This window comes from Marivita sp. GX14005 (assembly GCF_023370775.1).
In the GTDB taxonomy this organism is placed as follows: domain Bacteria; phylum Pseudomonadota; class Alphaproteobacteria; order Rhodobacterales; family Rhodobacteraceae; genus Marivita.
This window is the reverse complement of the sequence record NZ_JAMCCQ010000001.1, coordinates 613,223-725,116: the sequence shown is the minus strand read 5'-3', so window position 1 is coordinate 725,116 and position 111,894 is coordinate 613,223. Positions and strand designations below refer to the sequence as shown.

The 111,894-nt window shown below is 63.6% G+C and carries 115 protein-coding genes (1 of these 115 running past the window's edge); 52 read left to right on the top strand and 63 right to left on the bottom strand.

Annotated features, from left to right (window positions below; genetic code table 11):
• The 6 genes from M3465_RS03745 to M3465_RS03720 form a co-directional block, all read left to right on the top strand.
• A protein-coding gene (locus M3465_RS03745; protein ID WP_249500355.1) for a heparinase II/III family protein crosses the window boundary here: on the top strand, window positions 1-1,725 show its 3' portion. Its footprint begins 27 nt before the window's first position; 1,725 of the gene's 1,752 nt are visible here — the last part of the coding sequence; its start codon lies beyond the left edge, outside the window; it ends in the stop codon at window positions 1,723-1,725.
• Window positions 1,726-1,745: 20 nt separating this feature from the next.
• The gene (purH, locus tag M3465_RS03740) at window positions 1,746-3,335 is read left to right on the top strand and encodes a bifunctional phosphoribosylaminoimidazolecarboxamide formyltransferase/IMP cyclohydrolase (protein WP_249500354.1); all 1,590 of its coding nucleotides are present in this window, start codon (window positions 1,746-1,748) and stop codon (window positions 3,333-3,335) included.
• Window positions 3,336-3,375: 40 nt separating this feature from the next.
• Complete coding sequence (gene lspA, locus M3465_RS03735) at window positions 3,376-3,867, top strand: signal peptidase II (RefSeq protein WP_249500353.1); 492 nt, start codon at window positions 3,376-3,378, stop codon at window positions 3,865-3,867.
• A gap of 36 nt (window positions 3,868-3,903) precedes the next feature.
• Window positions 3,904-4,425: a DUF3035 domain-containing protein gene (locus M3465_RS03730; RefSeq protein WP_249500352.1), complete on the top strand. Its 522-nt coding sequence runs from the start codon at window positions 3,904-3,906 to the stop codon at window positions 4,423-4,425.
• A gap of 80 nt (window positions 4,426-4,505) precedes the next feature.
• Entirely contained in the window at window positions 4,506-5,849 is a 1,344-nt protein-coding gene (locus M3465_RS03725) for a M16 family metallopeptidase (protein WP_249500351.1), read from the top strand.
• Complete coding sequence (locus M3465_RS03720) at window positions 5,846-7,171, top strand: M16 family metallopeptidase (RefSeq protein WP_249500350.1); 1,326 nt, start codon at window positions 5,846-5,848, stop codon at window positions 7,169-7,171. The genes M3465_RS03725 and M3465_RS03720 overlap by 4 nt, the downstream gene beginning before the upstream one ends.
• A gap of 76 nt (window positions 7,172-7,247) precedes the next feature.
• Here M3465_RS03720 and dapA read toward each other — a convergent pair whose 3' ends face one another.
• On the bottom strand, window positions 7,248-8,123 hold the full coding sequence (gene dapA, locus M3465_RS03715) for a 4-hydroxy-tetrahydrodipicolinate synthase (RefSeq protein WP_249500349.1): 876 nt from the start codon (window positions 8,121-8,123) through the stop codon (window positions 7,248-7,250).
• Between the two features lie 126 nt (window positions 8,124-8,249).
• Between dapA and M3465_RS03710 the strand changes: the two genes are divergently transcribed.
• Entirely contained in the window at window positions 8,250-10,214 is a 1,965-nt protein-coding gene (locus M3465_RS03710) for a lytic transglycosylase domain-containing protein (RefSeq protein WP_249500348.1), read from the top strand.
• On the opposite strand, the gene M3465_RS03705 is transcribed toward M3465_RS03710, so the two are convergent.
• Both M3465_RS03705 and mnmC2 read right to left on the bottom strand, forming a co-directional pair.
• Window positions 10,179-11,060, bottom strand: a complete 882-nt coding sequence (locus tag M3465_RS03705) for a DMT family transporter (protein WP_249500347.1) — start codon at window positions 11,058-11,060, stop codon at window positions 10,179-10,181. The two genes, M3465_RS03710 and M3465_RS03705, sit on opposite strands and share 36 nt — an antisense overlap.
• A complete protein-coding gene (gene mnmC2 / locus M3465_RS03700) occupies window positions 11,057-11,734 on the bottom strand; it encodes a tRNA (5-methylaminomethyl-2-thiouridine)(34)-methyltransferase MnmC2 (RefSeq protein ID WP_249500346.1) in 678 nt (225 codons plus the stop codon). The genes M3465_RS03705 and mnmC2 overlap by 4 nt, the downstream gene beginning before the upstream one ends.
• A 47-nt stretch (window positions 11,735-11,781) precedes the next feature.
• On the opposite strand from mnmC2, the gene M3465_RS03695 reads away from it, so the two are divergent.
• Window positions 11,782-12,822 (top strand): NAD(P)/FAD-dependent oxidoreductase, encoded by a 1,041-nt coding sequence (locus tag M3465_RS03695; protein WP_249500345.1) that lies wholly within the window; start codon window positions 11,782-11,784, stop codon window positions 12,820-12,822.
• On the opposite strand, the gene M3465_RS03690 is transcribed toward M3465_RS03695, so the two are convergent.
• The 3 genes from M3465_RS03690 to M3465_RS03680 form a co-directional block, all read right to left on the bottom strand.
• Window positions 12,823-14,298 carry an ABC transporter substrate-binding protein gene (locus M3465_RS03690; RefSeq protein WP_249500344.1) on the bottom strand — a complete coding sequence of 492 codons (1,476 nt, stop codon included), beginning with the start codon at window positions 14,296-14,298 and terminating at the stop codon, window positions 12,823-12,825.
• 144 nt (window positions 14,299-14,442) lie between these two features.
• A complete protein-coding gene (locus M3465_RS03685; protein WP_249500343.1) occupies window positions 14,443-15,717 on the bottom strand; it encodes an acetylornithine deacetylase/succinyl-diaminopimelate desuccinylase family protein in 1,275 nt (424 codons plus the stop codon).
• Window positions 15,718-15,771: 54 nt separating this feature from the next.
• Complete coding sequence (locus tag M3465_RS03680) at window positions 15,772-16,746, bottom strand: DUF2125 domain-containing protein (RefSeq protein WP_249500342.1); 975 nt, start codon at window positions 16,744-16,746, stop codon at window positions 15,772-15,774.
• A gap of 66 nt (window positions 16,747-16,812) precedes the next feature.
• On the opposite strand from M3465_RS03680, the gene M3465_RS03675 reads away from it, so the two are divergent.
• From M3465_RS03675 to M3465_RS03665, 3 genes are all read left to right on the top strand, one after another.
• Window positions 16,813-17,343 carry a gamma-glutamylcyclotransferase gene (locus tag M3465_RS03675; protein WP_249500341.1) on the top strand — a complete coding sequence of 177 codons (531 nt, stop codon included), beginning with the start codon at window positions 16,813-16,815 and terminating at the stop codon, window positions 17,341-17,343.
• A gap of 74 nt (window positions 17,344-17,417) precedes the next feature.
• Window positions 17,418-18,605 (top strand): biopolymer transporter ExbB, encoded by a 1,188-nt coding sequence (locus tag M3465_RS03670; protein WP_249500340.1) that lies wholly within the window; start codon window positions 17,418-17,420, stop codon window positions 18,603-18,605.
• A gap of 3 nt (window positions 18,606-18,608) precedes the next feature.
• Complete coding sequence (locus tag M3465_RS03665) at window positions 18,609-20,474, top strand: peptidoglycan -binding protein (protein ID WP_249500339.1); 1,866 nt, start codon at window positions 18,609-18,611, stop codon at window positions 20,472-20,474.
• 83 nt (window positions 20,475-20,557) lie between these two features.
• Here M3465_RS03665 and clpA read toward each other — a convergent pair whose 3' ends face one another.
• The gene (clpA, locus tag M3465_RS03660) at window positions 20,558-22,882 is read right to left on the bottom strand and encodes an ATP-dependent Clp protease ATP-binding subunit ClpA (RefSeq protein WP_249500338.1); all 2,325 of its coding nucleotides are present in this window, start codon (window positions 22,880-22,882) and stop codon (window positions 20,558-20,560) included.
• A gap of 163 nt (window positions 22,883-23,045) precedes the next feature.
• A complete protein-coding gene (gene gloB / locus M3465_RS03655; RefSeq protein WP_249500337.1) occupies window positions 23,046-23,813 on the bottom strand; it encodes a hydroxyacylglutathione hydrolase in 768 nt (255 codons plus the stop codon).
• Window positions 23,814-23,875: 62 nt separating this feature from the next.
• Between gloB and M3465_RS03650 the strand changes: the two genes are divergently transcribed.
• From M3465_RS03650 to M3465_RS03615, 8 genes are all read left to right on the top strand, one after another.
• Complete coding sequence (locus tag M3465_RS03650; RefSeq protein ID WP_249500336.1) at window positions 23,876-24,640, top strand: methyltransferase domain-containing protein; 765 nt, start codon at window positions 23,876-23,878, stop codon at window positions 24,638-24,640.
• 269 nt (window positions 24,641-24,909) lie between these two features.
• Window positions 24,910-25,476 carry a F0F1 ATP synthase subunit delta gene (locus M3465_RS03645; protein WP_249500335.1) on the top strand — a complete coding sequence of 189 codons (567 nt, stop codon included), beginning with the start codon at window positions 24,910-24,912 and terminating at the stop codon, window positions 25,474-25,476.
• On the top strand, window positions 25,477-27,015 hold the full coding sequence (gene atpA / locus M3465_RS03640; protein WP_249500334.1) for a F0F1 ATP synthase subunit alpha: 1,539 nt from the start codon (window positions 25,477-25,479) through the stop codon (window positions 27,013-27,015). It abuts the gene before it with no gap.
• Between the two features lie 12 nt (window positions 27,016-27,027).
• Window positions 27,028-27,909, top strand: a complete 882-nt coding sequence (locus M3465_RS03635; protein WP_249500333.1) for a F0F1 ATP synthase subunit gamma — start codon at window positions 27,028-27,030, stop codon at window positions 27,907-27,909.
• A gap of 16 nt (window positions 27,910-27,925) precedes the next feature.
• Complete coding sequence (gene atpD, locus M3465_RS03630; protein ID WP_249500332.1) at window positions 27,926-29,350, top strand: F0F1 ATP synthase subunit beta; 1,425 nt, start codon at window positions 27,926-27,928, stop codon at window positions 29,348-29,350.
• A gap of 85 nt (window positions 29,351-29,435) precedes the next feature.
• Window positions 29,436-29,870, top strand: a complete 435-nt coding sequence (locus M3465_RS03625; RefSeq protein WP_249500331.1) for a F0F1 ATP synthase subunit epsilon — start codon at window positions 29,436-29,438, stop codon at window positions 29,868-29,870.
• 78 nt (window positions 29,871-29,948) lie between these two features.
• Window positions 29,949-30,299, top strand: coding sequence for an H-type lectin domain-containing protein (locus tag M3465_RS03620; RefSeq protein WP_249500330.1), 351 nt, complete (start codon window positions 29,949-29,951; stop codon window positions 30,297-30,299).
• Between the two features lie 125 nt (window positions 30,300-30,424).
• Window positions 30,425-31,630, top strand: a complete 1,206-nt coding sequence (locus M3465_RS03615) for a Hint domain-containing protein (protein WP_249500329.1) — start codon at window positions 30,425-30,427, stop codon at window positions 31,628-31,630.
• Here M3465_RS03615 and M3465_RS03610 read toward each other — a convergent pair.
• A complete protein-coding gene (locus tag M3465_RS03610) occupies window positions 31,627-32,637 on the bottom strand; it encodes a ribose-phosphate pyrophosphokinase (protein WP_249500328.1) in 1,011 nt (336 codons plus the stop codon). The genes M3465_RS03615 and M3465_RS03610 overlap by 4 nt on opposite strands.
• A 240-nt stretch (window positions 32,638-32,877) precedes the next feature.
• Here M3465_RS03610 and M3465_RS03605 point away from each other — a divergent pair, with 240 nt between their 5' ends.
• From M3465_RS03605 to M3465_RS03565, 9 genes are all read left to right on the top strand, one after another.
• Window positions 32,878-33,801 carry a tetratricopeptide repeat protein gene (locus tag M3465_RS03605; protein ID WP_249500327.1) on the top strand — a complete coding sequence of 308 codons (924 nt, stop codon included), beginning with the start codon at window positions 32,878-32,880 and terminating at the stop codon, window positions 33,799-33,801.
• A 27-nt stretch (window positions 33,802-33,828) separates the two neighbouring features.
• Entirely contained in the window at window positions 33,829-34,473 is a 645-nt protein-coding gene (locus tag M3465_RS03600; protein ID WP_249500326.1) for an LON peptidase substrate-binding domain-containing protein, read from the top strand.
• Complete coding sequence (locus tag M3465_RS03595) at window positions 34,470-34,661, top strand: Trm112 family protein (protein WP_249500325.1); 192 nt, start codon at window positions 34,470-34,472, stop codon at window positions 34,659-34,661. The genes M3465_RS03600 and M3465_RS03595 overlap by 4 nt, the downstream gene beginning before the upstream one ends.
• Before the next feature lie 58 nt (window positions 34,662-34,719).
• Window positions 34,720-35,628 carry a tRNA pseudouridine(55) synthase TruB gene (gene truB, locus M3465_RS03590; RefSeq protein WP_249500324.1) on the top strand — a complete coding sequence of 303 codons (909 nt, stop codon included), beginning with the start codon at window positions 34,720-34,722 and terminating at the stop codon, window positions 35,626-35,628.
• Window positions 35,628-36,173 (top strand): DUF1643 domain-containing protein, encoded by a 546-nt coding sequence (locus tag M3465_RS03585; RefSeq protein ID WP_349305020.1) that lies wholly within the window; start codon window positions 35,628-35,630, stop codon window positions 36,171-36,173. Before truB ends, M3465_RS03585 begins: the two co-directional genes overlap by 1 nt.
• A 183-nt stretch (window positions 36,174-36,356) precedes the next feature.
• Window positions 36,357-36,662: a hypothetical protein gene (locus M3465_RS03580; RefSeq protein ID WP_249500323.1), complete on the top strand. Its 306-nt coding sequence runs from the start codon at window positions 36,357-36,359 to the stop codon at window positions 36,660-36,662.
• Window positions 36,663-36,805: 143 nt separating this feature from the next.
• Window positions 36,806-37,075 carry a 30S ribosomal protein S15 gene (rpsO, locus tag M3465_RS03575; protein ID WP_249500322.1) on the top strand — a complete coding sequence of 90 codons (270 nt, stop codon included), beginning with the start codon at window positions 36,806-36,808 and terminating at the stop codon, window positions 37,073-37,075.
• Between the two features lie 253 nt (window positions 37,076-37,328).
• Window positions 37,329-39,470 (top strand): polyribonucleotide nucleotidyltransferase, encoded by a 2,142-nt coding sequence (gene pnp, locus M3465_RS03570; protein ID WP_249500321.1) that lies wholly within the window; start codon window positions 37,329-37,331, stop codon window positions 39,468-39,470.
• Window positions 39,471-39,551: 81 nt separating this feature from the next.
• Window positions 39,552-40,088, top strand: a complete 537-nt coding sequence (locus tag M3465_RS03565) for a CIA30 family protein (protein WP_249500320.1) — start codon at window positions 39,552-39,554, stop codon at window positions 40,086-40,088.
• A 145-nt stretch (window positions 40,089-40,233) separates the two neighbouring features.
• On the opposite strand, the gene M3465_RS03560 is transcribed toward M3465_RS03565, so the two are convergent.
• Window positions 40,234-40,920: a response regulator transcription factor gene (locus M3465_RS03560; protein ID WP_249500319.1), complete on the bottom strand. Its 687-nt coding sequence runs from the start codon at window positions 40,918-40,920 to the stop codon at window positions 40,234-40,236.
• Between the two features lie 159 nt (window positions 40,921-41,079).
• Between M3465_RS03560 and ribA the strand changes: the two genes are divergently transcribed.
• Genes ribA through M3465_RS03540 form a run of 4 tightly spaced genes read left to right on the top strand, consistent with a single transcriptional unit; the run spans window position 41,080 to window position 44,066 of the window.
• On the top strand, window positions 41,080-42,168 hold the full coding sequence (gene ribA / locus M3465_RS03555) for a GTP cyclohydrolase II (RefSeq protein ID WP_249500318.1): 1,089 nt from the start codon (window positions 41,080-41,082) through the stop codon (window positions 42,166-42,168).
• Complete coding sequence (locus M3465_RS03550) at window positions 42,165-42,671, top strand: L,D-transpeptidase family protein (RefSeq protein ID WP_249500317.1); 507 nt, start codon at window positions 42,165-42,167, stop codon at window positions 42,669-42,671. The genes ribA and M3465_RS03550 overlap by 4 nt, the downstream gene beginning before the upstream one ends.
• Window positions 42,672-42,696: 25 nt before the next feature.
• Entirely contained in the window at window positions 42,697-43,278 is a 582-nt protein-coding gene (locus M3465_RS03545) for a uracil-DNA glycosylase family protein (RefSeq protein WP_249500316.1), read from the top strand.
• Window positions 43,275-44,066 carry an SseB family protein gene (locus M3465_RS03540; RefSeq protein WP_249500315.1) on the top strand — a complete coding sequence of 264 codons (792 nt, stop codon included), beginning with the start codon at window positions 43,275-43,277 and terminating at the stop codon, window positions 44,064-44,066. The genes M3465_RS03545 and M3465_RS03540 overlap by 4 nt, the downstream gene beginning before the upstream one ends.
• A gap of 22 nt (window positions 44,067-44,088) precedes the next feature.
• Here M3465_RS03540 and M3465_RS03535 read toward each other — a convergent pair whose 3' ends face one another.
• From M3465_RS03535 to M3465_RS03485, 11 genes are all read right to left on the bottom strand, one after another.
• Complete coding sequence (locus M3465_RS03535) at window positions 44,089-45,111, bottom strand: P1 family peptidase (protein ID WP_249500314.1); 1,023 nt, start codon at window positions 45,109-45,111, stop codon at window positions 44,089-44,091.
• 85 nt (window positions 45,112-45,196) lie between these two features.
• Window positions 45,197-45,937 carry an SDR family oxidoreductase gene (locus tag M3465_RS03530; RefSeq protein ID WP_249500313.1) on the bottom strand — a complete coding sequence of 247 codons (741 nt, stop codon included), beginning with the start codon at window positions 45,935-45,937 and terminating at the stop codon, window positions 45,197-45,199.
• Window positions 45,938-45,949: 12 nt separating this feature from the next.
• Window positions 45,950-47,395, bottom strand: a complete 1,446-nt coding sequence (locus M3465_RS03525) for an aldehyde dehydrogenase family protein (RefSeq protein ID WP_249500312.1) — start codon at window positions 47,393-47,395, stop codon at window positions 45,950-45,952.
• Window positions 47,373-48,986 carry an ABC transporter ATP-binding protein gene (locus tag M3465_RS03520; RefSeq protein WP_249500311.1) on the bottom strand — a complete coding sequence of 538 codons (1,614 nt, stop codon included), beginning with the start codon at window positions 48,984-48,986 and terminating at the stop codon, window positions 47,373-47,375. Before M3465_RS03520 ends, M3465_RS03525 begins: the two co-directional genes overlap by 23 nt.
• Entirely contained in the window at window positions 48,983-49,798 is an 816-nt protein-coding gene (locus M3465_RS03515; RefSeq protein ID WP_249500858.1) for an ABC transporter permease, read from the bottom strand. The genes M3465_RS03520 and M3465_RS03515 overlap by 4 nt, the downstream gene beginning before the upstream one ends.
• A complete protein-coding gene (locus M3465_RS03510) occupies window positions 49,798-50,745 on the bottom strand; it encodes an ABC transporter permease (RefSeq protein ID WP_249500310.1) in 948 nt (315 codons plus the stop codon). Before M3465_RS03510 ends, M3465_RS03515 begins: the two co-directional genes overlap by 1 nt.
• A 115-nt stretch (window positions 50,746-50,860) precedes the next feature.
• Window positions 50,861-51,151, bottom strand: coding sequence for a 4a-hydroxytetrahydrobiopterin dehydratase (locus M3465_RS03505; protein WP_249500309.1), 291 nt, complete (start codon window positions 51,149-51,151; stop codon window positions 50,861-50,863).
• Window positions 51,148-52,308: a GNAT family N-acetyltransferase gene (locus tag M3465_RS03500; RefSeq protein WP_502846101.1), complete on the bottom strand. Its 1,161-nt coding sequence runs from the start codon at window positions 52,306-52,308 to the stop codon at window positions 51,148-51,150. The genes M3465_RS03505 and M3465_RS03500 overlap by 4 nt, the downstream gene beginning before the upstream one ends.
• A gap of 85 nt (window positions 52,309-52,393) precedes the next feature.
• Window positions 52,394-53,149, bottom strand: coding sequence for a glycerophosphodiester phosphodiesterase family protein (locus M3465_RS03495; protein WP_249500307.1), 756 nt, complete (start codon window positions 53,147-53,149; stop codon window positions 52,394-52,396).
• The gene (locus M3465_RS03490) at window positions 53,146-53,607 is read right to left on the bottom strand and encodes a RidA family protein (protein WP_249500306.1); all 462 of its coding nucleotides are present in this window, start codon (window positions 53,605-53,607) and stop codon (window positions 53,146-53,148) included. Before M3465_RS03490 ends, M3465_RS03495 begins: the two co-directional genes overlap by 4 nt.
• A gap of 61 nt (window positions 53,608-53,668) precedes the next feature.
• Window positions 53,669-55,831, bottom strand: coding sequence for a transglycosylase domain-containing protein (locus tag M3465_RS03485; RefSeq protein ID WP_249500305.1), 2,163 nt, complete (start codon window positions 55,829-55,831; stop codon window positions 53,669-53,671).
• A 273-nt stretch (window positions 55,832-56,104) separates the two neighbouring features.
• On the opposite strand from M3465_RS03485, the gene M3465_RS03480 reads away from it, so the two are divergent.
• From M3465_RS03480 to zapE, 5 genes are all read left to right on the top strand, one after another.
• Window positions 56,105-57,436 carry an ammonium transporter AmtB gene (locus M3465_RS03480; RefSeq protein ID WP_249500304.1) on the top strand — a complete coding sequence of 444 codons (1,332 nt, stop codon included), beginning with the start codon at window positions 56,105-56,107 and terminating at the stop codon, window positions 57,434-57,436.
• Window positions 57,437-57,542: 106 nt separating this feature from the next.
• Window positions 57,543-58,166, top strand: coding sequence for a TetR/AcrR family transcriptional regulator (locus M3465_RS03475; RefSeq protein ID WP_249500303.1), 624 nt, complete (start codon window positions 57,543-57,545; stop codon window positions 58,164-58,166).
• Window positions 58,167-58,243: 77 nt separating this feature from the next.
• Window positions 58,244-59,908, top strand: coding sequence for a Y-family DNA polymerase (locus M3465_RS03470; RefSeq protein ID WP_249500302.1), 1,665 nt, complete (start codon window positions 58,244-58,246; stop codon window positions 59,906-59,908).
• Window positions 59,909-60,039: 131 nt separating this feature from the next.
• The gene (locus M3465_RS03465; protein ID WP_249500301.1) at window positions 60,040-60,381 is read left to right on the top strand and encodes a DUF2794 domain-containing protein; all 342 of its coding nucleotides are present in this window, start codon (window positions 60,040-60,042) and stop codon (window positions 60,379-60,381) included.
• Between the two features lie 41 nt (window positions 60,382-60,422).
• Complete coding sequence (gene zapE / locus M3465_RS03460) at window positions 60,423-61,508, top strand: cell division protein ZapE (protein WP_249500300.1); 1,086 nt, start codon at window positions 60,423-60,425, stop codon at window positions 61,506-61,508.
• A gap of 330 nt (window positions 61,509-61,838) precedes the next feature.
• On the opposite strand, the gene M3465_RS03455 is transcribed toward zapE, so the two are convergent.
• The 14 genes from M3465_RS03455 to M3465_RS03390 form a co-directional block, all read right to left on the bottom strand.
• On the bottom strand, window positions 61,839-62,207 hold the full coding sequence (locus M3465_RS03455; RefSeq protein ID WP_249500299.1) for a hypothetical protein: 369 nt from the start codon (window positions 62,205-62,207) through the stop codon (window positions 61,839-61,841).
• Window positions 62,204-62,749, bottom strand: coding sequence for a rhodanese-like domain-containing protein (locus tag M3465_RS03450; protein WP_249500298.1), 546 nt, complete (start codon window positions 62,747-62,749; stop codon window positions 62,204-62,206). The genes M3465_RS03455 and M3465_RS03450 overlap by 4 nt, the downstream gene beginning before the upstream one ends.
• A 112-nt stretch (window positions 62,750-62,861) precedes the next feature.
• Complete coding sequence (locus M3465_RS03445; RefSeq protein ID WP_249500297.1) at window positions 62,862-64,136, bottom strand: bifunctional folylpolyglutamate synthase/dihydrofolate synthase; 1,275 nt, start codon at window positions 64,134-64,136, stop codon at window positions 62,862-62,864.
• Complete coding sequence (gene accD / locus M3465_RS03440; RefSeq protein ID WP_249500296.1) at window positions 64,136-65,074, bottom strand: acetyl-CoA carboxylase, carboxyltransferase subunit beta; 939 nt, start codon at window positions 65,072-65,074, stop codon at window positions 64,136-64,138. The genes M3465_RS03445 and accD overlap by 1 nt, the downstream gene beginning before the upstream one ends.
• Before the next feature lie 65 nt (window positions 65,075-65,139).
• Complete coding sequence (locus tag M3465_RS03435; RefSeq protein ID WP_249500295.1) at window positions 65,140-66,054, bottom strand: DMT family transporter; 915 nt, start codon at window positions 66,052-66,054, stop codon at window positions 65,140-65,142.
• A gap of 57 nt (window positions 66,055-66,111) precedes the next feature.
• Window positions 66,112-66,489, bottom strand: a complete 378-nt coding sequence (locus M3465_RS03430) for a hypothetical protein (RefSeq protein ID WP_249500294.1) — start codon at window positions 66,487-66,489, stop codon at window positions 66,112-66,114.
• Between the two features lie 10 nt (window positions 66,490-66,499).
• Window positions 66,500-67,273: a DUF6478 family protein gene (locus tag M3465_RS03425; RefSeq protein WP_249500293.1), complete on the bottom strand. Its 774-nt coding sequence runs from the start codon at window positions 67,271-67,273 to the stop codon at window positions 66,500-66,502.
• Window positions 67,274-67,336: 63 nt separating this feature from the next.
• Entirely contained in the window at window positions 67,337-67,993 is a 657-nt protein-coding gene (locus M3465_RS03420) for a dihydroxy-acid dehydratase (RefSeq protein WP_249500292.1), read from the bottom strand.
• Between the two features lie 17 nt (window positions 67,994-68,010).
• The gene (gene ilvD, locus M3465_RS03415; RefSeq protein ID WP_249500291.1) at window positions 68,011-69,774 is read right to left on the bottom strand and encodes a dihydroxy-acid dehydratase; all 1,764 of its coding nucleotides are present in this window, start codon (window positions 69,772-69,774) and stop codon (window positions 68,011-68,013) included.
• 77 nt (window positions 69,775-69,851) lie between these two features.
• A complete protein-coding gene (locus tag M3465_RS03410; RefSeq protein WP_249500290.1) occupies window positions 69,852-71,174 on the bottom strand; it encodes an NAD(P)/FAD-dependent oxidoreductase in 1,323 nt (440 codons plus the stop codon).
• Window positions 71,171-71,989 carry an ABC transporter permease gene (locus M3465_RS03405; RefSeq protein ID WP_249500289.1) on the bottom strand — a complete coding sequence of 273 codons (819 nt, stop codon included), beginning with the start codon at window positions 71,987-71,989 and terminating at the stop codon, window positions 71,171-71,173. The genes M3465_RS03410 and M3465_RS03405 overlap by 4 nt, the downstream gene beginning before the upstream one ends.
• A gap of 79 nt (window positions 71,990-72,068) precedes the next feature.
• A complete protein-coding gene (locus M3465_RS03400; RefSeq protein ID WP_249500288.1) occupies window positions 72,069-72,959 on the bottom strand; it encodes an ABC transporter permease subunit in 891 nt (296 codons plus the stop codon).
• Between the two features lies 1 nt (window position 72,960).
• Window positions 72,961-74,085 carry an ABC transporter ATP-binding protein gene (locus tag M3465_RS03395; RefSeq protein WP_249500287.1) on the bottom strand — a complete coding sequence of 375 codons (1,125 nt, stop codon included), beginning with the start codon at window positions 74,083-74,085 and terminating at the stop codon, window positions 72,961-72,963.
• Between the two features lie 65 nt (window positions 74,086-74,150).
• Window positions 74,151-75,215: a polyamine ABC transporter substrate-binding protein gene (locus tag M3465_RS03390; RefSeq protein WP_249500857.1), complete on the bottom strand. Its 1,065-nt coding sequence runs from the start codon at window positions 75,213-75,215 to the stop codon at window positions 74,151-74,153.
• A 260-nt stretch (window positions 75,216-75,475) separates the two neighbouring features.
• On the opposite strand from M3465_RS03390, the gene M3465_RS03385 reads away from it, so the two are divergent.
• Window positions 75,476-76,087: a GntR family transcriptional regulator gene (locus tag M3465_RS03385; RefSeq protein ID WP_249500856.1), complete on the top strand. Its 612-nt coding sequence runs from the start codon at window positions 75,476-75,478 to the stop codon at window positions 76,085-76,087.
• Window positions 76,088-76,148: 61 nt separating this feature from the next.
• Window positions 76,149-77,552 (top strand): aspartate aminotransferase family protein, encoded by a 1,404-nt coding sequence (locus M3465_RS03380; RefSeq protein ID WP_249500286.1) that lies wholly within the window; start codon window positions 76,149-76,151, stop codon window positions 77,550-77,552.
• Here the strand turns inward: M3465_RS03380 and M3465_RS03375 are convergent.
• The 16 genes from M3465_RS03375 to folK form a co-directional block, all read right to left on the bottom strand.
• Window positions 77,549-78,328 carry an FCD domain-containing protein gene (locus tag M3465_RS03375; RefSeq protein ID WP_249500285.1) on the bottom strand — a complete coding sequence of 260 codons (780 nt, stop codon included), beginning with the start codon at window positions 78,326-78,328 and terminating at the stop codon, window positions 77,549-77,551. The two genes, M3465_RS03380 and M3465_RS03375, sit on opposite strands and share 4 nt — an antisense overlap.
• A gap of 58 nt (window positions 78,329-78,386) precedes the next feature.
• Entirely contained in the window at window positions 78,387-78,833 is a 447-nt protein-coding gene (locus tag M3465_RS03370; RefSeq protein WP_249500284.1) for a molybdenum cofactor biosynthesis protein MoaE, read from the bottom strand.
• Window position 78,834: 1 nt separating this feature from the next.
• Window positions 78,835-79,080, bottom strand: coding sequence for a molybdopterin converting factor subunit 1 (gene moaD, locus M3465_RS03365; RefSeq protein WP_249500283.1), 246 nt, complete (start codon window positions 79,078-79,080; stop codon window positions 78,835-78,837).
• 4 nt (window positions 79,081-79,084) lie between these two features.
• Window positions 79,085-79,744: a CDP-diacylglycerol--glycerol-3-phosphate 3-phosphatidyltransferase gene (pgsA, locus tag M3465_RS03360; protein ID WP_249500282.1), complete on the bottom strand. Its 660-nt coding sequence runs from the start codon at window positions 79,742-79,744 to the stop codon at window positions 79,085-79,087.
• Between the two features lie 44 nt (window positions 79,745-79,788).
• Window positions 79,789-80,547: a DNA repair protein RecO gene (gene recO, locus M3465_RS03355; protein WP_249500281.1), complete on the bottom strand. Its 759-nt coding sequence runs from the start codon at window positions 80,545-80,547 to the stop codon at window positions 79,789-79,791.
• Between the two features lie 9 nt (window positions 80,548-80,556).
• The gene (locus tag M3465_RS03350) at window positions 80,557-80,889 is read right to left on the bottom strand and encodes a DUF1491 family protein (RefSeq protein ID WP_249500280.1); all 333 of its coding nucleotides are present in this window, start codon (window positions 80,887-80,889) and stop codon (window positions 80,557-80,559) included.
• Between the two features lie 18 nt (window positions 80,890-80,907).
• Window positions 80,908-81,813 (bottom strand): GTPase Era, encoded by a 906-nt coding sequence (gene era, locus M3465_RS03345; RefSeq protein WP_249500279.1) that lies wholly within the window; start codon window positions 81,811-81,813, stop codon window positions 80,908-80,910.
• A gap of 28 nt (window positions 81,814-81,841) precedes the next feature.
• A complete protein-coding gene (locus M3465_RS03340) occupies window positions 81,842-82,741 on the bottom strand; it encodes a DMT family transporter (RefSeq protein ID WP_249500278.1) in 900 nt (299 codons plus the stop codon).
• On the bottom strand, window positions 82,738-83,427 hold the full coding sequence (rnc, locus tag M3465_RS03335) for a ribonuclease III (protein ID WP_249500277.1): 690 nt from the start codon (window positions 83,425-83,427) through the stop codon (window positions 82,738-82,740). Before rnc ends, M3465_RS03340 begins: the two co-directional genes overlap by 4 nt.
• Complete coding sequence (gene lepB / locus M3465_RS03330; RefSeq protein WP_249500276.1) at window positions 83,427-84,263, bottom strand: signal peptidase I; 837 nt, start codon at window positions 84,261-84,263, stop codon at window positions 83,427-83,429. The genes rnc and lepB overlap by 1 nt, the downstream gene beginning before the upstream one ends.
• A 56-nt stretch (window positions 84,264-84,319) precedes the next feature.
• Window positions 84,320-84,730 carry a holo-ACP synthase gene (gene acpS, locus M3465_RS03325; protein WP_249500275.1) on the bottom strand — a complete coding sequence of 137 codons (411 nt, stop codon included), beginning with the start codon at window positions 84,728-84,730 and terminating at the stop codon, window positions 84,320-84,322.
• A gap of 6 nt (window positions 84,731-84,736) precedes the next feature.
• Complete coding sequence (locus M3465_RS03320; protein WP_249500274.1) at window positions 84,737-85,489, bottom strand: pyridoxine 5'-phosphate synthase; 753 nt, start codon at window positions 85,487-85,489, stop codon at window positions 84,737-84,739.
• Between the two features lie 27 nt (window positions 85,490-85,516).
• Complete coding sequence (locus M3465_RS03315) at window positions 85,517-86,170, bottom strand: DUF2062 domain-containing protein (protein WP_249500273.1); 654 nt, start codon at window positions 86,168-86,170, stop codon at window positions 85,517-85,519.
• A 20-nt stretch (window positions 86,171-86,190) separates the two neighbouring features.
• Window positions 86,191-88,329 carry a RelA/SpoT family protein gene (locus tag M3465_RS03310; protein ID WP_249500272.1) on the bottom strand — a complete coding sequence of 713 codons (2,139 nt, stop codon included), beginning with the start codon at window positions 88,327-88,329 and terminating at the stop codon, window positions 86,191-86,193.
• Window positions 88,330-88,368: 39 nt separating this feature from the next.
• On the bottom strand, window positions 88,369-88,722 hold the full coding sequence (rpoZ, locus tag M3465_RS03305; protein WP_249500271.1) for a DNA-directed RNA polymerase subunit omega: 354 nt from the start codon (window positions 88,720-88,722) through the stop codon (window positions 88,369-88,371).
• A gap of 77 nt (window positions 88,723-88,799) precedes the next feature.
• Entirely contained in the window at window positions 88,800-89,363 is a 564-nt protein-coding gene (gene folK, locus M3465_RS03300) for a 2-amino-4-hydroxy-6-hydroxymethyldihydropteridine diphosphokinase (protein WP_249500270.1), read from the bottom strand.
• Window positions 89,364-89,509: 146 nt separating this feature from the next.
• On the opposite strand from folK, the gene M3465_RS03295 reads away from it, so the two are divergent.
• Together M3465_RS03295 and M3465_RS03290 are read left to right on the top strand one after the other, a co-directional pair.
• A complete protein-coding gene (locus M3465_RS03295) occupies window positions 89,510-90,079 on the top strand; it encodes a LabA-like NYN domain-containing protein (protein ID WP_249500269.1) in 570 nt (189 codons plus the stop codon).
• A 30-nt stretch (window positions 90,080-90,109) separates the two neighbouring features.
• Complete coding sequence (locus tag M3465_RS03290) at window positions 90,110-90,547, top strand: YqaA family protein (protein ID WP_249500268.1); 438 nt, start codon at window positions 90,110-90,112, stop codon at window positions 90,545-90,547.
• A gap of 6 nt (window positions 90,548-90,553) precedes the next feature.
• Here the strand turns inward: M3465_RS03290 and M3465_RS03285 are convergent, their stop codons facing one another.
• A complete protein-coding gene (locus tag M3465_RS03285; RefSeq protein WP_249500267.1) occupies window positions 90,554-91,036 on the bottom strand; it encodes a c-type cytochrome in 483 nt (160 codons plus the stop codon).
• A gap of 126 nt (window positions 91,037-91,162) precedes the next feature.
• On the opposite strand from M3465_RS03285, the gene ispH reads away from it, so the two are divergent.
• On the top strand, window positions 91,163-92,113 hold the full coding sequence (gene ispH, locus M3465_RS03280) for a 4-hydroxy-3-methylbut-2-enyl diphosphate reductase (protein WP_249500266.1): 951 nt from the start codon (window positions 91,163-91,165) through the stop codon (window positions 92,111-92,113).
• A gap of 9 nt (window positions 92,114-92,122) precedes the next feature.
• Here the strand turns inward: ispH and M3465_RS03275 are convergent, their stop codons facing one another.
• Entirely contained in the window at window positions 92,123-94,099 is a 1,977-nt protein-coding gene (locus tag M3465_RS03275; RefSeq protein WP_249500265.1) for a DEAD/DEAH box helicase, read from the bottom strand.
• A gap of 146 nt (window positions 94,100-94,245) precedes the next feature.
• Here M3465_RS03275 and M3465_RS03270 point away from each other — a divergent pair, with 146 nt between their 5' ends.
• Window positions 94,246-94,698, top strand: coding sequence for a DUF3429 domain-containing protein (locus tag M3465_RS03270; protein WP_249500264.1), 453 nt, complete (start codon window positions 94,246-94,248; stop codon window positions 94,696-94,698).
• Window positions 94,699-94,763: 65 nt separating this feature from the next.
• A complete protein-coding gene (gene rnhA / locus M3465_RS03265) occupies window positions 94,764-95,225 on the top strand; it encodes a ribonuclease HI (protein ID WP_249500263.1) in 462 nt (153 codons plus the stop codon).
• An 87-nt stretch (window positions 95,226-95,312) separates the two neighbouring features.
• Here rnhA and M3465_RS03260 read toward each other — a convergent pair whose 3' ends face one another.
• Window positions 95,313-96,491 carry a MalY/PatB family protein gene (locus tag M3465_RS03260; protein WP_249500262.1) on the bottom strand — a complete coding sequence of 393 codons (1,179 nt, stop codon included), beginning with the start codon at window positions 96,489-96,491 and terminating at the stop codon, window positions 95,313-95,315.
• Window positions 96,492-96,595: 104 nt separating this feature from the next.
• Between M3465_RS03260 and def (M3465_RS03255) the strand changes: the two genes are divergently transcribed.
• From def (M3465_RS03255) to M3465_RS03240, 4 genes are read left to right on the top strand one after another with little or no spacing between them, the layout of a single operon-like run.
• Window positions 96,596-97,114: a peptide deformylase gene (gene def / locus M3465_RS03255; protein WP_249500261.1), complete on the top strand. Its 519-nt coding sequence runs from the start codon at window positions 96,596-96,598 to the stop codon at window positions 97,112-97,114.
• Entirely contained in the window at window positions 97,111-97,614 is a 504-nt protein-coding gene (gene def, locus M3465_RS03250; protein ID WP_249500260.1) for a peptide deformylase, read from the top strand. The genes def (M3465_RS03255) and def (M3465_RS03250) overlap by 4 nt, the downstream gene beginning before the upstream one ends.
• Entirely contained in the window at window positions 97,611-98,522 is a 912-nt protein-coding gene (gene fmt, locus M3465_RS03245) for a methionyl-tRNA formyltransferase (protein WP_249500259.1), read from the top strand. Before def (M3465_RS03250) ends, fmt begins: the two co-directional genes overlap by 4 nt.
• A gap of 3 nt (window positions 98,523-98,525) precedes the next feature.
• The gene (locus M3465_RS03240; protein ID WP_249500258.1) at window positions 98,526-98,786 is read left to right on the top strand and encodes a hypothetical protein; all 261 of its coding nucleotides are present in this window, start codon (window positions 98,526-98,528) and stop codon (window positions 98,784-98,786) included.
• Between the two features lie 6 nt (window positions 98,787-98,792).
• On the opposite strand, the gene M3465_RS03235 is transcribed toward M3465_RS03240, so the two are convergent.
• Window positions 98,793-100,439, bottom strand: coding sequence for a mechanosensitive ion channel family protein (locus M3465_RS03235; RefSeq protein ID WP_249500257.1), 1,647 nt, complete (start codon window positions 100,437-100,439; stop codon window positions 98,793-98,795).
• Between the two features lie 310 nt (window positions 100,440-100,749).
• Between M3465_RS03235 and M3465_RS03230 the strand changes: the two genes are divergently transcribed.
• Window positions 100,750-100,932, top strand: a complete 183-nt coding sequence (locus tag M3465_RS03230; protein ID WP_249500256.1) for a hypothetical protein — start codon at window positions 100,750-100,752, stop codon at window positions 100,930-100,932.
• A 113-nt stretch (window positions 100,933-101,045) separates the two neighbouring features.
• Window positions 101,046-102,020 carry a glutathione S-transferase family protein gene (locus M3465_RS03225; RefSeq protein ID WP_249500255.1) on the top strand — a complete coding sequence of 325 codons (975 nt, stop codon included), beginning with the start codon at window positions 101,046-101,048 and terminating at the stop codon, window positions 102,018-102,020.
• Here M3465_RS03225 and M3465_RS03220 read toward each other — a convergent pair.
• Window positions 102,017-102,379, bottom strand: coding sequence for a response regulator (locus M3465_RS03220; RefSeq protein ID WP_249500254.1), 363 nt, complete (start codon window positions 102,377-102,379; stop codon window positions 102,017-102,019). The genes M3465_RS03225 and M3465_RS03220 overlap by 4 nt on opposite strands.
• Window positions 102,380-102,590: 211 nt before the next feature.
• On the opposite strand from M3465_RS03220, the gene M3465_RS03215 reads away from it, so the two are divergent.
• Window positions 102,591-103,043 carry a PRC-barrel domain-containing protein gene (locus M3465_RS03215; RefSeq protein ID WP_249500253.1) on the top strand — a complete coding sequence of 151 codons (453 nt, stop codon included), beginning with the start codon at window positions 102,591-102,593 and terminating at the stop codon, window positions 103,041-103,043.
• Between the two features lie 52 nt (window positions 103,044-103,095).
• Here M3465_RS03215 and M3465_RS03210 read toward each other — a convergent pair whose 3' ends face one another.
• On the bottom strand, window positions 103,096-103,572 hold the full coding sequence (locus M3465_RS03210) for a hemerythrin domain-containing protein (RefSeq protein WP_249500252.1): 477 nt from the start codon (window positions 103,570-103,572) through the stop codon (window positions 103,096-103,098).
• A gap of 145 nt (window positions 103,573-103,717) precedes the next feature.
• Here M3465_RS03210 and M3465_RS03205 point away from each other — a divergent pair, with 145 nt between their 5' ends.
• Window positions 103,718-104,998: an MFS transporter gene (locus M3465_RS03205; protein WP_249500251.1), complete on the top strand. Its 1,281-nt coding sequence runs from the start codon at window positions 103,718-103,720 to the stop codon at window positions 104,996-104,998.
• A 5-nt stretch (window positions 104,999-105,003) separates the two neighbouring features.
• Here M3465_RS03205 and smc read toward each other — a convergent pair whose 3' ends face one another.
• The 6 genes from smc to M3465_RS03175 form a co-directional block, all read right to left on the bottom strand.
• On the bottom strand, window positions 105,004-108,459 hold the full coding sequence (gene smc / locus M3465_RS03200) for a chromosome segregation protein SMC (protein WP_249500250.1): 3,456 nt from the start codon (window positions 108,457-108,459) through the stop codon (window positions 105,004-105,006).
• Window positions 108,460-108,655: 196 nt separating this feature from the next.
• The gene (locus tag M3465_RS03195; protein ID WP_249500249.1) at window positions 108,656-109,465 is read right to left on the bottom strand and encodes a division plane positioning ATPase MipZ; all 810 of its coding nucleotides are present in this window, start codon (window positions 109,463-109,465) and stop codon (window positions 108,656-108,658) included.
• A 166-nt stretch (window positions 109,466-109,631) separates the two neighbouring features.
• Entirely contained in the window at window positions 109,632-109,853 is a 222-nt protein-coding gene (rpmE, locus tag M3465_RS03190; protein WP_249500248.1) for a 50S ribosomal protein L31, read from the bottom strand.
• A gap of 11 nt (window positions 109,854-109,864) precedes the next feature.
• Window positions 109,865-110,248 carry a 50S ribosomal protein L19 gene (gene rplS / locus M3465_RS03185; protein ID WP_249500247.1) on the bottom strand — a complete coding sequence of 128 codons (384 nt, stop codon included), beginning with the start codon at window positions 110,246-110,248 and terminating at the stop codon, window positions 109,865-109,867.
• Between the two features lie 259 nt (window positions 110,249-110,507).
• Entirely contained in the window at window positions 110,508-111,308 is an 801-nt protein-coding gene (gene trmD / locus M3465_RS03180; protein ID WP_249500246.1) for a tRNA (guanosine(37)-N1)-methyltransferase TrmD, read from the bottom strand.
• A gap of 58 nt (window positions 111,309-111,366) precedes the next feature.
• Complete coding sequence (locus M3465_RS03175; RefSeq protein WP_249500245.1) at window positions 111,367-111,831, bottom strand: hypothetical protein; 465 nt, start codon at window positions 111,829-111,831, stop codon at window positions 111,367-111,369.
• Window positions 111,832-111,894 lie beyond the last annotated feature (63 nt).

Genomic DNA, 111,894 nt, shown 5'->3' with positions numbered 1-111,894 from the left:
GCGCGGGCCCGTTTGCTGAACCGTGTTCACGCACGGCTCGCGGCGCGTGCGAAACCGGCCACCGCCTTTGTCAGCCAACCAGAGCCGCGCACGGTGGGTTCGTTCGCGCGGGGCCGCCAGTTGACGGCGGGGAACCTTCTGTTCGCCGGCCATCTGGTCGAAGCTCCGGGGGCGATCATCTGGGATATCTCCCCGCCCGACGATGCCTTCGTCGAGGAGATACACGGTTTCGCCTGGCTCGACGATATGGCCAGTGTCGGAGAGCCGGAGACGCGCCGCATCGCGCAGGCATGGCTTTTCGCGTGGATAGCGCGATACGGCAACGGCACGGGGCCGGGATGGACGCCGGAACTGGCCGGGCGGCGCGTGATGCGGTGGCTGCATCATGCCATCTTCGTTCTGGGGGGCTGCACGCCCGATCAGTCGCGCGCGTTCTTCCGCTCGATTGCGCAGCAGACGATTTTTCTCAATCGGCGCTGGCACAGCTCGACGCCCGGTCTGCCGCGCTTCGAGGCGCTGACGGGGTTGATTTCGGCGGGGTTGTCTCTGCAGGGGATGGAGTCGCAGGCCGATCCGGCGATCCGGGCGCTTGGCCTTGAATGTGCGCGGCAGATCACCGAGGCGGGCGGCATCCCGACCCGCAATCCCGAAGAGCTCATGGAAGTCTGCACGCTGCTGATATGGGCGCGCGATGCCTTGCACGATGCGGGGCGAACGCCCGAGATGACCCATCTGGAGGCCATCGGGCGGATCGTTCCGACGCTGCGCGCACTGCGCCATGCCGATGGCGGGCTGGCGCGGTTTCACGGTGGCGGGCGCGGCGCTGACGGGCGGCTCGATACGGCGCTCGCGGCCTCCGGGGTCAAGGCGCAGCGTGCGCAGGATCTGGCGATGGGATATGCGCGGCTGTCCGGCGGGCGCACCAGCATCGTGATCGACGCTGCAGCGCCGCCTACCGGGCTTGCGAGCTTCAACGCCCATGCCAGCACGCTTGCCTTCGAGCTGACATCAGGGCGCAGGCCGTTGATTGTGAATTGCGGATCGGGCGCGAGTTTCGGCGAGGATTGGCGTCGAGCGGGGCGGGCCACGCCCTCCCATTCGACGCTTTGCCTTGACGGGTTTTCCAGCGCGCGGCTTGGCGAGCGATCGCGGGTCGGGCCGGTCGAGCGTGAATTGCTGGAGGATGTGCCAAGGGGCGTGCCGACGGAAATCTCCCGCATGAGCGATGGCATGCGCTTCGAAGGCGGGCATGACGGCTATCTGCGCACGCACGGGTTCACCCATGCGCGCATTCTCGAACTCACCTTCGACGGGCGCGGCATGGTCGGGGAGGATCTGCTCGTCGCGCTGAGCGCGGCCGACAAGGCGCGTTTTAACGAAAAGTTGGATGGAAGCCGGCTTGCGGGCGTTCCCTTCGACATCCGCTTTCACCTTCACCCCGAGGTCGATGCCGATATCGACATGAACGGCGCTGCCGTTTCGATGGCGCTCCGCAGCGGCGAGATCTGGGTGTTCCGCCTCGATGCCGCCGGGTGCGAATTGCGGCTCGAAGCGTCGGTTTATCTGGAAAAAGGCCGCTTGCGCCCCCGCGCGACGAAACAGATCGTTTTATCCGGCCGCGCAATGGAGTATGCGACGCGCGTTCGCTGGTCTTTGGCCAAGGCCCAGGACACTGCAATCGCGGTGCGGGATCTGGTTCAGGACGACGCGGATGTGATGAACTGAACTTCGGGATCCTTGCCGTCATGCCAAACACAACCCCAATCCGCCGCGCGCTGCTGTCCGTTTCCGACAAGACGGGGCTCGTCGATCTTGCCAGGGCGCTTGTTGCGCGGGATATCGAGATTCTCTCGACAGGGGGCACGGCGCAGGCGCTGCGCGATGCCGATATCGCGGTGACGGATGTGGCCGAGGTGACGAAGTTTCCCGAGATGATGGACGGGCGCGTCAAGACGCTGCATCCGATGGTGCATGGCGCGCTTCTGGCGCAGCGCGACAATGACGATCACGTCGCGGCGATGTTCCAGCATGACATCAAGGCGATCGATCTTCTGATCGTGAACCTTTACCCGTTCGAGGAAACGGTCGCCAAGGGCGCGGATTACGACACCTGCATCGAGAATATCGATATTGGCGGGCCCGCGATGATCCGCGCGGCTGCCAAGAACCATGCCTTCGTGACGGTCGTTGTCGATACCGAGGATTACGACGCCTTGCTGGCTGAGTTGGAGCAGAACGACGGCCGCACATCGCTGGGGTTCCGCCGCCGCATGGCGCAAAACGCCTATGCGCGCACCGGCGCCTATGACGCCGCAGTCAGCACATGGATGGCCGAAGCCATCGAAGAGCCCACCCCGCGCCGCCGCGTCTTTTCCGGCACGCTCGCGCAGCCCTTGCGCTATGGCGAGAATTCCCATCAGGCCGCCGCCTTCTACCGCGACGGATCGGGCCGCCCCGGCGTTGCCGCCTCCTGGCAGATCCAGGGCAAGGATTTGAGCTACAACAACATCAACGATACCGATGCCGCCTTCGAGCTGGTTTCCGAATTCCTGCCGCGCGACGGGGCGGCCTGCGTTATCGTGAAGCACGCCAATCCCTGCGGCGTTGCGACCGGCGCCCGCCTGATCGACGCCTATCGCCGCGCGGTCGATTGCGACCGCACATCGGCCTTTGGCGGGATCGTCGCGTTCAACTCGACGCTCGACGGCGAAACCGCCGAGGCGATCATCGAGACATTCACCGAGGTCGTCATCGCCGCCGGGGTCGATCAGGCAGCCAAGGACATCTTTGCCAGCAAGCCGAACCTGCGCCTTTTGCAAGCGCCGGGCATCGCCAATACAGCAGAGCCGCGACTGGGCTGGAAACAGGTGTCGGGCGGTTTCCTGGTGCAGAATTTCGACAGCGGGCGGGTCGAACAGACTGATCTGAAAGTCGTGACCGAACGCGCCCCGACCGAGGATGAGATGCGCGACCTGATGTTCGCCTGGACGGTCGCCAAGCACGTGAAATCCAACGCAATTGTCTATGCCAAGGATCGCGCGACCGTCGGCGTCGGCGCGGGCCAGATGAGCCGGCTGGATTCCGCGATGATCGCCGCGCGCAAGGCCGAACGCATGGCCGAGGCGCTGGGCCTGCCCGAGCCGCTCACGCGCGGCAGCGCCGTGGCTTCGGATGCGTTCTTTCCCTTCGCCGACGGGCTGATGGAAGCGGCCGCCGCCGGTGCGACGAGCGTGATCCAGCCGGGCGGCTCGATGCGCGATGAGGAGGTGATCGCCGCTGCCGACGAGGCCGGTCTGGCGATGGTGTTTACCGGGATGCGTCATTTCCGGCACTGAAACGGCGCCGCCTGGCGGGCCAAACCGAAGGATTGCGCCGATGCGCCTTGTCGCCCTTGTCGCTCTTGCGGTGTTCGTGATCGACCAGCTGTCGAAATGGTGGGTCGTGCATGTGATGGACCTGGCGCGGCGCGGCTCAATCGACGTGCTGCCGCCCTATCTGAACTTTCGCATGGCATGGAACACGGGGATCAATTTCGGCCTCTTCTCCGGCAATACGGACTGGACGCGCTGGGTTCTGATCTCGGTCGCACTGGGGATCGTGCTGTTCGTTCTGGTCTGGATGCGCCGGTCGCCGCCGGGCACAACGGGGCTGATCTTTGCCGGGCTCCTGATCGGCGGCGCGCTGGGCAATGTGGTGGACCGGCTGTTCTATGGCGCGGTGGCGGATTTCCTGAACATGTCGTGCTGCGGGCTCGACAATCCGTATGCGTTCAACGTTGCCGATATTTCGGTGTTCGTCGGCGCCATCGGGCTGGCGCTTTTCTCGGAAAGCAAAACGCCCCGTGACGGGGGCGATGCGATCGGTTAAAGCAGGGTGAGGCGAAAACGGAGGCAGGCCGCAGCGATGCCGCGCAAGATCATGATACTGGCACTGGTGGCCCTTGGCGCGTGCAGCGCGGGGCAGGGCGAAGATGGCGAGACCAATCTGCGCCAACTGCGCAACCCTGCCGGCGCGCCCGAAGAGTTTTCGATCGTGCCCAACAAACCGCTGGAAGTGCCGCAAACACTTGCGCTGCCGCAGCCGACGCCCGGCGGGGCGAACCGGACGGACCAGACTCCGCTCAAGGATGCCGTGGCCGCTCTGGGCGGCGCGCCGTCGCGGCTCGATGCCGGGGCGGGTATTGGAGCTGGCGATCAGGCACTTGTGGCGCGTGCTTCTCGTTTCGGCCGCGCACCCGCGATCCGGCAGGAACTGGCCGTGGAGGATCAGGCGTTCCGCGAACGCAAATCCCTGTTCAACTGGCGCCTGTTCAAGACCGACACCTACAACGACGCGTATCGCCGCCAGTCGCTCGATCCCTACCCGGTGCTCGAAGCGGCGCGCCGCGGCGGTGCGGTGACCCCTTCGGCCCCGCCACCGCAATAAGCGGCTCACAAATCTGTTGATGCGCTTGAAACCGGCGGTGCGGATCGTAGCTTGGTGCCATAACCAAGGAGAGATTGCCTATGCGCCGTTTGATTGCCCTTGCCGGGGCGTGCTTTCTGGCTGCCGCGCCGCTCAGCGCGCAGACGATTCAGGATCAGGTCACCAGCTTCGAGCTTGATAACGGCATGGATGTCGTGGTGATCGAGGATCACCGCGCGCCTGCCGTCGTGCATATGGTCTGGTATCGCGCCGGTTCGGCCGACGAAGAACCGGGCGTTTCGGGTGTTGCGCATTTTCTCGAACATCTGCTTTTCAAGGGCACCGAAACACGAGCGCCCGGCGAGTTCAGCGAAATCGTCAAGGCACAGGGCGGCACGGACAACGCGTTCACCAGCTATGACTACACGGGCTATTTTCAGCGCGTCGCCGCCGACCGGCTCGGCCTGATGATGGAGCTTGAAGCGGACCGGATGAAGAACCTTCAACTGGACCGCGAGGACATCCTGACCGAACGCGACGTGATCATCGAGGAACGCAATCAGCGGGTCGAGAACGATCCCGGCGCGCTTTTCCGCGAACAAAGCACGGCGGCGCAGTTTCTCAATCACCCCTACGGCACGCCGGTGATCGGATGGCGGCACGAGATGGTCAATCTCGATCTGGACGATGCGCTCGCTTATTACGAGAAATTCTACTCACCGAACAATGCGGTGCTCGTTGTTGCTGGCGATGTGGAACCCGATGACGTTCTGACGCTCGCCAAACAGCATTACGGACCCATTCCGGCAAATGACGAGCTGCCCGAGCGGACGCGTCCGCAGGAACCGCCGCAGATGGCCGAGCGGCGTATCACCTTTACCGATCCGCGCGTCGCGCAACCTTACGTCATGCGCAGCTATCTCGCCCCCGAGCGTGACCCGGGGGATCAGCGAAAGGCAGCGGCGTTGACCCTGCTTGCGGAAATCCTTGGCGGCTCGCAAACGTCGGTTTTGCCGCAAGCGCTTCAGTTCGAGGAGAAGCGGTCCGTCTATACCGGGGCATTCTACAGCGGGCTGTCGCTCGACGACACGACATTCGGGCTGATCAACATGCCATCCGAAGGCATCACGCTGGAGCAGGCGGAAGCCGATATGGACCGAGTGATCGCGGAGTTCCTGGAAAACGGCGTCGATCCCGAACAGCTCGAGCGCATCAAGTTCCAGTTCCGCGCGGCGCAGACCTACGCGCTCGACAATGCTAATTCGCTGGCGCGTCTTTATGGCTCTGCGCTGACCTCCGGGCTGACAATCGAAGACGTGAACGCGTGGCCCGATATCGTTCAGTCCATCACCGGCGAGGAAATCGTCGCCGCGGCGCGGGAGGTGTTCGACCGTGATCGAGCGGTCACCGGGTTCCTGCGCAATGATGCAGAGGTGACACAATGAGCTTCATCGGAAAATTCACCGCCGCGCTGACGGCTGGGCTGCTCTTCGCCCTGCCGCTTCAAGCCGAGATCGACATTGCCGAGGTCGAGACCGAAAGCGGCGTCGAGGCGTGGCTTGTCGAGGAACATTCGATCCCCATTGTCGCGCTCGAGCTGCGCTTTCGGGGCGGCGCGTCGCTCGATGCGCCGGGCAAACGCGGTGCGACCAACCTGATGGTCGGCCTGCTTGAAGAGGGCGCGGGCGACATGGACGCGCGTGCCTTCGCGGAAGAGGCCGAAGCGCTGGCCGCCAGTTTCCGCTTCGACGTGGGCGATGACGCTGTTTCCGTTTCGGCCCGGTTTCTGAAGGAAAATCAGGACGAAGCGCTCGATCTGCTGCGCAAGGCGCTGACGCAGCCGCGTTTCGATCAGGACGCCATCGACCGCGTCCGCGCGCAGATTGCTTCGGTCATTCGCTCGGATGCGCAGGATCCGGACGCGATCGCCTCGATGCAGTTCAACGAACGCGCGTTCGGCGATCACCCCTACGGATCGCGCATCGAAGGCACGCTGGACAGCCTCGCCGCGCTCGAACGCGAGGATCTTGTTGAGGCGCATGAGGGCGCGCTGGCCCGCGACCGCGTCCATGTCGGAGCAGCCGGCGCGATCACGCCCGAGGAGCTTGCCGGCGCGCTCGATACGCTTCTGGCCGATCTGCCGCAGACCGGCGCGGCGCTGCCGGAGGATATCGACGTTTCGACCGAGGCGGGCGTTACGGTCGTGCCCTTCGACGTGCCCCAATCGGTCGCGGTCTTCGGCCATGACGGGCTGGCCCGCGACGATCCCGATTTCCTCGCCGCCTATGTCCTGAACGAAATCCTCGGCGGCGGCGGGTTCGAGGCGCGACTGATGGAGGAGGTGCGCGAGAAGCGTGGGCTGACCTATGGCGTCTACAGCTATCTCGTTCCGAAAGATCACGCCGCGCTCTATCTTGGCCGCGTGTCGAGCGCCAATGACCGCATGGCCGAGGCCATCGAAGTGATCCGGGACGAATGGGCGAAGATGGCCGAAACCGGCGTGACCGAGGAAGAGCTGGAGAGCGCCAAGACCTATCTGACGGGGGCCTATCCGCTGCGGTTCGACGGGAATGGCCAGATCGCCAATATTCTAGTCGGGATGCAGATGGACGGGTTGCCGGCAAGCTATGTGTCCGAGCGCAACGACATGATCGAGGCGATCACGCTGGAGGATATCCAGCGCGTCGCGGCGCGTATCCTCAAGCCCGAGGCGCTTCGGTTCGTCGTGGTGGGACAGCCGGACGACCTCGAAGACGCAAACCAGTAAGAGCGAAAGGCCGCGCGAACCCGCGCGGCCCGAAATCAGTTGACTGATTTCATAAACTCATCGATGAGTTTACGCCTCAGTTCAAAAGCCCCGCATGGCGGAGCGCGGAATCGATCAGATCGCGCGTCGGCTGCGTCACCGGAAAGAGCGGTGGACGCATATCCTCCTCGCAAAGCCCTTGCCGGTGCATCGCGTATTTTGCCCCGCACAGGCCCGGTTCCACAAAAATCGCGTGATGCAGCGGCATCAGCCGATCCTGGATCGTCAGCGCTTTCGCGTAATCGCCGGCGAGCGTCGCTTCCTGAAGCTCGGCGCAGAGGGCCGGCGCCGCATTGGCCGTGACAGAAATGCAACCGACCCCGCCTTGCGCATTGTAGCCATGCGCGGTCGCGTCCTCGCCCGAAAGCTGGATGAAATCCGGCCCGCAGGTGATCCGCTGGGCGCAGACGCGGGCAAGATCGCCGGTGGCGTCCTTGACCCCGACGATGCGCGGAAGTTTCGCCAGCTCTCCCATCGTGTGCGGGAGCATGTCGACAACGGACCGGCCTGGGATGTTGTAGATGATGATCGGCAGGTTGCAGGCATCATGCACCATGGTGAAATGGCGGATCAGCCCGTTTTGTGTCGGCTTGTTGTAGTAGGGCGTCACGACAAGTGCGGCCTGCGCACCGGTGGCTTCGGCGTGTTGCACGAAGCGGATCGTCTCGTCGGTGTTGTTCGACCCCGCCCCGGCGATCACCGGAATGCGCCCCGCCGCCGCCTCGACCACGCAGGTCACGACGTCTTCGTGCTCCTCATGGCTGAGCGTCGGGCTCTCGCCCGTGGTGCCGACGGGAACGAGGCCATGGCTGCCTTGCTCGACATGCCAATCGACCAGATGTTTGAGCGTGTCGTAATCCACTGCACCGTTCTTGAACGGTGTGACCAGTGCAGGCATCGACCCTTTGAACATCGTCACGCTCCTTTTTTCTCATGGTGCCGTCGGGGAAACCCGTCCCGCAGATGTGAGTTGAAGCTCGAAAGGGGCGGCGTATCCTTGGCGAGCCGTCTATCCTGTTTCAATGGGGAAAATGCAAGCATGATTCGGTTCAAGGCGTTTCTGGCGGTGATTTTGCTTCTCCTGCCAGCCATGTCCGCCGCGCAGCCTCCCAAGCGCCCTCTGGAACGCGCGATGGAAGCGATGCGCGATGGCAACTGGGCCGCCGCGCAGATCGAGGCGCGGGGCGACGGGCAGGAAGCGCTCGATGTCATCTTATGGCATTACCTGCGGTCCGGGCTGGGCTCGGTGCGGGAGGTGCAGGCGTTTTTGACGCGAAACCCGGATTGGCCCGGCTTGCCCTATCTGCGCGCGAAGAGCGAAGGCGCGATGGTCGCGGCCCCGTCCGAAGAGATCCTGGCTTTCTATGAGACCAATGTGCCGGAAACCGGCGCTGGTGCGCTGTCGCTTGCGCGGGCGCAGCTGGTGGCCGGGAAAAGCGATGCCGCAGAAGCCACGGTGATCCGCGCCTGGAAAACGCTGTCGCTTGTGGACGAGGAACGCGCCGCATTTCTGGCCTCATTCGACGATATTCTGGCCGATTACCATACCGAGCGGCTGGACGCGATGCTGTGGAACGGCTGGACGCGCAATGCGCAGGCGATGCTGCCGCTGGTGAGTGAGGGCTGGCACACGCTCGCGAAGGCACGGATCGCCCTGCGCGCCGATGCGCCGGGGGTTGATGCTTTGATCGAAGCGGTGCCCGAGGCGCTCAAGGAGGATCCCGGCCTCGCGTTCGAGCGGTTCGGCTGGCGTATGCGCAAGGGCCGGATCGAGGATGCGGTGCGGCTTCTGCGCGATCGCTCGCGCTCTTCCGATACGCTTGGCAGGCCGGAGGCGTGGGCCGGCCAGCGCGCGCTTTTGGTCCGGCGGATCATGCGCGCCGGGGAGCATCGCGTGGCTTATGACCTTGCGGCAAACCACCATCTCGAAAATGGATCGCGCTTTGCGGATCTGGAATGGCTGGCTGGGTATCTGTCCCTGCGGTTCCTCGAAGAGCCGCAGCGGGCCGTGTCGCATTTCGAGGCCTTTCGGGGCGCGGTCGAAACGCCGATTTCGCTAGGCCGGGCGGGCTACTGGCTGGGCCGTGCACATGAGGCGGCCGGGAACGATGACGAAGCCACACGCGCTTATGCGTTCGGCGGCCAGTATCAGACAACCTTCTACGGTTTGCTCGCCGCCGAACGGGGCGGGATCGCGCCCGATCCGCACTTGTCCGGCAAGGAGGCGTTCGACGATTGGCGCGATGCGGATTTCACGCAAAGCTCTGTCTTCAAAGCGGCGATCCTGCTGCTCGATGCCGAGGAACCGGCGCTGGCCGAACGGTTCCTGACGCATCTTGCCGAAAGTCTGGACCGCCGCGAGATCGGGCAGATGGGGCGGATGCTCGCCGAGCTGGAATTGCCGCATATTCAGGTGATGCTCGGCAAGCGCGCGGCGCAATACGGGCATGAAGTCCATGCGCCTTATTATCCGCTGCACCCGGTGGCGGACACGCAACTTCCCGTTCCGCCCGAGCTTGTCCTCGCCATCGCCCGGCGCGAATCGGAATTCGACCCGCGTGTCATTTCCCCTGTCGGGGCGCGTGGGCTGATGCAGGTGATGCCCGGAACTGCGCAGGAGGTGGCGGGTTGGCTACAGGTCGAATATTCCGAACCGAAACTGATCGCCGATCCGGCCTATAACGCCGTTCTCGGAAGCGCCTATCTCGAACGGCTGGCGCGGCAGTTCGGCGGGAACGCGGTGATGATCGCTGCCGGCTACAACGCCGGGCCAAGCCGCCCCGAACGCTGGATGAACGAGCGCGGCGACCCGCGCGGTGATCCGGCCGCGATCGTCGACTGGATCGAGCATATCCCGTTCACCGAAACGCGGAACTACGTCATGCGGGTGACGGAAAGCCTGCCTGTCTATCGCGCGCGGCTCGGCAAGCCGCCGCATCCCGTTCCGTTTTCCGAGGAACTGGCCGGATCAACCCTTCTGCCGCGCGCGCCAGAGGGTGAATAGGCCGGCCGACACGATCAATCCACCGCCGAGAAGCACATGTGGCTCAACGGTTTCGCCGAACACCAGAAGCCCGATGCTGATGGCGAAAGGCAGTTGCAGATAGGCAAAGGGCTGCACCGCGCTGGCCTCCGCGACATCGTAGCATTTGATCAGCAGGAAATGACCAAGCGCCCCGGTGACGCAAAGCATGGCCATGAAAAGCCAATCCGGTGCGACCATCGGTTCCCAGAACCAGATCCCGGCAAGCGTGATGGCGACCGCGCCGACCGTTCCCGTCCAGAAGAAGCTCGTCGCGGCACTGTCGCGCCGGGCGGCATAGCGTGTCAGCAGCCCATAAAGCGCGAACATCAGCGCCGCGAAGGCGGGCAATATCGCATAGGGTGAAAACACCGCGAGCCCCGGTTGCAAGACGATCAGGATGCCGATGAAGCCGACCGCAACAGCCGCGTAGCGCCGCCAGCCGACATATTCGCCGAGGACCGGCCCCGACAGCGCTGCGATCAAGAGCGGGTAGCAGGCAAAGACGGCATGGGTCTCCACGAGGCCGAGATACGTGAAAGACAACACCATCACGCAGATCTCGCCAACGAGCAGCAGGCCGCGGAAGGCTTGAAGCCTGGGTTGGCGCGTCGCGGCGGCCGCGCGCACCCCGCCCGCGCGGCGGGTCGCTATGACGATGACGAAAGCCGCGAAGAACCAGTAGCGGATCATCACGATCATCAGCACGTTGTAGGTGCTTGCCAGATATTGCGAAAGCCCGTCCTGCACCGCGAAAACGAGCGTAACCGCCACCATCAGCCAGATGCCGAGCGTGTTGTTCTGGGTGCTGTGGGTTACGGTGGTCATCCAGCGGCCTTTTGCGCGACGGTCATGTGTCGCTTGCGCCCGTAGCCGGGGATGCGGCGCGTGACAAGCCCCGCCGCATCCAGCGCACGGCGCACGTGGCCGGCGGCGGTATAAGTGGCGGCGGTGCCGCCCGGCGCGGTGTGCCGCGCGGCCTCTGCCAATAGTGCCGGTTCCCACAGTTCAGGGTTCTTGGCCGGGGAAAACCCGTCGAGAAACCAGGCATCGACAGGGTGGTCGATTTGCCGGATGGTCCGCCGCGCATCGCCCTCGATCAGCCGAAACCGCAGGTCGGACAGGGATATCTCGCGCGCATCCTGTTCCCAGAATGGGCGGAGATCCTTTGCAACAGCGTCGAGTTCGGCGAAACGCGATTGCGCGCGGATCATGTCTTCGGGCGGCAGGGGGTAGGCTTCGAAAGTCGTGAAATGCAAGACGCCGCTTTGCCCCGTTTCGCGCCAAAGATGCAGCGCCGCGAGCAGGTTCAGCCCGGTGCCGAAGCCAAGCTCGGCAACGTGAAACCCGTCCCGAAAGCGCGCGGGCAAGCGATTGCCATGCAGGAACACATGTCGTGTTTCCGCCAGCCCGTCATCGAGCGAGAAATACGGATCGTCGAAGCGCCGCGAGACAGGCACATCGCCGTCGCGCCAATCGAGCGCCCTTGTCTGGTCAATCATCGCGCCATCCCCTAGATGCGGCGCGACAGTGGCGAGGGGCGAGGCGAATGGCAATGGCAGAGTTCACGGTGCGCGGGGCGGGCATATTCGGGCTTTCGATCGCATGGGTTCTGGCGCAACGCGGCGCGCGGGTGCAACTAGTTGACCCTTTCGGTCCCGGCGCGGGATCGAGCGGCGGGCTGGTCGGCGCGCTGGCGCCGCATGTGCCGGAGAACTGGAACGACAAGAAGGCGTTTCAACTCGACAGCCTGCTCATGGCGGAAGATTTCTGGGCCGAGGTAAAGGCCGCTGGCGGGGCCGATCCCGGCTATGCGCGGACGGGCCGTTTGCAGCCGATTGTCGATGAGGCGGGCCTGAGGCTTGCGAGTGAACGAGCCGAAGGGGCGAAGACGCTTTGGCGGGGCCGCGCGGACTGGCGGTTGATATCGGCCAGCGAGGCGGGCGATTTCGCACCTGCCTCGCCCACCGGCTACCTGATCCACGACACGCTGACGGCGCGGATGCACCCGCGCCTTGCCGGCGCAGCGCTGGTTGCCGCGCTGAAATCACGCGGGGTCGAGGTTCAGGCCGACGCGCCGGACCGCGGCGCTGTGATCTGGGCGACCGGCTGGCAAGGCCTGCGCGATCTATCAGACGCTTTGGGCAAGCCGGTCGGTGCCGGGATCAAGGGCCAATCGGCCGCGTTCGAATATGCCGCGCCCGATGCGGCACAAATCTTCGTGGAGGGCTTGCATATCGTGCCGCACGCGAACGGCACCGTCGCGATAGGCTCGACCAGCGAACGGGAGTTCGACGACCCCGGCAGCACCGATGCGCGATGCGACGATCTGATCGCCCGCGCGCGCGTCGCCTTGCCGGTGCTGGCCGATGCACCCGTGATCGACCGTTGGGCCGGCGTGCGCCCGCGTGCACGCTCGCGCGCCCCGATGCTGGGCGCATGGCCGGACCGGCCGGGGCATTTCATCGCCAATGGCGGTTTCAAGATCGGCTTCGGCATGGCGCCGAAAGTGGCGCATGTCATGGCCGACCTGCTGCTGGGTGGCCGCGACACGATTCCCGAGGGGTTTCGCATCGCGGCGTCATTGTGATCATTCAGCCCAGGATACGCCGGTGAGATCGGTTGCCTGCGTCGGCTGGTTCTTCCAAAGCCCGCGAAGCCGCGCATCCGCGACGGTGGGGAAAGCCAGCTGAAACAGATAGGCGTTGACGTAATCGTCCGCGACGATCCGCTGTGCCTTGGCAATCAGTTCTGAACGCCGGGCGGGATCGGTTGTCTCGCCCAAAGTTTTCATCAGATCCTGAAGCTCGGGATTGTCATACTGGAAATAGTAATCCGGACGCGCGTAGATGCCGATGTCGAAAGGCTCGGTATGACTGACGATGGTCAGGCCGAAATCCTTGCCGCGAAACACCTCTTCGAGCCATTGCGCCCATTCGAGATTGGTGATCTCGGTCTTGATCCCCACTTCGCGAAGTTGCGCTGCGATGATCTCGCCGCCGCGGCGGGCATAGGAAGGGGGCGGCAGTTTCAAGGTGGTGGTGAAACCATCGGGAAGCCCCGCTTCGTCGAGCAAGGCCTTGGCCTTTTCGGGATCATGGGGGGATTGCCCCGTCAGATCGACGTAATCGGGATTGTGCGGTGCGAAATGGGTGCCGATGGGCGTGCCCTGGCCGAACATCGCGCCGTCGATGATCGCCTGCCGGTCGATGGCATGAGCGACGGCCTGCCTGACGCGCTTGTCGTCGAAGGGCGGTTGCTTGTGGTTCATCGCCAGGATCGTCTCGCCTTCGGTCGAGCCGACCAGCACCTGAAACCGCGGATCGGCCTCGAACTGGGGCAGGTTCTCAGGGGCGGGGAAACCGGCGAAAGCGTCGATATCCTGGGCCATCATCGCGGCGAAGGCGGCGGTCGGATCGGAGATGAACTTGAAGGTCGCGGCCTCCAGCGCGGGCGCCTCGCCCCAGTAGCCGGGGTTGCGCATGAGCTCGATCCTGTCACCCTGCACCCATTCCTCAAAGATGAATGGGCCGGTGCCGATGGGGGTCTGCTTGATGGTCTCGATGCTTTCGGGCGCGACGATCACGGCGTCGCCCCAGGCGAGGTTGAAGAGGAAATTGCCATCGGGCGCCTTGAGGTTCACTTCAACGGTTCGCGGATCGATGGCGGTGACCTCTTCGATCCCCTCGAATAGCGCCTTTTGGGCATTGGCACTGTCTTCGGCGCGCGCGCGGTCGAGCGTGAATTTCACATCCTCGGCATCCATCGCCGTGCCGTCATGGAAGGTCACGCCGTCGCGCAGCGTGAAGGTGTAGGTTTTGCCATCCACGCTGATCTCCCAGTCGGATGCGAGGCCGGGAACGACCGAGCCGTCGGACGCAAAACGCGTCAGCCCCTCGAACACATTGGAATAGAGCACCGAGTCGATGGCCCCGGCGGCCGCGCTCGTTGGATCGAGGTGGGGCGGTTCGAGTTGCAGGGCGATGGTGATGTCTGATTGCTGCGCCAGGGCAGGCGCGCCGAGCAGCGCCGCGAGCGCGGCTCCGCGCAGGAAATGTTTGGTCATGTCGTCCCTCCGGTTGGTTGCGGGGAGTGTCATGTCAAATCGTCTGCCGATCAAGTCCTTGCATGTCGCCGCCGCGCCCGTGACGGCGGGTGGAACGAGGGGCCAGCCCTCGTGCTCCCCGAGATATTTGGAAAACGGAGAAGATCAGGGCAGGAGCAGTTTTTCGAGCGTGCGCGCCATGACCTTGGCGCTGTCCAGCATATCGGTGATGCCGACCCATTCATCCGGTTTGTGCGCCAGTTCGAGGATGCCGGGCCCGTATGCGATGCAGTTGCGCAGCCTACCGATGCGGTCGATATGCTTCTGATCGTAGCTGCCCGGCGAGGCGACGTAGCCCGGCGCGTGGCCAAACACGTCCTCGATGGCGGCGTGGACGGTTTGCACGACAGGGGCGGTCTTGTCCGTCATCGAGGGGGTCACGCGGTTAAGCTCGCGGATTTCGTAATCGAAATTCGGGCGGCGGGATTTGAGATCCTCCAGCAAGTCGATCACTTCCTGTCGCACGCCATCGACCGGTTCCTCCATCAGGAAGCGGCGGTCGACCACGATGCGGCAACTGTCCGGCACGCAATGGGCCGGCAGCCCGGTATCGCCCGTTGCCTGTTCCGGCTGGCCGCCATGCACGGAATTGATGTTCATGGTCGATTGGCGCGCGCCATCGGGAACCACCGGCATGTCGGTCAGGCGCGCCGCCATCGCCGGGAAGAGCCGGTCTTCGAAGGCCTGCAGCACCGCGCCCATATGGCGGATGGCGCAATCGCCGAGGAAAGGCATGGAGCCATGCGCGATCTCGCCCCTTGTTTCGATCTCGGCCCACCAGCCGCCACGATGACCGAGGCAGATGCGGTCCTTGCCGAGCGGTTCGGGGATGATGACATGCTGAACGCGGGCCGGATCGAACCAGCCTCGTTCGGCCAGATGGGCCACACCGCCATAGCCGCCCGATTCCTCGTCCGCCGTGCCGCTGATCTCTATGGCACCCTGATAGTCCGGGTGTTCGGCTATGAACGCTTCGGCAGCGATGATCGACGCAGCAAGCCCGCCTTTCATGTCGCAGGCGCCGCGCCCGTAAATCCTGTCGCCCTCGACCGTGCCGCCGAAGGGATCGCGAGTCCATCCCTTACCGATCTCGACCACATCGGTATGCGAGTTGAAATGAACGCAGTCGCCGCTGCGCGCGCCGTCGTGGCGGGCGATCAGGTTCCAGCGCGGATGGGCCTCGCTGTCGCCGGGAGCGCCTTCGGCACGGACCCATGTCGTATCGAAACCCGATGCGGAGAGCCGGGTGTCCAGATAGGAGCATATGGCGGCATAGTCGCGCCCCGGCGGGTTCAGCGTGGGAATGGCGATGAGATCTCGCGTCAGCGCGACGAGATCGTCGCGCGCCGCGTCTATGCGTTTGAGCGGGCTCGATGTCATGCGTTCTTCCTCCCGGGGCCGCAGTCTCGCGGGGGTGCCTTTGGAAGGCAAGGGTCAGCGCAGCGGAAACGGGGGCAGTTGACCTATTTTCAGCGGCCCGAGAAACACGCCGCCGCGTCTGAGACCCAGCGTCACATCCAGCGTATCGCGGGCACCGCTGAGCCCTGACAGCAGGGTCAGCATCTCGATTAGGCGATCGGCCATGCGGCGCGGCAGATGCCCCCTGTCGCGGGCGGCTTCCAGCGCGGCGCGCCAATTGTTCGACATGATGCGAACCTCGCCCGTCGGATAGCCGTCGGGACCGATACGGGCGTCGCCTGAGAGTTTGATGGTGAGCGCGCCGTAGCTGATTTCGCTGTGCCTGACGGCAATTTGAACCGGGCGCGGCGCGGCGGACAAGCGATCGAGGCGCAATGGCGCATCGAGTTCGAATGCCAGATCGACGCGCAGATCCGACAGCGAGTCGGGCGCATTGCCGCCGCCGATGGGCGGGGCGGACAGCGCAATCCGGTCGGCAATGACCGCAAGGCGGTAGGACGCGTTCAGCGGTTCGATCTTCTCCAGCGCCGCTGTCACGCCAGCAAAGGCAGCCGATCCCTCAGGTGTCGAGATATTTAGAACCGGCGCTTCGAGATTGCTGCGCAGCAAAGCGCCGTCCTTTTTGACGACGCTGGCGCGCAGCCCGTCGGAGGTGATCGCGACATCGGTATTTCCGATCCGCAGGGATTGTGCATCGGGCCAGGCCAGGATGACGTGATCGCGGTTGTAGCTCAGGCCGAGCATCTGCACGAACGGCGCGCGCCACGCGATGCGCCCGTCCGGGGAGGTCAGTCGCGGGCCGGTCACCGTCAGGTCGGTCCGGTTCGGAAAACCGCGCACCGACAGATCGTCATAGCCCGCCGTCCAGCCATCCGTGCGCAGCATGGCGAACCCGTTTTCCACCGCGCCGCGAAGGCTCTGGGCAGCATAGACCCACCAACCGCCATAGACGAGAGCGGCCAGCGCGATGACCGCAAGAAGTCTTTTCACGGGCGCACCCCTTTTTTCCAATGCTGTTTTGGTGTTTATCGTGCCTCGATCAGCAGGACCAGACAGATGACGCTTTGGGTTTTCGGATATGGATCGCTCTTGTGGAACCCCGGATTCACGCCGGTGGTGACCGCCCGTGCCCGGCTCAGGGGGTTCGCGCGCAGCTTCTGTATGCGCTCGATCCATCATCGGGGGACGGAAACCGACCCGGGGCTTGTCCTCGCGCTGGATGAGCAGCCCGGTAGCGTTTGCGACGGTTTGGCGATGAAGATGCACGAGGCCGAACTCGATGCGACGATGGCCTATCTGCGCGAGCGCGAACTTGTCTCCGCCGCTTATCTCGAAAAGGTCCTGCCCGTCGAATTGGTCGATGGCGGCGAGGTGACGGCGGTGACCTACGTGATCGATCCCGATCACGTGCAATATTGCGGCGCGCTCGATCTGGAGGAACAGGCGCGGATCATCGCGCGGGCCAGTGGCGGGCGCGGTCCCAACAGCGAATATCTGTTCAACACCGCATCCCATCTGTCCGAGATCGGCATTCCCGACCCCGATCTGGAGTGGTTGAGCGATAGGGTTCGCGGGCTGACCGCTTAACGGCTTGGCGATTTGCCACGAACAGCCTAGTGTCGGCTTCGAAGAACAAGAAACGCGCGTCAGGAACTGTCCGTATGGACCAGCCGGACTTCGAGGCCGAGCCACATTTTTCGCAACCTGTCCGGCAGGTGCTGTTGATGCTCGTCGTTCTGGGGCTGACCGGCTCCGGCGCGTTTCTGGCCTTGCCGCGCGTTCTTCCTGTGTTCGAGGCGAACCCCTACCTGAACGGATTTATCCTCTTCGTCTTCGGTATCGGCGTTCTGGCGTGTTTCTGGCAGGTCGCGCAGCTCATCAAATCGGTGCGCTGGATCGAAGCCTTCGCACGGCAGGGCGATGGCGGGTTCCGCACACAGGCGCCGCTTCTGCTTGCGCCGCTGGCAACGCTCTTGCGCACGCGCGGGCGGCGGATGCAGATCAACACCGCGTCAACGCGGTCCATCCTCGATTCCGTCGCCACCCGGATCGACGAGGCGCGCGAGATCACGCGCTATATCGTCAGCCTTCTGATTTTCCTCGGGCTTCTGGGCACGTTCTACGGGCTCGCCACGACGGTTCCCGCTTTGGTCGATACGATCCGGGGGCTCGCGCCCGAGGAAGGGGAAAGCGGGACGGAAGTGTTCGCGCGGTTGATGGACGGGCTCGACAGCCAACTCTCCGGCATGGGGGTGGCGTTCGCGTCCTCATTGCTCGGGCTGGCCGGATCGCTGGTCGTCGGTCTGCTGGAGCTTTTCGCCGGGCATGGGCAGAACAGGTTTTACCGCGAGCTCGAGGAATGGCTCAGCTCGATCACGCGGCTCGGTTTTTCGAGCGGCGAGGAGGGCACGGCGGACGCCGATGTGACGGCGGTTCTGATGGACCAGATGGTCGGAAACATGGAATCGCTGCAATTGCTCTTCGCGCAGTCCGAGGAAGGGCGCGCCGAGGTCGAGAGCCGTCTGGGGCAGCTTGGCGATGCGCTGGAGCGGATGACCGAACGGATGGAGGCGACCGCGCCCTCGGCTTCCGCCTTCGCGCGCATCGCCGAAGGGCAGGAACGGCTGATCGACGTGATCGAGCATAAATCCGGCAACGAGGGGCTGGATGCCGAAAGCCGGATGCGGCTTCGGTCCATTGATGTGCAGATGTTGCGCATCCTCGAGGAAATCTCGGCCGGGCGGCAGGAATCGATGGCAGAGCTGCGCACCGATCTGGGTGCGATCAGCCGCACGATGGAGCGGATCGCGCGCAGTCCCGCGCGGCTCCTGCGAAAGGACGAGGGCTAGGCCGTGGCGCTGTCTCGCCGCACCGGGGCGCGGTTCCAAGCGTCGATCTGGCCCGGTTTCGTGGATGCGATGACCGGGCTGTTGTTGGTCCTGATGTTCGTTCTGACGATCTTCATGGTCGTGCAGGCGGTGCTGCGCGACACCATCACCGGGCAGGAAACGCAGCTGGACAGGCTCTCTTCCGAGCTTTCGGAACTGTCACGCGCGCTGGGCGTGGAACGGCAGCGCACAACCGCGCTGCGCAATGATCTGGGCGCGCTGACCGCGACGCTTGATGACGCGGAAACCCGTCTGACCGAACAGGACGCGATCATCGCATCGCTTTCGGCAACGCGGGAACGGCAGGCTGCGGCGCTGGCGCAGGCGGATGCGCGCATCGCGTCCTTCGAGGAGCAGGTGGCCGGGCTTCTGTCCGAGCGCGATGCGGCGCAGGACCGGGCAGCCGATCTGTCGCAGGCGCGTGATCGACTGCAAGGCGAGCGCGACGCGCTCGACCTCGCTCTGGTGCAGGCGCGCGATGAAATCGATGCACAGGCGGAAACCGCCCGTCTTGCCGCGGCGCGCCGCGAAGCGCTGCAGGCGCTGGTCGCCGATTTGCGCGCGCGCAGCGCGGAAACGGAAACGGAGATTGGCGCTTTGCGCGGGCGGGTCGAAACGCTTGAGGCGCAACTGTCCGACGAAGAAGCGGCCAAATTGGCTGAGGCCGAAGCGGCGGTTGCGTTGCGCACGCGGCTGGAGAATGCGGATGCGGAATTGACCGCGATGACGCTTGCGCTTGAGGAGCAGCGCGCACGCGCGGAGGAAACGCTGACGCTTCTGGCGGCGTCGCGCGACGCCGAGGAAGGGCTGAACGCACGGCTCGCCGCCGCGCTGACGGAGGGCGAGGAGACGGTAGCGGATCTGCAAGCGCGGCTCGATGCGCAAGCGGCGCGGATCGAAGGGCTCGAGGCCGATCTGGACGCGGAGCAGATGGACCGCACCGATACGGAGGCGACGCTTGCCGATATTCGCGATCAGCTTGCCGCAGCGCTCGCCGCCAAAATCGCGGCGGAGACGGAAACGAGCGCGCGGCTTTCCGAAGCGGAAGAGCGCCAGGCGCTTTTGGCACAGGCGCGCGAGAGGCTGGCCGAGGAAAGCCAGCGGGCCGATGAGGCACAGTTGCAGACCGAGGCGCTGAACCAACAAGTCGGCGCGCTTCGGCGCCAATTGTCGGCGGTTCAGGCATTGCTCGACGATGCGCAGCTGCGCGATACCGAAGCGCAGATCCAGCTTCAGACGCTTGGCAGCGAATTGAACGCCGCGCTGGCGCGCGTTGCGTCCGAAGAGCGGCGGCGCAGGCAGCTCGAAGAGGCGGAGCGCAAGCGGCTTGAGGAAGAACGCGCGCGGCTGGAGGGGGAAAAGCAGGATCTCGAACGCTACCGCTCGGAGTTTTTCGGCCGGCTGCGCGATGTGCTGGGGTCGCGCGAAGGTGTGCGCATCGAAGGCGACCGGTTCGTCTTTTCCTCCGAAGTGCTGTTCCCGCCGGCCGAGGCGTCGCTATCGCCCGAAGGGCAGGCTCAGATCGCCAATGTCGCCGCGATCCTGCGCGATGTCGCGCAGGATATCCCTCAAGAGATCGACTGGATCATCCGCGTGGACGGCCATACCGACGATCTGCCGCTGTCGGGGCTTGGCGAGTTTGCCGACAACTGGGAATTGTCGCAGGCGCGCGCACTGTCGGTGGTGCGCTATATGATCGACGATCTTGGTATTCCGCCACAGCGCCTCGCGGCCAACGGGTTCGGGGAATATCAGCCGATCAACAGCGCCGATACCGCCGAGGCGCGCGCGCAAAACCGCCGGATCGAGCTGAAACTGACCGAGCAATAGGCTGGGCGGATACCGGAGAAAATGAAAAAGCGCCCGCGACAGGATCGTCGCGGGCGCTTTTGGTTTCACTTTTGCGGCGCGTCCTACTCCGCCGTCAGAAGCGGAGGCTTCTTGCTCGATAGGCGCGGGCTGTCCGGCCCGTCGAGATCGAGAACGAGCTTGTCGTCCTTGACCGAAACGCGCACCACACCGCCCTTGGAAAGCTTGCCGAACAAAAGCTCCTCGGCGAGCGGCTTCTTGATATGCTCCTGAATGACGCGGGCCAGCGGGCGGGCGCCCATCTTGTCGTCATAACCCTTGTCGGCCAGCCATGCGGCGGCAGGTTCCGTCAACTCGATGGTAACATTGCGATCCATCAGCTGCGCCTCGAGCTGGAGAACGAACTTTTCGACCACGCGCAGGATCGTCGATTTCGGCAGCGGAGCGAAGGAAATGACCGCGTCCAGACGGTTGCGGAATTCCGGCGTGAAGGTGCGTTCGATCGCCGCCGTATCCTCGCCCTCGCGGCGGTCGCGGCCAAATCCGATGGCCGCCTTGGCCTGCTCGGTCGCGCCCGCGTTCGAGGTCATGATGAGGATCACGTTGCGGAAGCTGACGGTCCGCCCATTGTGATCGGTCAGCGCGCCGTGATCCATGACCTGAAGCAGGATGTTGTAGACGTCCGGATGTGCCTTCTCGATCTCGTCCAGCAACAGGACGCAATGCGGATGCTGGTCCACGCCATCGGTCAGTTGCCCGCCCTGATCGAACCCGACATAGCCCGGAGGCGCGCCGATCAGGCGGCTCACGGCATGTTTCTCCATGTATTCGGACATATCGAACCGCAACAGCTCGACACCGAGCGTATCGGCCAACTGCCGCGCGACTTCCGTCTTGCCGACGCCGGTGGGGCCGGCGAAGAGGTAGTTGCCAATAGGCTTTTCCGGCTCGCGCAGACCGGCACGTGCCAGCTTGATCGCCGAGGACAGCGCCTCGATGGCGGCATCCTGTCCGAAGACCACGCGCTTGAGGCTCGATTCGAGATCCTTGAGGACTTCGGCATCGTCCTTGGAAACGCTTTTCGGCGGGATACGCGCGATTTTCGCCACGACCGCCTCGATCTCCTTTGCGCCGAGCGTCTTGCGCCGCTTGGATTCGGCCACGAGATGCTGCGCCGCTCCGGCCTCGTCGATCACGTCGATGGCGCTGTCGGGCAGCTTGCGGTCGTTGATGTAACGCGCCGAAAGTTCCACTGCCGATTTGATCGCATCGGCAGTATACTTGATGCTGTGATGCTCCTCGAAATAGGGCTTGAGACCCTTGAGGATCTTGATCGTATCTTCCACCGTCGGCTCGTTCACGTCGATCTTCTGGAACCGGCGGCTCAGGGCGCGGTCCTTCTCGAAATGCTGGCGGAATTCCTTGTAGGTGGTCGACCCCATTGTGCGCAGCTTGCCGCCCTGCAGCGCGGGCTTGAGCAGGTTGGACGCGTCCATCGCCCCGCCGGATGTTGCGCCGGCACCGATCACGGTATGGATCTCGTCGATGAACAGCACCGCGTCGGGATGTTCCTCCAGCTCGGTCACGACGGCCTTCAGCCGCTCCTCGAAATCGCCGCGATAGCGCGTTCCGGCCAGCAGCGCACCCATGTCGAGCGAATAGATGGTGGTATTCGCCAGAACCGCCGGGGTTTCCCCCTGCACGATCTTGCGCGCCAGACCTTCGGCGATGGCGGTCTTGCCCACGCCCGGATCGCCCACCAGAAGCGGGTTGTTCTTGCGGCGGCGGCACAGCACCTGGATGCAGCGCTCCACCTCCGCGTTGCGGCCGATCAGCGGGTCGATATCGCCCTCGCGCGATTTGGCGTTCAGATCGACGCAGTATTTCGCCAGCGCGGATTCCTTCTGCTCGCCCGGCGCATCCTGCGTCTGCGCATCCTGCTCGGCTTCGGTCGCGCCGGTGACGGGGCGGCTTTCGCCGTAAGCGGGGTTCTTCGCCACGCCATGCGCGATGAAATTCACCGCATCATAGCGCGTCATGTCCTGATCCTGCAGGAAATAAGCGGCATTGCTTTCGCGCTCGGCAAAGATCGCGACGAGCACATTTGCGCCCGTCACCTCGGACCGGCCGGAGCTTTGAACATGGATCGCCGCGCGCTGGATCACACGCTGGAATGCGGCGGTCGGCACCGCTTCGGAGCCTTCGATATCCGTCACCAGATTCGACAGATCGTCGTCGATGTAATCGACGAGCGTGTTGCGCAGCTCTTCGGTATCGACGGAACAGGCCTTCATGACGCGTGCGGCATCAGGCTCGTCGATCAGGGCGAGAAGCAGGTGTTCGAGCGTCGCGAATTCGTGAGATCGGGAGTTGGCGAGCGCCAGCGCCGAGTGAATTGCCTGCTCAAGGGTGTTCGAGAATGAAGGCACGGGGGGTGCTCCTTCTGTATTGCGTCATGCCGTGGAAGGGAGAGTAGGGCACAACTGTCATCTTAGTATTAAAGTTTGGTCGTTACCGACAAAGCTTCAAGTTTTTTCTGCGCCTTCACCGATCACAACATCCCGAATTTCCGCGACTGCTGATCATTATGCCTCAAAAGCTGTCTTTCCGGGCGCGGATTTCGGCGAAAACATCGGCCGGGTCATCGCCGGTCATGTCGAGATGCGATTGAACGGATGGATCGTCGGCACGCAGGAACGGGTTTGTCGCCAGTTCCTCGTCGAGTTTGCTGGGCACCGTCGGCTCGCCCTGTTTGCGAGCTTGATCTATGCGCGCGCGGCGGTCTTTCAAGGCTTGGTTGTCCGGCTCGATCGTTTCGGCGAAACGTGCGTTGGTCTGGGTGTATTCGTGGCCCGAGCAGATCAACGTGTTCCCATCGAGATCCCTGAATTTCTTCAGACTGTCCCACATCTGTTCCGCCGTCCCTTCGAAAAGCCGCCCGCATCCCAGCGCCATGAGGCTGTCGCCGGTAAAGGCGTAGCCGGCCTTCGGCAGCACGAAAGCGATATGCCCGACCGTGTGTCCCGGAACCTCGATCACATCGACCTTCTCGCCGCCGAATTCGAAACTGTCGCCCTCACCGACCTCGTGATTGAGCGTCGGCAGGCGGTGAATGTCAGCCTTCGCGCCGGTGATCTTCGCATCGAAGCGATCAAGCAGATCGTCCACGCCGCCGATGTGATCGTGATGGTGATGCGTCAGCCAGATATCGGTCAGCGTCCAGCCGCGCTTAGACAGCGCGTTAAGAACCGGGTCCGCTTCGGGAACGTCGATACAGGCCGTATCGCCACTTGTCTCGTCGTGCAGAAGGAAGGTGTAGTTGTCTGACAGCGCAGGAATTGTCACGAGTTCAAGGGGCATGGCGTTTCTCATCTTGGCGGTTACAGTCGGGGCAACCTTGGCGCAACGAAACGGAGCCCGCAATGCACCTTGATGTGCAGACCTTGCACAGCTTTTACTACCGCAGCGCGCTTGGTCGGGTGGCGCAGCGTGTGGTGCGCAGTCAAGTGCAGGCGTTCTGGCCCGAGGCCAAGCGGCAGACCGTCGGCGGATACGGGTTCGCAGTTCCGCTCCTGCGCCCCTATCTTGCGGAATCGCGGCGCATCATCGGGCTCATGCCGGCGCAGCAGGGTGTGATGCCCTGGCCTGCCGGCGGGCCGAACGTATCGGTCCTGTGCGAAGAAACGATGTGGCCGGTCGAGAACGGGCGCTTCGACAAGCTGGTTCTGATGCACGGGCTGGAAACCTCCGAGCTTCCATCCGTGGTGCTCGACGAATGCTGGCGCGTTCTGGGGCCGGGCGGCAAGGCGCTCTTCATCGTGCCGAACCGATCCGGGCTCTGGGCGCGGTCCGATCGCACGCCCTTCGGCTATGGCCGGCCCTATTCGTTGAGCCAGCTCGAGTCGCAGCTGAAGGCGCATCATTTCACGCCCGAACGGCATGTCGCCGTGCTCTACCAGCCACCCTCCACCCGCCGTTTCTGGATGAAGACCGGCCCGTTCTGGGAGAAGATGGGGCGCCGGGTGTCCGCGCTTCTGGCCGGTGGCGTTCTGATGGTCGAGGCGACGAAGATCACGCCGAAACCCACCGGCACGCGCAGCGAAAGCCGGGTGCTGAAGCCACTCGGAACGCTCGTGCCGACACCCTCGGCGGAGCCGGCGCGCGCGCGGGTTCGGGCCGGGCCGTAGTCTGCCGCATCCGCGGGCGGCAGGAATCGCAGGGCCTGCAAACCGCGTTGCAAAAATGCAGCCATCCGGCCGCGCAATACGTCGCACTGTTCCGAAAGGTCATAAAACAAGCGCTTTGGAATGATGTTCGAAAGCTGTATCGGATGTTGCGGGCTTGGGAAGCCTCTGCTACATCCGCGCTGATTTTGTATGCCTTGCGGCATTTGCCAACTTGAAAACAACATCCGACCGCCGAGCTTTTGGCGGATCGGGTGCAATATAGCGGAAGGGTGGACGTGTCTGAACCAGCATCCATTTCCTCTGGCATCGCTGACCGCTATGCCATGGCGGTCTTCGATCTCGCCAAGGAGGACAAAGAGCTCGACAAGCTCGAAACCGACCTGGACGATCTGTCGGCCGCTCTTGCCAGCAGCCCCGATCTGATGGACCTGATCCAGTCCCCGGTCTACAGTCGCGATGCGCAGGCCGGCGCGATCCAGGCGATCGCCGCGAAGATGGGCTTGATGGAAACGCTGCGGAACGTACTGGGACTGATGGCGTCCAAGCGCCGCCTGTTCGTCGTGCCGCAAATGGTGACCCGGTTGCGCGACCTGATCGCCGAGGAAAAGGGCGAAGTGACCGCCGATGTGACCTCCGCAATCGCGCTGACCGATGCGCAATCGAAGGAACTTGCCAAGACGCTGAAATCGAGCGTGGGCAAGGATGTGAAGATCAAGGCGACCGTTGATGAAAGCCTCATCGGCGGTCTTGTCGTCAAGGTGGGCTCGAAGATGATCGATACCTCGATCCGCTCGAAGCTCAATTCCCTGCAAAATGCAATGAAAGAGGTCGGATAAATGGGTATCCAAGCAGCCGAAATTTCGGCGATCCTGAAGGACCAGATCAAAAACTTCGGGCAGGACGCCGAAGTCGCCGAGGTCGGCCGTGTGCTTTCCGTCGGTGACGGTATCGCGCGTGTTTACGGCCTCGATAACATCCAGGCCGGTGAGATGGTCGAATTCCCCGGCGGGATCCGAGGCATGGCGCTGAACCTCGAAGCCGACAACGTCGGCGTCGTGATCTTCGGCTCCGACCGGGACATCAAGGAAGGCGACACCGTCAAGCGCACCAACGCAATCGTGGACGTGCCGGTCGGTGAGGCGCTGCTCGGCCGCGTGGTCGATGGTCTGGGCAACCCGATCGATGGCAAGGGCCCGATCAACGCGACCGAACGCTCCATCGCGGACGTGAAGGCGCCGGGCATCATCCCGCGTAAATCGGTTCACGAGCCGATGGCCACGGGTCTCAAGGCCGTGGACTCCATGATCCCGATCGGCCGCGGCCAGCGCGAGCTTATCATCGGCGACCGCCAGACCGGCAAGACCGCCGTTGCGCTCGACGCGATGCTGAACCAGAAATCCTACAACGACGCCGCCGGCGACGACGAGAGCAAGAAGCTCTACTGCGTCTATGTCGCGATCGGTCAGAAGCGTTCGACCGTTGCGCAGCTGGTCAAGAAGCTCGAAGAGAACGGCGCGATGGAATATTCCATCGTCGTTGCGGCCACCGCGTCCGACCCGGCGCCGCTGCAGTTCCTGGCGCCCTATGCCGCGACCTCGATGGCCGAGTATTTCCGCGACAATGGCCGCCACGCGCTCATCACCTATGACGATCTGTCCAAACAGGCCGTGGCGTATCGCCAGATGTCCCTGCTTCTGCGCCGCCCGCCCGGCCGCGAAGCCTATCCGGGTGACGTGTTCTATCTCCATTCGCGCCTTCTGGAGCGGTCCGCGAAGCTGAACGAGGATCATGGCGCGGGGTCGCTGACGGCGCTGCCGATCATCGAAACGCAAGGTGGCGACGTGTCGGCGTTTATCCCGACCAACGTGATCTCGATCACCGACGGCCAGATCTTCCTCGAAACCGAACTGTTCTATCAGGGCATCCGCCCCGCCGTGAACACCGGCCTGTCGGTCTCGCGCGTCGGCTCCTCGGCCCAGACCAAGGCGATGTCCTCGGTTGCCGGCCCGGTGAAGCTGTCGCTCGCGCAGTATCGCGAAATGGCGGCCTTCGCCCAGTTCGGCTCCGATCTTGACGCCTCGACGCAGGCCTTGCTGAACCGTGGTGCGCGCCTGACCGAGCTAATGAAGCAGCCGCAGTATTCGCCGCTGACCAACGCGGAAATCGTCTGCGTGATCTTCGCGGGCACGAACGGCTATCTCGACAAGCTGCCGCTCGACCGCGTGCGCGATTTCGAGCAGGGGCTGCTCGGCCATCTGCGCGGCAAGCGGAAGGACATTCTCGATTGGATCACCAACGAGGATCCGAAGATCAAGGGTGATGCGGCCGACAAACTCAAGGCAGCGATCGACGAATACGCAGCCGACTTCTCGTAAGGAGACGAGGCAATGCCAAGTCTTAAGGACCTGAAGAACAGGATCGAGTCGGTCAAATCGACCCGCAAGATCACCAAGGCCATGCAAATGGTGGCCGCCGCGAAATTGCGGCGGGCACAGGATGCTGCCGAACAGGCGCGCCCCTATACCGAACGGTTCAACGCGGTTCTCGGCTCGCTTGCCGCCAGCGTCGGCGACAGCGACAATGCGCCCAAGCTGCTGCGCGGCACGGGGCAGGACGATGTGCATCTGCTCGTCGTCATGACCTCGGAACGCGGGCTGTGCGGCGGGTTCAACGCTAATATCGCCAAGCTTGCGCGCCAGAAGGCCAACGATCTTCTGGCCAAGGGCAAGACGGTCAAGATCCTGACGGTCGGCAAGAAGGGCCGTGACGCGCTCAAGCGCGATTACGGCCAGTATTTCGTCGGCCATGTCGATCTGAGCGAGGTCAAGCGGATCGGCTACGCGGATGCGCAGGGCATCGCCAAGGACATCCTTGGCCGCTTCGACGCCGGCGAATTCGACGTCGCGACGATCTTCTATGCGCAATTCGTGAACGTGGTCAGCCAGATCCCGACCGAGCAGCAGATCATCCCGGCGGCCTTCGATGCGCCCGAGGAAGAGCAGGGCGGCGCGGCAACGCTTTACGACTACGAGCCGGACGAAGAAGCGATCCTCGCCGATCTTCTGCCGCGCGGCGTGGCGACACAGATCTTCGCGGCATTGCTCGAGAACGGTGCGTCCGAACAGGGCGCCCGGATGAGCGCGATGGACAATGCCACGCGCAACGCCGGCGAGATGATCGAGAAGCTCACCATCGAATACAACCGTTCGCGTCAGGCCGTGATTACCAACGAACTGATCGAAATTATCTCGGGCGCCGAGGCGCTCTAAGAACCGGAGACGAAACATGGCAAACGCAAAAGGCAAAATCACCCAGGTGATCGGCGCCGTCGTGGACGTTCAGTTCGACGACCATCTGCCGGCGATTTTGAACTCGCTGACCACCGACAACCAGGGCAAGACGCTGGTTCTCGAAGTGGCGCAGCATCTTGGCGAAAACACCGTCCGCACCATCGCGATGGACGCGACCGAAGGTCTCGTTCGTGGTCAGGACGTGACGGATACCGGCGCTCCGATTCAGGTTCCGGTCGGCAAGGCCACGCTGGGCCGCATCCTCAACGTCACCGGCGAGCCGGTCGATGAAAAAGGCCCGGTAGAGACCGATGAAACCCGCGCCATCCACGGCGAGTCGCCCTCCTTCGAGGCGCAGTCCACCGAGACCGAGATCCTGACCACCGGCATCAAGGTGATCGACCTTCTGGCCCCCTATACCAAGGGCGGCAAGATCGGCCTCTTCGGCGGTGCCGGCGTGGGCAAGACGGTTCTCATCATGGAGCTGATCAACAACATCGCCAAGGTGCACTCCGGTCTGTCCGTTTTCGCGGGTGTGGGCGAGCGGACCCGCGAGGGCAACGATCTTTATCACGAGATGATCGAATCCGGCGTGATCGTTCCCGACAACATGCAGGATTCGAAGATCGCCCTGGTCTACGGCCAGATGAACGAGCCCCCGGGCGCGCGTATGCGCGTTGCGCTGTCCGGCCTGACCTTGGCCGAGCAGTTCCGCGACGAATCCGGCTCCGACGTTCTGTTCTTCGTGGACAACATCTTCCGCTTCACGCAGGCCGGCTCCGAGGTGTCCGCGCTGTTGGGCCGTATCCCCTCCGCCGTGGGCTACCAGCCGACGCTGGCGACCGACATGGGCGCGATGCAAGAGCGGATTTCTTCGACCAAGAACGGCTCGATCACCTCCGTTCAGGCCGTCTACGTGCCTGCGGACGACCTGACCGACCCGGCGCCTGCGACTTCGTTTGCGCACCTTGACGCGACAACGGTTCTGGATCGTGCGATCTCGGAAAAGGGCATCTACCCGGCGGTTGACCCGCTCGGCTCGACCTCGCGACTGCTCGATCCGCTGATCATCGGCGAGGAGCACTACAAGGTGGCAACCGACGTTCAGCAGATCCTTCAGCGCTACAAGTCGCTGCAGGATATCATCGCGATCCTCGGCATGGACGAACTCTCTGAGGACGACAAGCTGACCGTGGCCCGTGCGCGCAAGATCGAGCGTTTCCTCAGCCAGCCCTTCGACGTCGCCAAGGTCTTCACCGGCTCCGACGGCATCCAGGTGCCGCTGGAGGATACCATCGCTTCGTTCAAGGCGGTTGTGGCCGGCGAATACGATCACCTGCCCGAAGGCGCATTCTACATGGTCGGCGGGATCGATGATGTGAAAGCCAAGGCCGAGAAAATGGCCGCCGACGCGGCATAACGCCATGCTCGCCAGTCCTCGCGGACTGTTTCGCGAGGACGCCCGGCAGGGCGGATGAGCAATGCGAGCCGAAAGGAGCCCATAGATGGCAGACACAATGCAATTCGATCTGGTCAGCCCCGAGCGCAGCCTGATGTCGGCACAGGTGAAATCCGTGCAAATTCCCGGCAGCGACGGCGATTTGACCGCGATGCCGAGCCACGCACCGCTGATCACGACGCTGCGTCCCGGTGTTCTCAAGGTCGAGACGGAAACCGGCACGGAGGAATTCGTCGTGACCGGAGGTTTCGCCGAGTTGGGCGAAAGCCTGTCGGTCCTCGCCGAACGCGCGGTGCCGCGCGGCGATGTGGATCAGGCGACCTATGAGGCGATGGTCGATGAGGCGCAGGAGGCGTATTTCCAGACCAAGGAAGCCTTCAAGAACGAACCGGGCCCGGTGGACGATGCGGCCAAGCTTCTGGCTGACATGGTTGCCGTCGGCACCCATATCGGCCTGTCGCCGAAACAGCCCTCGCTCTAAGCGGCGCGTTCAGGATCAAGGATCAGGCCTCGCAGCAATGCGGGGCTTTTTCGTTTGCAGTTGCGGAGGTCCGACCCCATGCAGATCATCAACACCGCCCGCGTCGGCGTGCTTCAGGGATCGGTCGATCTTTTTTCCGATTTCGAGGAGGGCGGCGAGATGTGGACGGGGCAGGGCACCCGAACCCGCGTGGAGCGTGTGAATTTTGAAACGCCCTTCTCCGCACCGCCAATGGTGCATGTCTCGCTCAGCCTTTGGGACATGGACAGCGCGCATAACGTGCGTGCCGATATCGGCGCGCGGAATGTCAGCGCGGAAGCGTTCGATGCGGTCTTTTGCACTTGGCTCGACACCCGCGTCGCGCGTGTGCGCATGTCGTGGATCGCCATCGGCCCGGCTGTCAGCGACGATGATTGGGACGTGGAGTGACTATCGCGCCGCGATCTTATCCGACCACGGAATTTTCAAACAAATGCCGCCTTCCTGAGCAATGATCTTCACGAAATCTCAGACTTTTGCCCTGCATTGTCTGACAAACGGAAGAAGGAAGGCGCGTGTCCGACAAGGTTGGCGGTCTGATCATCAGCGAATTGCTCGTCGATAATCCATCGGCGGGCGGAACGGATGTCGATGGGGACGGCACGGCAAACAAATCCGACGAATTCATAGAGATCCAGAACACGACCGGCGCCCCGGTGTCGCTGAACGGTTTCGAACTCTGGTCGGAAAAGTCCGGCCTTCTCTATAGCTTCGGCGCGAGCGACACGGTGGCGGCGGGCGGGACGGCGACGGTCGTTGGCGAATACACCGGGTCGATGCCGGCGGGCTTCTACGAAGCCGGGGTAAGCGACGGCGCAAACTGGCTGGCCGATGGGGAAGGATCGAAATTCGACTCCATCTTTCTTGTCGATACGAACACGGGCGAATACGTTGTCCTGTCCTATGGACAGCCGCCGCAAGCGCCGACCTTACCCGGCGGGTTTCCCGGAACAACGCGCATGGGGGCGGGCGAAAGCCTCGACAGCGGCGCGCCGAACGGTGTCGCCTTCGCGCGCAATGCGAATGGAAATTTTACCGAAACCGCGCCCAGCCCCGGCACCTCCGGCGTGCCCTGCTATGCCGAAGGCACCATGATCCAGACGACGTTCGGCCCGCGCGCGGTCGAGAGCCTCTGCCCCGGCGATATGGTGACGACGCTGGACAACGGCCCGCAACCCGTGATCTGGACCCGTCGGGATGTTCAACCGCTCGATACTGTCGATGCGCAGGCGCGGCCTGTCCTGATCTCGCGCGATTCTCTCGGCCCCGGCCTTCCGATGCGCGCTCTCGTCGTTTCACCGCAACACCGGATTCTCATCGGCGGGCGGGGGCAGATGGATCATGCGCTGGACGGCGAATACCTCGTCCCGGCGAAAGCGCTAGTCGGCTGCCCGGGCATTCGCTTCATGAACGGCAAACGCAAGATCACCTGGGTGCATATCGCCTTTGCAAGGCACGAGGTGATCAACTCCAACGGATGTCTGGCCGAGTCGCTTCTTTTCGGACCGATGGTGCTCCAAGGGCTCGGCCGCGTGCAGCGCAAGACGGTCGCCGCCGCGTTCGGGCTGCGATGCGACCGTTTGGAGCTTTTGGCCGGCCTGCCTGCCCGGCCGCTCCTGACGGTGCGCGCGGCGCGCGGCGCCTTGCGCCCGCCGCAGCCCTCCGCGCGAAGCCAGGTGCGGCCCCGCCCGATCAAAACGGAGCGCTGGGACAAGCCCTAGAGGATACCCTCGTAGATCGGGCCGAGCGTGTCGGTCTCGAACAGGGACGATACCGATGTGCCGTTCCAGATATTCAGGATCGCCTGCGCGAACATCGGTGCGGTTGGCACTGTGCGGATGTTTTTCGCGTCTCCGACCGGCCCCGTGGGCTGGATGGAATCGGTGATTACCAGCGATTTCATCACCGAGTTGGTGATGCGCTCCACCGCCGGGCCGCTGAGCACGCCGTGGGTGATGTAGGAATGAACCTCGGTCGCACCATGCGCGATCAGCACCTCGGCTGCCTTGCAAAGCGTGCCAGCCGTGTCGCAGATATCGTCCACGATGATGCATTTCTTGCCCGAAACGTCACCGATCACCGTCATTTCCGCAACTTCGCCCGGTTTCTCGCGCCGCTTGTCCACGATGGAGAGCGGCGCGTTGATCCGCTTGGCCAATTCGCGGGCGCGGGCCACGCCGCCGACATCGGGCGAGACGACCATCAGATCGCCGGTTTCCCCCTTGAACTGGTTGAGGATATCGAGCGCGAAGATCGGCGAGGCGTAAAGGTTATCGACCGGCATGTCGAAGAAGCCCTGGATCTGCGCGGCGTGCAGATCCATCGTCAGAACGCGTTCGATCCCGGCTTCGGCGATCATGTTCGCCACCAGCTTGGCGGTGATCGGCGTGCGCGCCTTGGTCCGGCGGTCCTGCCGGGCATAGCCGAAATAGGGGATCACCGCCGTGATGCGCGCCGCCGAGGACCGGCGCAGCGCGTCCGACATGATGAGTAATTCCATCAGGTTGTCATTCGCCGGGTTCGATGTCGGCTGGATGATGAACATATCCTCGCCGCGGACGTTTTCATAGACCTCGACAAAGACTTCCTGATCGTTGAACCGTTCGACCCGCGCATCGACCAGCCCGACGCTCATGCCGCGATACATCGACATGCGCCGCGCGATCCCCTTGGCCAGCGGCAAGTTGGCATTGCCCGAGATCAGTTTGGGTTCATCGAGGCTTGGCATGTGGGGCTTGCTCCGTGGGATGGGACAGGGGATTCGCGGTATCGCGCACGCCTTAGCATGGCGGTTCCATCCGTCAAAGATGCCGGTGCGTGGAAGTTCGGATCGTCCCCTGAAGGACACTTTTTCGCTCGGCCCTGCCCGCGCCGGGCCATCCGGTGGCGCGCCGTCCCTCTTGCAACGGGCGGGGGGCTGCGCCATTTACCTTGGACAATCAGACACGACCGGCGACAGGAGAGCGAGATGATCGAATTGGGACAAGGCACAGACGGCGCCGATCTGATCAAGGACGTATCGCAAGACGCCTTCATGGCCGAGGTGGTCGAAGGCAGCATGAACGGTCCGGTGATCGTCGATTTCTGGGCGCCGTGGTGCGGGCCGTGCAAAACCCTCGGTCCACAGCTCGAAGCCGCCGTGCGCTCGGCGCGCGGAGCCGTGCGGATGGTGAAGGTGAATGTCGATGAGGCGCAGGAGCTTGTCCAGGCGCTCGCCCAGCAGGGGTTGCCGATCCAGTCGATCCCGACGGTGATCGCTTTTGTTCAGGGGCGCCCCATCGATATGTTCCAGGGCGCGAAATCGCCGTCCGAACTGAAAGCCTTCGTTGACAAGGTGATCGCGACATCGGGCGGCCAAACCGGGAACGGTCTTGATGATGCCGTGGCCGCCGCCGAGGAAATGCTCGAAAGCGGTGCCGCCGTGGATGCGATGCAGACGTTCTCCGCCGTGCTGGAGGAAGAGCCTCACCATGCGCGAGCCTATGCCGGTCTCGTTCAAGCCAACCTGGCGATCGGGGAGGTTGAACAGGCCGAGGCCATTCTCAATGGTGCGCCGGCGGAAATCTCCGACAGCGCCGAGATCGAAGCCGCCCATGCGCAGGTCGAGCTTGCCAAACAGGCGAAGGAGGCCGGACCGATTGATGAATTGCAGGCCAAGGTCGAGGCGAATGGCGACGACCATCAGGCGCGGTTCGATCTCGCGCGGGCGCTTTACGCATCGGGAGATGCGCAAGGCGCGGTCGATCAGCTTTTGGAACTGTTCCGCCGGGATCGCGAATGGAACGATGGTGCCGCCAAATCGCAGCTCATGACGATTTTCGACGCGCTCAAGCCGAACGATCCGGTCGCGCTGAACGGGCGGCGGCGTTTGAGTTCGATGATATTTGCCTGAACCGGTTGCGGGGCTAGTTCGCACGTCATGACATATATTGCCGATCTGCCGGGAACGATCCCCGTCTTCCCGCTGCCCGGTGCGCTTTTGCTGCCGCGTGCGCGGCTGCCGCTGCACCTGTTCGAACCGCGCTATCTGCAGATGTTTGAGGATACGCTGAAAACGCCCACACGCCTGATCGGAATGGTGCAGCCGACCGGGCGCACCAACGGTGACGAACAGGCGCTGCACCGCATCGGCTGTGCCGGCCGGGTCTCGCAGTTCTCCGAAACCGAGGATGGCCGCTACATGATCACGCTGACCGGCATTTCGCGCTTTCGCCTCGCCGAAGAGGTCAAGGGGTTCACACCCTATCGCAAGTTCGAAATCAGCTGGGACGGGTTCGACCGCGACCAGGGCGGCCCCGAACGCGATCCGGGATTCGACCGCGATGCGTTTCTCGGCCTGCTCGATCGGTATTTCGACGCGCGCGATCTGTCCGCCGATTGGCAAACGCTCAAAGAGGCCGACGACGAGTTGTTGATCAATTCCCTGTCGATGCTGCTCGATTTCGACCCCGAGGAGAAACAGGCGCTTCTCGAGGCGCCATCGCTGACGACGCGGCGGGAAACCCTGGTGACGCTGATCGAATACGCCCTGCGCGGCGGGCAATCGGAGGATATCGTGCAATGACCAGATCTGCGCCGGACTTCGACCGGAAGATGCTTGAAGCCTTGGTATGCCCACAAACGCAGGGCAGGCTCGACTATGACGCGGAGCGGCAGGAACTCATCAGCCGCAATGCCCGGCTGGCTTTCCCGATCCGCGACGGTATCCCGATCATGCTCGTCGATGAGGCGCGACGGATCGATGAGGGGTGAATTGACAGGCTGAACCGCCTGCGCTACCTCGCCGGTCTTTCAACGAAGCGAGGGTTGCATGGGGCGCAAACGCAAGGGGCGCGATATTTCGGGTTGGCTCGTGGTGGACAAGCCCGCCGGCCCGACCTCGACCGCCATCGTCAACAAGTTGCGCTGGGCGCTGGATGCGAAAAAGGCTGGACATGCTGGAACGCTCGACCCTGACGCGACCGGTGTTCTGGCGGTCGCGCTGGGAGAGGCGACCAAGACAGTGCCTTATATCACCGATGCTCTCAAAGCGTACCGTTTCACGGTACGGTTCGGTCAGGCGACCCGTACGGACGACTCCGAGGGCGATGTCATCGCGACGTCCGATCTGCGGCCCGATGATGCCGAGATCAAGGAAGCCTTACACCGTTTCGTCGGCGAGATCGAACAGGTGCCCCCGCAATTCTCTGCCGTAAAGATCGACGGCGAACGCGCCTACAAGCGCGCTCGCGAGGGCGAGGATATGGAGCTTGCGGCACGTCCGCTCTGGGTGGAGGAGCTGACGCTCCTTGACCGGCCCGATCCCGATCACGCGGTTCTGGAACTGGTTTGCGGCAAGGGCGGCTATGTGCGCTCCATCGCGCGCGATCTTGGCGCGGCGCTGGGCTGTTATGGCCATGTGCGCGAATTGCGGCGCATCTGGTCCGGTCCGTTCGACGCCGAAGACGGCCTGAGCCTCGAGCGGATCGAGGAATTGGCCCGCACGCCCGAACTCGATACCTATCTGCGGCCCGTCGCGGATGGCCTTGCCGATTTGCCGGAACTGACCTGCACCGCCGAAGCCGCCGCGCGTTTGCGCAATGGGAATCCAGCGATGGTTCTCGCTTCGGGCATCGAATATGGCGAGGAATGCTGGGCGTCCTTCGATGGGGAGCCGGTAGCCGTGGGCAGGTATAAATCGGGCGAACTGCACCCCTCACGGGTGTTCGCGGCGGTCTAGTGCTTCTGCCGGATCATATTTCGGACGGGTTGGTATGCCGCACGCATGACGCGAATGGGTGCCTCTCGCGCGTATGGTATTCCAAATGCGCGCGCTACCGCTATGGCCTTTCGCGGCGCTGGGATGAAACGCGCCCGGCATTGCTTTTCATCATGCTGAACCCTTCCACAGCAGATGAATTTCGGAACGATCCCACCGTCGCGCGATGCGAGACGCGGGCGCGGCGGATGGGGTTCGGCGCGGTGGCAATTGCCAATATCTTCGCGTTCCGCGCGACGAAACCCACCGATCTGAGGCAAGCAGAAACGCCTATCGGAGCAATGAACGATGCGGTTCTGCGCCACTGGTCAAGCGCGGCCGGACTGGTTGTCGCCGCGTGGGGCGTGCATGGCGCGTATCTCGATCGTGCTGCCGCGGTGATCGCGGATTTGCCGGAAAGGCTGCACCATCTGGGGCTTACCAAAGACGGCCACCCGCGGCATCCGCTTTACGTCTCTTTCCGCACGGAGCCTGTCGAATGGCCCAGGGGGACGGCGGATCGATAGAATTCTAACGATCTTTCGCCGGCAATCTTCGCAGTGGGAAACCAGACCTTAACGCCCATGTCGTAGCGTTTTAAAACGCATCAGGAATGTCGGGGTATCCTTATGGTCTTTTTCCTTTGCCTGTCGGCTCTTTTCGCGGCGTCGCTTCTCCCTTTGATGGAGCGGCGGCCCAACTGCGCTCCGGTGCGCGTCGACCTTTGCCGCCCGCCGCCCGGCTGGCCCGATATCCCGGTCGCATCGCTCCGGATCTTTCGCCCGCATGGGCGCATCAACGGCCCGCCGCCGCCGTTTCATCCGCCCCGGTTTGCCTCTCGCGCCAAGGCGGAGGCGTTCCTGCGCGATTACGCGGCTCGGTCCGCCCGCGCCTCCGAAAGCATCCGGCTACGCCTCTCGCAAAGTGATGGCGCAGAGTGGACCGACATCGTTGCCGAAGGGGCGGTTCTGGCTCAGGTGGAAACGGAGGCTTTGATTCAGCGCAAGGCGGCCTGACAATTTCGGCGAAAGGGCTTTTCAAACGCGCGGTGATCGCCTATACGCGCCCATCCGCCACGCTGGCGGAGATTCTCCATGGGCCATGCTGGACGACATCCCGGCTTGCGCCATCACCCACAACTTCCTGAAAGGAGACCCCGATGTCGATCACAGCCGAAGAAAAAAACCGCCTGATCAAGGAATATGCGACCAAGGACGGCGACACCGGTTCGCCCGAAGTTCAGGTTGCCATCCTGACAAGCCGCATTTCCACGCTGACCGAGCATTTCAAGACGCACAAGAAAGACAACCATTCGCGTCGCGGTCTGCTCAAGCTGGTGGCGCAGCGCCGCAAGCTTTTGGATTACACCAAGGCCAAGGACGAAGCGCGCTATCAGGAACTGATCAAGCGTCTTGGCATCCGCCGCTGATCCGCGCATGCAGATCTGTTGCAAAAGGCCCCGCCGGGGCCTTTTCGCGTTTTAAGGCAGCGCTTCGTTGCGGCCGATTTCGCCTCTCGCAGGAGGTGGTTTCCAAAGCCGCGCAATTGGTGTATGCGCGGCGCATCTGAGACGTGACGCTTCGACCCCGGCGCATGACAGGATGAAGGGGTCGGCGGCAATGGGGCCGCCATTCAAACGGGAGACCCGGAGGGCCGGGAGCGCTCCCTTACAGGATACGATGATGTTCAATACAACGACGAAAACGATGCAGTGGGGCGAGGAAACGCTCACACTGGAAACGGGCAAGGTTGCCCGTCAGGCCGATGGCAGCGTGATTGCCACGCTCGGCGAAACCTCGGTCATGGCGAACGTGACCTTCGCCAAGCAGCCGAAACCCAGTCAGGATTTCTTTCCGCTGACCGTCCATTACCAGGAAAAATACTACGCTGCCGGCAAGGTGCCGGGCGGCTTCTTCAAGCGCGAGGCGCGTCCGACCGAGAAGGAAACGCTGACCGCGCGTCTGATCGACCGACCGATCCGCCCGCTGTTCGTGCCGGGCTTCAAGAACGAAGTTCTGGTGATGTGCACCGTGCTGAGCCACGATCTGGTCAACGATCCCGATATCGTCGCCATGATCGCCGCCTCCGCCGCGCTGACCATTTCCGGCGCGCCCTTCATGGGGCCGATCGCAGGCTGCCGCGTGGGCTATGCCGATGGCGAGTATATCCTCAACCCCGATGTGGAGGATATGGACCAGCTGCGCAACAACCCCGAGCAGCGGCTCGATCTGGTGGTTGCCGGCACGAAAGATGCCGTGATGATGGTCGAGTCCGAAGCCTATGAGCTGACCGAGGACGAGATGCTGGGCGCGGTGACCTTTGCGCATGAGCAGATCCAGCCGGTGATCGATCTGATCATCTCGCTGGCCGAAGAGGCGGCGAAGGAGCCGTTCGATTTCCAGCCGCCGGATTACGCGATCCTCTATGCCGACGTGAAGAAGTTCGGCGAAGACAAGATTCGTGCCGCCTATGCGATCAACGACAAGCAGGAACGCACTGCTGCCGTCGCGCAGGCGAAAGAGGATATCAAGGGCGCTCTGAACGAAGAGCAGCTTGAGGATCCCAACCTAGGCTCCGCCCTGAAGAAGCTCGAAGCCGAAGTGCTGCGCGGCGATGTCGTGAAAAGCGGCAAGCGCATCGACGGCCGCGCGCTGGACGAAGTGCGCGACATCACCTGCGAAACCGGCTTCCTGCCACGCACGCATGGTTCCGCCCTTTTTACGCGCGGCGAGACGCAAGGCCTTGTCGTGACGACGCTCGGCACCGGTGACGATGAGCAGATCATCGACGCTCTGCATGGCAATTATCGGTCCAACTTCCTGCTGCATTATAACTTCCCGCCCTATTCGGTCGGCGAAGCGGGCCGCGTTGGTCCTCCGGGACGGCGCGAGATCGGTCACGGCAAGCTTGCCTGGCGCGCGCTTCAGGCGGTTCTGCCGGCTGCGACGGATTTCCCCTATACCATCCGCGTCGTGTCTGAGATCACGGAATCCAATGGCTCGTCCTCCATGGCGTCCGTCTGCGGCGGCTCGCTGTCGATGATGGATGCGGGCGTGCCGCTGAAATCCGCGGTGGCCGGTGTGGCGATGGGCCTGATCCTCGAAGAGGATGGCTCCTACGCGGTTCTGACCGACATCCTGGGCGACGAGGATCACCTCGGCGACATGGATTTCAAGGTTGCGGGCACCGAGAACGGCATCACGTCCTTGCAGATGGATATCAAGGTCGCAGGCATCACGCCCGAAATCATGAAAAAGGCGCTTGCGCAGGCCAAGGAAGGCCGGATGCACATTCTTGGCGAGATGAACAAGGCGCTGACCGGCGCCGGCGAGTTCAGCATCCACGCCCCGCGCATCGAGACGATGCAGATCCCGACCGACAAGATCCGCGAAGTGATTGGTTCGGGTGGCAAGGTCATCCGCGAGATCGTGGAAGTGTCGGGTGCCAAGGTCGATATCAACGATGAAGGCATCATCAAGATCGCATCGCCCAATGGCGACGCCATTCAAAAGGCCTATGACATGATCCATTCGATCGTGGCAGAGCCCGAAGAAGGCAAGGTCTACAAGGGCAAGGTCGTGAAGATCGTCGATTTCGGCGCCTTCGTGAACTTCTTCGGCAAGCGGGATGGGCTGGTGCATGTCAGCCAGATCGAGAACCGCCGCCTGAACCATCCGTCGGATGTGCTCAAGGAAGGTCAGGAGGTTTACGTCAAGCTTCTGGGCTTCGACGATCGCGGCAAGGTGCGTCTCGCCATGAAGATGGTCGATCAGGAGACCGGCGAGGAAATCGCGCCGGAGAAGAAGAAAGAAGACGCCGAATAAGGCAACGCTAAAGCGTTCACTGACAGGGCGTCCCTTCGGGGGCGCCCTTTCTTATCGGGATCGCGGCCCTAGCTTTGCTGCATGAAACGGATTTTGGCAGTGGCGGCGATCTTGATGGCGGGACAGGCGACCGGGCAGACCTTCGATGATTTTTCCGGCGATGCGGCGGCGCGGTGGGACTATGTCGCCGACCGGGTTATGGGCGGTGTGTCGGAAGGCGGGGCCGAGATCGCCGGCACGGGCGAGAATGCCGTGCTGCGATTGCGGGGGCAGGTCAGCACCGACAACAATGGCGGCTTCATTCAGGTCCGGCGCAGGTTTGCCCAAAGCTGGCCGGAAAGCGCCGAGGGCCTATCGCTGACGGTGAAGGGTAACGGGCAGGACTACTATGTCTTTCTGAAGACCCCCGATCTGTCGCGCGTCTGGTATTCCTATCGCGCGACATTCACGGCAACCGATGACTGGCGCACCGTTCAGTTGCCCTTTGCCGCCTTCGAGCCGTCGCACGAGGCGATGCCGCAGAGTTTTGCGCCCACGGCGGTGCGCAGCCTCGCGATTGTCGCCTACGGCGCCGACTTCGAAGCGGATGTATCCGTCAAACGGATCGAATTCTATTAAACTTGCTCACGGACGAAAAAAGGCCCGAGCCAAAGCTCGGGCCAGTCCAACAGGGAGGTGCATATGATAACCCGCATATGCGTCGGGGTTCTCTGGGTAAGTGCGTAGCGCCGGATCGGAAGGCCGGCCTTGATCTGCGTCAAGCCTAGCTGACAAGCCGATAGCCACCCGATTCCGTGACGAGAATCCGGGCGTTCGAGGGATCGGGCTCAATCTTCTGGCGCAAGCGGTAGATATGCGTCTCCAACGTATGGGTGGTCACGCCGGCATTGTAGCCCCAGACCTCGTGCAGCAGCGTATCGCGGGCGACCACACCATCGGTCGAGCGATAGAGGAATTTCAGGATGTTGGTCTCCTTCTCGGTCAGCCGGATCTTCTTGTCGTCTTCGGTGACAAGCAATTTCATCGCCGGTTTGAACGTGTAGGGCCCGAGGGCGAAGACCGCGTCCTCCGATTGCTCGTGCTGGCGAAGCTGTGCGCGGATACGCGCCAGAAGCACGGGAAACTTGAACGGTTTGGACACGTAATCATTCGCGCCCGCATCGAGCCCCAGGATCGTGTCGGAATCGGAATCATGCCCGGTCAGCATGATGACGGGCGCTTTCACACCTTGTTTGCGCATCAAGCGGCAAAGCTCGCGCCCGTCGGTATCGGGTAGCCCGACATCGAGGATAATGAGATCGTAATGCTGTTCTTTGACGCGGCCCATCGCGGCGGTGCCGGATTCGGCTTCGAAAACCTCGAAATCCTCGGTCATCACCAGTTGTTCGGCCAGGGCTTCGCGCAGATCGTCATCGTCATCGACCAGAAGGATGTTCTTGAGCTGTGCCATGAATGTCGTACCTCCTCGCTTTATCGTGAGATGGACGTGGCGTTGCGCGACGGCAAGAATTGCTGCAAGTCTCTCACGGTCTCGTGTATGCACGGGCCGAATGTTTCACGAAATCAGGGCGTTTGTTTCAAACCTCCCTGCAGAGGTCTCAAAGCCGACATGACGCTTGGTCCCGATATCACCGATCTTCTGGCGCGCGCCCGTGCTGATCTTCGCATGGGTGTGCCGGTTGTGCTGTCGGATACTGACGGGCTTTTGGTCATGGCGGCCGAAACGCTTGGCGATGCGCGACTGCGCGAGGCGTTGGCTCTGCCGGGAGCGGCCGATCTTGTCCTGACGGGGCGCCGGGCGGAGACGCTCAAGGCGCGCGCCTATGATGGCGATGTGGCGCGTGTCGTTCTGCCGGAGGATGCGGGTTTGCGCTGGGTCCGCGCCTTGGCCGATCCGGCCGATGATCTGGTTCATCCGATGAAAGGCCCGCTGACGACGCGGCGCGGCGGCGATGCCGGGCTGCACCGGATCGCGCTGTCGCTGGTCAAATCCGCGCGGCTGCTTCCGGCGGCGGTTACCGTGCAGTTGGCCGATCCCAAAACCTTTGCGGAGGCGCATAACCTGACCTGTCTCGATGCCGGCCAGGTGCGCGCCCGGATCGGCGCGTCGGCCGGGTTCGAGGAAGCCATCTCCGCCCGCGTCCCGCTGCGCGCGGCGCAGGATGCGCGGCTGCATGTGTTCCGCCCAGAGGACGGTTCCGAAGAGCATTACGCCATCGAGATCGGCAGGCCGGACCGGGCCAAGCCTGTCCTTGCGCGACTTCATTCGGCCTGTTTCACGGGCGATTTGCTTGGCTCGCTCAAATGCGATTGCGGACCGCAGCTCAATGCGGCGCTGGAGGCGATGGGGGCGGAAGGCGCGGGCGTGCTGCTTTATCTCAACCAGGAAGGGCGGGGCATCGGGCTCGCCAACAAGATGCGCGCCTACGCGCTGCAGGATCAGGGGTTCGACACGGTCGAGGCCAATCACCGTCTGGGTTTCGAGGATGACGAGCGCGATTTCCGCATCGGCTCGGACCTGCTCCGCCGGCTTGGCTTCAGCTCGGTTAGGCTGATGACGAACAACCCGGCCAAGATCGACATGATGCAGCGCAACGGGATCGCGGTGGCGGAGCGTGTGCCGCTGAAGGTGGGTGAGAACCCGCATAACGCTGGCTATCTAGCGACCAAGGCCCGCAAATCCGGGCATCTTCTGTGACGGTTTCCGATCTGGTCCTGACGCGCCGGGGCCTGCGCTTTGCAGGGCGATACTGGCCTTGCTCCATCGGGCGCGGCGGCATCAGTTCTGAAAAGCGCGAGGGCGACGGGGCCACGCCGGTCGGAACGCATCGAATCACCGGGATGCTCTACCGCCCGGACCGTATCGTTCGACCCGCCGACTGGGCCATGCCGATCCGGCCCGGCGATCTCTGGTCGGACGATCCGAAGGATGCGGCCTACAATTCGCTAGTGCGCGCGCCCTATGCGGCCAGTCACGAAAGCCTGCGCCGGGCCGATCCGCTTTACGATCTCGTTCTGCTCACCGATTGGAACTGGCCCCGTGCCGTGCCGGGGCGGGGATCGGCGATCTTTTTGCACCGTTGGCGCCGCCCGGGCTATCCGACCGAAGGATGCGTCGCGTTTCGCCCCCGCGATCTGCGCCGGATCGCCGGGATGATCCGGCCGGGAACGAAATTGATCGTGCCCGCCTCTTTGGATTGAAGCGCGGCGCATTATATCGGCTCGCATGAGCGTTCAATCCCGACTATCCGCCTGCACCCTTTGCGCACCGCGCTTCGCCGCCACGGCGACCCGCCACGCACCGCGACCGGTCGTCTGGTTCCGCCCCGGCGCACGGCTGCTGGTGTGCAGCCAAGCCCCCGGAATGCGCGCGCACAAGAGCCGTGTGCCGTTCGACGACGCCTCGGGGGATCGGCTCCGCGCGTGGATGGGGCTGGACCGTGAGGCTTTCTACGACCGCTCGCGCGTTGCCATCGTGCCGATGGGCTTTTGCTTTCCCGGCTACAATTCCGCCGGTTCCGACCTGCCTCCGCCCGCAATCTGCCGCCGGACATGGCATGACGAGGTGCTTGGCCATGTCGGGGATGTGCCGCTGAAGCTGGTGATCGGCGGCTATGCGCAGAAATATCATCTGGGGGTGAAAACCGGGGTCACCGAAACCGTGCGGAACTGGCGCGACCATTGGCCCGGTGTCCTGCCCTTGCCGCACCCGAGCTGGCGCAATACCGCTTGGCTCAAGAAGAACCCCTGGTTCGAGGACGATGTGCTGCCGGTGTTGCAGGCGCGCGTGAAGGAGTTGATGGCATGACTTTGCAAACCCCGTTGGACCGCGCACATGACGCGATGGCGGCCGCGCCCGAGGACAGCGCCGCGCGTCTGCGCTTCTACGACCGGCTCGCCGAGGCAGAGCTTTTCCTGATGCTGGCGCGCGAGGCCGAGGGGGATCAGGCCGAGCCGGAGCTGTTCGAGGTCGATGACGCGCGGTTCGTTCTCGTATTTGATACCGAGGATCGGCTTGGAGCCTTCGCCGGGCAGCCGGTGCCCTATGCGGCGCTGTCGGGGCGGGCGATTGCCGCGCTGCTTGCGGGGCAGGGCATCGGGCTTGCAGTGAATATCGATGTCGCGCCCTCGTCCATCCTGCTGCCGGCGGATGCAGTGGATTGGCTGGCCGAGACGGTTGCGCAAGGGCCGGCTGAGGCGGAAGCCCGCCCCGAGGAGTTTCGCGCGCCCTCCGGATTGCCCGATGCCCTGCTGGAGGCGCTCGACGCGAAGCTGCGCAGCGCGGCGGGACTGGCGCGGCGAGGCTATCTTGCGCAGGTGCGCTACGACAGCGGGGTGCAGGGCCATCTGATCGGGTTCATCGGCACGCTGCCGGGCGCGGAAGGCGCGCTTGCGCGCGCCATCCAGGAAGCGCTGGCCTTTTCCGGGCTCGAGGCCGCATCGCTCGACGTGGTGTTCCTGCGCGACAGCGATCCGGTAACGGCGCAGCTTGCGCGCGTGGGTTTGCGGTTCGATCTGCCGCAGCCGGAGGCGCCGGTGCGCCGCGAGACCCCTGCTCCGGGCAGCGATCCCGCGAAGCCGCCGATCCTGCGCTGAAGCGTTTTTTGCCGGCGCCGGGTCAAAACCCTTCGAAGGGTTTTTCCGCAAGCGTCTGGCGAAAGGTCGGAAGCGGATCGCCCGGACACGGTGTGGCTTCCCAGATCGCCCGAGCGATGGCGCGCGAGAGACAGATCGCGGCATTATGGCCGAGCAGGGGCGCGATGTCGTCGGGCGGAGCGCCACCCGTGCCGGTGCTGACGGCGAAGACCAGATCGCCATCATGCGGCGTATGCGCCGGAACGATCGCGCGGGCGAGTCCGTCATGGGCGGCCGTGGCCATGCGCTTGCATCCCGCCTTGTCCAGCGCCGCATCAGTGGCGACAACGGCGATCGTGGTGTTGCCATGGGCCGCCATGCTCGTCGCCTTTCGACTGGGCGGCATCGGCTGCAGCCCAACTTGCGGATCGGGACCGAGCGCGCCGAATTCATCACCGATCTCGAACGGAGCGGCCCAGAAATGCCGACCCGACGGGGTGGCGACGCTTCCCATGGCGTTGACCGCCACGAGCGCGCCGACGGTGATTCCGCGATCCAGCACTAGCGACGCCGAGCCGAGCCCGCCCTTGTGCTGCGCATCGGTGGCGCCGGTGCCGGCGCCGGCCGTGCCGATACCGAATTCACGGCCCGCGCCCTCCAGCGCGGTCTTCCCGAGGGCGGGGTAGGGGTTTTCGGACCAGGACTTGTCGCCGTGGTTCAGCAGATCGAATAGGATCGCCGCGGGAACGATGGGCACGCGCGCGGAATGGACGGCAAAACCGCGCCCCTGCCGGGCCAGCGCGTCCATCACGCCCTGCGCGGCCGCGAGTCCGAAAGCCGAGCCGCCCGACAGCACCAGCGCATCGATGCCGGGAACCGTCTTGTCCGGTTCGAGCAGATCGGTATCGCGGGTTCCGGGCGCGCCGCCGAGAACGGCGTAGCTGGCGGTCATCGGCCCATCCTCGGACAGAAGAACCGTCACGCCGGATTTAAGGGCATGATCCTGCGCGTTGCCGACGGCAAGGCCGGGCACATCGGTGATGAGGTTCCTGCGCCCGGCTTTCATCGGTTCGGTGCCGTCTTGGCGAGGGCGGGGTGAGGGGCCAGCCCCTCACACTCCCCGGAGTATTTGCAACGAGAAGAAGGGCGGATCATATGCACCGGCTCCCATCGACCTCCATGCAGATGCCGGTGATCATGCCGGCTTCGGGCGAGCAGAGGAAGGCTGCGGCATTGCCCAGATCCTCGGGGGTGGAGAACCGCCCGAGCGGAATCGTGGAGAGAAATTTCGCGCGCATCTCGGGCGTGTCTTCGCCCATGAAGCTCTTGAGGAGCGGGGTTTCGCCGGCAACGGGGTTGAGGGCATTGACGCGGATGCCGTCTGGGGCAAGTTCGACCGCCATGGCGCGTGTCGCGGTGTTCATCCAGCCCTTGGAGGCGTTGTACCAGTTGAGCCGGGGGCGCGGCGAGACGCCGGCGGTGGAGGCGATGTTGAGGATGTTGCCCGATTTGCGGTGCTTGAAATGCGGCACGAGGGCGCGGGCGGTCAGGTAGACCGATTTGCAATTCACCGCGAAGACTCGGTCGAAATCGTCTTCCGTCACCTCTTCCATCGGGGCGGGGAGATGGGTGATCCCGGCATTGTTGACGAGGATATCGACATGGCCCAGCTGCGTGATCGCGGTTTCGATCATGTCCGCGACCTGATCGCCATTCGACACGTCCGCCTTGTAAGCGATGCCGCCGATCTCGGATGCAATTTCGCCGCCTGCGTCTTCGTTCAGGTCGACGAGCATGACCGTTGCGCCTTCGGCGGCGAATTTCCGGGCGATACCGGCGCCGAAGCCGGAGGCGGCGCCTGTGACGATAGCAGTGTGGTTCTTCAGCCTCATCGGGTGCGATCCTTATCCATGCCGCGCGGCGACGGTCTTCAGGGTGGAGAAGCCGTAGAGCGCTTCGAACCCCTTTTCGCGCCCGTGGCCGGATTTTCCGATCCCGCCGAAGGGCAATTCCGCGCCGCCACCGGCGCCGTAATTGTTGATGAAAACCTGCCCGCATCGCAGCGATTTGGCCAGCCTCATCTGCCGCGCACCGTCGCGTGTCCAGACCCCGGCGACGAGCCCGTAATCGGTCCCATTGGCGATGCGCACGGCCTCGCCCTCGGTGTCGAACGGAATGATGACCTGCACCGGGCCGAACAGTTCATCCTGCGCGAGCGGATGATCGGGCGGCACGGGCCCATAGAGCGTCGGCCGCGCATAGGCCCCGCCCTTTGGAAGGGTGCTTGGCATGGGGGTTCGGGCGAGGCTGGGGAGATCCGCGGCTGCCTGTAGATGCCGGTTGAGTCGGTCGCGCTGCCGGATCGATACGAGCGGGCCGATATCGAGATCGTCGATGGCCGGACCGATGGTCTTGACGCGGTAGGCGTCCGCCATGCGCTCCGACAGCCGCCCGAGGATGCCGCGCTGGATCAGGATGCGCGAGGCGGCGGAGCAGGTTTGTCCGGCATTCTGCAGCCCGGCATTGACGAGGAAGGGCAGCGCGGCGTCCAGATCGGCGTCGTCGAACACGATCTGGGGCGATTTGCCGCCAAGCTCCAGCGTGACCGGCACGACGTTCCGCGCCGCGGCGCTTTGGATCCGCTGGCCCGTTTCGACGGAACCGGTGAAGCTGAGATGATGGATGCCGGGATGGCCGGCCAGGGCTGCGCCGGCCTCTGAGCCGAGCCCCGGCACGACGTTGAGCGCGCCGTCGGGGAGCCCCGCCTCGCGCGCGAGATGCGCGAACATCAGCGCGGTCAGGCAGGCGTCTTCTGCCGGCTTGAGAACGCAGGCATTGCCCATCGCGAGCGCCGCTCCGACCGAGCGGCCGATGATCTGCATTGGGTAGTTCCACGGCACGATATGTCCCGTCACGCCATGCGGCTCGCGCAGGGTGTAGACGGTGTAGCCATCGAGATAGGGGATGGTCTCGCCATGTATCTTGTCAGCCGCGCCGCCGTAGAATTCGCAATAGCGTGCCAGCGCAATGGCATCGGCGCGGGCCTGGCTCAGCGGTTTGCCGACATCCAGCGCGTCGATCCGAGCCAGCGTTTCCACATTCTGCAGAACGAGCGCGTTCAGGCGCGACAGGCACCGTCCGCGTTCGAGCGCGCTCATCCGGCCCCAGTCGCCTTCGCGTGCTGCCTGTGCGGCAGCGACGGCGGCATCGACATGCGAGGATGCGCAGCGGGCAATGGTGCATAGCTGCGCGCCGGTCGAGGGATCGGTCAGCGGCAGGGTCTCATCGGTTGCGGTCCATGTTCCGGCGATCAGGCTATGGGCGGGGTCAAAGGGAAGCTTGGGCAGCATCGCGTGTCTCCGGCGGGGGTGGCAGTGTGGGCGCGGCGGCCAGCAGGCTGCGCGTGTAGGGGTGCTTTGGCGCATCGAAGAGCGCCTTTGTCGGGCGATCCTCCACGATGCGCCCGGCTTTCATCACCAGAACGCGGTCGGTGATGGAGCGCACGACGCCGAGATCGTGGCTGATGAACAGATAGGTCAGGCCGTGATCGCGGCTGAGATCGGCCATGAGATCGAGGATTTGCGCCCGCACCCGCACATCGAGCGCCGAAACCGCTTCGTCGAAGACGATCAGGTCCGGTTTGATGATGAGCGCGCGGGCGATGGCGATGCGCTGGCGTTGCCCGCCGGAAAAGGCGTGGATATAGCGATCCGCATCCTTCGGCGCGAGGCCGACGGAGGCAAGCGCCGCGCCGATGGCGCGTTCACGCGCGCCGCCTCTGGGCGGATCGGGCAAGAGGTGGAACGGCTCGGCAATGAGCCGTCCGACCTTGTGACGGGGGTTGAAGCTGCCATAGGGATCCTGGAACACGACCTGCATCCGGCGGCGGATGGCGAGATTGGCCCGGTCCGTCCAGACAGGCTCCCCACCGAGGGTGATCTGCCCCTCCTGGACGGGCTCCAGCCCGAGGATGGCGCGCGTCAATGTGGATTTGCCGCATCCCGATTCCCCCACCAGCCCGACGCGTTCGCCATGCCTTATGTCGAAGCTGACGGTATCGACCGCGCGGAACGGTTCCGGCTTGCCGAAAAGCGATTTGCGCGCGGCGGGATAGTCGCGGGACACATTGCGGACCGAGAGGAGCGGTGCGCCGATGTCCTTGGCGCCCAGATCGGCGCGGTGCCGCGAGGCGTCGAAAAGCTGGCGGGTATATGGGTGCCGCATGTCGCGCAGCACCTCCGCCGTCCGGCCGGCTTCGACGATTTCGCCGTGCCGCATGACATGCAGCGTGTCGGCCATGTCGCTGACCACCGCCAGATCATGCGTGATCATCATCAGCGCCATGCCATCCTCGCGCACGAGCGTCTTGAGCAGATCGAGGATTTGCGCCTGCGTCGTGACGTCGAGCGCAGTGGTCGGCTCGTCGGCGATGAGCAGCCGGGGGCGCAGCGCGATGGCCATGGCGATCACGACCCGTTGCCTCTGTCCTCCGCTGAGCTGATGCGGGTAGCGTGACAGTGGGAAACGCGCGGGCGGCAGGCCGACGCGGGCGAGCACTTCGCGCGCGCGTGCCTTTGCGGCCTCGCGGGGCATGGCCTTGTGAACGAGAATCGTCTCCATCACCTGCGCGCCGATGGTCTGCACCGGGTTGAGTGCCGTCATGGGTTCCTGGAACACCATGCCAATCTGCCGTCCGCGCAGATCGCACATCGCGCGTTCCGGCAGTCTCAGCAGATCGGTGCCGCCAAACGCGATCCGTCCCTGCATCCGCGAGCCGGTCGGTGCCAGCCCCATCGTGGCAAAGGCTGTCAGGGATTTGCCAGAGCCGCTTTCGCCGGTCAGTGCGGCGATCTCGCCCTCCTCGACGGTCAGGGACAGCCGCTTGAGGATCGGTTTGCCAAAGATCGCGAGCGATAGCGTATCGATGTCGAGCAGGCTCATGCGCGCGCCACTTTCAGCCGCGGATCGAGCGCATCGCGCAGCCCGTCGCCCAGAAGGTTCAGGCCCAGAACCATCGCCACGATGGTCAGCCCCGGTATCAGCGCCACATGCGGGGCGAGCGATACCATGGTTTGCGCATCCGCGAGCATCCGCCCCCAGCTTGGCGTCGGCGGCTGCGCGCCGAGGCCGACATAGCTCAGCCCCGCTTCGGCGAGGATGCCGAGGCTGAACTGGATTGTGCCCTGAACGATCAGCAGGTTGGCGATGTTGGGCAGGATATGCTCTGCGCTGATGCGGGCGCGGCCCTTTCCGGCGACACGCGCCGCCATGATGAATTCGCGCTTCCACAGGCTCAGCGCCGCGCCGCGCGTGATGCGGGCGAAGACGGGGATGTTGAAGATGCCTATGGCGATGATCGCATTTGTCGCGGAGGGGCCGAAAACAGCGGTGATCAGGATGGCGATGACGAGCGAAGGGAAAGCGAAGATCAGATCGTTCATCCGCATGATCGCCTCGTCAAGAAACCCGCCGCTGCGCGCCGCAGCCGTGAGCCCGAGTGGCACGCCCAGCCCCATGCCGATCCCTACCGCGACCAGCGCGACGGCGATCGAGGTGCGCGCGCCGACCATGAGCATCGACAGGATGTCGCGCCCGAAATGATCGGTGCCGAGCAGATGGCCCGCCCCCGGCAGCTGCAATCGCGCGGCGATGTTCATGGTCTCGACACTCGCCGGAGTCCACACGAAGGAGATCAGCGCAGCGGCGGCGAACACGCCGGTCAGCACTCCGCCAAGGATCAGGTTGCGGCTCATCATGCGCGCAGCCTCAGCCTTGGATCGACGGCGGCATAGGCCAGATCGACAAGGAAGTTGACCATGATGACGGCGAAGACCAGCAGCATCACGACCGATTCCACGACGATGAGGTCGCGCTGGGTGATCGATTGGAAGATGAGCCGCCCCAGCCCCGGCAGAAAGAACACCTGTTCGATGATAATCGCACCGGCCAGCAGGAAGGCGAATTGCAGTCCGATGATCGTCAGAACGGGGATCAGCGCATTGCGCACACCATGCCGCCAGAGCGCCTGACGCGCGGTCAACCCCTTGGCCCGCGCGGTGCGGATGAAGTCTTCGCCCAGAATGTCGAGCAGGGACGACCGCATGATGCGCGCCAGGATCGCGGCCTGCGGCAGCGCCAGCGCGATGGCCGGCAGCGTGAGCGCCTTCAGCGCGGCGAAAAACCCGGCATCCCAGCCGGGAAAGCCTCCGGCGCTGAACCAGCGCAGCTGGATCGCGAAGATCAGCACCAGCATCATCGCGAACCAGAAATTCGGGATCGCGACTCCGAGCTGCGTCGCCCCCATCACACCAATATCCGCCGGCCGGCCCCGGCGCGCGGCGGCCAGGATGCCGGCCGGAAAGGCGATCAGAGTGGACAGCGCGAGCGCATAGAGCGCCAGCGGCAGCGACACCCAGAGCCGGTCCGCGATCATCTGCGCAACCGGCGTGCGATAGGTGTAGGACGTGCCGAAATCGCCGGTCAGCATCCCGCCGGTCCATTGCAGGTATCGCGCAAGGCGGGATTGATCGAGCCCCAGCTCGGCGCGCAATGCGGCGACAGTTTCGGGCTGTGCATTGATCCCGAGCATGAAGCTCGCCGGATCGCCCGGCGCGACCTCGACCACGAGAAAGATCACGCCCGAGGCCACGATCAGGCTCAACGCGAGGGAAAGCAGCCGTTTGACAACGAAGCGCAACATCGCCCGCACGTTAGGCGATGGCCGCGTTCAAGGAAACGACGAAAATTCGGGGCGGGGAAGCGTCTTCGAAGACGCTTTTACGCGATTTCGAAATCACGTCCGCCCGGCCGGGGCGTCAGAGCCCGTCCAGCTTGCGTGCCAGCTTGGCATCGAGCGAGGACAGCCCGTCCACATCATGCGTCGTCAGCGTCACATGCACCTTGTTATAGACATTCGTCCATTCGGGATGGTGGTTCCATTTCTCGGCGAACATCGCTGCGCGCGTCATCCACGCGAAGGCTTCGGTGAAATCGCCGAAGCTGAAGGTCTTGGTGATCGCGTCCCGATCCTCTTCCAGCGTCCAACCGGCGGAAAGCAATGGCTCCAGCACCGTCTTGCGAGCGGTATCCGACAGTTTCTCGGTCATTCGTGATCCTCCAGTCTGTCCTTGCGGAACGGCCCGTAGCCGGTCAGCACCTCGATATCCTCGTCCACCGCCTTTGCTTCGGCGGCAACGAAGCGCGCGACCGCTTCGGCGAAGCCCGGATCGGCGATCCAATGCAGCGAATGGGTCATCGCCGGCAGATAGCCGCGCGAGAGCTTGTGTTCGCCCTGCGCCCCGGCCTCCACGCGCGACATGCCCCGTTCGATGGCGTAGTCCATCGCCTGATAGTAGCACAGTTCGAAATGCAGGCAGGGGTGATCTTCGGTGCAGCCCCAGTAGCGCCCGAAGAGCGTATCGCGGCCGATCATGTTCATCGCGCCCGCGATCCACTCGCCGCCGCGCTCGGCCATCACGAGCAGGATATCGTCCCTGAGCGTGTTCTGCGCGATGTCGAAGAACGCGCGCGTCAGGTAGGGCCGGCCCCATTTGCGCGCGCCGGTGTCCTGGTAGAAGGTCCAGAACGCATCCCAGTGGCCGGGCTGGATCGCATCGCCAGTCAGGCGGTGAATCCGGCCGCCGAAATCCTGCGCGCGGGCACGCTCCTTGCGGATCGCCTTGCGTTTGCGCGAGCTCAGATCGGCCAGGAAGGCCTCGAAACTCTCGTAACCCCGGTTTTGCCAGTGATATTGCTGCGTCCGGCGGCGGAGCAGGCCGATCTTCTCTCCGATGATCGCCTCGGCCTCGGTGCAGAAGGTGACGTGAACGGACGACAGATCATTGTCGGCCGCAACCTGGATCGCGCCCTGAATCAAGGCACTTACGCCTTCGCTTTCGTATCCGGGCCGGGTCAGGAAGCGCCGTCCGGTGGCCGGGGTGAAGGGTACGGCGATCTGCAGCTTGGGATAGTAACGCCCGCCCGCGCGTTCCCAGGCATGCGCCCAATTGTGATCGAAGATGTATTCGCCCTGGCTATGCCCCTTGGCATAGAGCGGCGCGCAGGCGATCGTTTGCCCGTCCATCACGGCGGTGAGGTAGCGCGGCTCCCAGCCCGTGCCGGGGCCGACCGATCCACTGTCCTCCAGCGCCTTGAGGAACCGGTGCGTCGTGAAGGGATCGATGGGGCGCCCGCCATCCGCCGCTTCGGGGCACGCGCACGCGTCCCACTCCGCCGCCGGAATCGCGGCGATGGTGCTGTGCATGTTGATCGCGATCGTGGCGTCTTTGGCGGCTTCGGTCATCACATCCCCTCGTTAAGCCAGAGAGGTGGGCTGCTTTGGCCGAGGATCAAGCGGCGTAACCCTCGAAGGTGATATTGTCGGCGATCTCGCGCGCCGCGCGTTCTTGCTCCGCGCTGCGGATGGTCCAGCACAGGACCGCGTGCCCTTGCGCCTTGATCTGCTCGACGCGGGGGTTGTTTAGATCGCGCGCATCGTGGCTGATGAAGCTTGCGCCGATGCGGTCGAAATCCGGGATGCCGGCCAGCCGGGCGCGGATATCCACTGGAATGCTGGGCGCCGAAGATCGATGCCAGGCGCAGGTGACGAGCCCGCGCGGGATGTCCGGGCGCAGTTCGGCGAGCCAAGACACCATGTTCGGATTGAACGACATGAGCGCCACCGGCCCGTCATAGCCGGACAGCGCGGCCACCGTCGCCCGTTCCAGCGCGCCGTCGGTCTCGCCCATCTCCCCATGCTGGTCCTTCAGCTCGATCAATAGGGGCACCGCGCCGCCGACCTGTGTCAGCACATCGGCAAGCGTGGGGATCGTGTCGCTTCCGCCCGAAAGGGTGATCCGCTGCAACGCGGTGGCATCCCGGCCCCGGACCGGTCCGTCCTCGCCCGTGAGGCGGGCTAGGTGATCGTCGTGGAAGGCCATCGCGACGCCATCGCGCGACAGTTGAACATCGAGTTCGATTCCGTATCCCGCCTCAATGGCAGAGGCGAAGGCCGAGGGGCTGTTTTCGATGCGCCCGCTCGGGGCGTCGTGATAGCCTCGATGCGCGATGGGGCGGGCCAGGAATTCCGGCGGCAGGGCGGTCATGGCAGTTCGAAAATCGCCTCGATCTCGACCGCGACGCCGAAGGGCAGCGCGCCTGCCGATACGGCGGAGCGTGCGTGACGCCCCTTCTCGCCCAGCACATCGACCATGAGGTCGGAGGCGCCGTTCACTACCTTGGGCTGGTCCCCGAAATCGGGCGTGGAGTTCACGAAGCCCACGAGTTTCACCAGCCGGACACGGGACAAATCGCCATCCGCCGCAGCGCGTGCCTGCGCCAGAAGGCTCAGGGCGCAGAGCCGGGCGGCCTCGGCCCCAGCCGCGACATCGAGATCCGCGCCCAGCTTGCCGGTGATCAGGCCATCCGGGCCGTTCGGCAGCTGGCCGGAGATGAAGATCTGATTGCCCGAACGCGCAAAGGGCACGTAATTCGCGGCTGGCGCGGGCGCGTCGGGCAGGGTCAGGCCAAGCTCGGCAAGGCGGTCTTCTACGGCGTTCGTCATGCAATCCTCCGGGGTCCGTTCCGGCCAGACGCTATTGCGGGCCGGAGGGAATGGGAAGGGGTCAGTTGCCGCCGAAGATGTCGCGCAGGATCTGGTTCACCGCGTTTTCCAGCGGGTTGCCCGACTGCGGCTGCCGTTGCGGGGCCGCCGGTTGCGGCGCGGGGGCCGGACGCGACGCCTGCGGTGCGATCATCGGCAGGGGGCGCACCGGAAGCCCATCATGTATCCGCACCATTGCCTCGTGCCAGATTTCCGCCGGCAGCCCACTGCCCGTAACCCCGGTAAGCGGCGTGTTGTCGTCATAGCCCATCCAGACCCCGGCCACATAGTCGGCCGTGAAGCCGATGAACCACGCATCGCGCGCGGCCTGGGTGGTGCCGGTCTTTCCGGCGGCCTGCCGGTCCGGCAGCGCGGCGCGGCGGCCTGTGCCTTCGGACACGACCTTTTCCATCATCCAGATCAACTGCCGTGCGGCGTCCTCGCGGATGACACGCTCGCCGATGCCGCCGCCGGCGCCCATCGTGGCGGTTTCCTCGCCCTTCAGGCGAAGCTCGCGCAGCCCGTAGGGCGTGACCGACGAGCCGCCGTTGAGGATGCCCGCATAGGCCCCGGTCATTTCCAGTAGCGAGGCTTCCGATGCGCCAAGCGCGAGCGCGGGCGTGTCGGTCAATGCGCTGTCGATTCCGAAATCTTCGGAAACCTGGCGCACGAGATCGCGGCCCACCGATTCCGATATCTTGACGGCGGGCACGTTGAGACTGCGTTTCAGAGCCTCGGTCAGCGTCACCGGCCCGTTATAGGCGCGCGCATAGTTTTCCGGGCACCATTGGCCGGAGCCGGGGATATTCATGCAGAACGGCGCATCCTCGACCGTGTCGTAAGGCCCGTAGCCAAGTTCGAGCGCGGTGGCGTAGACGAACGGCTTGAAGGCCGATCCGGTCTGGCGCTTGGCCTGCGTGGCGCGGTTGAACACGCCCGAGACATTGGTCTTGCGCCCGCCGACCATCGCCCGCACCGCGCCATCGGCCGACATCACGACAATCGCCGCCTGCGCCTTGGAGCCGGGGCTGACCTTGTTGTCAAAGACGGTCTTGATCGCCGCTTCGGCCGCTCTTTGGATGCGCTGGTCGAGCGTCGTGGAGATGATGACATCTTCGGTCGTGTCGCGGGTGAAAAAATCCGGTCCCGATTGCATGACCCAATCGGCGAAATAGCCGCCGGTCTTGCGCTCAGCTTCCTCCGATAGTGTGGCGGGATTGGCCTGCGCTGTCCGGGTCTGCGCGTCGGTGAGGTAGCCTTGCTCGTTCATCAGGCGCAGCACGGTGGCCGCCCGCGCCTGGCTGCGTTCGAGGTTCGATGTCGGCGCGAGGCTGGACGGGGCCGTCAGAAGGCCCGCGATCATCGCCGCTTCCTGCGGGTTCAGCGCGGCAGCGGGTTTGGAGAAATACCGCTCGGACGCTGCCGATGCGCCATAGGCGCCGCCGCCCATATAGGCGCGGTTGAGATAGATGGAGAGGATCTCGTCCTTGCTGTATTTCGCCTCCATCGCGAGCGCATAGATCGCTTCCTTGCCCTTGCGCAAAAGCGATCCGCGCCGGCAATCCGAGACATACTCGGCCTCGTTCTTCCATTTCTTCGGATCGTATTTCACTCCGAGACACAGAAGTTTTGCCGTCTGCTGCGTGATGGTCGAGCCGCCGTGACCCGATAACGGCCCGCGCCCCTCGGACAGGTTGATGCGCACCGCCGATGCGATGCCGCGCGGGGACAGGCCGAAGTGGCTGTAGAAACGCTTGTCCTCCGTGGCGACCACAGCGTTCCTGAGATGCGGAGAGACCGAATCCGCCGTCACCACGCCGCCGAACTGATCGCCGCGCCACGCGAAGGCGACGCCGTTGCGATCCAGAAGCTGGACCGATCCGCGCGAGCGGCCATCGAGGGCGGCGCTCGCATCGGGCAAGGTGGTGTAGGTGTAGAACACCATGCCCGCGACGATCAGAGACACGACAAGCGCAAAGCGCCAGAAGAGGCGAAAGAAAAATGCGAGGATCCAGCGGATGATGCGACCGAAAAAGCCCAGGATGCCGCCCCGTGCCGGCTTGCGCCGCGCCGGTGCGGCCCGGCGGGGTTTGGCTCGCTTGCGCGGTTTGGCCGGTTTTGCGGATTTTGCCGGATAGCGCCTATCCGCCACCAGCCGCCCCGTATTGCGTCGCTTGTCCGCCATGCTTTGCCCGTGATCCTGCTCGTTCGGCCCAATTTAGGGTCTTTGGCGCGAATGTGCACCACCGGCGCCCGTCTGCGCGCATATTTTATCTGCCTATAGTTTGGGCATCTGGAAAAATAAGCGCAAAAATTATGCGTTTTGGGCGCGTTCTGTGCGCGTAGAGCCGCTGAATGACTATCACAGCCTCTCATCAGGCGATTTTCTGCACCTGCAAACAATAGCCGACCGCATCCCCCGCGCTCGGCTGCGTCACACAGCAAGGAAGTCCGTCATATGATTGTCCGCATCTCGATTTACACCGCATCCCTTGTCGCAGTGCCTTTCGCCGTCCGGGCGCAGGACGCGCCTGTCGCCGGCGTGAACGCGGCGACCGACAGCGTGTTCATTCTCAATTCGCTTCTGTTTCTCGTGGGCGGGTTTCTCGTGTTCTTCATGGCTGCGGGCTTTGCGATGCTCGAAGCCGGGCTGGTGCGATCCAAGAACGTGACGATGCAGCTGACCAAGAACATCGCGCTCTTCTCGCTCGCGTCGATTTTTTATTACCTGATCGGCTACAATCTGATGTATCCGCTTGGCGATTGGATGATGGACGGAGTGCTGTCGAACATATGGGGGCCGGCGGCGCTCGAGCCGGTGGGGCCGGCGGTCGAATCTCTTGATGATTACAGCTATGCCAGCACCGGATCGGACTATTTCTTTCAACTGATGTTCTGCGCCGCGACCGCGTCGATCGTGTCGGGCGCAATGGCCGAGCGGATCAAGCTTTGGCCGTTTCTCGCCTTCGTGGTCGTTCTGACCTCGATCATCTACCCGGTGCAGGCGGCATGGAAATGGGGCGGCGGCTTTCTCGATGCGGCGGGGTTTCTGGATTTCGCGGGCTCGACCGTGGTTCACTCCGTCGGAGGTTGGGCTGCGCTCGTGGGCGCGATCATCCTCGGTCCGAGGATCGGCAAGTTCAAGAATGGCAAGACCGTTCCGATGCCCGGCTCCAACCTTGCGCTTGCGACGCTGGGCACGTTCATCCTGTGGCTTGGCTGGTTCGGGTTCAACGGCGGCTCGCAACTGGCGATGGGCACGGTGGGCGATGTCGCGGATATCAGCCGCATCTTCGCCAATACCAATGCCGCGGCGGCCGGCGGTGCGATCACGGCGCTGCTTTTGACGCAGGCGCTTTACCGCAAGCCCGATCTGACGATGGCGCTGAACGGCGCGCTGGCCGGTCTGGTCTCGATCACGGCGGAGCCGCTTTTTCCGACGCTGGGCATGGCCACGTTGATCGGCGGCATCGGCGGTGCCATCGTGGTTGTGGGCGTGCCGTTGCTCGACAGGGTCGGAATCGACGATGTCGTCGGAGCGGTGCCGGTGCATCTTTTCTGCGGTATCTGGGGCACGCTCGCGGTGGTCTTCACCAACCCGGACGCCACGATCACCGCTCAGATTTACGGGATCGTCGTGGTTGGCGCCTTCGTGAGTATCGCGTCGGCGGCGATGTGGATGCTGCTCAGGCATACCATCGGCATCCGCGTGGATGCAGAGGACGAGATCACCGGACTCGACATGGCCGAGCTTGGTATGGAAGCCTATCCCGAATTCTCGAAGGGATGAGCAAAGACGGCGCCGGGCATCTGTGCCCGGCGCCGGTCCCGCAGGTTCCGCCTTGCGCCACTGAACCGGCCCGTTTACTTTTTGCCGGGGAAGGGTGGGGGCCTACATGGACAAACCGGCTGCGCGTATCCGCAAGGGGCGCAAATTCGATCAGGTCGTGGACGGGGCGCGGCGCGTGTTCCTGCGCGACGGGTTCGAGGGGGCCAGCGTCGATGACATCGCCCGCGCGGCGGAAGTGTCGAAAGCCACGCTCTACAAGTATTTCCCCGATAAACGGCTGCTTTTCGTCGAAGTGGCGTCGGCCCAATGCCGCGAACAGGCGCGGGTGACGCTCGACCGGGTCGATATGTCGAAGCCGCCCCGAGACGTGCTCTGCGTGGTGGCACGGCAGTTTCTGACCTTCCTGTTTTCCGACATGGGGCAGAGCATCTTTCGTATCTGCGTGGCGGAGGCGGATCGCTTTCCCGAGCTGGGGCGCGAGTTCTACCGCTGCGGCCCGATGGTCATGCGCGATGCGTTGACCGATTACCTACGGCAGGCGGCGGCGCGCGGGGAATTGCGGATCGACGATTTCGAGCTTGCCGCCGATCAGTTCGCGGAACTGTGCAAGGCCGATCTGTGGTCAAGACTGATATTCGGAATTGCCCGTTCGGTCAGCGAGTGTGAAAGGCAACGGGTGATCGACGGCGCGGTAGAGACCTTCCTAGCGCGGTTCGGCACGCAAGGGTGACGCCGCGCAGGCTCTCGACACCGGGGCGTGCGACAGTGTAGGAACAAAAGCGGAACATTTGCTGCCGCGAGTCCATCATGCGCAACCGCCGTATCCTGTCCATCTGGTTTCCCCGGCTGGCCGCCGAGAGGCATATCCGCCGCGATCCCAATCTCGGCGAAGTGCCTTTCGTCGTCGTGAAGGATGTGGGGCAGGCGCAGGTCGTGGCCTCGCTCTCCGAGGCGGCGGAGGCCATCGGGCTTTACGAGGGCCAGCCGCTGCGCGACGCCCATGCCATGAGCGCCGATCTGCTTACCCGGCTGTCGAACCCCCATGCCGAAGCGGCGTTCCTGAACGCGCTGCATCGTTGGGCGGGCAAGTTCTCGCCCTGGGTGGCGCAGGAAAAGCCCGATGCGCTGGTGCTCGACCTGACCGGCTGCGCGCATCTTTTCGACGGAGAGGAGGCGCTGGCGCGGCAGGTGGACGAAGATTGCCGCGCGCTGGGCCTGACGGTGCGGCTGGGCATCGCCGACACGCTGGGCTGCGCCTGGGCGTTGGCGCGGTTCGCCGGGGCGCAGGGCGCGCATCATCGAAATGGTGACGCCATCGATCAGGAAGCGCGCGCCACGCGGTCACGGGCGGGCAAGCGGCGGCATTGGGAACGCGGCGGCGCGGCCCCTGCGGTGCGGGTGCCGGCAGGACAGGCCGACATGCGTATCGCCGCCCCCGGAGAGACCTATCGCGCGCTGGCCGATCTGCCGCTCGCCGCGCTGCGGCTGGAGGCGCATTCGATGGCTCAACTGTCGCGACTAGGCCTGCGGCGGGTGCGCGATCTGGTCGAGCAACCGCGCGCGGGGCTGGTGCGCCGTTTCGGGCGCGGGCTGGTGGCGCGCATGGATCAGGCGCTGGGCAGCGTGCCCGAACCTGTCAGCGCCGCGCCGCCGCCCGACCGCTTCGCCGTGCGGCTCAGTCTGCCCGATCCGATCGGGCTGGAGGATGACGTGATGGCGGCGATCGACCGGATGCTGCCGCGCCTTTGCGCCGCGTTGCGGAACAAGGGAAAAGGCGCGCGGACGCTGCGACTGGAGGTGTATCGCTGCGATGATACGATGCAATGGATGAGCGTGACGCTGGCCAAGCCGTCCGACGATCCCGAACAGATCCGCCCGCTGCTGCGGCTCAGGATCGAGGATCTGGATGCCGGTTACGGCATCGACATGATGCGGCTCGAAGCTGCGGTGCATGAGCCCATCCATCTGCGCACCTATGCCGGCCATATGGAGGCGACCGAGGATGGCCGCGCGCGAATGGCCGGAACGAAAGGCAAATCGCTCGACAGGCTGATCGGGCGGCTGGGCACGCGGCTCGGCACGGATGCGATCACCCGGCTGCACCCCGCCGACAGCCATATCCCGGAAAAGACATCGCTGACCGTGACGGCAGCATGGTCCGAGCCGGCCAAGGTTTGGCCGGCCCGCCATCTGCCGCGCCCGCTCATCATGTGGCCGCCGGAAATGGTGATCGCCCCCGACGTGCCGCGTCTGCCCGGACATTTCCGCTGGCGCGGGCGTGATCACGAGATCCACAGCCTGCGCGGCCCCGAACGCATCGCGCCCGAATGGTGGCTCGACGATCCGGCCTGGCGCAGCGGGCCGCGCGATTACTGGGATGTCATCACCAGGGACGGCCACCGGCTCTGGCTCTTCTACGCCCATGGCGGCACGCTGTCGTCGGGATGGTTCTGCCAGGGCGCGTTTGCGTAATGGGTCAGCGTTGGTGACCCAATGTTTCGCGCGCGAAACAATGGGGCCGGAGCGGACCTAAAATGACACAAAGCGCGCAGCGCGCGAGCAAGGTGCTTGATTAAATCGATGTTCTGCACACATCATCGGATATGAACAGCCTGACGCCCTTTCCCAAACCGTTCCAAGCGCCTGAACAGGTGGCCTTTCACCGGACCGAGCTGGGCGTCATCCTTTCGCTTTACGGGCGGATGGTGGCGGCCGGGGAATGGCGCGATTACGGCATTTCCACCCTGCGGGATGTGGCGGTCTTCTCGGTGTTCAAGCGCACCGCGGAAAACCCGCTTTACCGTATCGAAAAACGCCCGAAGCTGCGCAACCGGCAGGGGCAATATGCGGTGATCGGCATGGATGGGCAGGTGCTCAAGCGCGGGCATGACCTAAAGACCGTGCTGCGCGTGCTGGAGCGCAAGCTGATCCGCGTGGTCGAATGATGCCTCTCCACATCCGCGCGCGAACCCGGTAATCGGCCCTCATGCAGACGCTGCCCGAGATATATGCCGCGCGCGTGGCCGATGGCTCCCTGACGCGCGATCCCGCGCAGGAAGCGGTGCTGTCCGAATTCGAGCGGATCCGTGCCGTGCTGGCCGAGCCGCCGAAGAAAAGGCTTTTTCGCAAACCGCCCGAGCCGCCCAAGGGGCTTTATCTCTGGGGCGGGGTGGGACGCGGCAAATCCATGCTGATGGATCTGTTCGTCTCCACGCTCGACGTGCCGGTGCGGCGGGTGCATTTTCATGCCTTCATGCAGGAGGTTCAGGCCGCCATCCACGCCGCCCGGCAAGAGGGCGTGGAGGATGCGATCAAGCCGGTCGCCGAACGGGTGGCGAACTCGGTCCGGCTTCTGGCCTTCGACGAAATGCAGATCACCGATATCGCCGACGCGATGATCGTCGGGCGATTGTTCGAGCGGCTCTTCGCTGCCGGGGTGGTGGTTGTCACGACGTCGAACCGGATGCCGGACGATCTTTACAAGGATGGCTTGAACCGCAAGATCTTCCTGCCCTTCATCGACATGCTGAAAGACCGCATGGTGGTGCGCGAGCTTGCTGCCGATACCGATTATCGACAGGACCGGCTGGCGGGCGCGCAGGTTTACTTCACGCCTGACAATGCCGCCGCGAAGGCCGAGATCGATCGCATCTGGCAAGACCTGACAGGCGGCGAGGAAGACAGCCATACATTGACGGTGCAGGGCCGGACGCTGGAATTGCCGCGCTACAACAATGGCGTGGCGCGGGCGCGGTTCTATGACCTGTGCGGCAAGATGCTTGGCCCGGCCGATTATCTGGCGCTTGCCGATGCGGTGCGGGTGCTGATCATCGAGGATATTCCACGCCTCAGCCGGCAGAATTTCAACGAGGCGCGGCGTTTCGTGACGCTGATCGACGCGCTCTACGAGGCGCGGGTGCGGGTGATCGCGTCGGCGGCGGCCGAGCCGGAGATGCTGTTCGTCGAAGGAACGGGCGCGTTCGAATTCGAGCGGACGGCCAGCCGCTTGCGCGAGATGCAGTCCGAAGATTGGGCGGACGGCATGAAAAAAGAGGCCCCGAAGGGCCTCTGAGACTGCTCGAAGTTATTTGCCTGTCGTCAGGTCCTTGCTATGCCGTGCGTGTGGCGCGAGGGAGCGCCGGAGGTCTGGTCTTGGGTGGAGTCGGGATGAGTTCCATCATGTCGCGGCGGCTGGAATTGCCGTTCCCCGCGATGCTGAAAGCGCCGGTTTGTCATCCTGTCCCCCGTTTCGCGCCTGCGTCTTGGGGCAAATCGCGAAAACTTGATCTGTTGTCGCATAGCGATTCGCGTCCGTCAATATTTAGCTTGCCTTTGAGGAAACTTTTCTACGCTTTGCGGGTTGGCATAGATGTTGTGGCTCGCTCTGGGCCATGCCCCAGCGTCATTCCGAAGCGCGCGTGGACATGCTGCGCTGGACCGCGCTGTAAAGCAGGCTGCCGGGCTGGCCGGGGGCCGGCGCATCGCCGGTGGTGGCGGTCTTGACTGCAGCGATGGCGTCGAAGGTCAGATCTCGAATGGAGGCCGGACCGACCGTTCGGACAGGCGATTCCGCCGCCGAAAGATCGGGCACTGGGGGCGCGATGGTCTCCATTCGCGCGGCATCCCGCGTGACCACAGGCTCCGCCATGTTTGGCGCGCCACGTTTCGAAGCGCCGGGTTGGAACACAATCAGAACGACAGTCAGCGCGACGAAGGCGACCGCCATCAGGGCCATTCGGATCAGCCCGCGCGTTGCCGGAACGTCCGTCATCGCGGCACTGCGAGATCGAGACCGAGCGCCGCCCATCCCGACGCGCCTCCGCGATAGTAGCGGAGATTTTCCGCCGGATAGCCCGCTTCGACAAGGCGTGCGACCGCATCGACAGGCGCAGGATCATCCGGACCCGCGCCATAGAGCGCAAGGGTGAACGCGTTGGTGAAATCGGCCCCGTCGATGCCGAGGGCGGAGAAAAGATCGCTGCGGTAGGGGTTGCTCGGGGCCAGCGTCGCGAGCGGCACGTTGACCGCGCCGGGCAGGGCGCCGGCGGAAAAGGCGGCCGGGTTCCGCAAATCGAGCAGCAATCCCGTGCCGCCTCCGATCTCGATCTGGAGAAAGGCAATCAGTTCCAGCTCGGCAAGGCTTTGCACCCCGTTCGCGGCCACAAGAGGCTGAACGCAGGAGGGCGGGCAGGAGAGGCCGCTTCGGGTGATCGCGAGTTCCGTGCCGTGCTGTTCGAAGGTGAAGCTGCCCGACGTTTCGGTGATCGCCGTCGATTGCGCCACGAGCGGCGTTGCAAGGACAGCCGCCGTCATACCGACTGCGCGAGATACTGGCACCATATGTTCACCCCGACCGCCCATCTGCGCGGGCATGTTGTCTTACGACATATAGTCGGGGCACGCGCGATGCGTCAATATGAAGGGCTCAGCCTATGATGCGCAGTACGTGACCGGCCAGATAGAGTGATCCGCAGATCAGGATGCGCGCCGATGGCACCTCGCATCCGATGCGCTCGATCGCGGCTTCGACGCTCTCTGCGGTATGCGCCGCCATTCCCACACCGCGCGCCGCGGCGGCGGTTTCTTCCGCGCCGAGGGTGTTCTGTTCTCCGGGGATGGATATCGCGGTGAGGCTCTCCGCCACATCGGCCAGCGGCGTGAGATAGCCGCGCACATCCTTGGTGTTCAACATGCCGCAGACCAGATGCGTCGGGCGTTGCGGCAACCTGTGCAGATGCGCTGCGAGAGCGCATCCGGCAGCGGGGTTGTGCCCGCCATCGAGCCAGAGATCGGCCCCCGGCGCCAGCGCATTCAACGACGTGCCGCGCAAATGCTGCAGCCGTCCGGGCCAGTCGGCGTTGCGCACCGCACCGTCAAAGGCGGGTTCGGGCATTTCTAGGTGACGCAACGCGGCGAGGGCCATGCCTGCATTCTGGATCTGATGCGGGCCGGGCAGGTTCGGAAGATCGAGGTCGAGCAGCCCGGTCTCGTCCTCATAGACCAGCCTGCCCCGTTCCTCGAACACATGCCAATGCTGCCCATGCACCAGCAGCGGCGCGCTGAGCCGGGCGGCGCGCGCTTCGATCACGTCCAGCGCCTCGGCGGTTTGCGGGCCGACGATGCAAGGCACGCCGCGCTTGAGGATGCCGGCTTTTTCCCCCGCGATGGCGCTCAGCGTGTTGCCGAGGTAGCTCTCGTGATCCATCGAAACGGGCGTGACAATCGTAAGCGCGGGGCGGTCGATCACATTGGTCGCGTCGAGCCGGCCGCCAAGCCCGGTTTCGAGCAAGGTGTAATCGGCGGGCGTGCGCGCGAAGGCGAGAAAGGCGGCGCAGGTGGTGATTTCGAAATACGTGATCTCGGCGCCGTCATTGGCGCGGTAGCACTCGTCCAGAACGCGCGTCAGAGCATCTTCGGAAATCAGATCGCCGGCCAGCCGGATACGCTCGTGAAACCGCGCCAGATGCGGGGAGGTGTAGGCATGAACGCGCCGGCCCGCCGCTTCGAGCCCGGCGCGGATCATCGCCTGCGTAGACCCCTTGCCATTGGTTCCGGCGATATGGATCACCGGCGGCAAGCGCCTTTCAGGATGATCCAGTGCAGCCAGCAGCGCCTCGACACGGTCCAGCGTCAGATCGATCACCTTGGGATGGAGCGACATCATCCGTTCCAGGATGACGTCCGAGCCGGGGCCGCGCATCAGGCCTTCTGATCGGGGGCCTGCTCCGGCTCGGGTGAGGCGGGCGGCGTTTGCGCGGCGGGCGCGGGCAATTCCCCGGCAACGGCGGGCGGCATGTGCATCATCATGCGCAGGATCGTCACCAGTTCCTCGCGCAGCGCACGCCGGTCGGTGACGCGATCCAGCATACCGTGCTCGAGCAGGTATTCGGCGCGCTGGAACCCTTCGGGGAGCTTTTCACGGATCGTCTGTTCGATCACGCGCGGGCCGGCGAAACAGATCAGCGCGCCGGGTTCGGCGATCTGGATGTCGCCGAGCATCGCGTAAGACGCCGTCACGCCGCCGGTCGTGGGGTGGGTCAGAACGACGATATAGGGCAGGCCCGCTTCCTTGAGCATCTGCACCGCGACCGTGGTGCGCGGCATCTGCATCAGGCTCAGGATCCCCTCCTGCATCCGCGCGCCGCCAGCGGCGGAAAACAGCACCAGCGGGCGCCCCATCTCCACCGCCTTTTCGGCGGCGGCGATGATGGCATTGCCGACATACATGCCCATGGAGCCGCCCATGAAGCTGAAATCCTGCGCCGCCGCGACAACGGGCGTGCGTCCTATCTCTCCGGTCGCGACGAGCATCGCCTCTTTCTCGCCCGTCGCCTTCTGCGCCGCCTTCATCCGCTCGGGATAGCGTTTCTGATCGCGGAAATGGAGCGGGTCGGCCACCGGTTCGGGCACCTTGACCTCGGAGAAGATGCCCCCGTCGAACAGGGATTTGAACCTGTCGCGCGGGGTGATCATCATGTGATTGCCGCAATTGGTGCAGACATTCAGGTTATCGGCCATCTCGCGGTGAAACAGCATCGTGCCGCATTCGTCGCATTTGACCCAGAGGTTCTCCGGGATCTCGCGGCGCGAGAAAATGGAGTTGATCCTGGGGCGGACGTAATTGGTGATCCAGTTCATCTGATGGCGGTCCCGTCACCTTGCTGCGTTCGCTGTGATCTATGCCGGACGGCGGGTAATTGCAATCAGCCCTGCGGCGTCAGGTTCGACCGTGCCGGGCCGCGTTTGACGCCCAGTTGCCGCTCTCGCCAGATGATGAGCCCGCCCGCGCCGATGATGATCACCGATCCGATGATGGTGTGGAGCGTCGGTATTTCGTCGAAGATCGCGTAGCCGATGATGAGCGCGAAGAGGATCGAGGCGTAATCGAACGGTGCGAGGAACGCGGCTTCGGCATGGCGGTAGGAGGAGGTAAGCAGGATCTGCGCCACGCCCCCGAAAAGCCCTGCGCCGATCAGCTGCGCGGCGGTCAGCGCGTCGGGCCAGACCCATCCGAAGGGCGAGGTGACGAGTGACAGGCAGGAGGCCGTCAGCGCGAAATAGAACACGACCGACGAAGTGGTTTCGTGCTGCACGAGCTTGCGGATATGCACATGCGCCAACGCGCGCAAGGTGGCCGAAAGCAGGACAAGAGCCACGCCCCAGCGTGCCGCCGTTCCCAGGGCTTCATTTCCGAGTTGCGGCAGCATGACGATTACCACCCCGCCAAGCCCCAGCATGACAGCCGACATGCGCACCAGCCGGATCCGCTCGCCCAGCAGAAGCGCGGCGAAGATCACCGTGAGGATCGGCGCGGCATATCCGAGCACGGTGACCTCCGGCAGCGGCAGAAGGCCGAGCGCCGCGAAGCCGCAACTCATCGCGGCCACGCCGAACAGGCCGCGCCAGAAATGGCCCATCGGGTTGCGCGTGCGCAGACCCGTCGCCAGTTCGCGCCGAAACAGCAACCAGCCCAGGATCACCGGGATGGCAAAGAAGGAGCGGAAGAACACCGCTTCGCCCGCGGGCACAACATCGGCGCTGGCCTTGATAAGCGACGCCATGATGACAAAGAGAAAGACCGCGCTGAGTTTCAGCGCCATGCCGCGCAGGGGTGACATAGGGGCTCCGAAGGTCGGGTTCGCGCAGACTGTGCCTGCGGCCCGCTCGAAGGTCAATCAGGCGGTTTCGCGGCAATGCCTTCGGAAAGAGCGTTTCAGCAGGTCGAGTTCCGCGCGCAGAAGCGTAAGCTCGGCCCGGATATCCTCTCCGGCGGCATCGCCCGCGATGATCGTGAAATCGCCGAGCCTCTGGCCGAGCGCTGTTTCCGACAGCACGACCGTATGCACACCGTCGCCGATCATGTCCGCCGGGACCGGCACGCTGACGCGCCATGTCGCGGGATCGCCCAGCGGTTCGACAGTCACGCCGGCAAGCGCGCGGTCATGCACGCGCGCTTCGATCTCCGGCAACGGGGCGTCGTCCGTTGATGCGGACAGCACGCCTTCCCAGACGCCTTCGCAAAAGCGGGACTTGGAAAGGGAATAGGCACTCATCGCGATGTCCTCAAAGCTCCGCACGCGGGCGGCGGCTGAAATACAGATCGCGCAGAACGACCTGGCTCATTTCCGGGTTCTCGAAGATCAGATCGATCCAGACCTTCTCGACACGCTTTTCGTTCAGCTTGGTATAGGCCAGATCGAATTCGATCACGAGATTGCGGTCGCTCGGGGGAAGTTCGCGCACGATCTGTTCGGTGTTGGGCCCGTGCTGCACGTTGAGCCTGCCGAAGATCTCAAGCGGGCGTTCGAGATCGACAATCGCATCGAGCCGGATCAGATGCTTGCGCTTCAGCCCATGCGCGGCCTCGGGCGGCAGATCGATCACCAGCGACAGGTAGGAGCCATCGAAGCTGAACACGTCGAGTCGAAGGCCATAGGCGGCCAGATCCTCGGCGCTGGTGTTGCGAAGCTGGCGCAGGGTGAGTTCGGATTGCTGGCAATCGTGAAACAGCGTCACCTCGCGTCCCAGCATGGACTTGCTCGGGACCGACGCGATACCGTGTTCCGGCAGGGGGCCGCACCACGCTTCGGGGCGCCACGACCAATCCGCATCGAACGGCACTGGGGTGGCCTGATTGCCGATCACGGGAAGGGCAAGCCGGCTTTCGGCGACATGCAGCAGCTCGTCCAGATGGTATTTCATCCGCCGCGCGGCCGTGCGGTTGCGGCGCAGGCTGCGCAGATCGTCGGTGCGCGCGGTCTGCGCCCAGCGGCGAAACCGCCTGAGCGCGGATTGCTGCATCACACGGTCGAAAAGACCGGGTTTCATGTCTGACATGAGCTGCTCGCTCCAGCGATACCCTTTGCTCCGGCGCTGCGGCGCGCCGGTTTGCGCGAAGTATTACAGATCGCCCTCTTCGGATAAACGATCAAATTGCGCGGCCAGATCGCCGGTCGATGGCTGCGACTGTTGTGCAATAGGTGTCGCCTTGCCCGAATTAGCGCGGATGCGCGCGGCAACGCTGTCGAGGAAGGCCGCGCCCTGGTTGCCGATCAGCGGGCTGTTCCTGGGCGCATAGAGCGCGAGGCCGATCAGCCTGCCGTTGAGAACGAAGGTGCCGCGCCAATGACGCGGGTCGCTGTTCAGAAACGCGCTTTCCCCGCCGCTCGCCATATGGCCGGCGGTGACAGCCTTCAGCTTGCGTGTGCGCAGCAGTTCCGCGCCCATGGCGCGCGCCAGTTCCTCGGGCGAAGGCGCATCACGCGTGGCGCGGGCCACGGTGACGGTCACGAGCGCCGGTTCGACCAGCGGCCCGCTTTGACCGCCCGACAGAATCGCGCAGCTTGCGATCGCTGCAAAGCCGCCCGCCGCCGTGCTGCGAAGGGAGGTCGCGTCGACACAGTAGCCCTCCGGCCCGGACAGGACGATCGCGCCCCCTGCGAGGCTGGCAGCCGCCAGCGCATTCTTGTCGCCCCCATCCTCGAGCAAGGACAGCGCGCCGGTTTCACCCGGCATGTCGCAAGCCGAAAGCGCCGCGAGAAAAAGCGCGGCGCTCAAGGGTTTCGTGATGGCGTTCAGAGGTCGCAATACTGATGCTTCTCGCCCTTGGCGCCCGGATGGGTCACCGCGCCCTTGTAGGTCGGCCCGACCAGTTCGGCGAACTTCCAGATCGCACCCGAAGTGTAGAGCGTCTCTCGCGGGCCTGCCCAATCGGCCTTGCGCTTGGCCAGTTCGTCATCGGACAGATCGACGCTGAGCGTGCCGTTCACCGCGTCGATGGTGATCCGGTCGCCGTTTTGCAGCAGGGCGATGGGACCGCCATACGCCGCTTCGGGGCCGACATGGCCGACACAGAAACCGCGCGTGGCGCCGGAAAAGCGCCCGTCGGTGATCAGCGCGACTTTCTTGCCCATGCCCTGCCCCGAGAGCGCGGCGGTGGTCGCCAGCATCTCGCGCATCCCCGGCCCGCCAGCGGGGCCTTCGTTGCGGATGACGATGACCTCGCCTTCCTCGTAGGCGCGCTGCTTGACGGCTTCGAACGCGTCTTCCTCGCATTCGAACACGCGTGCGGGGCCGGTGAAAATCTGATCTTCGGCGGAAATGCCCGCAACCTTCACGATGGCGCCCTCGGGGGCGAGATTGCCCTTCAAGCCGACCACGCCGCCTGTCTTGGTGATCGGCGTGTCGATGGAATAGATCACCTTGCCGTCGGCCTCGCGCTCGATCCGGTCAAGCTCTTCGCCGATGGTGCGCGTCGAGGCGGTCATGCAATCCTCGTGGATGAGCCCCGCCTTGCGCAACTCCTTCATCACCACCGGGATGCCGCCCGCATCGTAGAGATCCTTTGCGACATAAGTGCCTCCCGGTTTGAGATCGACGAAATAGGGCGTGTCCTTGAAGATCTCGCAGACGTCTTCGAGATAGAACTCGATCCCCGCCTCGTTGGCGATGGCGGGCAAATGCAGGCCGGCATTGGTCGACCCGCCAGTGCAGGCCACGACGCGCGCGGCGTTTTCCAGCGCCTTGCGGGTGACGACATCGCGCGCCTTGATGTTCTGTTCGATCAGATCCATCACCGCGCGCCCCGACGCTTCGCCATAGGCGTCGCGCGATTCATAGGGCGCGGGCATCCCCGACGAATTGAATAGCGCCAGACCGATGGCTTCGGAGACGCAAGCCATCGTGTTGGCGGTGAACTGCCCTCCGCAGGCCCCTGCCGAGGGGCAGGCGACGCGTTCGAGCATGTCCAGAGCCTTGTCCGACATCTCGTTGTTCTGGTGCCGGCCGACGGCTTCGAACATATCCTGCACGGTGAGATCGCGGGTGCGGAAATCCTCGGGGATCTCATCGACCTGCGGCGCCTTGCCCGGCAGGATCGAGCCGCCATATATGAAGACCGACGGCACGTTGAGGCGCACCATCGCCATCATCATCCCCGGCAGCGACTTGTCGCACCCGGCCAGCCCGACAACAGCGTCATAGCAATGGCCGCGCATCGTCAACTCGACCGTGTCGGCAATGGCCTCGCGGCTGGCGAGGGAGGACCGCATGCCCTCGTGACCCATGGCAATGCCGTCGGTGACGGTGATCGTGGTGAACTCGCGCGGCGTGCCGAAGCCTTGCTTCACCCCCATCTTGACCGCCTGCGCCTGACGGTTCAGCGCGATGTTGCAGGGCGCGGCCTCGTTCCAGCAGGTTGCAACGCCGACGAGAGGCTGGTGGATTTCCTCTTCGGTCATGCCCATCGCGTAGTAATAGGACCGGTGCGGCGCGCGCTCTGGCCCTTCGGTCACGTGGCGGCTGGGCAGTTTCGACTTGTCGAATGGACGCTTGAGCATGGCGGTTCTCCCCGGAACTGGTTTGTCACCGCAATAACGAAGCAGGTGCGCCTTAACAAGAATGAACGCGGGGCCCCTCAGCCATCCATGAGCGCCGCGCCGGCATAGGCCGGCGCGAGCAGCGCCCGCCGGAAGCGGCCCAGAGGAAATCGCCGCGGCGGTGCGGTCAGGAATTGAGGGAAGGGCCCCTGTGCGGGCCGCCCCAGAAGCTGGTCCGCAATCCGGGTGCCGCAATAGCTCGCCATTGCGACGCCATTGCCGTGATATCCCAGTGCGGCATAGACGCCCGGCATGTCCGGGACCGGCCCGGCAAAGGGCGTCAGGCGGCGCATCAGGCAAAGAAGGCCCGACCATTCATGCGTGATGCCGATGCCCTGCCATTCGGGAAAGAGGCGATGAAAGCTGCTGCGTATCTTTCGAGCAAGCGCCTTTTCCGATGCCGGCGTCGCCGCCAGCCCGCCACGCATGCCGAAAAGGAAGCGCCCGTCCGGCATCAGCCGGAAATAATGCAGAAGGGCACGGGTATCGTAACACATCTGAACGCTGGTCCAGCCCTGTCTTTCCTGCTCTTCGCGCGTGATCGGCCGGGTCACGATGATCGAGGATTGCACGGGCAGATACCGTGCGCGCAGCCAAGGCGGCACGTCCTCGGAGCTATAGCCGTTTGTCGCCAGAAGGATCCGCCCGGCGGTGACAGTTCCCTGCGCGGTCGTGACCCGCCATGTCTGTCCGACGCGGGTGATTGCGGTGGCGGCGGTTCCGGCGAAACAACGGACACCGGCGCGCAGCGCCGCATCGAGAAGGCCGGCATGGTATTTGCCGGGATTGAGCGCGAAGCCGATCGGCACCGTGACCCCGCCGTGAAACTTTCCCGCGAGGCCCAGTTGCGGCAGGGCCTCCGCGCCGAACACATGCGGGGTGACGCCGTGATGGGCGCTTGCAAGGGCGGCGGCTTCGTTCACGGCTTTCATCGCGCGCGGGGAATGGGCGAGGAAGGTCTCGCCCTCGGAATGGCGGTCGACATCCATGTCATGCGCGCCCAGCATGGCGGCGACGTGATCCACCGCCGCGCGTTGGGCCTGCTGCCATCGGGCGGCCTGATCGCGGCCGAATGCGCGCGTGATCGCGGCGTGGCTCGCCTTGGCGCCGCCGAGGCAGCAGAACCCGCCATTGCGCCCGGATGCGCCCCAACCGGGATGTGCCGCGTCGAGAACGACCGAACCTGTCCCTGCCTCTGCCAGGCCGAGCGCGGCATTCAGCCCGGTGAACCCGCCACCGATAATGGCGACATCGGTTTGAAGGTCGGTATCCAGTTGCGTCAGATCGCGCGGCGGCGCGCTGTCGCGCCACCAGCATTTTTCGGGCGTTCGGTAGGCGGCGGGCTCATAGATGCGCTTCATGCCGGGCGTTCGGCCATCCGTTCGTCGCGGGCCTGCCTGATGGCGGCCTGTTTGGTGACGAGCGAGGCAATGATGACCCCGACCGTCACCACGGCGATCATCAGTGTCGAAAGCGCGTTGATCTCGGGGCTGACGCCAAGGCGCACGGCCGAGAAGATCTTGATCGGCAAGGTCGTGGCCGAGGGTCCCGTGGTGAAACTGGCGATCACCAGATCGTCGAGCGACAGGGTGAAGGCGAGAAGCCAGCCGGAGATGACCGCCGGGGCGATGATTGGCAGCGTGACGAGGCGGAACGCCTCGAAAGGGGAACAGCCGAGATCGAGCGCCGCTTCCTCTAGCGAACGGTCGAACGTGACGAGACGCGAGGACACGACGACCGACACATAGCACATCGAAAAGGTGGTATGCGCGAGCACGATCGTCAGGACGCCGCGTTCGAGCCCGATGCCGATGAAAAGTAGCAGCAGCGACAGGCCGGTAATCACCTCGGGCATCACGAGGGGTGCATAGATCATGCCGGAAAAGAGCGTGCGCCCGGCGAAGCGCCCCGCGCGGACAAGAACGAGCGCCGCCATTGTGCCCAGCACCGTGGCAATGGTCGAACTCATCACCGCGACTTTCAACGTGACCCAGGCGGCGTCGAGGAACTCCTCGTTCTGGAGCAGTTCGCCATACCAGCGGGTCGAGAAGCCCGCCCAGACGGTGACCAGTTTGGAGGAATTGAAGCTGTAGACGATCAGGATGATCATCGGCACGTAGAGAAAAGCGAAGCCGAGCGTAAGCGCGGTCGCGTTGAACCAGGTGAAGCGCTTCATGACATGCCTTTCCTGGGGGCGCTGCCCCCGGCCTGCGGCCTCCCCCGGGATATTTGAGGCAAGAAGAAAGGAAGAGGCATCATCCTTCGGCCTCGCGTTGTTTCTGCTCGTTGCGCTGGAAGAGGATGATCGGGATGATGAGGATGAGCAGCAGGATGATCGCGACCGCCGAGGCGACCGGCCAGTCGCGGTTTGAGAAGAATTCCTCCCAGAGCACCTTGCCGATCATCAGCGTGCCCGATCCGCCGAGCAGCGAGGGGATCACGAATTCGCCGATCACCGGGATGAAGACGAGAAAGCAACCGGCGATGATGCCGTTCTTCGACAGCGGCACGGTGACGAGCCAGAAGGCGGAGAGGCGCGAGCAGCCGAGATCTTCGGCAGCTTCGAGAAGGCTGTCATCCATGCGTTCGAGCGCTGAGTAGATCGGCAGAATCATGAAGGGCAGGTAGGTGTAGACCACGCCGATATAGACGGCGGTATTGGTGTTGAGGATCGTCAGCGGCGTGTCGATGGCGCCGAGCCAGAGCAGGAACTGGTTGAGCAGCCCCTCGTTCGACAAGATCCCCATCCAGGCATAGACACGGATCAGGAAGCTCGTCCAGAAGGGCAGGATCACCAGCATCAGCAGTGTCGGGCGCCACTCGGGCGCGGCGCGGGCCATCGCATAGGCGATGGGGTAGCCGACCAGCAGGGTCAGGGCCGTCGAGATCAGGGCGATGCGCAATGAGCTGAGATAGGCTTTCCAATAGAGATCGTCAGTCGTCAGGAAAGCGAAATTCTCGAAATCGAGCTCTGCGAAAAACGATTTGACGCCGTCCCAGCCAGCCGAAAGATCGAGTTGCGGCATGTAGGGCGGGCGGGCGAGCGCCACATCCGAGAGCGAGATTTTGAAAACGATCACGAAGGGGATGAGGAACAGCGCGACCAGCCACAGGTAGGGAACGGCGATCAGGAAAGCGCGGCGCATGTCAGCGGTCCAGCAGGACACCGGCGGTGTCTGTCCAGCTTATCCAGACCGTGTCCTCCCAGGTGATCTGGCGACGCGAGATGCGGCGGGTATTGGCGGTTTGAGCCTTGACGATCAGGCCTGTCGGCAACTCCACGTGATAGGTCGATATATTGCCGAGATAGGCGATATCGAGGACCTTGCCGCGCAGTTTGTTGGGGGTGTCTTCGGGCTCTTCGGTGTCGATGGCGACCTTTTCGGGGCGGATCGCGAAATGGATCTCCTGACCGGGTTCGAAGGTCTTGGTCGTGGTTCCGATGATCTCGGGCTGGCCTTCGGCAAAGCGGATCGCGACCTTGTCGCCCTGGGGTGCGGCGCGGCCGGTAATGATGTTCACATCACCGATGAAATCCGCGACATAGACGGAATTGGGCGCCTCGTAGATCTGATCGGGCGTGGCGACCTGGATGATCTGGCCTTCATCCATCACCGCGACGCGGGAGGCGACCGTCATCGCCTCTTCCTGATCGTGGGTGACGATGACGAAGGTCGTGCCGGTCTTTTCCTGAATGTCCATCAGCTCGAACTGGGTGTCCTGTCGCAGCTTCTTGTCGAGCGCGCCGAGCGGTTCATCGAGCAGCAGCAATTTCGGCGCCTTGGCAAGGCTGCGGGCCAGAGCGACGCGCTGGCGCTGGCCGCCGGAGATCTGGTGCGGCTTGCGCTTGGCGAACTTGCTGAGACGCGTCAGGCGCAGCATTTCCTCGACGCGAGCGGCGATCTTGTCCTTGTCGCGGCCTTCGCGTTTGAGCCCGAAGGCGATGTTGTCCCATACCGACAGATGCGGAAAAAGCGCGTAGGACTGGAACATCATGTTCACCGCGCGCTTGTTGGGTGGGACGCGCGACATATCCTGGCCCGCAATCAGGATCTGCCCTTCGGTCGGCCGTTCGAACCCGGCCAGCATCCGCATCATCGTCGTCTTGCCGCAGCCCGAAGGGCCGAGTAGGGCGAAGAACTCACGTGCGTAGATATCCTGTGTGAGATTGTCGATCGCGGTGAAATCACCGAACCTTTTGGTCACGCCCCGAAACTGGATCAGCGGTTTTTCGTCGGGATCGTTCCAGGGGGCAAAGACGGTTTGTGCCAAGGCGAATACCTGTCCATCGGGAAGGGCGCCCGGCGGGTTGCCCGCCGGACGGAAAGTTGCGCAGATCAGGTGCCGGACTTGATCTTCGTCCAGAGGCGCGTGACCATGCGCTGCACCTTCGGATCGAAGGGCGTGGTCGTGAAGAGGTTGTTCATCGCCTCTTCGGATGGATAGATCGCAGGATCGTTGATGACGTCATCGACAAGATATTCCTGCGACGCCTTGTTGCCGTTCGCGTAGTAGACGTAATTCGACGCGGCGGCCATGTTTTCGGGTTCCATGATGAAATTCAGGAACGCATGCGCGGCGTCCGGGTTTGGCGCATCGACGGGAATGGCCATCTGGTCGAACCACATCTGCGCGCCTTCCTTGGGAGCGTTATAGGCGATCTCGACGCCATTGCCCGCTTCGGCGGCGCGGTCGCGGGCCTGAAGGATATCGCCGGACCAGCCGACCGCGACGCAGATGTCCCCATTGGCCAGCGCGTTGATATATTCGGAGTTGTGGAACTTCTGAACATAGGGCCGGATCGCCATGTAGACCGGCTCGACTTTCTCGATCACATCGGGATCGTGGCTGTTTGGGTCCTCTCCGATATATTTCAGCGCCGCCGGGATCGTTTCGGCCGGCGCGTCGAGGATGTGAACGCCGCACTCGGCCAGTTTCGAGAGATTTTCGGGGTCGAAGATCAAATCCCAGCTGTCGATGGGCGCGTCCTCTCCGAGGATTTCGCGGACCTTGTTTACATTGACGCCGATCCCGGTGGTGCCCCACATGTAGTTGATGGAGTAATCGTTGTTCGGGTCGTATTGCTCCGTTCGATCCGCGATCAGATCCCACATGTTGTCGATATTGGGCAGCTTCTCCTTGTCGAGCTTCTGGAACGCGCCGGCCTGGATCTGGCGTTGCAGGAAGGTGCCGGTCGGCACAACGACATCATAGCCCGAGCCGCCAGCGAGCATCTTGGTTTCGAGAAGCTCGTTGCTGTCGAAGACGTCGTAGATCAGATCGATCCCGGTTTCCTCTTCGAACTTGGCCAACAGATCCTCGTCGATATAGTCCGACCAGTTGTAAACGCGCACTTCGTCCGCATTGGCGAAGGATGCCGCGAGCGCAAGGCCGGCTGTCATCGTCAGCAGATTGGTTTTCAAGGTTTCTCTCCCGTTGATCCCGAAGCGCTTTCGGCTCCGTGGATTTGAATTTGATCAAATCTTGCCCGATCTGGCAATAGCTGTCATGTTTCCACGCCGGGAATGATCGTGCAAGTTCGCCCGTGAGACTGTGCTAAAGTTTGATGGACGGCGATTGAAAAAGGGGGCGTGCGTTGGGTTTTGCATCGGCTGGTGAGGGGGCACACGATGGCGGGGCGGGGCGGCTTCCGGCGCATGAGATGGTGTATCGGCAGCTGCGCGATCAGGTGCTTTTCGGTGAGTTGGAGCCTGGCCAGCCAATAACGATCAAGGGTCTGACCGAGGCGCTGGGCGTCGGGATGACGCCCGTGCGCGAGGCGCTGCGCAGGCTGACCGCTGCCGGCGCGCTTGAATTCATGGGCAATCGCCGGATCGTCGTTCCGGTGCTCGACAGTGCAGCGGTGGGCGAACTGACCGTCGCGCGCAAAGCGCTTGAGCCGGAACTGGCGCGCCGTGCCGCGCTGCGGGTTCAGCCCTCGGATATCGCGCGTCTGACCGAAACGGATCTGCGGCTCGATCATGCGATCGGGCGGGGCGATGTCGGGCGGTATCTGATCGAGAATCACCGGTTTCATTGCGAATTGAACGCGATCGCGAGATCCCCGATCCTGACCGAAACGGTGGATCGTCTTTGGTTGCGGTTCGGGCCGTCGCTGCGCGTTGTTTGCGGGCGGATCGGAACGCGGAACCTGCCGGACAGGCACAAGGATATCCTCGATGCGCTGCGAGCAGGGAACCCATCGGCTGCAGCCACGGCGATGGCGGCGGATGTGGAGCAGGGCATGGCGCAGATTGGTGATGCCCTGCGTTGATTCGATTGACTTCGAATAATTTGATCATATTCTTCGGCCAACGCTCAAAAGGACGATATTCATGGCCATTATCTCTGTTCAATCGCCGACCGCCGAGCTGCAGGCGCTCGATGCCGCGCATCACATGCATCCCTTCACGCACGGAAGCGAACTGGCGCAAAAGGGCGCGCGGGTGATCACGCGGGCCGATGGCGTCTGGCTCAACGACAGTGACGGAAACCGCATCCTCGACGCGATGGCGGGGCTCTGGTGCGTGAATATCGGCTACGGCCGGCGCGAACTGGCACAAGCGGCGGCGCGCCAGATGGAAGAACTGCCCTATTACAACACCTTCTTCCAGACGACCCATGTGCCGGCCATTGCCTTGTCCAAGAAGTTGTCGGACTTGGCGCCCGAGGGGTTCAACCAGGTGTTTTTCGCCGGATCGGGGTCCGAGGCGAATGATACCAATCTGCGGCTGGTGCGCACCTATTGGGCGGCGAAGGGTCAGCCCGAACGCAATATCGTGATTTCCCGCTGGAATGCCTATCACGGCTCGTCCGTAGGGTCGGGCAGTCTCGGCGGCATGAAGGGGATGCACATGCAGGGTGGCCTGCCGATCCCGGACATCCACCATATCGATCAGCCGAACTGGTGGGCCGAAGGCGATGACATGACACCCGAGGAATTCGGGCTGGAACGCGCGCGCCAGCTTGAAGCGAAGATCGAGGAACTTGGCCCAGACCGCGTGGCCGCCTTCATCGCCGAGCCGATCCAGGGCGCGGGCGGCGTGATCGTTCCGCCGGACAGCTACTGGCCCGAAGTGCAACGCATCGTCGACAAATACGGCATCCTGCTCATTGCTGACGAGGTGATCTGCGGCTTTGGGCGCACCGGCAACTGGTTCGGCAGCCAGACGGTGAACATCCGCCCGCATGTCATGACCATCGCCAAGGGGCTTTCCTCGGGCTATCAGCCGATTGGCGGCTCACTGGTTTGCGATGAGGTGGCCGAGGTCGTTGCAGGCGTCGAATTCAACCACGGTTACACCTATTCCGGCCATCCGGTCGCCTGCGCCGTGGCGCTGGAAAACCTGCGCATCCTCGACGAGGAAGGCATCGTCACCCGCGTGCGGGAGGAGACCGGGCCTTACCTGAAAGAGAAGTTCGAGAGCCTGACGGATCATCCGCTGGTGGGTGAGGCAAAGATCGTCGGCATGATGGGCTCCATCGCGTTGACGCCCGACAAGGACAGCCGCGCCGCCTTCGCCTCCGATCCGGGAACGGTCGGTTTCATTTGTCGGGAACGCTGTTTTTCCAACAACCTGATCATGCGCCATGTCGGCGACCGGATGATCATTTCCCCGCCGCTGGTGATCGACCGCGAGGAGATCGACATCCTGATCGACCGCGCCTGGCAATCACTCGACGAAACGCATGTGCGGTTGAAGGACGAGGGACTGATGAAGGCGAAAGCGGCCGCTTAGGCGCGGCTTGCGTTCCGCCCGACATGCTCCAGCCTCTGCCGGGCGATTGCCTCATGCGCTTCGGCCTTGCGGTCGTCGGCAAGGCGGTGCTCCACATAGGTCAGGTGATCGACAACGGCTTGCCGCGCGGCGGTGGCATCGCGGGCCTGTAGCGCGTCGTTGATGGCGCGATGCTGGTCCAGCAGGGTCGCGCGGGTGGTGTTCTGGCGGAACATGATCTGCCGGTTGTAGAACACGCCTTCGCGCAGAAGCTGATACATCGAGCGCATCATGTGCAGCATGATGACGTTGTGACTCGCCTCGATGATGGACAGGTGAAACTCCGCATCGAGCGCGGCCTCCTCGTCCGCGTCACCCTTGCGATGGGCTGCTTCCATCCGGGCGAAGGCCGCACCGATCACCTTGAGATCCGTGGCCGAGGCCAGACGTGCGGCGCGTTCGGCCGCCAGCCCTTCCATGTCGCGGCGGAAGGAAAGGTAATCGAACACCGCCTCATCGTGATTGGCGAAAAGCTCGATCAATGCATCGGAAAAGGCCGATCCGAGGACGTCGGCCACATAAATTCCGGCGCCGGCACGGCTGGTGAGCAAGCCGCGTTGGGAAAGATCGGCAATCGCCTCGCGCAGAGAGGGACGGGACACTTGCAATCGGCCCGCCAATTCCCGTTCTGAGGGCAGACGTTCACCGGGCCGCAAGATGCCGCGCAGTATCAACTGTTCGATTTGCCTTGTGACGGCGATCGAGAGCTTTTCGGTGGTGACGGGTTGGAACGGCATGATCCGGGGCTTTGCGTGAATTGGTCAAACGATATGACCAAAACGGTGCGCCAGCAAGCTACCAGCGCCCAAGCGCGTCCTCGTCCTCATCGCGGGCGGCAACCCAACCCGTTTCGCCCGAGCGGGTATGTTCCTTTTTCCAGAAGGGCGCGCGGGATTTGAGGTAATCCATCAGAAATTCCGCAGCCTCGAACGCATCCTTGCGATGCGGTGCGGCGGCGGCCACCATCATGATCTTTTCGCCGGGGGCCATCCGCCCGTATCGATGAATGACAAGCACATCGCCCAGCGACCAGCGCGCCTTGGCTTCGGCCGCGATGCGGTCCAGCGCCTTTTGGGTCATGCCGGGGTAATGCTCGATCTCCATCGCATCCAGCCCGCCATTGCCCTGATCGCGCACAACGCCGGTAAAGGTGACGATCGCCCCCATATCGTGCCGACCACTCGCAAATGCCTCCGCCTCCGCGCCGAAATCGAACGGGTCTTGCTGCACGACGATCCGCATGTCAGCCGCCCGTCATCGGCGGAAAGAACGCCACTTCGCGCACGCCTTCGAGCGATGCGTCGAAATCGGTCAGTTCCTGATCGACCGCCACGCGAACCGCCGAGAGGTCGGAGAATGCCATTGCATAGCGGTCCTCCCGCGCGCGCAGTTCATCGACCAGATCGGCAACGGTGGCCGCATCGGTCTGCACGGTTTCCTTCGGCAACCCGATCCGTTCGCGCAGCCATGCGAAATAAAGCACGTCCATATCGTCAATCCCTCAAGAACGGCAGGGCTTTGCGAAAGTAATCCCAGCCGGTGACAAGCGTCAGCAGTGCCGCGATCCAGAGCAGCACGAGACCCAGATTGCCGGCCCAGACCATGCCGGCGTTTTTCCACCAAATGCCATATACATCCTGCGTCTGGCCTTCCATCACGCGAGCGAAGGTTTCCGGCCCCATGTCGAGAACAGCCATGCCAAGATAGTGTTCGAACACGCCTTGCGCAAAGAGCACCGCGATGGCGATCATCTGCAGCGTGGTTTTCCACTTGGCCAGTTTCGTCACCTTGAGCGTGCCTGCGGTATCGCCCAGAAACTCGCGCAGGCCCGAAACGAACACCTCGCGGAAGAGGATGAAGGTCGCCGGCAGCACCAGCCAGGGCGACATCGAGGAATAGCCCACGATCACCATCAGCGCGATCACCACCATCGCCTTGTCCGCAATCGGATCGAGCATCGCGCCCAGCTTGCTTTCCTGCTTCCATGCGCGCGCCAGATAGCCGTCGAACCAATCGGTGACGGCGGCCATGACAAAGAGGATGAGCGCGAACCAGTCGGCGGCGGGGCGCGAGAAATAGAGGAACATGAGCGCCAGCGCAGGCGCGGCCAGAAGGCGCAGAACCGTCAGGATATTCGGCAGGGTCATGTTCATGGCCCCTGTCTATCGCGCCGCTGCCGGAGTGAAAAGACGGCGCGTCAGGTGTTTTGTCGCGCGCCCCGCACGCCCGCGCCTGCACGGCGCGACAGCGTATCGAGAAATCGCACGCGCGCCGGGGGAAGGGGTTTGCCGATCTGGCCCGCCGCCAGCTTGTGTTCGAGGAAATATCCCGTCGTTCCCAGCGCTTCCACCACATCCGCATCGTCGCAGGCGCCGTCGCCTGTCAGCGCCTCCGGCAGGGGCAAGAGCCGGTCGACCCATTCCCCCGCGCCTTCGCGGGAAACCGCGCGGCCGCTCGCCGGAGAGATATAGGCGAGGTTCTCTTTGCTTCCCGTAACCGCGCAGCGCGTCAGATCGAGCGCATAACCCATTTCATCCAGCAGCGCGAGTTCCCAGCGCAGATAGGCCAGCGGCCAGAGGTCTGGCCGATCCAGCAGATCAAGGAGCGACTGGCTGCGCGCGTAAAGCGCCGGGTGGGGTTCGCGTTCGGGCAAGGTGAAGCCGAGCAGCGCAAGCGCCGCGTTCAGACCGGCCAGCGCCACGCGATCCTGCATCGCAACCGCAGCGCGGGAGCGTTGCAACTCGACCGTGTAGCTGCCGATATGATCCTCCAGCCGCGCGCGCCAGCGCAGATCGAGCTGAGCGCCCGGTTGCAGGATCGGCGCGATCCGGCGCGACGCACCGCCGCGCACGATGCCCGCGTGACGACCGTGCTCGGGGGTGAACGCGTCGATGATGACCGCGTGTTCGCCGTGGCGGCGGCTGCTCAGCAGGATACCCGTGTCGCGCCAGTCCATCGGCAGAGCCTAGCCGCTCAGCCCGTCTTTATCCAGCAGATGCCGCCCCGCGCGATCCTCGACCTCGATCACCCAGAGATCGCTGTCGAAACCCCGTTGCTTCGCGATGCTGGCATCGACTTCGGCCTCGCCGCCCTGGGCCAGCACGTCCCATTTCCGCTCTCCGGTCATCAGATCGAACTGGCGCACCAAGGCGGTGGCGCGCCCGTCCAGCGTGTTCAGCTTGACCAGAACCGCGCCGGCGGTGTCGTCGCCATGCGCGGTGACGAAGGCGGGAATATCGTAAAGCGACAGGCGGCGCAGATAGGCTTGCACCCAGAATTCGGCGGTCAGGCGGGTCATATGCACAGACCGCGCGACTTACCCACCATCCTTGAAATCCAGCCCCATCTCGGAATACCGCTCTGCCTCATCGAGCCATTTTTCGCGCACTTTCACTTGCACGAAAAGATGGATGCGCCGGCCGAGGAACTCCTCCAGCTCTTCGCGGGCAGCCTTGCTGACCGCCTTGATCGTCTCGCCCTTGTTGCCAAGCACGATCCCCTTGTGCCCGTCGCGCGCGACATAGACGATCTGATCGATCCGCGCCGATCCGTCCTTGCGCTCCTCCCAGCTCTCGGTCTCGACCGTCAGCTGATAGGGCAATTCCTGATGGAGCCGCAGCGTCAGCTTCTCGCGCGTCATCTCGGCAGCAATCATGCGCAGCGGCAGGTCGGCGATCTGGTCTTCGGGATAGAGCCAAGGGCCTTCGGGTAGCGTTTCGGCCAGCCACTTGCGCAGATCCTTGACGCCATGACCCTTCTCCGCAGAGATCAAAAAGGTCTCGGTAAAGGCGAAACGCTCGTTCATCTCCCTGGTCAGGGCAAGCAGTTTCGGCGCCTCGACCCGGTCGATCTTGTTGATCGCAAGGGCCACGGGCCGCTTACCCGCGACCTCGCCCAGATTGTCCAGAATCGCTTCGACCCCTTCGGTGATCCCGCGATGCGCTTCGATCAGCAGCACGACGATGTCGGCATCCGACGCGCCGCTCCAAGCCGCAGCGACCATGGCGCGGTCGAGCCGGCGGCGCGGTTTGAACAGCCCCGGCGTGTCCACCAGCACGATCTGCGCGTCGCCCTCGATGGCAACGCCGCGAATCCGCGTGCGGGTGGTTTGCACCTTATGCGTGACGATAGACACTTTCGCGCCGACCATCTGGTTGGTCAGCGTGGATTTGCCCGCATTGGGCTCTCCGATCAGGGCGACGAAACCGGCGCGTGTGGTCATGGCGTGATCCGTAAGTTGAAAGGCCGCGTCATACGTCAGATCGCGGCAAGGCGCCAGATCCCTGTTTGCGCCCGCTGCGCAGCAAGGTGTAGGTGCCGCTGCCCACGATCAATGCTGCGCCGATCAGGGTAAGCGCGTCGGGGCGTTCGCCGAACACGAGATAGGCGATGATGAGCGCGATCAGCAGGCGGAAATACCGAAAAGGCGACACGACCGCCACCTCACCCGTGCGCATCGCGGCGGTCAACGCACTGTAACCGATCACCCCGGCAAGGCCGGTGCCCATCAGCAAGAAGAGCGCCGGCAGGTTCGGCGCAGCAGCCGGCGCGGTCTGGAAGAGGGTAATGATGACGCCCGCGATGAACACCATGAGGAAGCCGAGAATGCCAAGCTGCGTGGCCGTTACCTCGGGCGGGCTGGCGCGCGTCATCAGATCGCGCCCGGCAAAGCCGATCATGCCCAAAAGCGCGAAGATGGAGGTCGCGTCGAACCCGGTTGGTGTGGGCCGCACGATCATCAGCACGCCGACAAATCCCACCATCATCGCCGACCAGCGCCGCAAGCCGACCGCTTCGCCCAGCACAAGCGCGGCGCCGAGCGTGACGACGAGCGGAGCGGCCTGCAGGATGGCCGATGTGGTGGAAAGCGGCGCGAAGGCCAGCGCGAGGGCAAAGAATAGCCTGCCGGTGATTTCGAAACTTGAGCGGATCAAGAGCGGGCCCTGCAGATAGGCCGCGCTCCAGAGCCGTTCGCGCATCCAGAGCGCGCGCAGGATGAACACCGCCGTGCCGAACGTTCCGAAGAGCATCGTTCCAACCCCAGCCGAAACGCCCATCTCCCCGGTTGCGGTCTTGAAGATAGCATCCTCAATGGCGAAGCAGAACATGGCGAAGCACATGAACAGGCTTCCGCGCAGGTTGTCGCTCACCTTGCGCCTTGCTCGAGCTGCGCCAGAAGCGCTTTGGCCGCCGATTGTTCGGCCTGACGTTTCGATCCGGCCCTCGACTGCGCCGAGGCACCGTTGTCGAGTTGAACCGAGATGGTGAAATTGGGCGCGTGGTCCGGGCCGTCGCGGGCCACTTCGACATAGGAGGGCGGCGACATCCCGCGCGCCTGCGCCCATTCCTGCAGCGCGGTCTTGGCATCGCGCGCGTCGTCCTCGACCGCGCCGATGCGTTTGCCCCAAAGCCGCAGCACCATATCCTTGGCGGCGTCGAATCCGCCGTCGAGGTAAACCGCGGCGATCACCGCTTCCAGAGCATCGCCCAGAAGCGCCTGCTTGCGCCGCCCGCCCGACAGCATTTCCGACCGCCCGAGTTTCAGCGCCGCGCCAAGGTCGATCTCGCGCGCGACTTCGGCGCAGGTTTCCTTGCGAACCAGCGCGTTGAAACGCGGCGCAAGCTGGCCTTCGCTGGCCGCCTTGTCATGCGCCAGAAGCGCCTCGGCCATCACCAGACCCAGAACGCGGTCGCCCAGAAATTCCAGCCGCTGGTTGTCATCCCGGTTCGGCCCCGCGCGCGAGGAATGGGTGACGGCGCGGACCAAAAGGTCGGGGCGGTCGAACCGATGCCCCAAGCGCTTGGACAGCGCCTGAAGTTCCGCCGACAGCTTCATCACTCGATCTTCTCGAAGAAGCGATCGCCCCGCCATGTCCAGAAGAAGAGCATCGACGATCCAGCGGAAGAAAAGATCACGCGGTTTGCCTTGCCGACGAAATTCTCGAACGGCACGAAGCCAACGCCACCGGCAACGCTCGGCACACGGCTGTCCGAGGAATTGTCGCGGTTGTCGCCCATCATGAAATAATGCCCCTCGGGCACCGTATAGACGGGCGTGTTATCCGATCCCTGATTGCCGATGTTCAGGATCGAATGGCTCACGCCGTTGGGCAGGGTTTCGGTGAAGCGCTGCTTGATGCAGGTGCCACCGGTGCCGACCGCGCCATTGGCGCAGCGCGGGCGCAGCCCTTGCGGGCCTTGGGGCGCGGCGGTTTCTGTGAAATCCGGCGCGGGCTCGAGCTTTACCGGTTCGCCGTTGATATGGAGCACACCCCGAACCATCTGCACGCGATCACCCGGCAGGCCGATCACGCGCTTGATGAAATCGCGGCCGGTGACGGGGTGACGGAATACCGCGACATCGCCACGCTCAGGCTCCGATCCAAACAGACGGCTGTTGTCGCCATCGGCCCAGCCGCAGATATCCTTCGCGTCGATATCGATGCCGAGGCTCGGCAAGTAGAGCGAGGGGCAGGAAGCATAGGAATAGCCATAGGACATCTTGTTGACGAAGAGGAAATCTCCGATCAGCAGCGTATCCTTCATCGAGCCCGATGGAATCCAGAACGGCTGAAAGAACAGGGTGCGGAACACGCCCGCGATCAGCAGGGCATAAACGATGGTCTTGATCGTCTCGACGATCCCGCCGCTTTTCTTGGGTTCTGAGGCCATCTGCTCTGCCTTGTTCTGGAATGGTGCGCGCTTCATGAGCGGGGGCGGCGACTAAGTCAAGCAAGCGGCCGGATCGGGCGGGCTTCGATCAGGACGGTGGCCTGCGCCCAAGGGTGATCGTCGGTGAGCGTGACATGGATGATCGCCTCATGCCCCGGCGGGGTCATCGCGTCGAGCCGTTCCCTGGCCCAACCTGTGACCTCCATCACCGGCTGACCGGTGGCGAGATTGCGCACCGACATATCCTTCCACGCGATGCCCATGCGCAGCCCGGTGCCGAGAGCCTTGGAACACGCCTCCTTCGCGGCCCAGCGTTTGGCATAGGTGCCGGCCACATCGCGCCTTCGCTCGGATTTGCGTTGCTCGATCTCGGTGAATACGCGGTTGCGAAAGCGGTCGCCGAACCGTTCAAGCGTGCCGGCGATGCGGTCGATATTGGCCAGATCGGTGCCGATGCCGAGGATCATCCGCCGCTATGCCCGCGCTTCGTCCATCAGGCGGCGCATTTCCGCAATCGCCGCATCCAGCCCGCGAAACACCGCTTCACCGATGAGGAAATGTCCGATGTTGAGTTCCATAACCTCCGGGAACGCGGCCACCGGCTTGACGGTGTCATAGGTCAGCCCGTGGCCCGCATGAACCTCGAGCCCGAGCGAATGGGCATAGGCCGACATCTCGCGCAATGCGTTCAACTCGCGGTCGCGATCCTCCATCCGGCCTTCGGCATGCGCATCGCAGTAGGCGCCGGTGTGCAGCTCGATCACCTCAGCGCCGATGCGATGCGCCGCGTCGATCTGGCGCTTGTCGGCGGCGATGAAGATCGACACGCGGCAGCCGGCTTCGCGAAGCGGGGCGATGAAACCGGCAAGCTTGTTCTCCTCGCGTGCAACCTCCAGCCCGCCCTCGGTCGTCCGTTCCTCGCGCTTTTCGGGCACGATGCACACCGCATGCGGCTTATGGCGGAGGGCGATGGCCTGCATCTCGGCCGTCGCGGCCATCTCGAAATTCAGGGGGATGGAGAGCGCATCCATCAGCCGCTCTATATCGGCGTCGCGGATATGCCGGCGGTCTTCACGCAGATGCGCTGTGATGCCATCCGCCCCGGCCTTCTGCGCCAGTTCCGCGGCGCGAAGCGGATCGGGTATGTCGCCGCCGCGCGCGTTCCGCAAGGTCGCGACATGGTCGATATTCACCCCGAGCCGCAGGGTGCCTGCATAATCCGTCATCTCTCGCCTCCATCTTCGCGGCTGAACCTAGTCCGAGGTCTGGCGCTCGTCAGCCTGTTTCTTCTTTTTCTTCAGGGCCGCCAGCTTGGCGGCCAGAACGCCCTTGCGGCGGTTCTGATAAGCCCGGATCAGCGGCACCGAGACATAGTAGCAGACAAGCCCGCACAAGATGCCCGGAATGACGCCGCCGATCAGCCACGGAAAGAACACTTCGTGATAAAATAGCGTCAGCCCGCTCCAGTCAGCGGTTTGATCGTTGAAGAGCGCGCGGAAATTGCGCCAGAAATCCTCGCTCGCCTTGGCGAACTTGTAAGGAACGCTGCCGTGCTGGGGCGCCTCCTCGCGCAGGTCGAGCAGCCAATACCCGGTTTGCAGCGATGCCACGCTGATCGGGACATAAGTCAGCGGATTGCCGAAGAAGGTGGCAAGAAGCGATGCGATGACATTGCCGCGCATGACGAGCGCGAGGAGCCCGGCGACAACGAAATGCAACCCGTAAAGCGGTGTGAAGGTGGTAAAGACACCAGCGAAGATGCCGCGCGCGATGCGTTCGGGCGGATCGGGCAGGCGGTTGAGCCGGTGCTGGACATAGCGCGCCGCGCGCGCCCACCCGCCGCGCGGCCACAAGGCCTCGCGCAAGGTGGCCCAGATCGACCGCCTGTCCCGCCGCTTGAATACCAAATCCCGTCCCTTCGATCTTCCTATTCGGCCGCAGCCGCCGCATGCGACAGGTCAGGATCCCTGCGCCGCACGACAGATGCGACATCGCTTTCCGCTTCCAGTGCCGACATGACCGAATGCAGATGGTTCGCATCGCACAGGTCGATATCTATCAGCAGCTTGTAAAAATCCGGTTTGCGGTCCACGAAATTCAGGTCCGAGATATTGGCCTTCTGTTCCCCGATCAATGTGCAAATCCGCCCCAGCACACCGGCGTCATTGCCGATGACCAGTTCGAGCGTAACGGTATAGACGGGCGGATGATTTCCGATGGCCCAACGCAGGTCCATCCAGCGGCGGGGCTCGTCCTCGAACCCGGCGAGCGCCTCGCAATCGATGCCGTGAACGATCACACCCCGCCCGCATTGCGTGATCCCAACGATCCTCTCGCCCGGCAGGGGCTGACAGCAGGGCGCCCGATCAAAGGCCTGCCCGTGATCGAGCCCGATCACCGCGCTTTGCAATTCCACGAATTCCAGCGGCTCGGGCGCCAGATCGGGATAGACGGCGGCAACGGCTTCGCGGGCCGACATCTCGGCGCTGCCGAGCCGGGCGAGCAGTTCCTGCGCATCGGGGATCCGCAGGTTCCGCGCCGCCATTTCCAGAACCTTGTCGCTGGCCTTCTTGCCGACATTCTCGAAAGCCGACCGCGCCAGTTCGCGCCCAAGCTGCGCAAACCTTTCGCGCCCGGCTTCGCGCAGGGCGCGCCGGATCGCGGATTTCGCCTTTCCGGTGGTTGCGATATCGAGCCATGTGGATTGCGGAGACTGGCCTTCGGCAGTGATGATATCGACCGACTGCCCGTTCTTCAGCCGCGTCCAGAGCGGCACGCGAAGGCCATCCACCTTGGCGCCGACGCAGGCCGATCCGATCCGCGTATGGATCGCATAGGCGAAATCGAGCGGCGTCGCCCCGCGCGGCAGCTTGACCACATCGCCCTTGGGCGTGAAGCAGAACACCTTGTCGGGATACATCTCCAGCTTGACCGCTTCGAGGAAATCCTCGTGATCGTCCTCGCCGATGAATTGCTCGGTCAGCGAGGCGACCCATTTTGCGGGATCGACCGCAAAGGGGTTTTCCCCCCGCACGCCATCGCGATAGGACCAATGCGCAGCGACGCCGGTTTCCGCAACGTCATGCATCTGGCGCGTGCGGATCTGCACCTCGACCCGCTTGCCATCGCGCCCCGAAACGGTGGTGTGGATCGAACGGTAGCCGTTCGATTTCGGCTCGCTGATGTAATCCTTAAACCGGCCCGGAATGGCGCGCCAGCGTTGATGGATCACGCCGAGCGTCTTGTAGCAATCTTCGATCGAGTGGGTGATGATCCGAAAGCCGTAAATGTCCGAGAGGCGCGAGAAGCCGATTTCCTTTTCTTCCATCTTGCGCCAGATGGAATAGGGCTTCTTGGCGCGGCCGAACACATCGGCATCGATCCCGGCCTTGTCGAGCTCGATGCGCATGTCGCCGGTGATCTTGTAGATCACATCGCCCGTCTCGCGTTGCAGGGTGATGAAGCGGCGGATGATGCTGGCACGGCCCTCCGGGTTGAGCACCCGGAACGCGAGATCCTCAAGCTCCTCGCGCATCCATTGCATGCCCATGCGTCCCGCGAGCGGCGCATAGATATCCATTGTCTCGCGTGCCTTTTGCACCTGCTTGTCAGGACGCATGGCCTTGATCGTGCGCATGTTATGCAGACGGTCCGCCAGCTTGACGAGGATCACCCGCAAATCCTTGGACATTGCCATGAAGAGCTTGCGGAAATTCTCGGCCTGCTTCGTCTCGGAACTCGACAGTTGCAGATTGGTCAGCTTGGTCACGCCATCGACCAGCATCGCCACCTCGGCACCGAAGCGGTCGGCGACCTCGGAATAGGTCGATTTGGTGTCTTCGATCGTGTCGTGCAGGAGCGCCGTGATGATCGTGGCGTCGTCAAGCTGCTGTTCGGTCAGGATCGCGGCAACGGCCACGGGGTGCGAGAAATACGGCTCGCCCGAATGGCGGGTTTGGCCCTCGTGCATCGCGCGGCCGTAATCATAGGCCGCGCGGATCAGAGATTCGTTCGTTCTGGGATTGTAGTTGCGCACGAGCGCAACAAGGTCGTCTGCCGCGATCATCGGCGCCTCATTCTCATGCGGCCCGCATCATGGCAGGCCTCAGCCCTGGCCCTGCGCCTCCATCAAAGCGCGGAGCAGCTTTTCTTCCGACAGATCATCCTCGGCGGGCTTGTCGGGCTCGGCCCCCATCAGAAGCGCCATTGCATCTTCTTCCGGCTCGTCGACTTCGATCTGGGTCTGGTTCGATTCGATCAGACGTTCGCGCAGATCGTCGGCCGATTGCGTCTCGTCCGCGATTTCGCGAAGCGCGACGACCGGGTTCTTGTCATTGTCGCGATCCACGGTGATTGCCGCACCGCTGGCGATTTCGCGCGCACGGTGCGCAGCGAGCATAACCAGTTCAAAGCGGTTCGGAACCTTATCGACGCAGTCTTCAACCGTCACGCGGGCCATGACACACACTCCAATCCATCGGGCAGTCTTTGAGAATCCGTTATGTATCGCGCGTGTTGCCCGAATACAAGCCGCGATCAATCGTCGAGCGCAACAATCTCCGACAGAAGCTCTGACGGGAGCGCATCGCACAAATCCGCAATCGTTCGGCCAAGGACCGGATGCCGCCAGTTTGCCGCAATTTCCCGCATCGGCACAAGCACAAAAGCGCGATCCTGCAATCTCGGATGCGGCAGGATCAGCCGCTCGGGGGCCGCTGCGCACTGCATCTCGGGCGGAAGGCACCGCCAGGCGTTGAAGGTTTCGACATCGGGCAGCACCATGTCACCGCACGCGATCAAATCGAGATCAAGCGTGCGCATGCCCCATCGCTGCCGCCTCTCGCGCCCGAAAAGCGATTCGATCTTGTGAAGATGCGAAAGCATGTCCTCGGGGTCCAAGTCGGCGCGCAGTTGCGCCGCGGCATTGGCGTAATCCGGCCCGGCCCCAGTTGGAAAACACGGTGTCCGGTAGATCTTGCTTACGGAAACAACCGTAATGTCAGCGCTTTGAAGAGCGGGAAGCGATTTGCGCAAAACCGCACTTGGCGAAAGTCCGCTTGACGCTACGTTACTTCCCAGAGCGATCAAGAAATCGTTCATAGTATGCTCGTATTGTTTTAGAAATTGACCGGAAATTACATCTTGCGGTGTTTTTCTGGGCCATTAAGTCATGCGACGCGACTTGGCTATGAGGCTTCGGATTTCCGTTGAGTCAGTGTCGCAGAATTTTGTGAGAGGCCCAATTCATGTTTTACAAAGACGAACGGCTTGCGTTGTTCATTGACGGTTCCAATCTCTACGCGGCTGGCAAATCCCTCGGTTTCGATATCGATTACAAGCTTCTGCGTCAGGAGTTCCTGCGCCGGGGCAAGCTGTTGCGCGCCTTCTATTACACCGCGCTGCTTGAGAATGACGATTATTCCCCGATCCGGCCTCTGGTGGATTGGCTCCACTACAACGGCTTCAACATGCGCACCAAGCCAGCGAAAGAATATGTCGACAGCCAGGGGCGGCGCAAGGTCAAGGGGAATATGGATATCGAATTGACGGTCGATGCGATGGAATTGGCCGATCATGTCGATCATATCGTGCTCTTTTCCGGCGATGGCGATTTCCGCCCGCTGGTCGAAAGCCTGCAGCGTCGCGGCGTGCGGGTTTCCGTTGTTTCCACGATCCGCAGCCAGCCACCGATGATCGCCGATGAATTGCGACGTCAGGCCGACAATTTCATCGAGCTTGACGAACTGCGCGAGGTGATCGGCCGCCCGCCGCGCGAGCCGGCCCACGACCGGCAGACTGCCGACGCGGAAAGCTGATCGCCGCCCGCGTGTTGCAGTTCCGGCTCCATGTATGAAACCGCGCTGTCGCTTGGCGGGCTGTTCATCGCCGCTTTCGGGGCAGCGACGATCCTTCCTTTCCAATCCGAGATCGTGTTCATCGCGCTGCAACTGCGCGGCGAAATACCGATCGAATGGATCGTCATCGTCGCCAGCGTTGGCAATATCCTTGGTTCGGGCCTGAATTACGCTCTGGGGCGCGTCTTGGAGCGCTATCGCGGACGTCGGTGGTTTCCCGTCACGCAAAGCCAGCTCGATCGCGCACAGAATTGGTATGCGAGATGGGGCGTCTGGACGCTGCTTCTCAGCTGGGCACCCTTGGGGGATGCACTCACGATCATCGCGGGGGTGATGCGCACGAGTCCGTGGGTATTTTTCGGCCTCGTGACGATCGCCAAGACGGTGCGCTATATCGCCGTGGCGTGGTTCACCGCAGCGGCGTTTTGACTACGCCTACTGCATCCGCTCCTGCCGCGTGTTGATCTCGTTATGGATCTCGATCACCTCCGCGGGCCAAGTGGACTTGATATAGGCCAGCACGTTCAGGATCTCGCCCTCCGACATCACATCGCCAAAGCCGATCATGTTCGAGCGATAATCGCCGCCCGCGATCGCCTCGGTGCCTTCGGTCACGATCCGCACCAGCAGCGTGTCGTCGTGATGCCAGGTATGGCCGGTCTCGTCATGCGGCGGAGCGGGCAGGTAGCCTTCCGCATCCGGCGTTTGCCAATTCGGTTCCCCTTCGAGATCGGCGCCGTGGCAGCTTGCGCAGTAGGTCTCGTAAAGCGCGGCCCCTTCGGCCACACGCGCCTCATCGGTATAGGGCAGGCGCCCATCCGCGCTTTCGGCGCTGTTCGTCATGAACAGCACCGATCCGGTAACGACAATCAGGCCGACGGTTCCTGCAAGGGCGATTTTCTTCATATGATCCTGCATTTTTGACTTCGGCTCCTTAACCACCTTCCCGCGCTGGAACGTCAAGTCACTGCTTTGTGAGCGCATATCCTAGACCCGAAGGGCGATACGTCATAATTCTTGCGCAGACACGGAGACGAGGAACCAATGCCCAAACCGCCCCTGACACTGTATCTCGCCGCACCGCGCGGCTTTTGCGCCGGCGTGGACCGTGCGATCAAGATTGTGGAGATGGCGCTTGAAAAATGGGGCGCGCCGGTCTTTGTCCGGCACGAGATCGTGCATAACAAGTTCGTCGTGGACAGCCTGCGCGACAAGGGCGCGGTCTTTGTCGAGGAGCTGGAGGACTGCCCCGACGATCGCCCGGTGATCTTTTCCGCGCATGGCGTGCCCAAGGCCGTTCCTGCCGAGGCGGCCAAGCGCGAGATGATCTATGTCGATGCGACCTGCCCGCTGGTCAGCAAGGTCCATATCGAGGCGGCGCGGCATCACGACAACGGCTTGCAGATCATCATGATCGGCCATGAGGGCCACCCCGAAACCATTGGAACGATGGGCCAGCTTCCCGACGGCGAGGTGCTTCTGGTGGAGACGGTGGCGGATGTGGCCCATGTCGATGTGCGCGACCCGGACAAGCTGGCTTTCGTGACGCAGACGACGCTTTCGGTGGACGATACCGCCGATATCGTCGCCGCGCTCACGGCGCGGTTTCCCAATATCGTCGGTCCGCACAAGGAAGACATCTGCTACGCCACGACGAACCGGCAAGAGGCGGTCAAGGCGATGGCGCCGCGTTGCGATGCGATGCTGGTCGTCGGCGCGCCCAATTCGTCGAACTCGCGCCGTCTGGTCGAGGTCGGGCGCAAGGCCGGATGCGGCTATGCCCAGCTTGTCCAGCGCGCGCCAGATATCGATTGGCGCGCGCTCGAAGGGATCGGTTCTATCGGCATCACCGCCGGGGCCAGCGCGCCGGAGGAGCTGATCACCGAAGTGATCGACGCCTTTCGAGAGCGGTTCGATGTGACGGTCGAGATGGTCGAGACCGCCGTCGAAAACGTCGAATTCAAGGTGCCGAGGGTCTTGCGCGTTCCGGCGTAGCCCCGCGCGTCAGCGCTTGCCCGCCGGTTTGCGCGGCTTGCCCATGCGCTGCGACGGATCGGCGGCTTTGGCGCGGGCCTTGTTCTTCTTGCTGTTCGGCTTGCCAGCGGGCGGGGGCGGCCCTTTCTTGCGCGGCCTGTAGGGTTTCGCCTCGCCGGCCGCAGGCGTATCGCGGCGCGGGAAACGGTCGCCGCCAGATTTGGCTTTGGCCGTTCCGGCCGGTTTCCGGTCCGCCGGTTTGGGCTTTTTCACGCGCGGCACAGGCGCGTCGTTCCAGTCGATCGGTGCGGAGGACGGCTGCGGTTTCGGCTCGGCAGTGGCAGGAGCAGGCTTGCGCGCCGGTTTCGGCCCGTCGCGATGCGGTTTGCGTTCGGGCTTTGGTCCTGCCTTGCCCGCAGGCCGCGAAGCGCGGTCGAACTGTGGCGCTTGGTCGAGACGGGTCAGCGTGACGCCCTTCTCAAGCTCCATATCCGGTCCCACCGCGTTCAGAAGCCGCTGGACCGAGCCTTCCTTGATCTGCACAAGCGAGCGGTCCTGTTGAATGCGGATCGCGCCCACGTCGTCCTTGCCCAGATCGCCGGCACCGCAGATCATCGGCAAGACGCGGCGCGGCTCCGCCCCTGCCTCGCGCCCGCCCGAAACGGCGAACCAGACGCTGGGGCCGAACTCGGGGCGCTTTTCCGGCCTCGCCTGCGGGTCCGACAATTCCTCCGGCGCGGTGTGCTGCTCGCGGAAGAGTCGCAGATAGGCGGCTGCGATCTGCTCGGGCGATTTTTCGTCCACGAGGCGCGCCACGACTGCGCTTTCGGAATCCGCGGTGGGCGTGTCCCAGACGGGATCGCTGAACATGCGCTCTTCATCCCGCGCGAGCACCTCCTCGGCGGAAGGGGCCTCGCCCCAATCGGCCTTCAGCTTCGCCGCGCCCAGGATACGCTCGGCCTTCTTGCGCACCTTGGGCGTCACGATAAGCGCCGAGACCCCCTTGCGCCCAGCGCGGCCCGTCCGGCCCGAGCGGTGCAGCAGCGTTTCGTGGTTCGACGGCAGTTCGGCATGCACCACAAGATCGAGATTGGGCAGATCGATGCCGCGCGCGGCCACGTCAGTCGCCACGCAAACCTGCGCGCGCCCGTCGCGCATCGCCTGAAGCGCGTGGGTGCGCTCGGTCTGCGACAACTCGCCAGACAGGGCCACAACCTGAAAGCCGCGATTCGACAGCCGCGTCGTCAGCCGGTTCACCATCGCGCGGGTGTTGGCAAACACGATGGCATTGGGCGCCTCATAATAGCGCAGCGTGTTGATCACCGCGTTGTCGGTGTCGCGGTCGCTCACCATCATCGCGCGGTAGGAAATATCGGCGTGCTGGCCGGCATCGGATTTCGTGACCACCCGAATCGCGTCTCGCTGGTAGCTTTTTGCCAGCGCCGCGATCATCTTCGGCACGGTGGCCGAGAACATCAGCGTCTGCCGGTCCTCGGGCGCTTCGCCGAGGATGAATTCCAGATCCTCTCGGAACCCCAGATCGAGCATCTCGTCCGCCTCGTCCAGCACGACGGCGCGGCATTGGCCCAGATCGATCGACCCGCGCATGATGTGATCGCGCAGCCGCCCCGGCGTGGCGACGACGATATGCGCTCCGCGCTCCAGCGCGCGCCGTTCATCGCGCATGTCCATGCCGCCCACGGTCGAGGCCATGACGACCCCGGCTTGCGCGTAAAGCCACGCAAGCTCGCGCTTGACCTGCAGGGCGAGTTCCCGCGTCGGCGCGATGACCAAGGCCAAAGGCGCGCCCGCCGGGCCGAACGCCTCTTCGCTGCCCAGCACGGTCGGTGCGATGGCCAGCCCGAAACCGAGTGTCTTGCCCGATCCGGTCTGCGCCGAAACCAGCAGATCGGCGCCGGTGTAACCGGGGTTCAGAACCGCCTCCTGAACAGGGGTCAGCGTGTCGTATCCACGCGCATCGAGAGCGTCTTGCAGGGCTTTTTTCACGGGAGTGCGTCTTCTTTGTCAGCGGCCCATAAGCGGGCCAAAGCGCGCGTTTATATCATCGAAGCGCGAATGTATAGCCTGTCCCCGCTTGGCGCCTCCGCGCCTCCGCGCTATGTCGCGCCTCATGCAATCGAAGGGCCGCCCGCATGACGAAAATTCCATCTTCCGCGCTGATCCTCGGGCTTGCCGGTGTCATTCCGTTCGCATGGGGCGCGTTCACGCTGGTATCGGACGGGGCCGCGCAATGGGGGCTCGACACGCTCGGGCCGCGCTTCATCGGCCCTTATGTGCAACTGTCCTACGGTATGGTGATCCTCGCCTTCATGTCGGGCGTTCTGTGGGGGTTTGCCACCACGACACGGGGCGGGCAGGCGGCGACCGGATATATCCTGTCGGTGATCCCGGCGCTCTGGGCCTTCTTCATGACGGGGGGCGGGCCGGTTTCGGCGGGCACGAACCTCATCTTCGGGTTTCTGGGTCTGCTGATCCTCGATTTCGCCTTCTGGCGCTGGGGGCTCGCGCCGAAATGGTGGATGGAGCTGCGCGTGCTTCTGACGGCGCTCGTGGTGCTTTGCCTGTCGGTCGGGGTGTTTTACTAGGCCGCGTCTCTCGACGCGGGCGCCGCGACGGGGTAAGCGGCGGCGAACCTTGCCGGATAGATGCGATGCCCGATCTCTATGCCTATACCGACGGAGCCTGCTCGGGGAATCCCGGTCCGGGCGGCTGGGGCGTTCTGATGCAGGCCAAAGAGGGCGAACGCGTCATCAAGGAGCGCACGCTGTCGGGCGGTGAGGCGAATACAACCAACAACCGGATGGAGCTTCTGGCCGCGATCCACGCGCTGGAGACGCTGTCGCGCCCCTCTTCGGTGACCATCGTGACTGATAGCGCCTATGTGAAGAACGGCGTGACGGGGTGGATCCATGGCTGGAAGCGCAATGGCTGGAAAACGTCGAACAAGAAGCCGGTCAAGAATGTAGAGCTATGGCAGCGGCTCGATGACGCGCAGGCGCGCCATGACGTGACCTGGCAATGGGTCAAGGGACATGCCGGCCATCCCGAGAACGAGCGCGCCGACGAACTGGCGCGCGAGGGCATGAAGCCGTTCAAGCTGTCCGGGCGGTAGCGCGCTCCGGTTATCGGTGCGGAAGGGGGCGTTGCCCCCTCGGCCTGCGGCCTCACCCCCAAGGTATTTGAAGCCCAAAGAAGCCGGTTACTGCAAATCCCTGAACGCATCCTGCAATCGGCGGCCGGCTTCGGCGACCCGCGCCGTCTGCGTGGCGAGGTTGAAGCGCAGGAACGTCTCGCCGCCGGGTCCGAACTCTGGGCCGGGGCTGGGCGCGATATGGGCATTCTTGCGCACGCGGCGGCTGATTTCCTCGAAACTCATGCCGGTGCCGCTGAAATCGACCCAGGCGAGATAGGTGGAGGCAAGCGGGAGCGACCGCACGCCGGGGATCGCGTTGACGGCTGCGTCGAAAGTTTTGCGGTTCGTGTCGAGATGCGCGATCTGCGCATCCACCCATTCGGCGCCTTCGGGAGAATAGGCGGCGGTCACCATTCTGATGCCGAGCGCGTTGGGTGCGTAGTCGATTGCGCGCAGGCGCTGCACCATTTCCCCGCGCAATTCGTCGTCGGGGATAATCATGTTGCCGGTCTTCTGTCCGGCGATATTGAAGGTCTTTGAGGCGGCCGTCAGCACGATGAGCCGGTCGCGCGCATGAGGGGCGGCGATGTCGAACGGGGTGAATGTCTGGCCCGGATAGATGAAATCGTGGTGGATCTCGTCGGCGATCAACAAAAGGTCATTGCGCGCGGCGAAATCGGCGACGGCGCGGAGTTCGTCTGGCGTCCAGATGCGCCCCGAGGGATTTTGCGGCGAGCAGAAGATGAGCATCTTTTCCGTCCCGTCGAGCCGCGATTGCGCATCGTCCAAATCAAGCTCGTAGCGGTCGCCCTCGCGTTTCAGCGGGCATTGCACGGGCTCGCGCCCGGCGCGGCGGATTTTCTGTTCGAATTCATGGTATACCGGGTTGAACGTCACGATCCGGTCGCCCGGCTGCGTCCAGAGATCGATGCTGAGCGCGATGGCGTTGCCGAGCCCCTGGGTGGTCAGGATCCAGCTTGGGTCGATCTCCCAGCCGTGGCGGGTTTTCATCCACCATTCTATGGCGGCCTCGTATCGGCTCAGATCCGCGAAATATCCGAAAACACCGTGATCCGTCGCCTCCTGCAGCGCGCGCAGGACGCAAGGCGCGGTCGGATAATCGCTGTCGGCAGTCCACATCGCCAACCCGTCCTCCGGCGGCACGTCGAAGAGTGTCTCCATCAGATCCCATTTCGAGGAATGGGTGCCGCGCCTGTCGGTGGGTTGGTTGAAGAGATCGCGCATCTGGAGGCTCCGCTTTGACGTGTTTGCGCGAACGCTACCCGACCCGCCGGCAGGTGCAAGGGCGCGCTATTGCCCTTGGCGGGCGGATTCCCTAGATCAAGGCCATGAAACGCCCCATTCTCATCCATCCCGACCCGCGTTTGAAGAAAACCTGCGATCCGGTCCCGGATCTGACGGACGAGCTTCGCGTGCTGGCGGATGACATGCTGGAGACGATGTATGACGCGCCGGGGATCGGGCTGGCAGCGCCGCAGGTCGGTGTGCTGTCGCGGCTGATCGTGCTCGATTGCGTGAAGGACGAGAACGAGGCGGCGCGGCCGCTGGTGATGTTCAATCCCGAGATTCTGGCCTCTTCGGACGATGTGAATGTCTATGAGGAGGGGTGCCTGTCAATCCCCGACCAGTTCGCCGAGGTCACGCGGCCGGAGGCCGTGAAGGTCGCTTGGATCGACCGGGACGGCACTCCGCGCGAGGAGGAGTTCGGCGGGCTTTGGGCGACCTGCGTGCAGCATGAGATCGACCATCTGAACGGCAAGCTTTTCATCGATCATCTGAAACCGCTCAAGCGGCAGATGATCACGCGCAAGATGGTCAAGCTCAAGCGCGAGATGGCGCGCGCGTGACCGTTCGGCGCTGTTTGCCCTGGCCGAACCGCTGCCTGCGCAGTAAGGCGGCGCCGGTGGAAGAGATCACCGATGAGACGCGCGCTATCTGGGACGACATGATCGACACGATGGAGGCAATGCCGGGGGTCGGGCTTGCGGCGAACCAGATCGGCATCATGCAACGGCTGGCGGTCGTTGATGCGTCGCAGGAGCGCGGCAAGGCGGTGCGTATGGCCAATCCGGAAATTCTGCATGCCTCAATCCAGTTGCGCGCGCATGAGGAAGCCAGCCCGAACCTGCCGGGCGTGTCTGCCGTGATCGAGAGGCCGCGCGCGGTGACGGTACGGTTCATGGGGGCGGACGGTACGGTTCAGGAAGAGGACTTTGTCGGGCTCTGGGCGACCTCGGTGCAGCATCAGATCGATCATCTGAACGGCAGGATGTATTTCGACCATCTGAGCAAGACGCGCCGCGACATGCTGCTCCGCCGCGCACGGAAATGGAGGGGCGCGTCGTGAGGATCGTTTTCATGGGCACGCCGGATTTCTCGGTTCCGGTTCTGGAGGCACTGGCCGGGGCGGGGCACGAGGTTGCCGCCGTCTACTGCCAGCCGCCGCGTCCGGCGGGGCGGGGCAAGAAGGCGCGCCCGGCGCCGGTGCATCGGCGGGCGGAGGAACTGGGCTTGAGCGTGCGGCACCCGGCCTCGCTGCGTTCGACGGAGGCGCAGGAGGAGTTCGCGGCGCTGAACGCGGATGTCGCCGTCGTCGTCGCCTACGGTCTGATCCTGCCGCAGGCGATCCTCGATGCGCCGTCGCAAGGGTGTCTGAACATCCATGCCTCGCTCTTGCCGCGCTGGCGCGGTGCGGCGCCGATCCATCGGGCGATCATGGCCGGCGACGAGACAACCGGGATTTGCATCATGCAGATGGAGGCGGGGCTGGACACCGGGCCGGTCTTGCTGTGCGAGGAAACGGCGATCGGGCCCGAGGATACGACAGGATCGCTGCATGACCGGCTCAGCGATATGGGGGCGGCGCTGATCGTGCAGGCGCTTGAACGGCTGGAGACATTGGTGCCGCATCCCCAGCCCGAGGCAGGCGTGACCTATGCCGAGAAGATCGACAAGGCAGAAGCCGAGATAGACTGGCAGCGGCCCGCAGTCGAGGTGGACCGGCATATTCGGGGACTGTCGCCCGCGCCCGGAGCATGGACCATAATCGGCGGAGAACGCATCAAGCTGCTTGGCAGCGCCGTGGCTGACGGAAGCGGCCGCGCGGGGCGGGCTGTTGATGATCGGTTCATGATCGCCTGCGGCGACGGGGCCGTCAGGATCACGCGCGCGCAGCGCCCGGGCAAGGGCGTGCAGGACGCGCGGAGTTTCCTGCTCGGCCACGCCGTTCCGGCCGGAACGCAATTGGGAGATTGAGCCATGTTCATGGTGCTGATTGGAACGGTCGTGATTGCCGGTATCGTCGGATATGTTTCGGAGCGGACGGGCTTTACGAATAACGGGGTTGTCCAGAGCATCATCATCTGCATCGGCGGCGCGTTCCTGGCCTATTTCATCCGGCTGATGTTCGGGATCGGCTTCAGTTCTCCGGGGCTCAATGCGATTGCCTCATCGCTGGGCGCGCTTATCATCGTGCCTACGCACTGGCGCAGCACGGTGCGCAATCGGCGGCGCAGATAGGGCGGGTCAGGCGCCCTCTGCCGGTTCCACTTCGGGGAAAACCCGTTCACCCTGTTCTTCGAGCTTTTGCATTTTGGCGATCAACATTTCGCGGGCCTTGCAGGAGGTCATCCACGACGTGTTCGGGTTGGAACAGTTCAGGCAGAAGGTGACGACTTGTCCGAACACATCCTGCGATGTGACAACCGTTTCGAAAAATCCGTCCTCGTAGAGTTCCTCGTCGTCCAGTTCCTCCACCACCTCATCGAACAGTTGGCGGAGCTTGTCGACATCGGCGCAATGTGCGACCCGGATCGCGATCTCGCGGATCATCTGCGGCTCGCGCATGGTCCAGTTCTCGAAGGTCTCCGAGACGAATTCAGTCACGGGAACGACGAGCCGAACGCCGGTCCAGACGCGCAGCAGGACGAAGGTGAAGTTGATCCGCTCCACGTTGCACATCTGACCTTTGTAGATGACCTTGTCGCCGATCCGTGCCGATTGGTTCAGGGCGATCTGCATCGATGACATGATATTCGACAGCACTTCGCGCGCCGCGAAGCCGAGGATCAGGGTCAGCGCGCCGGCAGAGGCGAGAAGCGAAAAGCCGAAGGTGCGGAAGACGTTGGCTTCGGCCAGAACGACGCCGATGCCGACGAGGAAGATCACCACGATCATCATGCGCCGCGCGAGCGAAACCCGTGTCGCCGTGGCGCGGCGGCTGTCCTTTCCCATTTCGGCGAGGCTTTGATCGTCCCATTCGACGATCTGGTCGATCACGCGGTCGGCCGCATTCACCAGGAAAATGAGTGCGGACATGACATAGCCAAGCGCGATGGCGGGAAAGACGAGCGCCGCGATTGGGCCGGAGAAGACGAAGACGTTGCTGATGAGAGAAACCAGGAGCGTAATGGTGAAAAGCACTGCCGGCAGCCGCGCCGCTTCGATGATCCGGGTGAGGTAGTACCTTTTCGTTCGGCGCGCGAGGCGACTGAAGGCGGAATGAACGATCCAGCCGGCGAGACCCGCGATCACGAACATGATCGGCACGCCGATGACTTCCCACCACATCAGGTTCCAGAACGCATCGTGACGCATCCAGTCCGGCAGCGCGCGTTCGAACTCCGTCGGACCGAACCGATGGTAGAGTTTTTCGATATCGGCGACCGTTCGTTCCGAGAACACCCAGACGGGCGGCTGATCGCCCGCCTGAACACGATCCAGCCGAATCGGATAGGGACGGTCATCGATCGTCAGAAGACCGAGCAGGATGGATTGGCGGGCCTGTCCGGCGACGGCGCTTTTTGTCGTCTGGCTCGCGTCGAGCGCGTCCGGCCTGTCAAGCAGTTTGCCCCAGTCGATGACGATCTTGCGGTCGAGGATCGTGTGGAGCTTCCTTGCCAGTTGCGGGCCACGGGTCGGCTGCGCTTCGGGCGGGATCGGGGCGAGGTTCAGCAGATGCGCGGCGGTGCCGAGATCGTCCGCTTCGACAAGATCGAGCAAAGCTTCCATAGACGAATGGGGCGAGCTACGATCGAGTTCTTCGGGAGCGCTGCCAAGGCCGGCGTTCAGCCGTTCGATCTCATATACCGCTTCCTGAGCATCAGCCGGCGTCAGGACCGACAGAAAGACGGACAGCAGAACGATGCAAAACCCTTTGAACGTGAACGACATGGCAGGTTTGAATCCTCGTTTGTCTCGCAAGACCAAGCCCGAACGCGCGCGAATGGTTCCGAAACGCGCATATGCGAATGCCGCGCTACGCCAAATGGCGAGTTTCGGCGCGTTCTGCCGCAGGTTGATCTGAATCATTGGCAAAAGCTCGAAGATGCCGTAGGGTCAGTTTGCGCCTGTGGATCAGGGAGGAGCATGGGCGCGCAAGTCTGGGTAGCGCTTTCACGTCATACGATGTGCTGTTGCAAAGCGGCTCGTTCTCGGTTGCCCGGACATCAAGTGTTTCACGTCGTCCCTGTACGAGGCTGCCATGAATAACAAGACGCTTGATTACCACCTCAAGAAACTCGACCCCGCCGCGGAAACCAAACGCACCGAAAATGCGCCGACCGCTCAGCGTATCCGCGATCTGGCGCGCGAGGCCAAGGCGGCGCGAAAGCGCAAGCCGATCCTTTGGGATGTCGAAGACATGTTCGACAACGTTCCGGTCTGACCATCTGACACGCGCTGTGCGCTTATAACCAATGCCCTGCGCGGCGGTGTGCGTTTTACGGAACGCGCGCCGCCGCTATCTGTTTTCCGTAGTGAATGGAACGGAGGACAGACATGGGACTTCTGGTAGACGGCGAATGGCGCGATCAATGGTATGACACCGACAGTCACGGCGGAAAGTTCGAACGCAGCACCGCAAAGTTCCGCAACTGGATCACGTCCGACGGTCGTCCCGGACCAAGCGGCGAAGGCGGATTCGAAGCTGAAAGCGGACGGTATCACCTCTATGTCAGCCTGGCCTGTCCATGGGCCCATCGGACACTGATTTTCCGCCGGCTCAAGGCGCTGACCGATCACATCGGCATTTCGGTCGTGCATCCCGAGATGCTGGGCGAGGGCTGGACCTTCGATACCGATTTCGAATGTGCCACGGGCGACAGGCTTTATGATCTGCCCTATCTGCGCGACATTTACCTCAAGACCGACCCCAAGATCAGCGGGCGGGTGACGGTGCCCGTCCTTTGGGACAAAAGCCGCGAGACCATCGTGTCGAACGAAAGCTCCGAGATCATCCGCATGTTCAACAGCGCGTTTGACGATATCACCGGCAACATCGAAGACTACTGGCCCGAAGAGCTGAGGGACGAAATTGAGCCGGTCAACGAACGGATATACGAAACGGTCAATAACGGGGTATACAAGGCCGGTTTCGCGACAAGCCAGGATGCTTATGATGCCGCGGTCGTGCCATTGTTCGAAAGCCTCGATTGGCTGGAGGAGCGTCTTTCGGAGCGGCGCTACCTGATGGGCGACCGGATCACCGAGGCCGATTGGCGCCTATTCACCACGCTCGTGCGGTTCGATTCGGTTTATCATCTTCATTTCAAATGCAACCGGCGCCGGATCGTCGATTACCCCAATCTGTGGGGCTACACGCGCGAATTGTATCAATGGCCGGGAGTGGCCGAGACGGTCAATCTCGACCACATCGTGCGGCACTATCATTACAGTCACGACATGATTAACCCGCACCGGATCATCCCGATCAACCCGATCCTGGATTTCGAGGCTCCGCACGGGCGCGTTTAAACGGGCTTGGCGTAATGCTCCACCATGGCGGCGAGGTCTTCGGGCTGCGTTGCCATGGGAACGAAGGCGCAGGCGTTCGAGCAAAGCTGGAAGATCGAACCGTCCGAAAAGAAGCTCGTGTTGGTGACGAAGATCACCTTGGCTTCGGGGTGACGGTAGCTGGCATAATCGGCCACCGCGATGGCGCTTCCGCCTTCGAGCACCACGTCGAGAATGATGATCGGGTAGAAGGTTTCCGAAAGCCGCTCGACCGCCGCTTCCTGATCGGCGGAAATATCCGCCTTGTGGCCGTAGCGTTCCAGATGGCGCTGCCAAAGCTGGCCGAGCGTGGAATTATTCTGAACAATAAGAACATTCATGAACGGGTTACTGCCTGTTGCCTGAGCCCGGAGCGAACCGAGCGTTGCGTCGAATATGACAACAAAAGGTTAACGAATAGGTAAGGTTCGTTCTCAAATCGTGAAAATGAGCGGAACATGGCTCATCTCGCTCGCCAGTCCCGCGCAGTATCGGAACCGGCCCTATGCTCCAGCCGTTCTGGACATGATGTTCGATGCAAGGAGTGGTTCGATGAAACAGATGTTGGTCGGCACGGCGATAGTGGCGCTTCTCACCGCCGGCGCGATTGCGCAGACGGAAGATACAACCGCAGCGCAAGGTGATCTGGCTGTCACGGAAATGGATAACCCCCGCATGTATCGAGGCGTTCGGCCAAGCGTGCTTCGCGAGGGATATCAGGAGGTTCTGCCCGACCAGATCACAGCGGAGGATCTTCAGGATGCGACCGTATATGACGCCGAGGATCGCAGCGTGGGCGAGATCGAATCCCTGATCATCGCCGCCGATGGCACCTTGCAGGGTGCAGTCATCGAAGTCGGTGGGTTTCTCGGAATTGGCGAGAAACCGGTGCTGGTCAGTATGGACAGCCTATCGATCAACCGCGCTGACGAGGACGATTCGGTCCGCGTCTATGTCGGCGCGACGGAAGAAGAGCTTGAATCGCTGGATACCTATGTCGATTGAACAGGCAACGCATGGGTGACGGAAACGGGGGCCGCGCGGGCCCCCGTTTTTCCTAGTCTTCCAAACTGTCCTTGCGCTTTTCGTCGATCAACTTGGCCTCTTCGGATTTGCGCTTGAGGAACCGGTTGCCGTAGCCTTCGATTTCGGACTCGTCGATGACTTCGCGAGCGCGGCCAAACACTTCGTCCTCTTCTTCGTCGATATGATGTTCGTAATCGTGCTTCAGCTTGTCGAACGTGTCGGACCATCCATTTGAATCGATTTCCTTTCCGTTCAACTCTTCAAGCATGTCGTCGAGTTGCTGGTGCTCGTGCACGGAATGGCGCGCTGCATCCTGCCCCCATGTCTTTGAGATGAGCTTGGAGTAAAAGGTTTCTTCCTCGGCTGCGGCGTGGGTCTTCACGTCGCGATAAAATTGCTCCCATGCCTTTTTGCGTTCCGACTTCTCCCTGGAACTGTCGGCAATGGTAGACAGAAGCTCGCGGTGCTCGTCATGGTCCTTCTTGATGGCGTCATAGATCGTCGGCATGTCAGTCTCCGTTGGCTGTCACTGTGGCTCTGGATCACTTGGAGAACGGGACCGTGCCGCGTTGGTTCCCCGGCTGCTGCGCAAAGCGGTTGTGCCCACACCGATCGCCCGACATTCTGCGCACCGGAATGTCAGGAAAGCGCAGATGTCAGAGAGTTTCGAGGAAACGGTATTCGAGGCACTGACCCAGGACACCGAAACCGCCGGCGGCTTGTCGGAGACGCAACAACAGCACGAGCCTGCGAATTTCCTGCGCCACGCGGTCACGCTTTCGATGAGCAAGATCGCGGACGGGCTGATCGATCCGAAGCTGGTGCTGTCGTGGTTGCTTACGCATCTGGGGGCGTCCGGTTTCTTCGTCGGGCTTTTGGTGCCGATCCGCGAAGCCGGGGCGCTGCTGCCGCAGCTCTTCACCGCACCGCGTGTGCAGGCAATGGCGCAGCGCAAATGGGCCTGGGCCGCCGGCAGCGCCGGTCAGGGCGTTTCGGCTGCCGGTATCGTGCTGGCCGCGCTGACGCTTCAAGGCGCAGCGGCGGGTGTCGTGATCTGCCTGCTCCTCGCGGGTCTCGCGGTGTCGCGTTCCATCTGTTCGGTGAGCTACAAGGATGTTCTGGGCAAGACCGTCGGAAAATCGCGCCGAGGCACGGCGACCGGGATCGCAAGTTCGCTCGGGGCGGCGGCGGTTGTCGTTTTTGCGCTGATCCTGATGTTCGGCCCGCAAACGCGCGAAACGCTGGTGCTCATCGCCATCGCTCTTGCCTCGGTGCTCTGGCTTGGGGCGGGGGCGCTCTTTTCGCGGCTCTGGGAAGAAAAATCGCCCGGCGAGGCGGATACCGCAAGCCTCGGGCAGATGTCGCTGCTGAAGGAGGATGCGCAGTTGCGTCGCTTTATCTACACGCGCGGATTGCTGACCGCGACGGCGCTGGCGCCGCCTTACATGGTGCTTCTGGGCTCCCAGGCGGATCAAGCCACGTTCGACCGGCTCGGTGCGCTGGTTTTGGCGTCCTCCATCGCCTCGATGGTCAGCTCCTGGGTTTGGGGGCGTCTGGCGGATCGGTCGAGTCGCAAGGTGCTGATGTTGTCCGGGGCAGTCGGGGCGCTGTCTTTGGCGGGCGTGGTGTTTCTGAACCTCGCGGGTATGCTTGGCACGCTTTGGGCGCTGCCATCCGTGCTTTTCGTCTTGATGATCGCCTATCACGGCGTGCGGCAGGCGCGATCTACCTATCTCGTAGACATGGCACCGAAGGAGCAACGCGCCGCCTATACTGCCGTGTCCAACACGGTGATCGGCGTTGCTCTGCTCGGCTCCGGTCTGTTTGGCGCGGTGGCCTCGCTGGCGGGCGCGAGCGTGACGCTCGCGATATTTGCCGCAATGTCTGGCGCGGCGGTTTTCGTGGCTTACGGGCTCGACGAGGTCGAAAGCTGAGCCCGTCAGGCCACCATTCGTTCGGCGTTCTTGAGATCGACCGAAACCAATTGACTGACGCCCTGTTCCTGCATCGTCACACCGAACAGCCGGTCCATGCGCGACATCGTCACCGCGTGGTGGGTGATGATGAGAAAGCGTGTATCGGTCCTTCGGCACATTTCATCGAGCAGGTCGCAGAATCGGGTGACGTTCGCATCGTCGAGCGGCGCATCGACCTCGTCGAGCACGCAGATCGGCGCCGGATTGGCGAGGAACACCGCGAAGATCAGCGCCAGCGCCGTCAGCGTCTGTTCGCCGCCCGATAGCAGAGAGAGCGTGGACAGTTTCTTGCCAGGCGGTTGACACATGATCTCCAAGCCCGCTTCCAGCGGATCGTCGCTTTCGACCATCACCAGATTGGCTTCGCCGCCGCCGAAAAGATGGGTAAAGAGCATCGAGAAATTGCTGTTCACCTGCTCGAACGCGGTCAACAACCGTTCGCGGCCTTCGCGGTTGAGTCCCGCGATGCCGGACCGCAGCGTTTTGACCGCTTCTTCGAGGTCCTGCTTCTCGGCGAGCAGCGTGTCGTGTTCCTCCTGCACCTCGCGCGCGTCGTCCTCCGCACGCAGGTTCACCGCGCCGAGCGCGTCGCGTTGGTGCCGCAGCCGGGCAACATCTGCATCGATGGCGTCCGCGGAGGGCAGGGTGTCACGCTGCGCGCCGAGCTTCTGGAGCAAAGTGGCCGGATCGGTTTCGCAGGTTTCAGCGATTCTCTCCGCCGCGCGCTGAACTGCATCGCGCGCCGCTTCCGCCCGCGCTTCGGACCCGGCGCGGGCCTCGCGTGCCTCCGAGGCGCGGCGTTCGGCGTCCCGTTCGGCGTGATCGGCGCTCCGAAGCGCATTTTCGCCCGCGTTCAGCGCTGTATCGGATGCCGCTTTTCGCGTCTGTGCGTCCGCAATCTCTCGTCCGAGGGTTTCTCGCTGCGCGGCCAGCTGCGCGGGGAGGTCTGCGGCGGCGGCCAGTTCGGTCTCCGCGGCCTCGCGGCGCCCGGCGAGTTCGGCGCTGCGCTTTTCAGCCGTTTCGAGGCGGTGCCGCCATCCGCTGAGATCCTTTGCGACCTGGTGTGCGCGGGCCTCGCGCGCATCTCCTTCGCGCCGCAACTCGTCATGTTCGGAGCGGCGCGCCATCATCGTCATGCGCGCGGCTTCGACGGTCATCTTCAGGTCTTCGATCTCGCCGCGTGCGGTGTCCAGATCCTCCAGATCCACAACCGCGCGATCCGCTTCGATCAGTTGCGCGCGGGCAGACGTCGCTTCGTCCTCATGCCGCGACAGGCTCAGCGCGAGGCTTTCCAGCTTGCCTTCGGCCATGTCGCGATCCGCTTCGGCGCGGCTCAGCGCGCGGGCCGCGTCGGTCAGCGCCATATCGGCAGCGCGCCGCGCCTTGCGGGCGGCCTGTTCGGCCTCCGCCAGTTCGGAAAGCTCGCGCGTCAAGCTGTCATGCGCGTCCCGCGCACCATCGGCGGAGGCCGATGCGCGGGCGGTTTCCTGCTTGAGCTCTTCGAGCCGGTTGATCTGTTCCAGGCGCAGCGCGGCAGCCGAAGGCGCATCCTCTGCCCAAGCGCGATAGCCGTCCCAGCGCCACAGGTCGCCGTCGATGCTGACGAGCCTTTGGCCGGGCTGCAAAAGGCTTTGCAGGCGCGGTGCGTCTTCGCTATCGACCAGACCGATCTGTGTCATGCGGCGGGCCAGCACGTCGGGAACCGACACGTGTCGGCTCAGCGATGTCACGCCCTCCGGAAGGGGCTCTGCGCTGTCATAGGCGGGCAGGACGGTCCAGCCGGTCGGCCCATCGCGTTCCACCTCCGGGGCGCGCAGATCGTCTGCCAGCGCCGCGCCAAGCGCCTTTTCGAACCCTTGTTCAACCTGCAACCGGTCGAGGATCTGCCCGCCCTCCGCAGTGTCACGATCGAGCAGGCGGGCCAGAGCGGTAGTTTCGGCGGAAAGCGCGCTCAATTCGCCTTCGGCGCGGGAGCGCTCGGCGCGCGCCTCGGCTTCGCGGGATTGATGCTCCGCGCGTGCGGCCTCGGCTTGTGTGAGCGCCAGTTCGGCCTCTTCCGCTTCGATCCGGGCGGCCGCTTGGGCTTCTACGGCTTCTGCCGCTCTCTCCTTCGCCGCTGTCAGCGCGGTCTTGGCGGACGCCATCGCGTCCCGCGCACGGGCCGCGTCGGCCTCGTGGCGCTCCAGCGTCTTGCGGCTGTCGGCGAGCAGCCGATGCGCCGATTGGTGCCGCGCGGAGAGCCGGGCGACATCCTCGGTCTTGACGCCGAGATCCGCCTCGCGGGCGCGGAGCACATCGCCGGCGTCCTGCGCGGCGCGGGCGGCGTCGGCGAGTTTCTCGTCGTGACCCGCCGCCGCCTTCTCCAGCTCGCGCGCTTCCCATTCCAGTTGTTCGATCGTCTCGCCCGCATCGCGGTTGAGGCCGCCTTCGCGGTCGAGGTCTTGCGACATCTGTTCGATACGCCGGCGCAGCGTGTCGATGGTGCCCGTGGCGCGGCGTTGCTCTTCGTCGAGCGTGTCGCGTTTCAGGGTGAGACGCTGGAGGATTGCCGCAGCGATGGCGGCTTCCTCGCGGAGCGCAGGGAGCGCCGCATCCGCCGCCTCGCGCGTTAGCGTGGCCTCGCGCGCCGCGGCTTCCGCCTTGGTCGCGTCCGCGCTCCGGTCGCGCAGCGACGCTTCGGCTTCGGCACGAATGGCGTCGGCGTCGCTCCAGCGGCGATAGAGCAACAGACCCTCGGCCCGCCGCAGATCCTCCCCGATCGCCCGGTAGCGCGCCGCCTGACGCGCCTGGCGCGCTAGTTGACCAAGCTGCGCGGCAAGCTGTTCGACCACATCATCGACACGCAGCAGGTTGGCTTCGGTGCTTTTCAGTTTGAGTTCCGCTTCGTGGCGACGCTGATAAAGGCCCGAAATGCCAGCCGCTTCTTCGAGGATCCGGCGACGGTTTTTCGGCTTGGCGTTGATCAGCTCACTGATCTGCCCCTGCCGCACCAGCGCGGGGGAATGTGCGCCGGTCGAGGCATCGGCGAACAGCATCTGGATGTCGCGCGCGCGCGTGTCCTTGCCATTTGCCTTGTAGGCGCTGCCGACATCGCGGGTGATCCGGCGAACGATATCGAGTTGATCGCTGTCATTGAAACCCGAGGGAGCCAGACGGTCCGAATTGTCGATCTGGATCGACACCTCGGCGAAATTGCGGGCCGGACGCGTTGCAGCGCCGGCGAAGATCACGTCTTCCATTCCGCCGCCGCGCATTGCCGTCGGGCGATTTTCGCCCATGACCCAGCGCAGCGCTTCGAGCAGGTTCGACTTGCCGCAGCCGTTCGGCCCCACCACACCCGTCAGACCGTCCGCGATGATGAGATCCGTCGGGTCCACGAAGCTCTTGAAGCCTGTGAGTCGCAGTTTGGAAAAGCGCACCTGAAATGCCTGCTCGTGATTCTTGTCGTTGTTGACACAGTGTCGCGGATAGGCATCGCGAGTCAATCTTTTGGCGCTCGATATGGGAGCGGGCCGTAAGCTGTCCACAAGATATGGGGCGCGAGAATGCGGTTCCGAACCGCCAGCGTTTTACGCCGCGTTCAAACGTGGCGGACACGCTATGCTCGGGCCGCGTCTAGAACGTCACGGTCACGCCAGGCAGTTGCAACGCCTTGATGAGGTCGCGCAATTCCTGCCGGGCGGCGATATTCGAGATGTTGAGTTGCTTGACGCCGATATCCTTCAGATCGAGCAGCGTCAGTCCGCGCGGGAAGAGTTCACGGAAGATGACCCGCTCGTTGAAGCCGGGCGCGACGCGAAACCCGATACGCTTTGACAGCCGGTCGAGCGCCTTTTCCATCTTCGCCTTGTTGACCATCTGCTGCGCACCGAGCCGGTTGCGCAGAACCACCCAGTCGATCGGCGGCAGCCCGGCCTGCGCCCGCAATTGCCGCGCGTTCCAGACCATTTCCGAATAGACGGACGGTCCTTCGATACGCTCTCCGCTGGCGTCGGTATGAGCGAGAAGATCGAAATCGACGAAACTGTCATTGAGCGGTGTAATCAGCGTATCCGCGAGGGAATGGGCGACCTGGCTTAGCCGTGTGTGCGAGCCGGGGCAATCAATGAGGATGAAATCGCTGCCCGGCTCCAAGGCTGCCACAGCGGCGGACAGGCGGTGATCGTAGATATTCTCGCCAGGTTGAAGGCTGTCGGGGTCGATCTCCGGCAACTCGATATAGCGCGGCGTCGGCAGGTCGAGCTTGTCCGTCTCCAGCATCTTACGGCGGTTGGTGATGTAGCGGCCCATTGTCTTTTGCCGCAGGTCGAGATCGAGCGTGCCGACGTTATGCCCCATCCGCGACAGCGCGGTCGCGACATGCATGGACACGGTCGATTTGCCCGCGCCGCCCTTTTCGTTCCCCACGACGATGATATGTGCCATGTGCCCGTTCACCCCAATTTGCCTCTGCTATGACCCGATTGCGCGGGCGCTTGCAACGGGGCGGCATGCGATTTGCTCAGGAATGAGGCGGCAGGGACTCAGCGGCATGAAAAAACCGCGCCCGAGGGGCGCGGTTTTGCGAATTCGTTGATGAGGCAGTGGCCGATCAGAAGCCAAGCCCTTCGTATTTCTTCTTGAACTTGGACACGCGCCCGCCGGTATCCATGAGGCGCGCGCCGCCGCCGGTCCATGCGGGGTGAACGGACGGATCGATGTCGAGCGACAGCTGATCGCCCTCGCTGCCCCAGGTGGAGCGCATCTGGACCACGGTGCCGTCGGTCATCTTGACGTTGATGACGTGATAATCGGGATGGATGTCTTTTTTCATCTCGGCAATCCTTACGCGTCTGCGCCCTTGCGGGGCTTGTAGGTGGTGTCTTCCGCGATACGGGCCGATTTGCCGCGACGCGAACGGAGGTAGTAGAGCTTGGCGCGGCGGACGCGGCCACGGCGCACCACCGTGATGCTGTCGATATTGGTCGAGTAGAGCGGGAACACACGTTCCACGCCTTCGCCGAAGGAAATCTTGCGCACGGTGAACGTGCCGGCAATGCCATCACCCTGACGGCGGCTGATGCAGACGCCTTCGTAATTCTGCACACGGGTGCGCGTGCCTTCGGTCACTTTGTAGCCGACGCGGATCGTGTCGCCGGCCTTGAAATCGGGAATGTCTTTCCCAAGCTCGGCGATCTGTTCCGCCTCGAGTTGAGCGATCAGGTCCATCGCTGGTCTCCTAGAGTTGCTTGCGGTTGCTCCGCAAAGGTGTGCGCGCCTCAGAGCTCTTGGTCTTCGTCCGGGTCCGCATCCGCGCCCGCCAGAGATCAGGTCGACTTGTCTTTTTCCTTATCCGGGACGGGTGCGACTGCGCCATGTTCGAAGACCACACGGAATCACCGCACCGGGCTGACACCCGGAACGGGTGCCGTAAACCAGATCGAGGCCGTCCGATCAAGAGTGAAAGGGCGGTCCGGGTATCGTTTCGCTATTGGTCGGTGCGGCGCTTGGCCCAAAGATCGGGCCTGCGCGTGCGGGTCAGGGCTTCGGACTGGGCGCACCTCCATTCGGCGATCTTGCCGTGATGGCCTGACATGAGCACATCGGGTATCGCCGCACCGCGCCATTCTGCCGGGCGGGTATATTGTGGGTGCTCCAGCAGCCCATCGGAAAAGCTCTCCTCTTCGGTCGAGGTCTCGTTGCCCAGCACACCGGGCAACAGCCGCACCGTCGCGTCGATCATGGCCTGCGCCGCGATCTCGCCGCCGGTGAGGACAAAGTCGCCAAGGCTGACCTCGGTGATGTCGTAATGATCGATCACCCGCTGATCGAGGCCTTCGAACCGTCCGCAGATCAGCGTCAGGCCTGGCCCATTCGCAAGGCGCTTTGCCATATCCTGCGAGAAGGGCGCCCCGCGCGGGCTGAGATAGACCAGCGGTGCCTCGGGGGCATGGCGGCCTTGTGCATGGTCGATGGCGGCGGCCATGACATCGGGGCGCAGCACCATGCCCGCGCCGCCTCCGGCGGGCGTATCATCGACGTTGCGATGCTTGCCGATTCCGAACTCGCGCAGCGCGATGGTTTCGAGCTGCCACAAACCGTCTTGCAGGGCGCGGCCGGTCAGGGAATGGCCCAGAACGCCGGGAAAAGCCTCCGGCAGGAGCGTGATGACCTGCGCCTTCCATGCGCCTGCCAATTCCTCTGCGTCGCCCATCAGCGTGCGGGGGCGCAGGGACGGGCGAATGGACTTGCGGCCATGCGATCGTGATGGAGATGGCGTGTCTTGCATTGCACTTGCCCTTTTGCAGCCCGTGCACGCTTTAGCCATTCGCCGCGGCGATGACCAGTCACGCGCTGGCGTGTTCGGCCACCAGATCGCGCATGGCGAGCATGGCGCCGGGCGTGACGAAGAGGGTCGCAAGCTCGCCGGCCTGCGCGGGATCGGCACGGAGCAGCCGCTCCGTCAACCAAAGCTCGCGCACCTGATCGTCTGACAGAAGGGCGGGGTCCGTGACGCTCCAGCGCGCGATGATCTGCGACAGGATCATTCCGATCTGATCCTCCCGGGTGACGAAGCCTCGATCCGTCCCGTCGGGCGCAAGACGGCCGATCAGGCCCGCGCGCCATGCAACGGGATCCGGACTTTGCTCCGATAGCCTGTCGCGCGCATGTCGCAGCAAGAGCGAGGGATAGTGGGGCTGTGCCGCGCGATCCGTTCGGACGGTCGTGTTCATCTTCGAGGACATCGCCACCGTGGAGGCCGCCAAGGCGATCGCCCCCACCAATCCGAAAATGACGAACGCGAGGGACACGGCCAGTTCCTGAACCGCAATGGCGATCACGCCGGGAGAAAAAGCCGCCAGACTCAAGAGGAT

Bases quoted from the DNA above. Each gene is read 5' to 3' on its own strand.
- purH (WP_249500354.1), top strand. From the start codon at position 1,746: ATGCCAAACACAACCCCAATCCGCCGCGCGCTGCTGTCCGTTTCCGAC.
- lspA (WP_249500353.1), top strand. From the start codon at position 3,376: ATGCGCCTTGTCGCCCTTGTCGCTCTTGCGGTGTTCGTGATCGACCAG.
- M3465_RS03730 (WP_249500352.1), top strand. From the start codon at position 3,904: ATGCCGCGCAAGATCATGATACTGGCACTGGTGGCCCTTGGCGCGTGC.
- M3465_RS03725 (WP_249500351.1), top strand. From the start codon at position 4,506: ATGCGCCGTTTGATTGCCCTTGCCGGGGCGTGCTTTCTGGCTGCCGCG.
- M3465_RS03720 (WP_249500350.1), top strand. From the start codon at position 5,846: ATGAGCTTCATCGGAAAATTCACCGCCGCGCTGACGGCTGGGCTGCTC.
- dapA (WP_249500349.1), bottom strand. From the start codon at position 8,123: ATGTTCAAAGGGTCGATGCCTGCACTGGTCACACCGTTCAAGAACGGT.
- M3465_RS03710 (WP_249500348.1), top strand. From the start codon at position 8,250: ATGATTCGGTTCAAGGCGTTTCTGGCGGTGATTTTGCTTCTCCTGCCA.
- M3465_RS03705 (WP_249500347.1), bottom strand. From the start codon at position 11,060: ATGACCACCGTAACCCACAGCACCCAGAACAACACGCTCGGCATCTGG.
- mnmC2 (WP_249500346.1), bottom strand. From the start codon at position 11,734: ATGATTGACCAGACAAGGGCGCTCGATTGGCGCGACGGCGATGTGCCT.
- M3465_RS03695 (WP_249500345.1), top strand. From the start codon at position 11,782: ATGGCAATGGCAGAGTTCACGGTGCGCGGGGCGGGCATATTCGGGCTT.
- M3465_RS03690 (WP_249500344.1), bottom strand. From the start codon at position 14,298: ATGACCAAACATTTCCTGCGCGGAGCCGCGCTCGCGGCGCTGCTCGGC.
- M3465_RS03685 (WP_249500343.1), bottom strand. From the start codon at position 15,717: ATGACATCGAGCCCGCTCAAACGCATAGACGCGGCGCGCGACGATCTC.
- M3465_RS03675 (WP_249500341.1), top strand. From the start codon at position 16,813: ATGACGCTTTGGGTTTTCGGATATGGATCGCTCTTGTGGAACCCCGGA.
- M3465_RS03670 (WP_249500340.1), top strand. From the start codon at position 17,418: ATGGACCAGCCGGACTTCGAGGCCGAGCCACATTTTTCGCAACCTGTC.
- gloB (WP_249500337.1), bottom strand. From the start codon at position 23,813: ATGCCCCTTGAACTCGTGACAATTCCTGCGCTGTCAGACAACTACACC.
- M3465_RS03650 (WP_249500336.1), top strand. From the start codon at position 23,876: ATGCACCTTGATGTGCAGACCTTGCACAGCTTTTACTACCGCAGCGCG.
- atpA (WP_249500334.1), top strand. From the start codon at position 25,477: ATGGGTATCCAAGCAGCCGAAATTTCGGCGATCCTGAAGGACCAGATC.
- M3465_RS03635 (WP_249500333.1), top strand. From the start codon at position 27,028: ATGCCAAGTCTTAAGGACCTGAAGAACAGGATCGAGTCGGTCAAATCG.
- atpD (WP_249500332.1), top strand. From the start codon at position 27,926: ATGGCAAACGCAAAAGGCAAAATCACCCAGGTGATCGGCGCCGTCGTG.
- M3465_RS03625 (WP_249500331.1), top strand. From the start codon at position 29,436: ATGGCAGACACAATGCAATTCGATCTGGTCAGCCCCGAGCGCAGCCTG.
- M3465_RS03620 (WP_249500330.1), top strand. From the start codon at position 29,949: ATGCAGATCATCAACACCGCCCGCGTCGGCGTGCTTCAGGGATCGGTC.
- M3465_RS03610 (WP_249500328.1), bottom strand. From the start codon at position 32,637: ATGCCAAGCCTCGATGAACCCAAACTGATCTCGGGCAATGCCAACTTG.
- M3465_RS03605 (WP_249500327.1), top strand. From the start codon at position 32,878: ATGATCGAATTGGGACAAGGCACAGACGGCGCCGATCTGATCAAGGAC.
- M3465_RS03600 (WP_249500326.1), top strand. From the start codon at position 33,829: ATGACATATATTGCCGATCTGCCGGGAACGATCCCCGTCTTCCCGCTG.
- M3465_RS03595 (WP_249500325.1), top strand. From the start codon at position 34,470: ATGACCAGATCTGCGCCGGACTTCGACCGGAAGATGCTTGAAGCCTTG.
- truB (WP_249500324.1), top strand. From the start codon at position 34,720: ATGGGGCGCAAACGCAAGGGGCGCGATATTTCGGGTTGGCTCGTGGTG.
- rpsO (WP_249500322.1), top strand. From the start codon at position 36,806: ATGTCGATCACAGCCGAAGAAAAAAACCGCCTGATCAAGGAATATGCG.
- pnp (WP_249500321.1), top strand. From the start codon at position 37,329: ATGTTCAATACAACGACGAAAACGATGCAGTGGGGCGAGGAAACGCTC.
- M3465_RS03565 (WP_249500320.1), top strand. From the start codon at position 39,552: ATGAAACGGATTTTGGCAGTGGCGGCGATCTTGATGGCGGGACAGGCG.
- M3465_RS03560 (WP_249500319.1), bottom strand. From the start codon at position 40,920: ATGGCACAGCTCAAGAACATCCTTCTGGTCGATGACGATGACGATCTG.
- ribA (WP_249500318.1), top strand. From the start codon at position 41,080: ATGACGCTTGGTCCCGATATCACCGATCTTCTGGCGCGCGCCCGTGCT.
- M3465_RS03545 (WP_249500316.1), top strand. From the start codon at position 42,697: ATGAGCGTTCAATCCCGACTATCCGCCTGCACCCTTTGCGCACCGCGC.
- M3465_RS03540 (WP_249500315.1), top strand. From the start codon at position 43,275: ATGACTTTGCAAACCCCGTTGGACCGCGCACATGACGCGATGGCGGCC.
- M3465_RS03535 (WP_249500314.1), bottom strand. From the start codon at position 45,111: ATGAAAGCCGGGCGCAGGAACCTCATCACCGATGTGCCCGGCCTTGCC.
- M3465_RS03530 (WP_249500313.1), bottom strand. From the start codon at position 45,937: ATGAGGCTGAAGAACCACACTGCTATCGTCACAGGCGCCGCCTCCGGC.
- M3465_RS03525 (WP_249500312.1), bottom strand. From the start codon at position 47,395: ATGCTGCCCAAGCTTCCCTTTGACCCCGCCCATAGCCTGATCGCCGGA.
- M3465_RS03520 (WP_249500311.1), bottom strand. From the start codon at position 48,986: ATGAGCCTGCTCGACATCGATACGCTATCGCTCGCGATCTTTGGCAAA.
- M3465_RS03515 (WP_249500858.1), bottom strand. From the start codon at position 49,798: ATGAGCCGCAACCTGATCCTTGGCGGAGTGCTGACCGGCGTGTTCGCC.
- M3465_RS03510 (WP_249500310.1), bottom strand. From the start codon at position 50,745: ATGTTGCGCTTCGTTGTCAAACGGCTGCTTTCCCTCGCGTTGAGCCTG.
- M3465_RS03505 (WP_249500309.1), bottom strand. From the start codon at position 51,151: ATGACCGAGAAACTGTCGGATACCGCTCGCAAGACGGTGCTGGAGCCA.
- M3465_RS03500 (WP_502846101.1), bottom strand. From the start codon at position 52,308: ATGCACAGCACCATCGCCGCGATTCCGGCGGCGGAGTGGGACGCGTGC.
- M3465_RS03495 (WP_249500307.1), bottom strand. From the start codon at position 53,149: ATGACCGCCCTGCCGCCGGAATTCCTGGCCCGCCCCATCGCGCATCGA.
- M3465_RS03490 (WP_249500306.1), bottom strand. From the start codon at position 53,607: ATGACGAACGCCGTAGAAGACCGCCTTGCCGAGCTTGGCCTGACCCTG.
- M3465_RS03485 (WP_249500305.1), bottom strand. From the start codon at position 55,831: ATGGCGGACAAGCGACGCAATACGGGGCGGCTGGTGGCGGATAGGCGC.
- M3465_RS03480 (WP_249500304.1), top strand. From the start codon at position 56,105: ATGATTGTCCGCATCTCGATTTACACCGCATCCCTTGTCGCAGTGCCT.
- M3465_RS03475 (WP_249500303.1), top strand. From the start codon at position 57,543: ATGGACAAACCGGCTGCGCGTATCCGCAAGGGGCGCAAATTCGATCAG.
- M3465_RS03470 (WP_249500302.1), top strand. From the start codon at position 58,244: ATGCGCAACCGCCGTATCCTGTCCATCTGGTTTCCCCGGCTGGCCGCC.
- M3465_RS03465 (WP_249500301.1), top strand. From the start codon at position 60,040: ATGAACAGCCTGACGCCCTTTCCCAAACCGTTCCAAGCGCCTGAACAG.
- zapE (WP_249500300.1), top strand. From the start codon at position 60,423: ATGCAGACGCTGCCCGAGATATATGCCGCGCGCGTGGCCGATGGCTCC.
- M3465_RS03455 (WP_249500299.1), bottom strand. From the start codon at position 62,207: ATGACGGACGTTCCGGCAACGCGCGGGCTGATCCGAATGGCCCTGATG.
- M3465_RS03450 (WP_249500298.1), bottom strand. From the start codon at position 62,749: ATGACGGCGGCTGTCCTTGCAACGCCGCTCGTGGCGCAATCGACGGCG.
- M3465_RS03445 (WP_249500297.1), bottom strand. From the start codon at position 64,136: ATGCGCGGCCCCGGCTCGGACGTCATCCTGGAACGGATGATGTCGCTC.
- accD (WP_249500296.1), bottom strand. From the start codon at position 65,074: ATGAACTGGATCACCAATTACGTCCGCCCCAGGATCAACTCCATTTTC.
- M3465_RS03435 (WP_249500295.1), bottom strand. From the start codon at position 66,054: ATGTCACCCCTGCGCGGCATGGCGCTGAAACTCAGCGCGGTCTTTCTC.
- M3465_RS03430 (WP_249500294.1), bottom strand. From the start codon at position 66,489: ATGAGTGCCTATTCCCTTTCCAAGTCCCGCTTTTGCGAAGGCGTCTGG.
- M3465_RS03425 (WP_249500293.1), bottom strand. From the start codon at position 67,273: ATGTCAGACATGAAACCCGGTCTTTTCGACCGTGTGATGCAGCAATCC.
- ilvD (WP_249500291.1), bottom strand. From the start codon at position 69,774: ATGCTCAAGCGTCCATTCGACAAGTCGAAACTGCCCAGCCGCCACGTG.
- M3465_RS03410 (WP_249500290.1), bottom strand. From the start codon at position 71,174: ATGAAGCGCATCTATGAGCCCGCCGCCTACCGAACGCCCGAAAAATGC.
- M3465_RS03405 (WP_249500289.1), bottom strand. From the start codon at position 71,989: ATGAAGCGCTTCACCTGGTTCAACGCGACCGCGCTTACGCTCGGCTTC.
- M3465_RS03400 (WP_249500288.1), bottom strand. From the start codon at position 72,959: ATGCGCCGCGCTTTCCTGATCGCCGTTCCCTACCTGTGGCTGGTCGCG.
- M3465_RS03390 (WP_249500857.1), bottom strand. From the start codon at position 75,215: ATGACAGCCGGCCTTGCGCTCGCGGCATCCTTCGCCAATGCGGACGAA.
- M3465_RS03385 (WP_249500856.1), top strand. From the start codon at position 75,476: ATGGTGTATCGGCAGCTGCGCGATCAGGTGCTTTTCGGTGAGTTGGAG.
- M3465_RS03380 (WP_249500286.1), top strand. From the start codon at position 76,149: ATGGCCATTATCTCTGTTCAATCGCCGACCGCCGAGCTGCAGGCGCTC.
- M3465_RS03375 (WP_249500285.1), bottom strand. From the start codon at position 78,328: ATGCCGTTCCAACCCGTCACCACCGAAAAGCTCTCGATCGCCGTCACA.
- M3465_RS03370 (WP_249500284.1), bottom strand. From the start codon at position 78,833: ATGCGGATCGTCGTGCAGCAAGACCCGTTCGATTTCGGCGCGGAGGCG.
- moaD (WP_249500283.1), bottom strand. From the start codon at position 79,080: ATGGACGTGCTTTATTTCGCATGGCTGCGCGAACGGATCGGGTTGCCG.
- pgsA (WP_249500282.1), bottom strand. From the start codon at position 79,744: ATGAACATGACCCTGCCGAATATCCTGACGGTTCTGCGCCTTCTGGCC.
- recO (WP_249500281.1), bottom strand. From the start codon at position 80,547: ATGGACTGGCGCGACACGGGTATCCTGCTGAGCAGCCGCCGCCACGGC.
- M3465_RS03350 (WP_249500280.1), bottom strand. From the start codon at position 80,889: ATGACCCGCCTGACCGCCGAATTCTGGGTGCAAGCCTATCTGCGCCGC.
- era (WP_249500279.1), bottom strand. From the start codon at position 81,813: ATGACCACACGCGCCGGTTTCGTCGCCCTGATCGGAGAGCCCAATGCG.
- rnc (WP_249500277.1), bottom strand. From the start codon at position 83,427: ATGAAGCTGTCGGCGGAACTTCAGGCGCTGTCCAAGCGCTTGGGGCAT.
- lepB (WP_249500276.1), bottom strand. From the start codon at position 84,263: ATGGCCTCAGAACCCAAGAAAAGCGGCGGGATCGTCGAGACGATCAAG.
- acpS (WP_249500275.1), bottom strand. From the start codon at position 84,730: ATGATCCTCGGCATCGGCACCGATCTGGCCAATATCGACCGCATCGCC.
- M3465_RS03320 (WP_249500274.1), bottom strand. From the start codon at position 85,489: ATGACGGATTATGCAGGCACCCTGCGGCTCGGGGTGAATATCGACCAT.
- M3465_RS03310 (WP_249500272.1), bottom strand. From the start codon at position 88,329: ATGATCGCGGCAGACGACCTTGTTGCGCTCGTGCGCAACTACAATCCC.
- rpoZ (WP_249500271.1), bottom strand. From the start codon at position 88,722: ATGGCCCGCGTGACGGTTGAAGACTGCGTCGATAAGGTTCCGAACCGC.
- folK (WP_249500270.1), bottom strand. From the start codon at position 89,363: ATGAACGATTTCTTGATCGCTCTGGGAAGTAACGTAGCGTCAAGCGGA.
- M3465_RS03295 (WP_249500269.1), top strand. From the start codon at position 89,510: ATGTTTTACAAAGACGAACGGCTTGCGTTGTTCATTGACGGTTCCAAT.
- M3465_RS03290 (WP_249500268.1), top strand. From the start codon at position 90,110: ATGTATGAAACCGCGCTGTCGCTTGGCGGGCTGTTCATCGCCGCTTTC.
- M3465_RS03285 (WP_249500267.1), bottom strand. From the start codon at position 91,036: ATGCAGGATCATATGAAGAAAATCGCCCTTGCAGGAACCGTCGGCCTG.
- ispH (WP_249500266.1), top strand. From the start codon at position 91,163: ATGCCCAAACCGCCCCTGACACTGTATCTCGCCGCACCGCGCGGCTTT.
- M3465_RS03270 (WP_249500264.1), top strand. From the start codon at position 94,246: ATGACGAAAATTCCATCTTCCGCGCTGATCCTCGGGCTTGCCGGTGTC.
- rnhA (WP_249500263.1), top strand. From the start codon at position 94,764: ATGCCCGATCTCTATGCCTATACCGACGGAGCCTGCTCGGGGAATCCC.
- M3465_RS03260 (WP_249500262.1), bottom strand. From the start codon at position 96,491: ATGCGCGATCTCTTCAACCAACCCACCGACAGGCGCGGCACCCATTCC.
- def (WP_249500261.1), top strand. From the start codon at position 96,596: ATGAAACGCCCCATTCTCATCCATCCCGACCCGCGTTTGAAGAAAACC.
- M3465_RS03240 (WP_249500258.1), top strand. From the start codon at position 98,526: ATGTTCATGGTGCTGATTGGAACGGTCGTGATTGCCGGTATCGTCGGA.
- M3465_RS03235 (WP_249500257.1), bottom strand. From the start codon at position 100,439: ATGTCGTTCACGTTCAAAGGGTTTTGCATCGTTCTGCTGTCCGTCTTT.
- M3465_RS03230 (WP_249500256.1), top strand. From the start codon at position 100,750: ATGAATAACAAGACGCTTGATTACCACCTCAAGAAACTCGACCCCGCC.
- M3465_RS03225 (WP_249500255.1), top strand. From the start codon at position 101,046: ATGGGACTTCTGGTAGACGGCGAATGGCGCGATCAATGGTATGACACC.
- M3465_RS03220 (WP_249500254.1), bottom strand. From the start codon at position 102,379: ATGAATGTTCTTATTGTTCAGAATAATTCCACGCTCGGCCAGCTTTGG.
- M3465_RS03215 (WP_249500253.1), top strand. From the start codon at position 102,591: ATGAAACAGATGTTGGTCGGCACGGCGATAGTGGCGCTTCTCACCGCC.
- M3465_RS03210 (WP_249500252.1), bottom strand. From the start codon at position 103,572: ATGCCGACGATCTATGACGCCATCAAGAAGGACCATGACGAGCACCGC.
- M3465_RS03205 (WP_249500251.1), top strand. From the start codon at position 103,718: ATGTCAGAGAGTTTCGAGGAAACGGTATTCGAGGCACTGACCCAGGAC.
- M3465_RS03195 (WP_249500249.1), bottom strand. From the start codon at position 109,465: ATGGCACATATCATCGTCGTGGGGAACGAAAAGGGCGGCGCGGGCAAA.
- rpmE (WP_249500248.1), bottom strand. From the start codon at position 109,853: ATGAAAAAAGACATCCATCCCGATTATCACGTCATCAACGTCAAGATG.
- rplS (WP_249500247.1), bottom strand. From the start codon at position 110,248: ATGGACCTGATCGCTCAACTCGAGGCGGAACAGATCGCCGAGCTTGGG.
- trmD (WP_249500246.1), bottom strand. From the start codon at position 111,308: ATGCAAGACACGCCATCTCCATCACGATCGCATGGCCGCAAGTCCATT.